Genomic DNA, 115,343 nt, shown 5'->3' on the forward strand with positions numbered 1-115,343 from the left:
ATAATCCAAAATCAAATTATTCATCAATCAATCAAAAACTAATCATCATGAGAACTTTAGACAGCAATCAAATCACTAAAAAATTAAACAATACTAACGGAAGCATTTGGAACGCCAAAAGACGTTATAGATAATCCAAAATCAAATTATTCATCAATTAATCAAAAACTAATCATCATGAGAACTTTACAAAACATACGAGATAAAACTAGAAACAGTGCAGTTCCCCAATATAATAGGTTTGTTAATTATATTGCACAGTTCTACGATTATGAAGGTAATATCATTACTGGAAACAAAAGATATACCTATCATACGAATCAATAAATATTGTGCAAATATGAATGTTACACATACCAAGTTGAACGATACTCTAAAAGGCTGAATTTTGGAATTAACCTCCAATTTTTCAGCTTTTTTTTAGCTATATCATCTCAGATTAAAATTGATTAGAAAACATATATTAAATTTTGAGTTGATGATAGATAGCTTTAAATATAATTTCAACAGCCTCATCTAAGGTTTCCTTTTCTGTAATTTCTATAGTTGGGTTTTTAGGAGTTTCATAAGGAGCATCAACTCCTGTCATATTAATAATTTCTCCTCTTTCGGCTTTTGCATACAGACCTTTTACATCTCTTTTTTTACAAGTCTCTAAACTTGTATTTACAAAAACTTCAACATAATTATCTGCTCCAACAATAGATTTTATTTGATTTCTACTTTCAATATATGGAGCTATGAATGCTCCTATAACCAATATTCCAGCATCCATAAAAAGTTTAGCGATCTCAGCCATTCTCCTTAAGTTCTCTTTTCTATCACGTTCAGAAAAGTAAAGATCTTTATTAATCCCATTTCTTAAATTATCTCCATCCAATACGTAGGATAAAATATCAAGATCAAATAGTTTTTGTTCTAGTTTGTTGGCAATAGTAGTTTTTCCTGCTCCAGATAATCCAGTAAATAAGATAAAAAATGGAGGAAACTTGTTTCTTTCTATACGTTCTCTTTGAGTAATATCGAACTCATGTTTAATAATCATAAAAAGTATTTTTGATATTATTACAGTTAACAATAATAATTCTTTATGGATGTTTAATCGCGATTATCTTTAATCTAATACGTTAAGAAAGGTAAAATAATAAAAAGGTAAATACTTGATTTGTCTCTTATTTTTATCACGAAGGAATGTTATTAATTACAGATAATTATTTCTTATTATTCTAAAAATTGTATTTTAATGTTTATTAGTTGAATTTCAATTTATATTTCTGACGAATATTCAAAACTCATAACCTGAAGACCATAGAGTCTATGCGAAACCTTATTCAGTATTTGAGTTCTACTTCTCTTACTATTTTTGTATAATTATTCTCAATGCAATTGTTTCTTGTTTTAGTAATTACCGTCTCTAATAAATCCATATTACAAAAATCCATCGATGCAAAGTATTATGAAACCCTAAAAGTGCTAGAGAATATTTTACTTTAACAAAGTAAAGTCTCCAATAAATAAAACTATTTTCGAAATAAGTGATTTTTTATATCAATAATACTTTCAATACCTCTAATTTTGAGAGACACGATAAATACTTCAAATATGAAAACTGTATTTATAGATAGAGATGGTGTTATCAATAAAGACAAAGGTTATGTATATAAAATAGAAGATTTTGAATTTATAGATGGCGTTTTTAATAGTTTTAAATATTTAGAAAGCAAAGGTTTTAATTTAATCATTGTTAGTAACCAATCTGGAATTAGCAGGGGATATTATAACCATCAAGATTTTAATATTATTAATAATTGGATGCTAGATGAATTTAAAACTAATAGCATACATATTTTAGATGTTTTATATTGTCCTCATAAGCCAGAAGATAATTGTATTTGTCGCAAACCAAAAACAGGCATGTTTGATACAGCACATGATAAATATCAAATAGACAAGAATAACTCATGGATGATTGGTGATAAAGAAAGTGATATCGAAGCTGCTCTTAATTTTGGTATCAAAAACACGATACTAGTTAAAAGTGGTCACAAAGTTGATGCAAAAAATAGTTCGGCTAAATTTATTTTATCATCAATTAAAGAATTATCTAATTTTATATCATAAAATGAAATATCAATTAATACAATGAATGCGGATTTTAATGACAAAACTATTCTGATAACAGGAGGCGCTGGATTTATTGGTTCTAATATTGCTTTTTTTTTACAAAATAATTATCCAAATAGTAAAATAATAATTTTCGATATATTTAGAAGTGAAAAAACTCTTGTCAACGATCATTTAAAGAGTTTTGGGCATTATAAAAATTTAGTCGGTTTTAAAGGAGATATTATTTGTGGAGATATCACTAATGAAAAAGACTTAAATATACTTAAAGATTATAAAATAGATTTTATTTTTCATCAAGCAGCTATTTCGGATACACGTGCCCAAAATCAAGAAATTATTATAAAAACAAATGTTAATAGTTTTTATTCGATATTGGAGATTGCTAGAAAAAATGATGCAAAAATCATATATGCAAGCTCTGCTGCTACCTATGGTTTAAATCCCTCACCTCAAAAGATTGGCGATGACGCACCAGAAAATCCTTATGGTTTTTCTAAATATGCTATGGATCAAATTGCTTACAGGTATATTAAAACACATAAAAACATGCATGTTGTAGGCCTTAAATTCTTTAATGTTTATGGAGAAAGAGAATACTTTAAGGATAAAACTTCATCTATGGTAATTCAACTTGGACATCAAATTTTAGCAGGTAAATCTCCACGTTTATTCACTGGGTCTGATAAAATAATGCGAGATTTTGTTTATATAAAAGATGTTGTTGAAGCTAATATCTTAGCGTGCTTTGCAAAAAAAACCGGTATTTATAATATTGGGAGTGGTATCCATCGTAGTTTTAAAGATATTGCTGATATTTTGCAACAAGAATTAAGAACGAATTTAAAGATAGAATATTTTGAAAACCCATATACAGCATATCAGATGAATACGAAAGCTGACATCAGCTTGAGTCAAAAGTTTTTAGATTATAATCCAAAATATAGCTTAGAACAGGGTATTAAAGAGTATATTCCATATATCAAGCAAACATTTAATTGGGAAGATTAATAATGGAAAGAATTTTAGTAATTGGTGACATTATAATTGACAACTATTTGATAGGTGATACTGAAAAAGTATCAACGGAAGCACCAGTTCCCATCGTAAACATAACGGAGGAGAGATCGGTTTTAGGTGGTGCAGGTAATGTAGTTAACAATCTATTAGCTTTTGAAGCCAATGTTGATCTTATAAGTGTAATTGGTAATTGCAATAATGTTTCCATACTACGGGAATTATTGAAAGAGAAAAATATCCGTTCAGAGTACCTAGTTGTTGAAAACAACAGAATGGTTACTAAAAAAACCAGGATCATATCTTCAAATCAACAGATTGTACGTTACGATAAAGAGATTACAAAAGACATTGATAAAAACAGTTCGGACAAAATTCTGGAAATCTATAAAAATATTATTAAAAACTATAAAATTGTTGTTCTTTCGGATTACGGCAAAGGGGTTTTAACGGAGGATTTGACGACAAAAATTATCGAAATAGCAAACAAAGAGGGAATCAAGGTATTAGTGGATCCTAAAGGTAGTGATTATTCAAAATACACAGGAGCTTATTTATTGACTCCAAATAAAAAAGAAGCCAGTATTGCAACTAATATTACTATAAATAACAATAATTTATTATCTGCTATCTACAAGCTTAAATCAACTTATAAATTATCCATTTCTATAATTACTCTCAGTCAAGAAGGTATAGCTGTTTTTGATGAAGAACTAAGAATATTTCCAACTCAAGTAAAAGAAGTATATGATGTAACTGGAGCGGGAGATACTGTTATTGCTGCCATAGCTCATAAATTGACACAAGGTTGTCATATTGATGATGCTATCCAATTTGCAAATTTAGCGGCTGGAATTGTTGTTGGAAAAATTGGTGTGGCTACAGCTTCAATTGATGAAATTAATAATAAACAGCATCACATAAAAACGGGAAAAGAAATCAAAACCATTGTTGATAAACTCAAACAAGAAAACAAGAAAATCGTTTTTACAAATGGTTGCTTTGATATACTACACTTAGGACATATTAAGTACTTAGAAAGAGCAAAACAATTAGGAGATGTTTTAATCGTAGGTGTAAATTCAGATCAATCAGTCAAAACAATAAAAGGAGAAAATCGTCCTATTAATCCCGAATATGACAGAACTTATTTATTGAATGCTCTAAAATCAGTTGACTATACTGTCCTTTTTAATCAAAGTACACCATATGAATTAATTAAAGCCATTGAACCAGATGTTTTAGTAAAGGGTGGTGATTATGAAAATAAAGAAATAGTAGGCAGTGACTTGGCTAGAACAGTAAAATTAATTGAATTTATAGAAGGGAAAAGTACCACAGAAATAATAAATAAGATAAAACAATGATATCTGAAAATTTGAATGAGCACATTCAAGTGTTAGAGCAAACCATTACGAGATATAAAGAAGATATTAAACTTATTGCTAACGAATGTATAAAACGGTTAGAGATAGGAGGAAAAATCATCATTTTCGGCAATGGCGGTAGTGCAGCAGATGCACAACATATGGCAGCAGAATTAGTAGGTAGTTTTAGTAATAAACAAAGAAAAGCCTTAGCATCCATAGCCCTAACTACAGATACCTCTACTCTTACATCCATTAGCAATGATTATTCATATGATGAAGTCTTTTCTCGCCAATTAGAAGCTTTCGCATCAGAAAAAGATGTAGTAATTGGTATAAGTACTAGCGGTCAAAGTAAAAATGTAATTAAAGCGTTAAAAGTTGCAAAAGATAGAAAATGTTTTGTTGTAGGCTTAAGCGGGAATGATGGTGGTCTTATGAATGATATCTGTGATAAAAACATTATTGTTTTTTCAAAACACACCTCTAGGATACAAGAAGTTCATTTATTCATTGAACATTGCATTTGTAACATTATCGACAAGCACTTTTTAAAATAAGCGAAATTTTTCTAAGCAAAAAAACATCTGATAACCACTATAGCTTATAATGTCTAATATCCTCTATGCATTAGAGTGAACATCCATGTTGCGATTGTAGTTGTTCATGGTATCTTAAAAAATGACAAGAAAAAACCTGTAAAGATAACTTCACAGGTTTGATATAATTATTTAAAAACTGTTAACCTATTTTAAGGGCACTCAGTATTTGAAGGAGTTATTCTTTTATAATTCTATAAATCCCCGTGTTTTGATTGTCTTCTATTTTTACAAAATAAATTCCAGATGTTAAATGAGATACACTCATATTAATTATTTGACTATTTACTTTTTCTGTTGTTATCACCTTTCCTAAAAGATCAATTATTTGTATTTGAGCCTGCGTATTCTTATCAAAACTTAAGGTAATATGATCTCTTACAGGATTAGGGTATATGTTTACAACTATCTGGTCTGTTAAATCATCTATTGATAATAGAGGGTCTTCAATAATGGTAGCCTCAGAAGTATCAGGACCACAACCATTGTTGTCGGTAACACTTACGGTATAGGTTCCTGCTGTTAATCCAGTAATAGAAGCTGTTGTTCCTCCATTACTCCATAAATACGTATAAGGCATTGTTCCTCCTGATGCCGATCCTGTTGCTGCTCCATCTGAAGCTCCAGGGGTTTGATTAGCATCAACAACAGTAGCAGCAACTAAGGCAGCTGGTTCCGTAACCGTGGTTGATTCTTCATCAGTACAACCGTTAGCATCCGTAATAGTTATTGTATATGTTCCTGCTGACAATCCAGCAGTAGAAGCTGTTGTTGCTCCGTTACTCCAAGAATATGTATAAGGCATGGTACCACCAGCACCAGATCCTGTTATTTGTCCGTCTGTATCTCCATTACAACTTGCATTAGAGTCCACTAAAGCAGCAGCTACTACAGCTGTTGGCTCAGTAACACTAGTTGATGCGTCATCAGTACATCCGTTAGCATCTGTAATAGTCACTGTATATGTTCCTGCTGCCAATCCAGTAGTAGAAGCTGTTGTTGCTCCGTTACTCCAAGAATATGTATAAGGCATGGTACCACCAGTACCAGATCCTGTTATTTGTCCGTCTGTATCTCCATTACAACTTGCATTAGAGTCCACTAAAGCAGCAGCTACTACAGCTGTTGGTTCAGTAACCGTGGTTGATGCGTCATCCGTACATCCGTTAGCATCCGTAATAGTTATTGTATATGTTCCTGCTGCCAATCCAGTAGTAGAAGCTGTTGTTGCCCCGTTACTCCAAGAATATGTATAAGGCATGGTACCACCAGCACCAGATCCTGTTATTTGTCCGTCTGTATCTCCATTACAACTTGCATTAGAGTCCACTAAAGCAGCAGCTACTACAGCTGTTGGCTCAGTAACACTAGTTGATGCGTCATCCGTACATCCGTTAGCATCCGTAATAGTTATTGTATATGTTCCTGCTGCCAATCCAGTAGTAGAAGCTGTTGTTGCTCCGTTACTCCATTGATAAGTATAAGGCATGGTACCACCAGTACCAGATCCTGTTATTTGTCCGTCTGTATCTCCATTACAACTTGCATTAGAGTCCACTAAAGCAGCAGCTACTATGACAGCTGGTTCAGTAACACTAGTTGATTCTTCATCCGTACATCCGTTAGCATCCGTAATAGTTTTGTATATGTTCCTGCTGCCAATCCAGTAGTAGAAGCTGTTGTTGCTCCGTTACTCCATTGATAAGTATAAGGCATCGTACCACCAGTACCAGATCCTGTTATTTGTCCGTCTGTATCTCCATTACAAGAAATATTATTATCAACCGAAGCAGCAGCTACTATGACAGCTGGTTCAGTAACACTAGTTGATGCATCATCAGTACATCCGTTAGCATCTGTAATAGTTACAGTATATGTTCCTGCTGCTAAACCTGTTTCTTGGGCTGATGTACCACCTGTATTCCATGAATATGTATAAGGCATTGTACCACCAGTAGCAGAAGCTGTTGTAGCACCATCACTAAGTCCATTACAACTTACATTAGCATCCACAGTAGTGCCAGCTACTAAGGTAACAGGTTCTGTGATAGTAGCCATTTCTGTATCCGTACAACCATTAGCATCCGTAATGGTTACTGTATATGTGCTGGCCACTAATCCAGTATTAGTAGCGTTGGTTGCTCCAGTATTCCAAACATACGTATAAGGCATGGTACCACCAGTAGCAGAAGCTGTTGTAGCACCATCACTAAGTCCATTACAACTTACATTAGCATCCACTGTAGTAGCAGCGACTAAGGTAACAGGTTCTGTGATAGTAGCCATTTCAGTATCCGTACAACCATTAGCATCCGTAATGGTTACTGTATATGTGCTGGCCATTAATCCAGTATTAGTAGCGTTGGTTGCTCCAGTATTCCAAACATACGTATAAGGCATGGTACCACCAGTAGCAGAAGCTGTTGTAGCACCATCACTAAATCCATTACAACTTACATTAGAATCCACTGTAGTAGCAGCGACTAAGGTAACAGGTTCTGTGATAGTAGCCATTTCAGTATCCGTACAACCGTTAGCATCTGTAATAGTTACCGTATATGTTGCCGCTCCTAATCCATTTTCTATGGCAGACGTCTCCCCTGTATTCCATGAATACGTATATGGCATGGTTCCTCCAGTAGCAGAGGCAGTAAGTTCTCCATCAGTATCTCCATTACAATTAAGAGATGAGGTAACAGTTGCAGCAGCTACTACCGCAGTTGGTTGGGTAATAGCAGATGAAGCAGTAGCTGTTCCACCAGTATTATCAGTAACTGTTACTGTATATGTTCCTGCAGAAAGTCCCGTTATCGTATTGGTTAAAGATGAAGTATTGGAAGTTGCAGCCCCGTTAGACCATGTATAAGTATAGTTAGCCTCCCCAGGAGTTGTTGTAGCGGTTAGCGATCCAGTTGACTCACCGTTACAAGCAACATTTGTTTGAGAAGTAATAGCAACTCCTACGGGAGTTGAGCTTATTCCAAAAACACGAATATTATCTACAGCTAATTCTTCAGTTCCGCCATTCTGTCCCATAATAAAACGGATCTGCATATTATTCCCTGTAGCTGGTATAGGAAACGTGAATTCTTGGAAAGGAATAGTTAATACGTTTGGTCCATCAGGAATTCCGTCTAAATTAATATCTTGAGTTGGACTTGAACTACCAAATCCTCCAAATCCTCCATAAAAAGCTCCAAATGTAACCCAACCTAATCCATCAATATTGTATTGAAATAAAAGTTCATCATCAATTTCAAAACGGTCACCGCCATCACGACCAATAGCCAAGAGCACTTTAATTTCTGAAGAAGTATAACCTAATATACTTATTGAATTTAATGTAAGAATTCCTGTTCCGCCTGAAGCATTATCACAATCCTCACCTACCCAGTAAAAAGTACCACTCTCTCCTGTAGGGTCATTAGTCATAAGCGGGGCGCCACCATCAGAATATCTTGTGAAATAATCGGAATTACCAGTATTAAAAGTGTTTGAATTATATCTAGGACCTTCTCCGTCTGTTTCAAAATCTTCCGTCCATAGCAGTGTTTGAGCTGATAAGATGTTTCCTAAAAAGAGAATAGCACAAATAAGTAGTAGTTTTTTCATAGTTGTTTGGTTTATGCCTAATAATAGTGAACAAAATATACTATTATGCATAAATGTAATTATTTTTAAGGATATTATTTAATAATTGGGCGCTCTATTTTAACTTTTTATTTGGTTTTCGTATAAAACACACTTTATCAGCAACTTACATATCAATAATATATATATAGGTACCTTCTAAATCATAACCAATCGCTACACAATTATAATACTTTTATCACTTTATGAAATACATCATCAACGGTAATCTCTTGCATACAAATGTTATTGGTACAAGGCGAAAAACGATGATTAAACACATTGACACAAGGACTACAGGCAAGATTTTTATAGACTACCTGAATGTTTTTACCCAATGGAGCAAAGAGTTGAGGAGTTTCTGGGCCAAAAAGAACAATGATTGATGTGTCGAACATCGAGGCAAAATGTGCAGGACCGCTATCATTGGTGATTACTAAACTAGAAAGTTGATATAACGCCATTAATTCTTGTAAACTGGTCTTTCCTGCCAGGTTCATGCAGGAAGTTTTTCCTAAAGAACTCATTAGACTTTCTATAGCAGATCGCTCTTTTTCAATTCCAGTAAATACAATTAAAGCATTGTTATATTTTTCATGAATTAATAGCGCCAAATCCTTGAATTTTTCCGTCTCCCATTTTCTTAAAGGAAGCATGTCGCTTGCATTTGGATTTAAAATAATCAATTTACGGGTTAAATTCTCAGCACCAAGTAGTTGTTTAATACGGGCAATATGTTGTTCTTCAATTTTAACTCTAGGGCTGATCGTTTCAAAATCAGCAATGGGTCGCTTTAATAGTGGTTCATTAACTGCTTTTTCTTCTAATGCTCTTACTAACATTAGATAATACTGAGAAACATGGACGTATGGATTGTAATGAATTTTATGGGTGATCAAACTACCTCGATAAGGATGTTCGCTGGTAAAACTAAACAAACCAACTCTTTTTTTGGCCCCACTTAAAAAAGCTAAAATGGCAGAGGCCCTAGAGAAAAACTCCATATCGATGCAACTATCAATTCTTCTCTTTTTGATATAAAGGAGGGCTTTAATTGTATCTACTAAAAAGATGCTGAAGTTATCTTTTCTGATCACGATAATATTCTCGTCTTTTAAAATATTTAGAAAACTTAAAATTGGCTTATTTTCTTCAAAAACTAAAAAGTAAACATGTTCTTTCCCTACTTTGTTAACAGCTTCTTTTAAAGCAGAATAAGCAAGCAAACTTGCTCCTTGCTCAATCAGTTTTATAAATAGTATCTTTTTGGTAGGAGAATTAGTTTTTGAATTCGAGGTCAATCGGTTGTAAAAACTTAAGATCCTACAAACTACTGTTCCTATTCTTCGATCAATCCATTTAATTGTAGTTGCTTCCAATCACTAAAAATTTAATCCACATTGTGGAGTTTAATGCTACGAGGATTACCTCTAAACGCTACTATTGTGTTTCCATTATCTATCTGATACCTTGCACAAAGGCAGTTAACTGATGAAACAGAAAAAATAAGTAAACTCATAATTTTCATATTTGACTAATCAGCAGGTCCAATTAGTAGTTTCAAATTGGTTTTAGTAGTTACATCGTTGGGATCTAGTGCTAACGCTGATTTATAATATTCTTCTGCTTTTTGTCGACTTCCTATATTATGATACACCACTCCTAAATTGGCATGAGCGTCTTGAAACGATTCATTTATTTCTAAACACCTTAAAAACATGCGTTCAGCTTCACTATAATTTGATTCTCTAATCGCTATAAAACCCAAATTATTCAACGCACTTATATAGTTTGAATCAATCGAAACTGCAGCTTTAAACGCTTCTTTAGCTTTATCGTTTTGATTGGTATTCATATAGATAACACCAAGGTTATAATGAGCTTCTGTATTTTTAGGGTACAGCACTATACTTTTATTGTATTGTTCTATGGCTTTTAAATAATTATTGATTTGTTCTTGTTGTGTATTACTTCGTTCTGCCCTCTCTCTGTAGATAGAACCTAAAGCTAACACTGCTCTGGAGTTATTTGGGGTAGCTACTGCTCCCGAAATAAAAAGTTGTTCATTATTGACCCAATCTTTATTCCTATCAATCGTTTTAAAAGCATATAAAACAGCCACTGATAAAACTAATGTGGTTAAAACAGCCGTGTCTTTTTTCAGTTTTAATAATCTTATTATTTTTTCTAATAAAAGAACCAGGAAAATACAAAATGCAATTGAAGGAAAGAAAAGAAAACGCTCTCCAAGGGTAGCGCCAATTAGAATGAAAAAATTAGATACGATTGAGAACGATATTATAAAAAACAGAAAACAATAGGCCAACTTGTTTTTTGATCGAAGTCCTCGTATCGAAAGAACAGTGAGAATAATAAGAACCACAACAATCAAAATAACAATTGGATTGGTAAAAGATTGGATTGGGAAATGAGGAAAAGAATAATCCCAGGTCAATGGATGCGGAAAAAAGAGAAGTTTGATGTAATTACCAAAGATGGAGAAATTAGTAGCCAGCTGATCTGGATAGTTTGTAGCTGCTGCTAATCCGTTATTCATAACGCTCATGCTCTCTTCAAAGGTTACAGTATCCAATATTGCATTTCTTAAAATAAAATAGAAGCATAAAACGCCTATAAAATAGATGGTAAAAATGCTTAGTTTCTTAATTTTCACACTCCTAAACATCCAAATTGTTAGAGGCAATAAAGCAATATATGTTACCGCCATTTCTTTGCATAACAGAGCGATAAAATAGGTGATCAGCGAAATAAATACATTTTTTATTTTCGGACTGTCTATATATTTTAAGGCAAATATAAAGCTGAGTATCAAAAAGATGGCATGGAAAATTTCATCTCTCCCTTTTATGTTAGCAACCACCTCTGTATGAATTGGATGAAGGACAAAAAGTAAGCTAATCCAAAAAACTAGCCATGGTTTTTTTCTTTTAAATAACACATGCAAAAACCAAAAAAGAAGGCAGGCCAATATCCCATAATAGAAAGCATTTAAACCGTGTAATACTTTTGGATTATTTCCAAAAACTGATTTCTCAATCGCAAAATTAATTAGCACAAAAGGTCTATACGACTGGTCATTCTTTTGGTTAAAACCATAAAGAAAACCATGTGTTACTATTTTTGGGATGGCAGAAACTCCTTCTTGGACATGGCTGTTTTTTAAAAATACAACATCATCGTCTAATACAAATCCATGAGTAAAGGTGTTTACATACACTCCGATTGCCACAAAAAAAAGGATTAGATAAAAGTATCGTATGTTTTTGTTTTCTGTAGTGATTTTGATTTGTGTTTAAACGTAAAAGTAATAGTTTTGAATCCATTAACTTCATTTATTTACAGAAAAATTCATTCTAAAATAAATAAGCACCAACTTATTTTTACGCTAGTTTTTTGGTTTTAATAGACGTGCCCTTTCTAACACTTCGTCTGATTTTTTAATTCTTCCTTGTAAACCATACAAGGTCCCAAGTTGAGTTAATATATCATAATTGTTAGGATCAAGTGTCAATCCTTGTTCCAGATATTTTTGCGCATGTATCAAGTCGTTTTTATCTTTTCCATAAGCTAGACCAATAAACAGGTATAAATTAACCTTTGATGGATTGTCTTTTAGAAGTGTTAAATAGGTTTGAATACGAGCATCGACATTCTTTTCTTGTTCAAGAACAAAAAAGATATTCCTCCAAGTTTTATCGTGATTGGGATTGATAGAAAGTATTTGCCGATAATATGGAATTGTTTTTCCAGAGTCTTTGGTTAGATTCCATTGAGCATTTCCCATTAAAATTAATGCGTCTATATATTCTGGATAAATCTGAATTGCTCTATCTAAATAAAAAACTGACTCTTTTAACATCGCTTGCTTTTCTAATGTATCCGTTAACTTTTCTGCTTTCTCAGAAAGAATTCCACCAGCCATTACATTGCTTTTTGCTCCATTAACTGAAATATTGGCATCATTTATTGAGAGTGTATAGTTATTTTTCCATACTGGATTTCGACTGATCGTTTTAATAGCATACAAGCAAAAAAGAACGATTAACAAACTATTAAAAAGCTTTGTTCTTTTTGTCGTGTGATAATATTTACAAAACCAAAAGGCAATCATAATTGAAATCCCTACGGATGAAACATAGACAAAACGTTCATTCATAAAAGCTCCAATTGGAAAAACAATGTTTGATGCAATGCTTAAGGTGATAAGAAAAATTAATATAGAAAAACTGTATAATTTCTTTTTTAAAAAACCTTTTATTGCAAAAAAGATAAGAGCGATATAAACTACCAAAGACAGCATAACGTATGGATGGCTCCAAGTAACTATAGGAATATGTTTTGGGTAATAATCATACGTTAATGGATGAGGAAAAATTAGTAATTGAATGTATTTTCCCAACGTATACATAATGGTAGCATATTTTTCTGAAACAGTAGATTCCAAAAAAGGATCGTTCATAATGTTATCAGCTACATCCGAAATTCCACCACCAACAACTTGCAATCGAATGTAAAACCACAGAACAGCTATACTGAATAATACACCGTATGGTATCCCAATTTTTTTAATGGGATGTTTTGTAAACAAAAAGACGATTATAGGAAATAACGCCAACCATGTAATCGCGTTTTCTTTGGAAAGTAATGCTAAAAAATAGAAAGCAGCTGAAACAAACAAAAGGCTTATTTTCTTGGTCTCTAAATAGCGCAAAAACAATAAAAGCGTGAGCAATTCGAATGAAAAAGCCATAATCTCATCTAAACCTTTAATGTTAGCTACTACTTCTGTGTGAATCGGATGGAAAAACCAGAGTAAACTTGCTAATAATGGAAAAGAAATCCATTGTTCTTTAAAGTCATATTTTGAGAATAATTTACTCAGTACTAAATACAACAAGAAACCATTGAGCACATAAAACAGGAGATTGGTAAGGTGACCAACAAAGGCACTTTCTCCAAAAAAACCATATTGAATATTGAATACTACCATGGATAATGGACGATATCTGCCTCCAGAAACCAGAGCTTTTTTCTGTCCGTAAAACCCAACAAATTGATCATTGCATAATTGATCCCAAATACCAGAAAAACCTTTCTTTGTAATTTCGTTATCTCCTATAACTATAGCGTCATCTAATACAAAATCATGTGATAGCGTGTTGCCGTAAAGAAGCAATCCAAGTACTAGAAATAAAAAGAAGACTTTTGTATTGGATACCTTATATAGCGTAAGTTGCATAGAAACAAAGTTGTTTAATTTACTTTGGTTGTCACTTATTTAATACTGGTTAAAATTCATTTTTTTGAAATAGCTCAAATTTAATTTTAAAACGTTTTGCTAAAAAATAAGTGCAAGATGTTTTAATTACTCCCAAACCGTAAATAATACTCCTTTTTAAATTAATTGAAGAAGCATCTTCAAAATATTTTGTAGGACACGTAATTTCTGCAATTCTAAAATTTAAAAAACAAATCTGAGCAAGTGCTTGATTATCAAAAACAAAATCATTCGAATTTTTAGAATAATTAATACTCTTCAACACCTTAGTGTCAAAAACTCGATATCCTGTATGATATTCTGATAGTTTTTGCCCCATCATTATATTTTGGAAAAACGTAAGAATTCTATTGGATACATATTTATAGAAAGGCATTCCTCCTTCTAAGGCTCCATTTCCTAGAATTCTAGAGCCCAACACAACATCATAGAGATCATTAACAATTAAATAGCACATCGAATGCATCAGTTTTGGGGTATATTGATAATCAGGATGTAACATAACAATAATATCAGCTTTTAATGCTATCGCTTTATCATAACAAGTTTTTTGATTTCCGCCATATCCTTTATTTTTTGAATGTTGAATAACATTTTTTATGTTGAGTTTTTTAGCGACATTAAGGGTTGCGTCAGTACTTTGATCATCTACCAATACAACCTCATCTACAATATCAAACGGAATTTCATTGTATACTTTTTCCAGTGTTTTCTCTGCGTTATACGCTGGAAGTATTACAATAATTTTTTTTCCTTTTATCATTCGTTCTTTTAAAATCGTTGTCAAGTTATATACAACTATAAAACTAATGATCTTTTGTTTGCTGAAAAGCCTTTTTGTTAAAAAGTTGTATTATTGGTATACTAAATTTTAGTCTAAACTATGTCAAAATGTATCTACTGTAAGTCTTCAAATCATCAAAAATGGAGTTCTTTCAAAGATATATTTGATGCTAGGCATCAATTATATTCTTGTAATGATTGTGGTATTTACTTTTTGAATCCTCAGCCTACAGTTGATCAATTAATACAGGCTTATGATGATCACTATTATGGTGTAGGAGAGGATAAATTTAATCCAACAGTAGAAAAGGTAGTAGAATGGTTTAGACAACAAAATTCAAAAGCATTTGCTAGCAAACTACCCAATAAGGCCTGTGTACTCGATATTGGATGCGGTAATGGGAGTTTTCTAGTAAACCTTGGGAAGCAAAAAGATGTTGAGCTGCACGGAATTGAACTTAAGGGAAGGTCAGCTGAAAGAGCGTCACAACATCCCAAAATTCAATTACACATAGGTGTTTTAGAAGAAAACACCTATTCTCTAGAAAAATTTGATGCGATTGTATTGACTCATGTTTTTGAGCATCTAGACAATCCAAAGGAAACACTTAGAATTATAGATAAGATCGCTAAGTCTTATGCAATCTTACAAATAGAAATTCCAAATATAAATAGCTGGCAAGCACAAATATTTAAAGGAAACTGGTTACATCTGGATCCTCCAAAGCACCTTAACTTATTTCCTCCAAAAATTTTAAAGAAAGAACTCTCTAAACTGGGATGGCAAATAACCTCAGAACATTATTTTTCACCTCAATTTAGCCCTTTTGGTGTACAACAAAGTATTTTGAATGTGATCTTACCTAAACGAGAAATTCTCTATGAACACCTAAAAGGAAATAAAGATTACACTAAAGAGTTCAGTACTACCCATCTTTTTTCACAAAAATTATTTCATTGGTTAAGTTTTCCTCTTTTCGTTATTACGGATGGAATTGCATCTCTTTTTAAAAAAGGAGGAACTGTTAAAATGGTATTCCGTAAAATGCCCAGACATTAGACTCTATAAACTAAACTTGCAAGAGGAAAAACTTCTATATAATGTATCAGGCGAATCCTTATTTCTTTAAACCAGGGTCTAATTCAAAAGCTTTTTCAAAATATGGAATTGCCTCTGTTGTTCTTCCTATCTCATTCAATGTCATACCCATATAGAAATAAAACTGTCCATTATTAGGAGAAAGTTCAATAGCTTTTAAAAAGGCACGTTCAGCATTTGGCAAATCATTTAGTTGGGCATAAGTAACCCCTAAGTTTCCCCATGCATCTTTGTAATAAGGATCAGAAGTAACAGCTTGTTCATAGTATAGCTTTGCTTCTTTGAAATTATTTTGACCAAAATAAATAGCAGCAATATTATTCAAGGTTTGTACACTTCCTCTACCTTGTGCAATAGCCTTTTTAAAATAAGGAAGCGCTTCGTTTGGTTTATTTAATTTGTAATAAACAAGTCCAATTTGTGCTTCTGCATCACCAAAATTCGGTTTTAAATCGATCGCTTTTGTTAAGTAAAACAAGGCTTCATTCAATGATTTATTTCTTTGGTTTACGTCTATAGAGGCTAAGTTATTTGAATTTGTCAATTCCAGAGAATGCCAATAATTTAGCATTGCGCTTTGAGGTTGTTTAGCTACATCTGCGGCATATAAAGAACTATTTGATTTCCAGTCTGCATTACGAACAATTACAGTGATTGCATACAATGAAAGAATAATACCTAAAACAACATGTTGGGTTTTATTTTTTAAAATCTTAACCAGACCTATGCCTAATAAAATACAAAAGAATACAGAAGGCGTGAACAACAATCGCTCACCAAAATGAGTCCCGATTACCAATAGTAAATTGGAATGTAATACTGTTGTTATTAAATATAAAAGAATAATAAAACCCATTATTCTTTTTTGTAAAAACCATTTTATACCATAATAAAGTAGAAATACATGAACGACTAGCCCTATTGTACCCACAATGAGGACATTAGCACTAAGGCCATTATAAAACTCAGGATACTGACTTGATAAGGAAAAAGGGACTATTAATTTATAAATATAGAGTAGCAAATGATAACCTGCTTTAAGAACTTCATTTATTGGATTTTCTGTTAGAAATGATAAGGTAACGGGAACTGCTTTAACTTGATCTGTTAAGGCATTTGCTCGTAATATCAAAAAGATAATTAACGGCACGCTTAATAAAGCAATAATTCTTATTGTTTCCTTCCTTTTTATTTGATGAAAAAAATATCCTACCAATGGAATGACACCTATAAATACCACACTACTTTCTTTTGATAAAAGAGCCAATAAAAAACTACAACTCATTAAAATTGCGAATCTAAAATGATTGGTTTTTATGTATTTAGAAAATGAAAGCAGTGATCCTAATATAAAAAGAAAGCTAAACAGTTCATCTCTACTTTTGATATTCGCTACAACCTCGGTATGAATAGGATGAAAAAGAAACAACAATGTAATAATCAATGGTAGATAACTATGCTCTTTACTAAACCAATTAGAAAGTAGACGAAATAAGAGCAATCCTATAAGGGAGTATATAATCAGGTTTATGATATGATGAATAAAAGGATTTCCATCGGACAACTCGTATTCTAAAGCAAAACTTGTCAATACTAATGGTCGATACAAATCACCAGCATTATTCCAGTATCCTTTTCTGTAATGTGAGGCAAATATATCAGCTATCCCGTCCGTTCCGCTTTTAACAAATCTATTTTCTACAATGACAGAAAAATCATCTAGTACAAAACCGTGATTGATGGTGTTTCCATACAATAGAAAAACGGAAATAACAATGATTACATCTTTCCAGTATTTTTTCATTGTACTCCTTGTTGAGATTTAATATTATTATTAGTTGCACTTAAGCTGTTGAGTGCCTCTTGATGATTGGGATTGATTGTTAAGAGGTGTTCTAAATAATATTTAGATTTTACATAATCACCCTGAATTCCATGAGCTTTTCCAAGCATTAATAATGCATCTTGGTGATTGGATTCAATTAAAACACTTTTATTTAATAAACGAATAGCCTCAGAAAAATCATTTTGATATCCTTTACACATCCCACTATAATACCAAACATTAGCGTTGTTACTGTTCAAATCATTAAACGAATTAAAGGTTTGGAATGCACGTCTATAATCTTTCATATTAAAATAACAAACACCTAAGTTATACCATCCCTTTTCATAACTAGGTTTTTCTAATATTAATTTTTCCAAGACAGGAATCGCTTCAGTAAATCGCTGATTATCTTGATATAGTGTTGCCAAATTATTATATGCATCCCAATACGATGGATATATCTCAATAGCTCTTTTTAATGCGGTTACCGACTGTTTAAAATAATAATTTTTGTCACTGGGCTTTACCGATACATAGCTTTTTTCCTTGCATTCGGTTCCATAATTATAATTACCTCTTGCACTATTTTCTAGTTTATGATAATCGGCAGCATACAGCGTAAAATTGTCTTTCCAATCAAAGTTTCTATGAATACTGATTAATGAAAAAACAGCTAATACCAATGCAAACAAATAGCTAGTTCTTTTACTTATGTTTTCACTTACTTTATAATAGTTAATAATGCCCAACACTACTAAAATCAGTCCAAAAGATGGGGTAAAAACAAAACGTTCAGCAAAAGTAGCTCCTATCGCAAAAAACAGATTAGAAACAATTAGTAAGGCACCAAAATACCAGATTATTCCAACACTAATCAATAGTGAAGTTTTTCGAAATTTCCAAGTAAAATATCCCATTAGAACGATTAAAATCACTCCTGATATTCCTTTTATACTCCATAGAGAAATGATTTCTATTGTAGCAAAAGAATAGTCATGTTGTAACGAGTAAGGAATAATCGTTTTGGTAATATATAGCACTTGCATCCAAAGCGCAGTACCTAGTTTTTCTGTATAAATATCGGTAGAAAGAATAGAATTGTTTAAAACTGATAATGTTCCCTCATTCACTTTATTTGGCATCGCATTCAACACAAAGTTTCTAATGAGTAAGAAACAACTTCCTAGAAATGCGGTTATCCCCAAAACAGTAATAGTTTGTCTCTTTTTACTTTGATTTAACCAGTATAAAACCATTGGCAATATTAGCACAAAAACAAATGCACTTTCTTTTGAAAACAAGGCGATAAAAAAAGAGGCCCCACCAATAATTAGATCCGACAATCTATTTTCTTTTACATACTTCCCAAAAAACAAGACACTCAATAAAACAAACAACAACGCTAATAACTCATCGCTACTTTTAATATTCGCTACAACTTCTGTATGAATAGGAATTACTAAAAACACCATACTTAAGCCCAATGCTATTTTTGAAGAAGCCTGAAAGACAAGCATCAACAGATGGTACATCACGATTGAAATTAGAATAGCAAATAACAGGTTACAAAAATGCCCAATAAATGGATCATTAGGATTTATTTCGTTTTGAACAGCAAATAAAAGAGGGGATAAAGGTCGATACAAACCATCATTAAAACCTTGCACTCCATTAAGGTAATTGGTTGTCAAAATTTCAGGTATCCCATCAAAGCCTTTCTGAACGTGCTGATGATTAACAATAATAGCGTGATCGTCTAATACATAATTGTTAAATAATGTATTCCCATAAGTCAATAGACACAGGATAATTAATAATAGATATGGCAGACTACTTTTCACAAATAAAATAAATGTAGAAATTGTGCATTAAAGATGTTGATTCTACGGTAGTTCATTTTATTATTAATTACAACTGGTTAGACAAAATTGTATTAATACAAGAGATGTTATCTCTATAAATTATATCCTCAAACTTAGGAAAATATTGTTTAGTATTGATTATTGATTTATAGAATTATACATTAAAAGACGAATTTATCAATTGGGTAGAGATCTGATATATTTAAATAAACAAAATACCTCCATACGAGTCATAAAGAATCTTTTTTCATAAATTCGTGCAACAACCAAATACTAATGATAAAAAACATAAACTTCTTATCTTATCTAGCTAGCGTTGCATTAATACCTAAGCAAAATAATTAATGATAAAAAAACTCTCCATAATAATTCCTGTATACAATGAATCAGCTACCATTCATTTAATACTGGAAAAGATTAAAGCTGTTCAATTAATAAATCAAATAGAAAAAGAGATTATAATTGTAAATGATTGTTCTAAAGATAATTCGAAAGAATCAATTCAGGGTTATATCGGGAATAACAAGGAGTTAAACATTCAATATTTTGAGCACGAAACCAATAAGGGTAAGGGAGCTGCCTTGCATACTGGAATTAAAAATGCTACAGGTGAATATATGATAATCCAAGATGCAGATTTAGAATATGATCCATCTGAATATAATGACTTATTAAAGCCTGTTATAAGCGGATTCGCGGATGTAGTCTATGGTTCAAGGTTTATGGGCAGCAATCCACATAGAATTTTGTTTTTTTGGCATTCTATTGGAAATAAATTTTTAACCACTTTGTCAAATATGTTTACAAATTTGAATTTAACTGACATGGAAACATGTTATAAACTATTCAGATCGGACATTATAAAAAACCTAGACTTAAAAGAAAAAAGATTTGGTTTCGAGCCAGAAGTAACTGTCAAAATTTCTAGGATTCCCAAAATTAGAATATATGAAGTAGGGATTTCGTATTACGGAAGAACCTATGATGAAGGAAAGAAAATTGGATGGAAAGACGGAGTTCACGCTATTTATTGTATTCTAAAATACGGTCTTTTAAAAATAAAGTAAATGACCTAATCACAAATTGAAGCAGTAACTCTTGCCTAACACAACCAACCACCACATTACAAAACATATGGAGCTACAACCAATGCTAATAAAAGCATTTAGAATTATAAAAATGCGCATCGATAGTTAAACTCTATAATATCGCAACTATTTCTTATTCAGTAGCGTTGGATTTCCAGAAATTATACATCTCTCTACCAAGCATCACATAACTATTTCCTCTCATATGATCATCGTAGTTCCAATATAAATGGTTTCTAGAGGACTCTTTTGCCCTTATCAATTCGGTAAAATCTAGATAACCTATTTCTAATTTTTTACAATCTTGTGCAATGATTTTTGCATGCTTCTGATATACTGGAGTTGTTAAATCAATATAATCAGGACATTTTGTTACGCAGGCTTGTTTTTCAAACTGATAGTAGTAGTTACTAACTTGTGAACGACTTGGAATATAAAAGATAGTAAGGTTGGTGTTATATTTCTTCAAGTAATCTCGAATAAATCGCAACTTACTTTCAATATTTATCGAGGCTTTTAAAAATTTCTCTTCTTCCAAGATCCAGTTGGTTCTAAAATAATTGAAATCACCTTTTTTCATGGCATCAGCAATAACAGGTGTTACTTCTGTTTTTAATAAGGTTTCATTTGTTGTCCAAGGATTTCCAACATCGGGTACAGCTTTGTAAAAAGGTCTTCGTTCTGGCTTGAATTTAAACGGTATTGGATCTTCTGTTTTAATTTGTTCAATAATTTTTAAAAAACGAAAGTCAAATAGATTATTTTCTACAGGTTCTAGCACTGCTTGTGGAACATAATCTCGCTGAAAAGGCAAATCATTTGAGTATAAAACCATGATAACTTCATCTGGTTTATAAAGAGGTATAGCATCTTTGATAAATTTCATATATTCATTTAACCCTATACCCATCATACCACAGTTAAACACCTCTAGTTTTTCTCCTCTTTCTTCTGCTAAGGATGAAAAAGCGTTAGGTATGGTTTTTTCGGTTGTACTCATCATACCTTCCACAAAACTATCACCTACAAAAAGGATCCTTTTTTCACCCTTGGTCTTTGCAGATTTCCACTCTAAATTATCTCTAAACCCATATTGGTTAAATTCATGAACAAAAGCATAATTAGTATCTAAAGTCGACTTCCAAAGCATTTCAATATTTCTTAGGTATCCTTGCTTATTATCTGTTCTATCCAATATTTGATAATTGATTCGGTTAAAATTAGAATACTCTGGAATAGGAAAACATACCCGTAAAACGATTTCTAATAAAACAAAGGTCACAACTATATAAATAAGAGAATCCAATAACCTTTTCATTTTTACAGCTTTTAATTTTTTGAAAGTTACAGAAAATGAGACAAAGTGAATTAATTAATAGTGGTATTTAATTCTCCGTTTTAAAAAGCACCTTGAAGTTTTGGTTTTCTTTAATGATTTTATATTTCTTGACAAAACTCCACCACGAGAATTAACAAAAGAAACAAACATTTCTATAAAATAAAGAAGCGAGTTTCATTTTTTTGAAACTCGCTTTATGACCCACATTTTTTGTGATCCATCCACAATTGTAAAGTGATTAACTGATATTGATACCTTCGCGTTCCTCTTTGCAAATAGAAAACAGGCAATGCTACTCATTACGATTTTTGTTATTTGGAAAAGAAAGAGACTGGACTCTAATCCTGTCTCTTAATAAGGAGGAATAACAGCTTTACAAAGTTGTTATTGCTTTATTGCCTCTTTAAATGTTTTTAACCCTCCAATAACGGGAATAGTAATAGACGTTTCATCTAGATCAATAGTAAGCTCAGTTCCTGGTTTTGGTAATAATGTGAATTTATTATCGCTGGAAAAAATCATCACTCCAATTTGTTGTCCTTTTTTAATGACTTGATCATCTGGTTGTAAATCAAAAGACATCTCATAGAATGAGCCTGGTTTTAAAAGTTCACTTTGGGTTAAAGACTTATAATTTTGTGGATCTGCCCAACCACGAGTAATTACATTATCAGTAATTTTTGATACATTTTTTTTCCAAGGTAAAGAAACCAACCAAATTGAAAGATTGGCAGCAGGCTTACTACTTGCTAGTTTTATTTTTACTTTGGCAATTCCAGATATATGGACATCTTGAGTTAATTTTGGAGTAGTATAGAGCAAGCGATGATTAGATGTCTGTAACATCGCTAATGAATCACCTGAGAATGTATAATCATCAATTAATCTCTCCACCCCTTGTTCAGTAGGCTTTATAGTACTTAGTATACCTGCTGTCAAGCCCCCAACATTAGGAAAAAGAATTATGTCTGACGCATCTGGATTAGGATACTCCTTATATGCTATAGGATTATCTTTAGCATCATTCTCACGAACAATCCAAGCACGAGCATCTTTTTCTACGCCATTTTCTATGCCATGTAAGTATCTTGTAAACCATCTGTTCATCATTGTAATAGGTGGAGGACCACCATGACCATCTTGATGATAATAAATCTGAGATGGAATACTCATTTCTTTTGCTTTCTTATAAATTCTATAACTATGCTCGGGCATTACATTCCAGTCATTAAATCCATGGGACATCAATAAAGCAGCTTTCATAGGTTTCATATCGTTCAGGTAATCTCGACCAGCCCAAAAGTCATTATAATCGCCAGTAATTCTGTCCATACCATTTTTCATCTCTGTATCTCTTACCGTTTTATTATTATAAGGTCGCTTTGACTCATCTCCACTATGAATAAAATCGTACAGCACATCTATATCCTCTCCTAGATACCCTCCAGGAGAACGAACTAAACCATTAGATCTATAATAATGATAATACGAAGTGTTTGGCGCAATAGGAATAATCGCTTCTAATCCTTTGACTCCAGTAGTCGCAGCAGCTAATGGAATAGTTCCATTATATGAAGTCCCTGTCATTCCTACTTTTCCTGAGGACCAATAAGCACTGACCTTATTTATTCCCACTGGATCTGTATACCCATCAATACGACCACATAGCCAATCAATTACTGCTTTTGGAGCTAACGATTCATTATCACCTCCTACTGTAGGAGCTCCTTGTGATAATCCCGTGCCTGGAGAAGAAGAATGTACCACAATATATCCTCTTGGAATCCATTTATTTATATGTGAATTAGAAATAATAGGTCTTTTACCTCTACGAATAACTTCTGTATGTGTTCTCGGTTTTGGTTGTGCTCCGATCTCATGATGCACATCCCAAAACAATCCTTCAATATTAGCCGCGACTCCTGCAAAATATGGGCTAGAAACATAAACAACAGGTAGTTTCAAATCTTCTGTTTCTGTTTGATATGGGCGAGTTACAGCAACATGCATTCTGTCTAGTTTTCCATCTCCATCAGTATCAAATTCCGTAGGTACCCATAGGTCATGACGAATCCATTTATCTGGTGTATTAAAAGCTTCTACTATTTGCGCTTCGCCATCCTTAAATACTGGAACTGCTTTTTCTTGGGCATGTATAGTGGTTAGTAAGAATAGAAATAATAGCAGAAAATGCGTATTGATTTTATGAGTCATGGTTATGGTAATTTATTAATAAAATCATCTTAAAGTCAGAAGGCTAAGATTACAGTATAAAACGATAATATATTAACTGTATTGAACAAATATAGAATAGAAATACCAATTATCTTATATTTATAAAAGAGAAAGGGACGATGTTTACATTATTTTATGACAAGAAGTGAATATACTATTACCTTCTGATAATAAGTATTTTAAACAAAGATTCTCTATAGCACTTAAAAATTTGCGTATTTCAAAAATAATAACTTCCTAAGTTTCAAAGAAGAAAGTCAACTTCCTTGAAAACCAGATTAACTTAGTTGATACCTTAACATTCCTTATTGTGAATAGAAAATTATAAAGTTTTGTTTTTTTCGAAAAACAAAGAACCACATTGTTAGTGTGGTTCTTTAATTATAGTGACCGCGAAGGGATTCAAACCCCCAACCCTCAGAGCCGAAATCTGATGCGCTATTCAGTTGCGCCACGCGGCCTATTCACATCTCCAATCCTTCTTAAGAAAGAGAAGAACGATGTTTTTTACTTATGATAATTTACTTTTTACAATGGTAGAAATTGTTTTTCCATCTGCTTTACCTGCTAATTGACCAGAAGCCATTCCCATTACTTTGCCCATATCTTTCATACCTGCAGCACCAGTTTTGGCAATAATATCGACTATTATTTTTTCTATTTCTTCCTCACTCATTTGCTCAGGTAAAAACTGTTCGATTACCTTAGCTTGATCCAATTCTGGTTGCGCTAGATCATCTCTACCTTGTTCCGTAAAAATAGCTGCACTATCCTTACGCTGTTTTACCTGCTTTTGTAATAGTTTCAATTCCTGATCTTCTGTCAATTCTTCTTTAGCTCCACTTTCTGTCTGAGCTAATAAAATAGCAGATTTAATCGCTCGCAATGATGTTAAAGCATTAGTGTCCTTAGCTTTCATTGCTTCTTTCATAGCGGTCATTACTTTTGCCTGTAAACTCATAGATAATTGGTTTTAATCTTTTGGATTGCGAAGATAAAAAATAAACCGATACTCTTTATTTAGATTATCGGTTTAGTTTGTCTATTGGTATTAAATTTTGGATTCCAGTCTTAACTAGAATTACAAACCTTTAGTCTACATTATCATGCAGAAAAGAATTATTTTTTCGTAATTGAATATCATCATTACTATCTGTTCCCAAAGAAGTTCTGGATAGCTCTGAAGATTCGGGTTTAGAATCCACATCTAACCCAGCACGTTTGTAAGCAGGTTCTTTTTCTATATCATCTATATTAGAAGCATTATTTCTAAACTTATAATTAAACTCCTTCATTTTAGCTCTTCTTTCCGCAGCTCTAGCCTTTAAAGTTTCAGAAATTGGTTGATCTATTGGATCTGCATTTTCTGAAGATTCAGGTTCTGGAGAAGGAGCAATTGTTTTTTTCTCAAAAATCACTTCTTTATCCTCTTCTAAAACCTCTGCTGCTGGTTTGGCTTCTGTTAGTCTTTTTTCTTCCTCCATATATTCTTCAAGACTATATTTACGAACACCATCAGATGTTGTTTCACCAGTAGGAACTACTTCAATAGGGTCATTTACTTCAACCTCTAAAATATCATCCGTAAGATCAAAAACAATTGGTTTCTCATCTTCCTCAACTTGCGGAGTAGTAGAAGAATGATCTACAACTGGAGCAGTATCAATTTCTTCAGTATTTCCTCCAACTGGCATATCAAATGCCAATGTAAACTGATCTTCCTCTTCTTTTTTGCTTGCTGCTTCTGCTATTTCATTTGCATCATTTACTTCAATTTGATTAATGATGTCTTGCGCATTAATAATCACAAAATCATTTTCTGCAGAGAATGCACTTACTTCCTCATGATCAACCACTTTTATATTTTTAAGAAACTCAGTAGTTGGCAACAACAAAGATTCATTGATATCTTCTTCCTCTTCTTCTATCAATTCATGCTTTATAATCACTGGCTCCTCTTTTATCTCTTCTTTTTGAGGTATTGATGACAAATCGGGAGTGGTTTTTGCCGTTGATTTTGGAGTTAAATCTTGAGTCGTTGCACGTTGTTCCTCCTCGAGTGTATGAATGATTTTTTTAGTTTCGGTATTTACAATTTCATCTTGTTGTTCTACATCAAATCCTGTAGCAATCACAGTAACAGAAATTGCATCTTCTAAAGACTCATCTTCTCCAACACCCATAATGATATTAGCGCCATGACCAGCCTCTTGCTGAATATGATCATTAATTTCTCCTATCTCATCGATTGTAATTTCTTCTTTTCCAGAAACGATCAATAGCAACACATTTTTAGCCCCTGTAATTTTATTATCATTAAGCAACGGTGAGTCTAATGCTTTTACAATGGCATCGTGAGCACGTTTGGCACCAGAGGCATTAGCAGACCCCATTATTGCCGTACCACTATTGCTAAGTACAGTTTTAGCATCACGTAAATCAATATTTTGAGTATAGTGATGTGTTATTACTTCTGCGATTCCACGGGATGCAGTGGCAAGTACTTCATCTGCTTTAGAGAAACCTGCTTTAAAACCTAAATTACCGTAGACCTCTCTAAGTTTGTTATTATTAATAACTACTAAAGAATCCACATGAGCACGAAGTTTTTCTACACCCAATTGCGCTTGTTCGTTACGCATTTTTCCTTCGAACTGAAATGGAATTGTTACAATACCGACAGTAAGGATATCTAACTCCCTTGCCATTTTAGCAATGATAGGCGCTGCTCCTGTACCTGTTCCTCCACCCATACCAGCAGTGATAAATATCATCTTGGTATTGGTATCCAACATTCGTTTAATCTCTTCGTAGCTTTCTACTGCAGACTGCTCTCCCACTTCTGGGTTAGCACCTGCTCCTAATCCTTCTGTAAGAGACACTCCCAACTGTATCTTATTAGGGATAGGACTATTTTCTAATGCTTGCGCATCTGTATTACAAATAACGAAATCAACTCCTTTGATTCCCTGCTGGAACATATGATTAATGGCATTGCTACCACCACCTCCAACTCCAATAACTTTAATTACATTTGATTGATTCTTGGGTAAATCAAAAGAAATGTTCTCGAACTCCTCGTTGTTACTCATAATTGCTAATTTTCTTGTTCTCTTACTTTTATTTTTTTAATATCTTCTTATGTTCAAAATTGAACTATATACGTTTTCCTACTACTCTGCATTATCTAAAAACTCCTTGAATTTCTCTGTCCATTTTTCAAGGATATTTTTTCTTGGTCTATTATCTACTACTGGTTTCTCTTCTTCAATTCCTTCTCCAGCAATAGCGGTAGTTTCTTCATTTAATTCTTCTTCTACCAAAGCTTCTTTAATTGCGGCTTTTTTCTGTTTTCCAATGTGAACCAGACTATCCATTACCAACCCAACCGCTGTGGCATACATGGGGCTTGTGGTTTCTGGATCACTATTGCCTGCTAAATGCTCGTTAGGATATCCTATACGAGTATCCATACCAGTAATATATTCTACAAGTTGTTTTAAGTGCTTTAACTGAGATCCTCCTCCTGTTAGCACAATCCCTGCAATTAACTTCTTTTTTGGAGATTCATGGCCGTAATTTTTAATCTCCAAAAAGACCTGTTCTATAATTTCTACTACACGAGCATGAATAATTTTAGACAAGTTTTTTAGTGTTATCTCTTTTGGTTCTCTTCCTCTTAATCCAGGAATAGAAACAATTTCGTTATCCTTATTTTCTCCTGGCCAAGCAGATCCAAATTTAATTTTAAGCAGTTCTGCCTGTTTTTCTATAATAGAACAACCCTCTTTGATATCTTCAGTAATTACATTTCCTCCAAACGGTATTACAGCAGTATGACGAATAATTCCATCTTTAAAGATTGCAAGATCTGTAGTTCCACCTCCTATATCAATCAATGCTACACCTGCTTCTTTTTCTTCCTGACTTAATACTGCGTTAGCAGAGGCCAAAGGTTCTAAGGTCACATCTGATAACTCTAATCCAGAACTCTTTACACATCTCCCGATATTACGAATAGAAGTTACCTGACCTACCACAACATGAAAGTTGGCTTCAAGTCGTCCTCCATACATCCCTACGGGCTCTTTAATTTCGGCTTGACCATCCACTTTATATTCTTGCGGCAATACATGTAAGATCTCTTCACCTGGTAACATTACCAATTTATGTACCTGATTACATAAAGTATCGATATCTTCTTCATCAATAACTGCATCTGCATTAGGACGTGTTATATAGTCACTGTGCTGTAAACTTCTTATATGTTGGCCAGCTATACCTACTGTTACTTCACTAATTTTCATTCCAGAAACACTCTCTGCTTCCTGAACTGCTTGTTGTATGGATTGTATAGTTTGCGTGATATTATTTACTACACCACGATGTACACCAAGGCTTTTGGATTTACCAACACCCAATACTTCCATCTTTCCATACTCATTATATCTCCCTACCATAGCAACAATCTTTGTTGTTCCTATGTCTAATCCTACCGCTATTTCATGTTCTTCTCTTCCCATATTGGTATTATTTTAATGTACACACAACTTGGTTACTAAATTGTAAACTGACTTTTTTATATTTATTCAAGCTTTGATCTTTTAAAGCTTTTTGATAAAAAGCTTTAAAATTTTTAACCTTATCATTCAAATGTTCTACTTTTCCAAAAATCACTTTAAAATCAAATACTCGTAGTCCCAACTCATAGTCTCCCTGTACATTTCGATAGATGCTAATCACGTGTTTTTTTAAAAACTCATCATCCTGAATTTTTTTCAACAACGGAAAAATTTCCGAAACTTCTCTTTCTGAAACATTACTAACAAGAGGAACATGAGCTGAATAATTATCCGATAATGGCATCGTATTACCTGTAACATCAACGTAAAAAGGAACAACCGCATTCACTCTAGCAATTGGAGTTCGCTGCTTGATTCGTGCCTTAAGTTGTCCGTTTACAGTAAGATACACATCTGAATCTTCAATCATTTTGTGTGCATCCAGCCCCTTCTCTACAATATTCAAAACTAAAATTTCTTTACCTACGTCCGTCACTCCTACCTGATTTTGTATTAACAATTTATTAACCGTTAATTCATTGATGTATGGATTCTGTTCTTTAACGAATTCTATCTCTACTGCTTTGATCTTTCTTTTTTCATTTCGATTGCCTGTAAATGCAAAGAGAAACACTACTAATGCAATAAGACTCAAAAATTTTATATATACTAACATCTTCCTCATACTCCCAATAATGCTTTTTTAATATGATTTACTTCTTCGCCTATATCTCCTGCTCCTACGGTTGCGATGACTTGAGCATTACTTTTTAAAACTTCTTCTATTAAATTATCTTTTGTAACTAATTTTTTGTTTTTTACATCTATCATTCCCATTAACCATTCTGAGGTTATCCCTTCAATAGGTAACTCTCTTGCTGGATAAATATCTAATAACAGTAGTTGATCAAACTGACTCAAACTTTCTGCGAAATCAGATGCAAAATCCTGTGTTCTACTATATAAATGCGGCTGAAAAATCGCCAACACTTCTTTTTCCGGATGCATTTCTCTGATTGCTTGATGTAGCGCATTAATCTCTGTAGGATGATGGGCATAATCATCTACATATATCAAGTTATCCGTTTTAATTTGGTAACTAAAACGTCTTTGAACTCCCTTAAAGGAAAATAAAGCCTTTGCTATAGCTGCGGTCGGGGAGCCGTAAAGCATAGCCATAGCAAAGGCTGTGATAGCATTTAACAAGTTGTGTTTACCTGGCAGGTTTAAATGCAAATCCTTAATGAGTTGAGTTGGTGTTTTTAAATCAAAAATGTATGTACCGTTATCAATTCTAATATTCTGAGCACAATACTGTGAATCATCCTCAATTCCATACGAAATTCCAGAAAGTGGTAATCCATTACACACTAAAAGGTGATCTTTTGCTCTGGATGAAAATTCTACAAAGGATTCTTCTAAAGCGTTTGCTTTTTTATAAATATCCAAATGATCTGCATCCATAGAGGTAATTGCTGCGATATCCGGATATAATTGCAAAAATGATCTATCAAATTCGTCAGCTTCTACTACTACTACTTCATTTCCTTCTAATATCAGGTTAGAATTATAGTTTTCACTAATTCCACCTAAAAAGGCAGTTACCTTAGCCCCACTTTCTTTTAATAAGTGTGCCAAAATTGCTGTTGTAGTGGTTTTTCCATGAGTTCCTGCTACGGCCAATGTATAGGTTCCTTGAGTGATAATACCTAATATCTCAGCCCTCTTTTTAACTGAAAACCCACGATCTTTTACATAATTTAATTCTGCATGAGTTTCTGGAATAGCTGGTGTATAAATAACCAATGTTTCTTCTGTATTTAAAAATGACTTTGGAATTGCTTCTACATCATCTTTAAAATGAATCTGAACTCCTAGTTCTTCTAAATCTTTTGTAATTTTTGTTGGAGTCTTATCGTATCCTGCAACATTTTTACCCAAAAACTTAAAATATCGTGCAATAGCACTCATACCGATACCACCGATACCTATAAAATATATATTCTTTATGTTTTCTAAATTGTTATTCATTCTTCAATTCAGAGAGTTTTCTGATCCTATTAATTGCTCTATTTCATTAACTATATCTTTGGTAGCATCGGGTAATGCCAATTTCTTTATCGCATGCTTCAATTTTATTTGCATTGCTTCTGATTCCAGCAATTGTGAGATGGTTTTCTGAAATTTATCATCAAGCTCGTTCTCTTTTAACATTTTTGCTCCATTTTGACTCACAATAGCATTCGCATTTTTTGTTTGGTGATCCTCTGCTACATTAGGAGACGGAATAAACAATGTTGGTTTTGCCACAATACATAATTCTGAAACGGAACTTGCTCCTGCTCTTGAAACAATAACATCAGCCGCTGCATATGCTAAATCCATTGTGTCTAAAAACTGATGTACTTGAATATCCCTATTAGCATCGTGTTTTTTATACTCATCATAATATAACTTGCCACACTGCCATATCACTTGAATTCCTTTTTGCTCAAAAAAATCAAGTTCTTTTTCTATCAATTGATTGATTCTTCTAGCACCCAGACTTCCTCCTATAACAAGAACAGTTTTCTTTTCGTCGTCCAAATTATACTTAGAAATTCCTTGTTTTCTTTTACTATCTATTTCCAACAAATCTTGGCGTACTGGATTTCCTGTTTTAATCACTTTATCTTTTGGAAAAAAACGTTCCATATCATCATACGCAACACATATTTTATTAGCTCCTTTTGCCAACCATTTATTTGTAATTCCTGGAAACGAATTTTGCTCCTGAAGTACAGTTGGAACCTTTGCAGAATTAGCCATTTTTAATAAGGGCCCACTTGCAAAACCTCCTGTACCAATTACAACATCAGGTTTGAATCTTTTGATAATCTTTCTCGATCTCCAAAGGCTACTTATCAATTTTATTGGAAACAAAAGATTACTTATTGTTAACTTGCGTTGAATCCCACTAATCCACAAGCCTTCTATTTTATAACCCGCTTGAGGCACTTTTTGCATTTCCATACGATCTTTAGCTCCAACGAACAAAATTGAAGCTTCTGGATACCTGTTTTTTAATTCATTGGCAATAGAAATTGCAGGATAAATATGTCCTCCTGTTCCTCCTCCTGATAATATGACTCTTGGTTGTTGCTTCATATTGCTTCACTCAAAACTTCTAATGGATTATCTTCTTTTTCATTTATGTCTGCTGTTTTCTTATTCATTGCATCAGACTCTTCTTCTAACATAGACTCTCTTTTACTACTAATACTTAATACCATCCCGATTGCCATACAAGTCATCCAAATAGAAGTACCACCACTACTAACTAAAGGAAGTGTCTGACCAGTTACAGGAAATAATTCTACAGCAACTGCCATATTAATCAATGCCTGAAAAACTATAGGCAGTCCTACACCAATGACCAATAACTTACCAAATACATCAGTGCTTTTATGAGCTACAATGACAAGTCTAAACAAAAGCATTAAATAAAGAAACATTAGAAAAACGCCTCCAACTAACCCCCATTCTTCTATAATAATCGCATAAATAAAATCTGATGATGATTGCGGTAAGAAATTTCTCTGTACACTTTTACCAGGACCTTTTCCTACAACTCCTCCTCTTGCTATTGCTATTTTTGCACGCTCTATCTGATAGTCTTCTGGAGTATCTTTATCATTGAAAAAGTTTTCAGCTCTGCTCACCCAAGTATCTACTCTATTAGGGAATGCATCTGGAAATGCTTTTGCTGTTAAAATAAAAAATGTGAGTGCCAATAAACCTGTTCCTAGCACTACCATAATATATCGTAACGGATAACCTCCTAAAAACACCAGCATAATTACCATAGAAAAAATAATAGCTGCTGTAGAGAAATTAGCGGGCAAAATTAACATTAAGATTATAAATACTGGTAACCAAAGTGGAATCAATGATTCCTTAAAAGTTACTTTTTTATCTCTAATTTTTGACAAATACCTTGCTACATAAGCCATTAAAACTACTGCCGCTAACGTAGATGTCTGAAAGGTCACCCCAACGAATGGTAACCGAATCCATCTACTTGCATTAGCGCCTCCTATGGTTGTATTCTGAGCCATCGTAAACAACAACAAGACCACAACTACTGGCAACATAATAATCGAAAGTCCTTTAAAATAATGATAGGGTATTTTATGAACCCAGTACATAATCCCAAAACCTAAAAGTAAATGTGCGAAATGTTTTACCAAGAACACAAAAGTATTTCCATCCCCATATAAATATGCCAAGTTACTACTAGCACTATACACAGGAAGAAATGAAAACAACGCTAGGAGAGCAACAATTGCCCAAATTACCTTATCTCCTTTTATATTCTTTAAAACCTTAGTCATTTATATTATTACTTGTTTTTATCGTATTACAATTCTCTTACAGCCTCTTTAAACTGTCTTCCTCTTTCCTCATAGTTTTTAAACAAATCAAAACTTGCACACGCTGGTGACAACAGTACATTTTCATTACGCTCTGCAATCTTATACGCCATATTCACAGCATCTTTCATAGATTGTGTTTCTATAATATTATCAACACAGTTACCAAAGGCATTAATTACTTTACTATTATCAACACCAAGGCAGATAATTGCTTTTACTTTTTCATTTACCAGAGGATATAATTCGGTATAATCATTCCCTTTATCAACACCTCCAACAATCCATACCGTTGATGATTTCATAGCATCCAACGCATAAAAAGTAGCATTTACATTAGTCGCTTTAGAGTCATTTATATATTGTACATTATTAATCTTCAATACACTCTCTAACCTATGTTCTACTCCATGAAAATTCTCAAGACATTCTCGAATAGTTGTCTTTCTAATTTTCAATAACTGTGATACCGTGGCAGCTGCCATTGCATTTTTCACGTTATGATTTCCTTTTAATGCTAAATCTTTTGTTGGCATGATAAATTCGTTGTTGTCAATTATTATTTTTATATTTTTTCCTTCCAAATACGCTCCATTCTGCACCTTTTTCTTTAATGAAAATGGTAGTAATTTTGAACGAATAGGATGCTCTTCTATATACTTTGCAATTACATCATCATCTTGGTCATAGATGAAATAATCACTTTCCGTTTGATTCATTGTAATCCTGAACTTCGAAGCGATATAATTTTCGAACTTATATTCATATCGATCTAAGTGATCTGGAGTAATATTAGTTATCACCGCAATATTTGGTGTAAATTCTTTGATGCCATCAAGCTGAAAACTACTTAACTCTAACACATAATATGGAGTATCATTTTCTGCCACTTGTTTAGCAAAACTATCTCCAATATTTCCCGCCATACTAATATCTAAACCTCCATTCTTAAGCACATGATGTGTAAGCATTGTAGTAGTTGTTTTTCCATTACTTCCAGTTACTCCAATGATCTTTGCTGATGTGAACTTTGAGGCAAATTCTATCTCAGACACTACAGGTATTCCTTTCTCAAGTAGTTTTTTAATCAAGGCTACTTTATCTGGAATTCCAGGACTTTTCATAACTATATCTGCATTTAGAATTTTATCTTCAGTATGCTTTTGCTCCTCCCATTCGATTTCAAAATTTCTAAGAACTTCTTTATAATGATCTGTAATTGTTCCTTTATCAGAAACAAACACATTAAATCCTTCTTTTTTACCCAAAATAGCCGTTCCTACTCCACTCTCTCCCGCTCCAAGTACTACTAGCTTTCTCACCTTATCTTACTTTTAAAGTAATTACAGCAATGATTGCCAGAAAAATTCCTATAATCCAAAACCTAGCAACAATCTTACTTTCATGTATTCCTTTCTTTTGGTAATGATGGTGTAATGGTGACATCAGAAATATTCTTCGTCCTTCGCCATATTTCTTACGAGTATATTTAAACCAACTTACTTGCATCATTACAGATAAAGTTTCTATAAAAAAGATTCCGCATACGATTGGAATCAAAAATTCTTTTCTAATAGCTATAGCAATAACCGCTATTATCCCTCCTATTGTTAAACTACCAGTATCGCCCATAAACACTTGAGCTGGATAGGTATTATACCATAAGAATCCAACCAATGCACCTGCAAACGCAGCAATATAAATTGTCATTTCACCTGAATTAGGGATGTACATCACATTCAGATAATCTGAAAAAACAATATTACCCGACACCCACGCAAATAATGCCAACGTAAGCACAATGATCGCGGATGAACCTGCCGCTAATCCATCAATTCCGTCGGTAAGATTGGCTCCATTAGAAACAGCGGTCACGATAAAAATTACAATTGGAATAAAAACCAACCAAGCATATTTACTTAAACCAGGACTGATCCAAGTGATTAAACTAGCATAGTCAAACTCGTTATTTTTAATAAACGGTAAGGTTGTTTTTGTAGATTTGATTGCAGGGTTAAAATCAGATTGATTCTCTGTAGTCACAACTTGCTCAATATCAGAAGCTGGTTTTTCTTCTTTGATAGTAATATCATCATGAAAATACATTGTACAACCTACTATAAGACCAAGGCCAACCTGCCCTATTACTTTAAACCTGCCTGCTAAGCCTTCCTTGTCTTTCTTTTTTATTTTTAAGTAATCATCGGTAAAACCTATAGCTCCCATCCATAGAGTAGTTATGATCAAAAGAATGATGTATATATTATCAAGCTTAGCAAAAAGTAGCGCAGGAACGAGTGTAGCTAAAATTATGATGATACCTCCCATTGTTGGGGTACCAGCTTTCTCTGCTTGCCCATCCAATCCAAGCTCCCTAATACTTTCTCCCATTTGCTTTCTTTGAAGGAAGTTTATGATTCGTTTTCCATAAATCGTAGAGATCAGCAGAGACAAAATAATTGCCATTGCCGCTCTAAACGTAATAAACTGAAACAATGACGCTCCAGGAAACTGATATTCACTCTCTAGATATTGAAACAAATAGTATAACATATATATCATCACCTTTTGCATTACCCCTAACAAGGCCTTACAGAAAGGATTTATTTATTTTCCTAGTTTTTTTAATTCTTCTCTTACAATTTCAAAATCATTGAAATCAATTCGTTCACCATTGGTCTCTTGATAGGTTTCATGCCCTTTTCCAGCGATCAAAATAATATCATTTTCGTCTGCTAATTGACAGGCTGTTCTTATCGCTTGCTTTCTATCAGTGATTGACAGTATTTTTTTATAATTCTGTGGTTCTACTCCTTTTTCTATATCTTCAATAATCTGAACAGGATTCTCCGTTCTAGGATTATCACTGGTAAACACTACCTTATTACTTAATATCGTAGCGATATTACCCATCACAGGTCTTTTTGTTTTATCTCTATCACCTCCACAACCGACTACAGTAATTAGAGTTTCATTATTGGTTCGAATATTATTAATTGTTTCTAACACATTTTTTAACGCATCTGGTGTATGCGCATAATCAACAATAGCGGTTATTTTTTTTTCTGAAATCAGGTATTGAAATCTCCCACTAACACTTTCTAGATCACTTAACAACTGTAATATTTCAAGAGTTTCAAGCCCTAATAACTCTGCTGTTCCAAAAATTGCTAATAGATTATATGCGTTAAAACTTCCTATCAACTTTGTCCAAACTTCATGGTCATTCAGTTTTAACAATAACCCTCCTAGATTATTTTCAAGAATCTGCCCTCTAAAATCTGCATATGATTTTAATGCATATGTATATTGTTTCGCCTTTGTATTCTGAAGCATAAAGCTTCCGTTTTTGTCATCATGATTAACCAAGGCAAAAGCTTTATTACTTAATTCATCAAAGAACACCTTCTTCACATCACGATACTCCTTAAATGTATTATGATAATCTAGGTGATCATGAGATAGATTAGTAAAAACACCTCCTTCAAACACCAAACCTGCCGTACGTTTTTGATCAATCCCGTGAGAACTTACTTCCATAAAACAATACTCAACACCTGCCATATTCATTTCCTTGAGATAATGATTTATGGTTAAAGAATCTGGAGTAGTATGTGTTGCTTTGTACGCTATATCATCTACTAAAATCTTCACAGTAGAAAGTAAGCCAACTTTATAACCAGCCATTTTAAAGAGTTGATACAATAATGTGGCTATGGTAGTTTTACCATTGGTACCAGTTACTCCAACAAGTTTTAAATTTTCTGAAGGTGTACCATAATAGTTAGCAGCTATTATTGCCAAGGCTTTCTGGGCATCTTCTACCTGCACATACACTATACCATCTACCATAATCTCAGGCATCTCCTCACATATAACACCTATAGCTCCTTTATCAATAGCTTTTTCTATATACTTGTGCCCATCAACAATACTACCGCGTATGGCTACAAAAATATCATCCTGATTGATTTTTCGAGAGTCGAATTCAACCTTATTAATGCGCGTAGTTGTATCACCAACAACAGCGTTGATAGGAACTTTATATAAAATATCTTTTAATTCAATCACGATAACTCTATCCTAACAGTTTGATTTGTTTGCACTTTGGTTCCTGGTTCTATTGATTGGCTCTTCACTTTTCCTGAGCCTTTTACTTCTACTCTTAATCCCATGTTCTCTAAAAGAGAAATAACATCCATAGCTGGCATTCCTTTTACGTTTGGCATGATGGTTTTATATTTTCTTGCTTTCTGAAAATACCCCTCATAACTCTCGTTAACCCCTTTACTTTCTACAATCGAAGAAGACACCTCATCCACCACAGGAATATCATTATATACTTTTAATGCTATAGTTTTAAAAACAGGTGCTGCAACAATATTACCGTAGTATCCTTTTTCTTTATTTGGTTTATGAATAACTACAATACAAGAATATCTAGGATCATCGGCTGGAAAATATCCAGCAAAAGATGAGATATACTCCCGTTCCTTATCTTTTCCATAATTACCCCAGCAGGTACCCGTTTTTCCAGCTATCTGAAAATTAGTTGTATTAATATTATCTGCAGTTCCTCTAACCACTACATTCTTCATCATCTCCTGAACAATTTTTGCTGTCTCTTTAGAACAAATTGCAGGGTTTAATATCTCTTTATCAAATTTCTCTTTTGTTTTATCCCAAGCTCTTACTTCTTTTATAAACCTAGGCTTAACCATTTCTCCATTGTTAGCAATTGCATTATAAAAAGCCAACGTTTGCAAAGGAGTAACCGCAACACCGTATCCGTGAGCCATCCAAGGCAATGTAGTACCATACCAATCTTTATCGCCTGGATATGGGATTTTGGGTTTACCTTCTCCTTTAATAGATAACCCTAGTGTTTTATGCAATCCCATATTCATTAATCGGTTCACAAATTTTTTAGGATCTTCTTTATAATTCTCATTAATTATTTTAGCAAACGCTGTATTGGATGACAACTCAAATGCCTTTGCGGCCGATATTTTTCCGTATCCTCCCCATTTAGAATCTCTAACAATTCGATCATAAAACTTTACACGTCCATTTTCTGTATCTACAACATAGCTTGAATCAATTACCTTATCTTCTAAAGCAGCTACCATTGCCATAAGTTTAAAAGTAGAACCAGGTTCATGAGATTCTCCTACAGCATAATTTAGCTTTTCATAATACTTACCTGACTTAGTACGACCTAGGTTAGAAATTGCTTTAATTTCTCCAGTCCGAGTTTCCATAACAACAACTGTCCCATGTTCAGCTTCAAATTTCTCTAATTGTGCTAACAATGCATGATGTGTTATATCTTGGACATTTACATCAATGGTAGAAATCACATCATACCCATCCTGTGGTTCTACTTCATTAGCATCACCTATAGGTTTCCATTGATTTTTTGCTATTTTTTGTTTTTTGCGTTTCCCTTCTTTTCCTCTCAAAAAAGGCCCATAAGCACCCTCTAATCCTACTCTAGTATAATACCCTTGTTCATCACGACGTTCGTATCCTACTGTTCTTTCGGCTATCTTACCAATAGGATGTTCACGTATGGTACGTTGCTCCACAATCAATCCACCTCGATTTGCACCATATTTAAATAAAGGAAATTTCTTTACTCTCATATATTGAGAGTATCCAAGGTTTCTACGGACTAGAAAATATCTGTTTTTATTATCACGTGCTCTCCTTAACACATCATCATAATGCTCTGAAGATTTTCCGAATTCTTTGGATAATGCCTTCGACAACTCGGTTATATTCTCTCTAAAATCTTTATCTGTAACTGTAACTGCATCAAATCGGATGTCATATTTAGGTACCGAGGTTGCCAGCAAATTACCTTTACTATCATAGAGGTTCCCTCTATTAGCAGGAATGTCAAAGGTTTTAAAAACACGTTGTTCGCCTTTAGCACGATACATATCACCTTCTACGAATTGCGTTTTTACCAGCTTTACCATAACCAGAATCGCAAAGATGAACATACATCCTGCGATGAAGTACAACCTATTTAATATGTTTTTATCTTTTATTGCCAAAACAATGTTACTCTTTTACTATTATTTTTTGTGCTGGTTTCGTTGGTCTTTTTATTCCTTTTTTGGTCATCTTTTCAATTACAGACGATTCCATTTTCAATTGCATCAATTCTGTTCTTCCATCGACAAACTGAGTTCTTAACTCTCTCACTTCATTATTTAATTTGGCAATTTCATGAACTTTGCTTTCTGCATTATGAGAACTGGCGATCATTATAATTGCCAAAAAAGACAAAAAGAGAAGCATACGCCAATTTTTCATTGCATCATCTGCAATAAGAAACTTTCCTTTTAGTATATCATATACTGTTTGTTTCAAATCTTTTCTGCTATTCTAAGTTTGGCACTTCGTGCCCTGTTATTTATTTTAATTTCTTCATTAGAAGGGATTATCAACTTCCCAACTTTTTTAAATGGTACAGAAACATTACCATATAAATCCTTTTCAGGTTCTCCTTCAAACATTCCATTTCTTACAAACCGCTTCACTAATCTATCTTCTAAAGAATGATATGATATCAAACTAATTCTTCCTCCAGCTTCTAATAAACCTTCTGTCTGCAGTAAAAACTCTTTAAGAACTTCGATTTCCTGATTCACCTCTATCCTAATTGCCTGATATATCTGTGCTAATATTTTATGTTCTTTATGTTTTACTAAAAATGGCCTCAACACCTCTTTTAGCACTACACTAGTTTTAATTGGCGTTTCTTTTCTTGCATTAACTATTGCTCTAGCTAACTTAGGAGCGTTTCGCAATTCTCCATACTGCAAAAACATAGTCCTAAGATCTGATTCCTCATATTCATTAATTACATTATATGCAGACAACTCATCACTTTGATTCATTCTCATATCTAGATCAGCTTCGAATCGAGTTGAAAAGCCTCTTTCGGCAACATCAAATTGATGAGATGAAACACCAAAGTCTCCAAGGATTCCATCAACCTTTCGTAATCCGTGAAAACGAAGAAATCTTTTTATAAACCTAAAATTCTCGTTTATCAACACGAATCTACTATCATCGATTGCGTTATTTAATGCATCTTTATCCTGATCAAAAGCATAAAGCTTTCCATTAGGCCCTAACCTTTTTATAATCTCTTTAGAGTGCCCTCCACCTCCGAAGGTTACATCTACATAGACACCATCAGGTTTAATTGCAAGTCCATCAACGGTTTCTTTTAGTAAAACCGGATTATGATATTCCATCTGTTTCATCATCGAATCCCATTACTTCTTCAGCAAGATCAGCAAAATCCACTGTCGCGTCATCAATTGCTTTTTCATACTGTTTCTTATCCCAAATCTCAATGATATTGACAGCCGAAGACAGTACCAACTCTTTAGTTATTCCTGCAAAACTCACCAAATCTTTAGGTATCAAGAGACGACCAGTTCCATCAATTTCAACCATTTTAACACCAGCTGTAAACCTTCGGATAAAATCATTGTTTTTCTTTTTGAAACGATTTAGCTTATTCATTTTCTGCATTAAAAGATTCCATTCTGCCATTGGATACAACTCCAAACAAGGCTGAAACACCGCTCTTTTTAACACAAATCCATCTTGCAATACAGGTGAAAGTTGTTTTTTAAAAGCTACAGGTATCATCAGACGTCCCTTAGCGTCTGCTTTACATTCGTATGTACCTATAAGATTTACCACTTTTATTTACTTATCACTATAATTAGTCAAATATATTGAAAAAATTACCACTTTTTACCACAATCTACCACATTGTTAATAAGTTGTCGTCAAAAACTAGGTACAACTACATTGGCAAACTTTAATATTTTGTTTCTCAGTGGGATATTACTTTTACTATAAAATCTTGGTTTTGACCTATTCATGATTGAAAAAATTGACTGTTAGAAAAAATCTAAAAAAATCATACTGCACTATTGATAAAAAATCTTCAAACTAATTATGAAAATGCTATATTTGCTTTTAATTCTTGTAAGAAGTATTAATGAAGCACGAATTAAAAAAAGACGGAAAATTCAGTTATCTGGAGCTTGGGGAAGGCACACCAATCGTGATTTTACACGGATTGATGGGCGGTTTAAGCAACTTCGATGGTGTAAGTACATATTTTCCAGAAAACGGATACAAAGTATTGATTCCAGAGCTCCCACTATATGAAATGCCATTGATAAAAACGAGCGTTGGAACTTTTGCTAAATACCTTAAGGACTTTATTGATCAATTAGGCTACGAAGAAGTTATTCTACTTGGTAATTCTCTTGGAGGTCATATTGGATTGCTATGCACCAAAATGTTTCCCGAAAAGGTAAAAGCACTAGTGATAACAGGTAGTTCTGGACTATATGAAAGTGCAATGGGAGAAAGCTATCCTAAACGAGGTGATTATGAGTACATTAAGGCAAAAGCAGAAAATGTATTTTATGACCCTGCCATTGCTACTAAAGAAATTGTAGATGAAGTATACGCTACAGTTAATGATCGCAATAAACTTATTAGAACACTTGCTATTGCCAAAAGTGCGATAAGACACAATATGGCAAAGGATTTACCTAATATGAAAAACCCTACTTGTATTATTTGGGGTAGAGATGATAATGTTACACCTCCTGAAGTGGCAGATGATTTTAACAGATTACTTCCAGACTCTGATTTATATTGGATCGATAAATGTGGCCATGCTGCAATGATGGAACATCCTGAAGAGTTTAATAAACTATTACACTCTTGGTTGCAAGAACGTAATTTCTAATCAAACAATCCTATGAAGATTAGTAACGCTGAGTTTGTAATGAGTAACAGCGATGTGGCTAAATGTCCTAAAAACAATTTGCCCGAATATGCTTTCATTGGCCGTTCTAATGTTGGCAAGTCTTCTTTAATCAACATGCTAACTGGACGCAAAAGCTTAGCAAAAACCTCTGGAAGACCTGGAAAAACGCAACTAATCAATCATTTTATAATTAATAAAAGTTGGTTTCTAGTCGATTTACCTGGCTATGGTTATGCACGAGTTTCTAAATCTTCTAAAAAAGTATTTCAGAAGTTTATCACTGCATATTTTTCTAAAAGAACTCAATTGGTATCAGCTTTTGTTCTTATCGATTGCAGACATGAACCTCAAAAAATTGATTTAGAATTCATGCAGTGGCTTGGAGAAAATCAAATTCCTTTTTCTATTGTCTTCACCAAAGCTGATAAGTTAACCAAAACTCAATTACCTCTTAATATAGAATCCTATACCAAGGAAATGTTGCAATATTGGGAAGAAATGCCTAACTATTTCATTACCTCTTCTTCTTCTGGATTGGGCAAAGATGAAGTACTGCAGTACATACAAGAAATAAATCAACAAGTAGCTAATTCTTAACTTAGTTTCTGCTTCAACTTTTCTATTAAGTTTTCTACTGTGTTTATTAATGTAAGCTCTTCTGAATCTATCAGAACAAAAAAGTCTTGTTTCTTTTGTTCAAGAATTACTGGAAACTGAAATTTAGTATAATCTACCTCTTTATGCTTTTCTAAAAATTCATTTTTATACTGAAAAAGAAATTCGTGTAGTGTTGTTTCTCTAAATTCTTTCCAAGTTTTCTTTTCAGAAAAACTTCCGTGAGTTAACGCACATAGATCACAGGAATAAGTAGAAGGGCTTATAATTTTATGAGCGAAATCAATAGACTTGTTCCAGATTTTGGCATCTGCATTATACACAAAAACAAGTTTTCTTTTCAATGTATTCTTACTTTCAGTTACAGCCTAATAAAAATATTACTTCTATCCCGTTTATCAGAACTATTTTTGTGTTAACTCGAGCTTTTCAGCAAAATAATCACAAAAATCTTTCATGGTTGCGGCCATTTTTTCATCTTGTGTAGCCCTATTAAACGTATCACTCATAGAAACTAAGGTTTGATGAAAAAACACTTTCATTTCATCGACTGGCATGTCTTTGGTCCATAGATCAATTCTAAGACTTTCTTTGCTTTTCTGATCCCAAACAGATAATAACATTGCTTTAGTTTCTTCATTTTCAATTCCACCATCTTTTGCAGTCCATTGTAGTTTTTCAGGAACTCGATTCTCATCTAATTCTATTTCAATCTTAATTTCGGATTTATGTGTATTTGCCATTATCTTGCGGGTTTGTATTTTGAGGTATTAAAAATTGTTTCAGCGTCAGTTAATAATAATTGTCGCAAAGATACATTGTTATTTTTCATATACGAACTTACAATCTTCCAACCTATATACTGACCTATTCTATCTGGTGCTTCCTGATCGATTTCTTCCAAATAAAACTTAGAGAAAGGTCCTGGATATAAAAATCGCGGCAATAATTCTGCATCTGTGCTATATAACAATTGCCTGTCTATAAAATACCTCCATATTTCTTCTTCATTAGCTCGCGCCCATGCAAGCTGCTCTTCTTTATATGCTATTTTTTGGTTATCAGAAAAATTAGGAAGAAACAGATCTTTTAAATATAATTCTTTACCATAATATATCATATTCGCCAAGAATGTTCTATTTCTAGGTAATTCCACCAATTGTCTTGTATACATTGAAGCAACATCAGGAATAATTTGGCTTCTTACAAAATGAGCTTTTAGATAAGATTGCATCCCGTTATAAAAATGATGGTCGGCTCCCAGATATGTATCCAAGGATATAATCAACAGATTATCCGACAAAATTACTTTACGTTGATAATCTACATTAGATGTAACTGTAATGACTCTAGGAACTGTTACTTCTGGGAAGTAATATTTTATATGCTGAAGAAGTGATGTAAGCTGTTCTTTCTCTTCAGAAAAATTACTAAATGCTTTTTCAACTTCTTGATTAATCTCTAACTGTATGGTGTCTTTGGTTTTCTGAATCCAAACACTATCTGCATCTCTTTCAGGAAATAAAAAAGGATATCTTTCTTTTACATCTGTTAGATTTTCTGGTGTAACATCCGCAAAAATCCGATCAAAACGTTCAATACCTATTTGAACTGGTATTTGGGCTATTTCTTTTTCAATCCTATTTTCTTTTGCACAAGACCATATCACACAAAAAATCACGATTATTTTTAAAAACTTTATATACTTCATTAGAATATTATGATATATACATAAATAATTACTCTTACTCTTTAACGAGATCTTTTTTTATTAATTTTATGACCGCAAAGTTAATATTCTCAGATTACGATTTATATAATAGTCTATATAATTCTAAAATGATTCATACTTACTAATAATCATTGATCTATTTTTTTGAGAACATTACTCATAATCGACATACAAAACAGCACTAAAAAAATAAAATATGCAGACTGAAAAAGTAATTGACCACATTGTGAATTGGCTAAAAGATTATGCAACAAATGCTAACATACAGGGTTTTGTTGTTGGTATTAGTGGAGGGATTGACAGTGCCGTCACATCTACTTTATGTGCTAAAACAGGTCTTAATGTTCTATGTGTGGAAATGCCGATTCATCAAGCTCCTAGTCAAGTAACCAGAGCTCAAGAGCATATTTCTCAATTAAAAGCGCGATTTGACAAGGTATCTGACACATGTGTAGATCTGACACCTATTTTTGAAGAATTCAAAACAACAGTACCAAAAAGTGATTCTGAAACGACTCTTAATCTAGCATTAGCCAATACAAGAGCGAGATTGAGAATGACTACTTTATACTATTTAGCTGGACTGAATAGTTACTTGGTTGCAGGAACGGGAAATAAAGTTGAAGATTTTGGTGTAGGTTTTTATACTAAATATGGTGATGGTGGCGTTGATATAAGTCCAATTGCTGATTTATTAAAAAGTGAAGTCTATCAATTGGCTAAGGTACTAATGGTTCCTGATTCAATTCAGGCTGCTGCTCCAACAGATGGATTGTTTGGTGATAGCAGAAGTGATGAGGATCAGATTGGAGCGAGTTATGACGAACTGGAATGGGCGATGAAAATGAAAGATGAAGGAAAGGATAGTGACGACTTTACAGGCAGAAGACAAGAAGTATTTAATATCTATTCTCGTCTAAATACGGTAAATCAACACAAAATGATACCGATTCCTGTCTGTAAAATACCCGTTAATCTGAAATAACAAGCATTTTATCGATAACTTAATAAAAAAAAGTTTACGACTACTAGTTCTTAGTAATTTTGCAATGAAAACAAATATCAGAAATTACCCCTAGAGATGTTAACCCCTTTAAATTAAAAAATTTAACATTTATCAATTGTAAACAAGAATGACAAACGTACTAATCGCAGATCATCATCCTATTACTAGAAAAGGGATCGTTTCTTTATTAAGAAATTCTGAAGATTTTGAAATCATCGGAAAAGTAAGTAATGGAAACGAAATGTATGATATTTTGAAATCTAATACTCCTGATATATTAATCATGGAATTAGACTTGCCTCAAATTAATGGCATTATGGCTTTGCGGACCATAAAAAAAGAATTTACAGGAATTAAAGTTATTATTTTCAGTTCTCACCCTGAAGAAATGTATGCATTAAGTGCCATTAAAGCTGGTGCTTCTGCTTATTTATCCAAAACGGTAGCAACTAAAACACTTAAAAAAGCTATTGAGCGTGTTGCAAGAGGTGGAATTTATCTGAATGATAATTTAACTCAGCAATTAGCTAATGGCAACACCAATGAGAATAACATGGTTGTAAAGTATAAGAAGCTTTCTTCTCGTGAAATAGAGGTATTAAATCTATTATCATCTGGTAAGCGTAACAAAGATATTGCTAGCACTTTATCTATAAACGAAAAAACTGTAAGCACATATAAGACCAGATTACTGAAAAAACTTAAAGTAGATAATCTTGCTGATCTAATACATCAGTCTAGATTACTACATATTAACTAAATTACTCGATTTAATTTTCGGTATAATAGTTTTTTTAAAGTCTGATAGTCTCTTATATCTTCTAAGATATTCATATTACTTTCAAAATTTTGGGCTTTCACTTCTTGTGAAAGCTCATTTATTTTTTCATTAATTAAAAATCTACGTAGATTAAGAATTGTGTCAGATACATATTGCGAGATAGAATGTTCCTTTTTCTTTACATGGATTTCCATATCTGACCATCTATGCAATGCATGACGTTCTTCATCCATCATAATTTCTGTTATTTCGTATGCAATCTCTGGCGGTATTTGATTGATAAAATGTTCTATTTTAAAATCTTCCTGTTGGTTTAACTGGTCAATCAAAATCTTATACACTTCTTTAAATGTATTTTGAGTAAATTCTATTTCATCCTCCTGAAGGTCCAGATATACTTTTTCAAAAACTTTTGTAGTATATAGTTCTGGCTCTAAAAACAATTCTCCTTCATCGTTTTCTTTCATTACAAGATCCTCAAACTCTTCTTCATGAGTACCATATAATAATAATATCTCAATAATCTTTTTTTCAAAACCATTTTGCTCATTAATCTTAGGTTGTTTCTGAACCTCTTGCTTCACGACCTCTAAAGGCTTTTGAGCTTGTTTTTCTTGTTTTTTTTGATCTTTTATATCAGCATTCCTAATCTGAGCTAATGTATCAAACAAGACATCTTCAGAAATATCCATAATACGAGAACATTCTTGCACATAGATTTCACGCTTGATTACATCTGGAATTTTAGCAATACTCACCACCATATCCCGAACCAATTCTGCTTTTTTAATAGGATCACTTTTAGATTCTTCTTGTAATAGCGATGCTTTAAATCGTATAAAATCCTGTGCATTTTCTTCTAAGTACGCAGTCAATTCTTCTAATGTGTTTTGTTTTGCAAAACTATCAGGATCTTCTCCATCAGGAAAGCTACAGACCTTTACATTCATCCCTTGCTCCAGAATCAAATCAATACCTCTAATTGATGCTCTCATTCCCGCAGCATCTCCATCAAACAAGACTGTTATATTTTTAGTAAGTCTATTAATCAACCTAATTTGATCAGAAGTTAACGCTGTTCCAGATGATGAAACTACATTCTTGACACCTGTTTGATGAAATTGAATTACATCGGTATATCCTTCTACAAGAAAACAATTATCTTCCTTTGCAATAGATTGCTTTGCATGATATATTCCATAAAGCACCTTACTCTTATGGTAAATATCACTTTCTGGAGAGTTTAAATATTTTGCAGCTTTTTTTTCATTTGTAAGAATCCTACCACCAAAACCTAATACGCGACCTGACATCGATTGAATAGGAAACATCACCCTTCCTTTAAACCGATCAAATTGTTTTTCTTCCTTTACAATAGTAAGTCCAGTCTTTTCAAGAAACTCTAATTGATACCCTTTCTTAATTGCATCTGAAGTAAATGCATCCCAAGTATCTGGTGAATACCCCAATCCAAATTTCTGAATGGTTTCGGTCGTAAATCCTCGTTCTTTAAAATAAGTCAATCCAATTGCCTTACCCTGTTCCGTTTTGTGAAGAATATTTTGAAAAAAAGTATTTGCATATTCACTTACCAAATACATACTTTCTCGTTCATCGGCCTGATGTTTTTGTTCATCAGTTTGTTCCGTCTCTTCTATTTCTATATTATATTTTTTAGCAAGATATTTTATTGCTTCAGGATATGTGAAATGCTCATGTTCCATAAGGAATGCAACTACATTTCCTCCTTTACCACTAGAGAAATCTTTCCAAATTTGTTTAACTGGAGAAACCATAAATGAAGGAGTACGCTCTTCACTAAAAGGACTTAATCCTTTAAAATTACTTCCTGATTTTTTAAGCTGCACAAAATCTCCTATCACCTCTTCTAATCGGGCAGTTTCGAATACAGCATCTATGGTTGATTTATGAATCATTAAATACTAAACGTAACATTATATCTAAACAAAAGTAATATAAATCCTGATACGTATTTTGTATTATTTATATAAACAACAAGGCTGCCTTAAAAAAGACAGCCTTGTATAGCTAAATTATGAATTTAATACATCATTATTTGGCAATCACAAATTTTCTAGTTACTTCAATTTCATCTCTATTAGAAGTAAAACGTATGAAATATGTTCCAGTAGCTAAATTGCTTATATCTATTTGCTCTTGCGTACCTTGGTTTGATATTTCTTTTACCAATTGTCCGTACATAGAGAAAATCTTTAAATTATCTATTGATCTACCGCCAGCAGTAACATTTAATATTCCTTTAGCTGGAATTGGATAAATTCTAAAAGCATCTGTATCCTGGGAACGAAGGCCACTAAGTGGATACGTTTCTAACCTTGATGCTCCTTCTACACAGAAATCAGTAGCTTCAGAGCTACCAAAATCTCCTCCAGAAACAATTTCACCAGCATCGCTTGATAAGGTATAAGAACCATTACCAAATCCACAACAGATACCATCTCCGAAAGAATCAGAAATTGTAAACGTATATGAACCATTTCCTAAATCTGAAATAGTTTCAACAATCGTTGATCCATCAGGATTTGCAGTAGAATAGCTCTCTGAAGCAACTACACTTCCTTCTGAATCTGTTAAGGTCCAAGAAGTTTCTTGAGGGTAGTTATCAAAAGTAATACTTAAAGTTACATCTCCAGAAGCACAGTCTCCACCGCCTGGTCCTCCATTAGCATTTAATTGCACATTATCAATAGCTGCATCAGCTCTCCAAGTACCACCAGTTACTCTATTGAATCTTAGTTGCACTCCTGTGCCTACATAAGCAGCTAAGTCGATATTAGCAGTTTGCCAAGAATTACCTTGATTACCACTTCTATTCCAAATACTAGCCCAAGTAACACCTTCGTCATTACTTGCTTCAACATCTAAGGAACCAAAATTATTTGCTCCAAACATATGATACTGAAATGAGAAAGAAGCAGAAGTAGCTCCTGTAAGATCAAAACAAGGAGATGTTAAGATTGCTTGCTTATTAGGAAATCCAACTCCATTACCTGAAGCTTCTACATAGATGTAATTTGACCCATCTACAGCACTAGAAGGTCCAGTTCTATTAGAAGGTGTTCCATTAGCATCTACTGTCCAATCCAGATCATCTCCACCGTTCTGAGTCCAGTCTCCAAGACCAGTTTCAAAACTCTCTGCATAAGGTGGTAACACACCTCCTAAACAACCAGAAGCTGCAGGAGTTGTAACACTAACAGCATCACTTGCTACAGATTCATTTCCTGCTGCATCTTTTGCTATAACAGTAAATTCATAGGTAGTTTCTCCCGACAGACCACTAATAACTACAGTAGTATCAGAAACGGTTGCAACCACAACTCCATCTTGTAACACATCATATTCTGCCACACCAACATTATCTGAAGAAGGATCCCAGGTAAGTGTAGTCTGACCTGCAGTCGTATTAGATGCAGTAAGATTTGCTGGAGCAGTTGGAGCTTCTGTATCAGGAGCTTCAGTAGTTACTGTTAATGCTGCACTAGCCGCAGACTCGTTTCCTGCAGCATCTTTTGCTACAACAGTAAAATCGTATGATGTAGAAGGAGATAATCCTGTAATATCCGCTGATGTTGTCGCAACTGTAGCCACTAACACTCCATCCTGAAACACATCATATGCAGTAACTCCGATATCATCAGTAGAAGCTTCCCAACTAATTGTTGTAGATACATCTGTGGTATTAGATACCACTAAATTTGCAGGAACTGTTGGTGCTTCAGTATCTGGTGTATCTGGTTGTAATTTAAATGCCACTACGTGACTTCTTCTTACGTTTGGAGCAGGTCCTTTCATATACTCACTAATATGCCAGAAAGTCATGTCATCTAAAGGATCAATTGTCATTTGACCATAATCTCCATAACGACCATCTCCTCTATTATTTTGGGCATCTCCATCGGCAGAAACTTGTTCTGCAAGAGTCATTGTACCTATCGGATCACTAGATAATCTACCTGTATACCTTAACGAGGTAAACACAGTACTACTTACTACTGTATATGCAAGTCCAATATTACCTTGCGCATCTTGCGCTATACTACCACAGAAAGCACTTAAACCATCTGGTTGCACATAAGTTCCTTCTTGAAAGATTGTCCAAGGTTGTCCATCTGCAGTTTGTCTTAATTCATACCAACGAATACCTGCCAGGCTATCCGTACCATCAAGGTCAACTACAAAATTTAACACAATAGAATTGTGAGTACCAAAACGTCTATAATTAGTCATATACATCATAGTCGCTTGTAATGCATCTATATCAGGACCATTTCCTGGCTCATCTAAATTCTGGAATGATCCACCATCAAACACACTATCAAAAGGTGCAGTGTCTATTTCTTGAGGTTGAGATATAGTTGAATTCCCTGGATTAGCCCAGTCTACATCTGTAGTCCAAACTTTTATATGATCCTGAGAAACTCCGGACCAACTATCATCTTGTAAATACAGTATAGAATGTCCTACTCCAACAGGTGGTAAATTAGGACCTGTAGAGTTAGAGCCTCCTGGACTATAAAAACCATTTGTTTCTGCTCCTGGTAATGGAAAACCTAGGAATCCAGCATTTGGATCACCTACTAACATCTTATCTCTTTCTACTGCAAATACAACATCATTAGCAGTTGGGTTATTTTGATCCTTGTTAGCAGTGATATAATATCCGTCACTCCAAATAGATAGTTTTTCATAATCTGGGAATGATCCTGTATTAAATCTGTAGGTAAACCATCCATCATTTACTGGATCTGGTCCTTGCCCTACTGCAATTAAAATACCATTAGGAGTATTACTGAACTCCATAATAATAAATCGATCAGCATAATTGTCGTACACTACGATTGGATCACCTAAAGTTTCACCAGGGAATATAGTTCCTAATGAAGCTTCTGGTAACAATACATTACCAGATCTATCCAGAATACCAAACCCTGAATTAAAAGCATATACGTAATGATTAGGTCCAATTGCTCCAGTTGCGTCATTTAATACAGTGCCTATGTGCGCATCAAAAGAAGCGACTTCTGTACTAATTGCAGCTTTTGTTCCATTATTTTTTTGGAATTGTAAAAAAGGATCTTCTTGACCATATGCTGGAATCCCTTTTCCTGGAACAAACGTGTTTTGCCCTCTTTTTTTGTCTGGGGCTACATGATGAAAGTTTTTTGCGGATATTATATTATCCATTTTAGCAAGAGCTGGTATGTTTCGTACATAAGCTGCTTTACTAATTGTTGTGGGGCCTGTACCTTTTTGAGCCATAAGTCCAAAACTGCAGAGCATAAATAATGCTACATAAAAGAATTTTGTTTTCATATATCTAAAATTTGGTTAACTGTTACATAATCAAAGTACCAATTTTAGCATAAGTAGTATATCCACTAACTTGTATTAAGGGGGGAAATACAAGCAGGAATTTTAATTAAATCTGACAAAAAATCAGAATTTTCGGAATTTTAAATATATACTATTTTAGGAAAGAATAAAAAAAATAAATGTCATAAAATACTTACAATCAATACATTACGTTTAAACCGTAATTAAATTAAGGAAAATATTTATTTGGAAATATTTAACAATTAGTAATTTTTTGTATATTATTTAACACCATAAAAATGACTCTATTTATATAGTAATTTAATGGGGTATACAATAAACACTTATGCCTTACACCAAAACTATAATTACCACATTGATGAAAACGAAAAAAGAGTTATGATTATACACAACTCTTTTTTACAAACAAATGGGCTAACACTTAATAATTAAATTAAAGCTTATTTACTTTTTCTTTATGTAATATTTTTAAAATTTATGGAGAACCTAACCGATCATGGGTATTATCAAAGGTCAAAACGCAACCCCAAAGACACATTATTCTGATCTACCGAGGCATTTTTGAAAATTGGCGAGATATCATATTTAGCATATAATGACATATCCCCAAAGCCAATGTACGTACTTAATCCATAAATCAAATCATTGGTATTATAATCTCTTTTAATCTTGTCCTTAATTCTATCGCCATTTTCTTTATATTTTAATTTTTGACGAGTACTAATATTTGCACCAGCATAGCCTCCTATACCAATTCTGAATTTTCTAGCTGTTGAAAATCTCAATTTCTCTTCTGTCTCTCTTCTTTCGGATGGACCAAATTCAAAATGAACAGGAACTACTATATTATCCATTCTAAACTTAGACTTATCCAGTTCAACTCTAAATTCTTGTAATTCCGTTTGATTTCCATTTTCTACAAAATATCTGTTATCAGTTGGTTTTAACCCATTAGATTGATATGAGATCCCATATTTGATCCTCATAAAATTCGAATTTTTAAAAATTCTGGTTTTCCAAGCCCAGCCAATTTCAAAAAATCTACTACCTGCAATCTTATAATCCGAATCATCCAAGGACTGCCCTTCTACAATTGCATTATTTAATCCGAAAGCCACTACCAACTCAGAATAAGTGCGTCTATCATATTTAATTTTACGTCCTTTATTGTTCTTTATATTAACTCCTAAAAGTACATCTCCATCATCATTCTTATTACCCAATCCTATGGAGAGCTCTGTACCTTTGGTAGATGCATACTCGTTTCCATTACGTTCTAATAAAGCTACTTTATTATTAATAATGGCAATTCTATTTTCTATATTAAGAGCGCGATTATTAGCTGCTGCTTCCTTTAATACTTTGGCTTCTTCTGAAGTTATTTCTCCATTAACCATTCTTTCATTTATCGCTTCTACTTCCTTCTTTAATGCATTTTTTTCTGCAGTAACAATTCTTTCTTTCTCCTTTTCTAATTTTTCTATTTTTTCTTTAATTTCTATTTCCTGCGCACTTAAAAATTGGGTGCTCAACGTCATTATCGCCAATGCGATATATACAATTCTTTTCATAAGTATTAGATTTTTCTTACTATTCCCTCTCATTTAAGAGAGGGAATCAATAAGACTTGATTGATGAATATTTAATTATCTCTTTCTGCCACGGTAGTTTTAAGCTTTTCAAAACCTGTCTTAAGCGCTTCAAAGACACGATTTTTAAAAGATTCATCAAGCTCACTTTCTACGTCTAGAAGTAATGCTGATGCATTAACCGTATTAGATTTTAAAATTTGTTGTGTTGTAATTTCGTTCTGAGCCTTACGCAATAAAGTTTCTACTTCTTCATCGGTAATTACTCTATTATTTTTCTCAAGCTCTTGTACTTTTGCTACTAAGCTTTCTACTTTACTATTAATAATCGATGTATCTAATTGTACAGTTTTATCTTTTACATTGATATTATTTTTTATAGTATCAACCGTGACAACAACTATATCTTTTGTTTCAAAAACATCTTTTTGAGTTACTACCTTATTAACAATAAGTTCTTTTTTTATAATTTCTTTTTTATTTTTTGAATCCTTCTTTTTAGCGTTACTCTCGGCAATATTGGTAGATTCAATATTATTCTTAGTCTGTTTTTGAATTTCTACGGTTTCTAATTTTGGTTTTGGTTTTGTTTCTTCTACAATATTTATTGGTTCTTTTTTCTGAAAAACCTCTTTATTGTTCTCTACGAATTTATAATCCTGTACTTGATCTTTTTCTTCAGAATTCATGAACACAGTAGTAACAATCAAAAAACCAACGATGCTTGCTGCTATACCCAACCACCAATATTTTTTAGTAGTTTTTAGACTTTCTTCTTCATCCAATTGCAGCTCTAATTTACTCCAGGATTCCTGAGAAGGTTCTATAGTGCGCTGCTCCAACTTATCTTTTATGCTCTCTTCAAATTTCAATGGCGCCATTACTAATTTTATTTTGTTGATTTAACTTTTGCTGCAACATTTTTCTTGCTTTAAATAATTGAGATTTTGACGTACTTTCGCTTACATCCAACATTTTAGCAATCTCAATGTGTTTATATCCTTCTACAGCATATAATACAAACACCATTTTATATCCTTCAGGTAAACTATCTATTAACTCCTGAATCTGCTCTACTTCTAATTCTACATTGATATTATTCCAGGATTCTTCATTATATCCAGAGATATCTTCGGTGAATAATACTTGTTTTTGTTTTCTTAAAAACGATATAGATTCATTGACCATTATTCTTCGAATCCATCCTTCAAAGCTTCCTTCAAAATTAAATTGTTTAAGGTTTGTAAACACCTTAAGAAATCCATTCAGCATTACTTCTTCAGCAAAATGAGTATCTCGAATATAACGCCGGCATACACCAAGCATCTTAGGTGCATATTTCTCATACAACTGTCGCTGAGCGTCACGATGTTTTTGTATCGCTTGCTTGATGAGTTGTGTTTCGCTTTTATAAAACTGAATAACTTTCAAAGTAAAAATCACTTATTTATGGCCCTCTATTTACATAGACGCAATCACTTTAAAAAAGGTTGCCTGATCGGTTAAAAAAAGTTGTTATAATGGTTATAAGGTACAAAAGAAACATCTTACTTCACAGATACAAATCAATACAAAATACTAAAAATCAATATATTAATATTTTAAAGACACGCTTCTTTATAAGTAAAACCTTTTTTATTTTTTTCGATCAATAACGTAATTAACCATTAATTCTAATGAGGATTTGTATTCTGATTCTGGGTATTCTGATAAAATAGTAAGTGCTTCTTCTTTAAATTGGTGCATTACTGTAGTAGCATAATCTAATCCACCACTTATTTTCACAAAATCAATTACCTCTTTTACTCGCTTCTTATTCTTATTATGGTTCTTAACAGAATTAATCAGCCATTTCTTTTTTTCCTTACTACAATGGTTTAAGGTATAAATTAATGGTAATGTCATTTTTTGCTCTTTGATGTCAATACCTGTAGGTTTACCTATTGCAGTATCTCCATAATCAAATAAATCATCTTTGATCTGAAACGCCATCCCGATGAGTTCACCAAATTTCCTCATTTTTTCCACTGCGTCAGAATCTGGTTCTACTGAACAAGCTCCTAAACTACAACAGGCTGCAATTAAAGTTGCTGTTTTCTGACGAATGATTTCATAGTATACATCCTCAGTTATATCTAGATTTCGCGCTTTTTCTATCTGTAGTAACTCTCCCTCGCTCATTTCGCGTACTGCAACAGATATTATTTTAAGTAAATCAAAATCACCATGATCAATAGATAATAATAGTCCTTTAGACAATAAATAATCTCCAACTAATACCGCAATCTTATTTTTCCAAAGTGCATTGATAGAAAAGAACCCTCTACGTCGATTAGAGTCATCTACTACATCATCATGTACTAATGTAGCCGTATGTATCAACTCTATTACCGAAGCTCCTCGATAGGTTCTGTCATTAATTTCTCCTCCAGAAACCATTTTGGATACAAGAAAAACAAACATTGGTCGCATCTGCTTTCCTTTTCTGTTTACAATATAGTGGGTAATTCTATTTAACAACGCTACCTTGGAAGACATGGATTGAGAGAACTTTTGTTCAAAAAGTTCCATCTCATCAATTATTGGCAGCTTTATTTGTTCAACGACTTTCAATTCGTAGTACGTGATTTTGTTTTCTTACTATATGCGAAGATAGCACAATCCACATTGAGCATCAAAACACTTACTGAATAATTTATTCTGCAGTTTTTTTAAGATTTATTAGCCAATTGCCCACAAGCAGCATCAATATCTTTACCTCTACTTCTTCGTACATTAACTACAAAGCCTCTCGACTCTAGCGCGTCTATATAGTTTTCTATTGCTTTATTTGAAGCTTGTTGAAACTCTCCATCATCAATAGGGTTATATTCTATTAAGTTCACTTTACAGGGAACATATGAGCAAAATCTTAACAATGCATCAATATCTTCTTTTCTATCGTTAATTCCTTCCCAAACGACGTATTCATATGTTATTCTGCTTTTAGTCTTCTCATACCAGTACTCTAAAGCTTCTCTCAAGTCTGATAGCGGGAATTTTTCGTTAAACGGCATAATATTAGTACGCACTTCATCAATTGCAGAGTGCAAGGAAACTGCAAGTTTAAAACGCACCTTATCATCTGCCATTTTCTTAATCATTTTGGGCACACCAGATGTTGATACGGTAATTCTTTTAGGGGACATTCCTAGGCCTTCTGGAGAAGTTATTTTATCAATTGCCTTTAGCACATTATTATAGTTCATTAATGGCTCTCCCATACCCATAAAAACAATATTAGATAGTGGACGATCATGATACAATCTACTTTCGTTATCAATTGCAACTACCTGATCATATATTTCATCAGGATTAAGATTACGCATTCTTTTTAAACGTGCAGTAGCGCAAAATCTACAATCCAAACTACATCCAACCTGAGATGACACACAGGCTGTAGTTCTTGTTGGAGTTGGAATTAAAACAGATTCAACTACTAAACCATCATGTAGTTGTACTGCATTTTTAATGGTTCCATCCTTGCTACGTTGCATTTGATCAACCCTAATATGGTTAATCACAAAATTATCCTCAAGCACTTGTCTGGTAGCTTTGGAAATATTAGTCATATTTTCAAAACTATGAGCTCCTTTGCTCCAAAGCCATTCATAGACCTGATTTCCGCGAAAAGCTTTATCACCACTTTCTTCAAAAAACTGGCGTAATTGCTCTTTCGTCAGCGCTCGTATATCTTTCTTTTTTGACTTCATTTCTTTGCAAAAGTATGCAAAAGATACAGGGATCTCTAATAGAAAGTGTAAACTATTAATAAAATGTAAGTAGTAAGAATTTATTTTAGAATTTTACTGTACGGAAGTCCTCTCGATTATCCTTACGCGAAGTTTTAACACGTTTCCATTGGTGTACTCCACCTCCTTTATATTTTACATTAAGTATATTTAAATCATCTTCATCGATCCAGATTTGACAGCCAGAAATCTTTCCGTTTTTGATATCTGTAAATTGCCCGTTCACATACTTAAAACCGCTTTTGTTAGTTAAGTTTTTAAGAATCACCAATCCTTCTACTGGTTGATTTTTGTCATCACCTAGACACTCATAACATACTGCATCTCTTTCTGATTGACGCAACATTCTTTGTATCGATCCAAAAACTTTGTTTTGTATCATATATAGTTGAACTATATTAATAGCCACTCCTGTTTTTTTATCATAGGTTTTCCATTGCCCTAAAATCGGATTGGCATCATACGACCCTAATAAATCTTCCTTCAATTGAGAATCTACAGGGTTTTCTCCCAACCATATTTTAAAAAGAGCTTGCTTAAACTCTAAACTGTTTGGTACAGCACCTAATCGCTCTTTATTTTTATATAAAGTAATCTTTTCATCTTCTGTATATACTATCTTGAAAATCTCATACTTATGGATAGTTCCAGGTAGAAGTTGTATAAAATCCCTGATTTGATCTTCTAGAAGATAACTATTACCATCGGTAGCTCGTTCTAATCCATTTCTAATAATTTCTCTTAAATCATTAGTAGAAATATCAGCTACAGTCTTAATGGTAAGTGCCATAGGAGCATTTTTTTCTGCCACCATAATACCATCTTCAACGCCATCAACCTCAAAATCCAGGTATAATCCAATAGTATATAACTTCTCTCTTTCACCAGCGCCATTAAGCATCAATTCAGAATTCTCAAAAACATCAATATCATTAAAATGAATATTCCCGACTTTAGTTTGAGAAAAAGAAAGAAAAGTAGTAAAAAATAAAACGATGTGTAATATTCTGTTCATAAGATAGTATTTAATTCAGGTAGTTTTGTTCTAGGGCATCTACAAGAAACGATTATTTTTTAAAATAATAAACTTCGGCGGTTCTATACACTCATATTTTCGATAAAGAACCAAATTAACCGATATTTTACCATTATTCAAACTACGGTAAAACCGTAATTTTTCACAAAAGCTCCGCAAAATACTTATTTTTTTTGAAACAAACAGCATAACATCCTAATTTTAAGATTTCTACCATCAAGGATTATTCAAAAAAAAGAAGATTTCCCGTTAAAACTGACCTATATTTTATAATCTTCATCAAAAATAAAAAACTCCGCTTTAGTATGAATAAAGTGGAGTTTTTATATGAATACATTAATAATGTCTTTCTTAAATTATTAACATTGCATCACCATATGAATAAAACTGATACTTTTCTTTTACAGCTTCTTCATAAGCTTCCTTAATGAAATCGTGACCAGCAAAAGCCGAAACCATCATTAGTAATGTTGATTTTGGTGTATGAAAATTCGTTATCATACTATTCGCTATACTGAAATCATATGGAGGAAATATAAACTTATTAGTCCATCCTCTGAATTCATTTAACGTGTTATCTGAAGAAACTGAACTTTCTAAGGCTCTCATTACTGTAGTTCCTACAGCGCAAATTCTTTGCTTATTTGCGATTCCTTTATTAATTGTTTCTGTTGCACGTGCAGTTACATATGCTTCTTCACTATCCATCTTATGCTTAGATAAATCTTCAACCTCTACTGGATTAAAAGTTCCTAAACCTACATGCAACGTAATTTCTGCAAAATCAACACCTTTAATTTCTAAACGCTTCATTAAATGTTTAGAGAAATGCAATCCAGCTGTTGGTGCAGCTACTGCTCCTTCATTTTTTGCATAAATAGTTTGATATCTTTCTTCATCTTCTGGTTCTGCGTCTCTTTTGATATATTTAGGCAATGGTGTTTCTCCAAGATCCGTTAGTTTTTGTCTAAATTCATCATAAGAACCATCATATAAAAAACGTAGTGTACGTCCTCTTGAAGTGGTATTGTCTATAACCTCAGCTACTAAACTTTCATCATCACCAAAATATAGCTTATTACCAATTCGAATTTTACGTGCTGGATCTACTAGCACATCCCAAAGTCGTGTTTCAGAATTTAATTCACGTAATAAAAATACTTCAATCCTCGCTCCAGTTTTTTCCTTATTTCCGTATAATCTAGCCGGGAAAACTTTTGTGTTATTAAGAACCATGACATCATTAGGTTCAAAATAATCAATAAGATCTTTAAATTGTTTATGTTCTATTGTTTGATCTTTTCTATTAAGAACCATTAGACGTGCTTCGTCCCTATTTTCTGAAGGATATTCTGCTAATAATTCTTGAGGAAGGTCAAAACTGAAATGTGATAACTTCATTAGTGTTTGTTTTTTTCAAGGTGCAAATATACAATCTCGAAATAGGGGTTGTCAAGTAAATGTCAATATATTTTATAATTACGAAACTTTAAAGCCTAGTTTCTTCAAATCAGACCAAAAATCAGGATATGATTTTGATACGACATCTGCTTCTTGAATATACATAGCTGTACGTAGGGCCAAAGGCGCAAAAGCCATAGCCATACGATGATCTTTATAGGTAGCTATAGAAACTTCTGATTTAATTGATGATGAAGGTGCTAATCTCAATGTATCCTCAGTAATTGTTACTTCTCCACCTAACTTTTCAATTTCGGCTTTTAGAGCTTCTAAACGATCTGTTTCCTTAATTTTAAGGGTATGCAATCCTGTAAGGTAACACCCTTTACCTAATCCAAAACACGTAACAGCAATGGTTTGAGCTATGTCTGGAGCATTTGATAAATCTAATTCTAAAACCTCATCATCATTAGGTATAGGAATTTGACTCAACGTAATTGTATTCTTATCATAGGTAGTTTCAACACCCATTTGTTTATAAATCTGATCTAGCGCAGAATCTCCTTGATAACTTTCATTTTTATAACTCCCAATAGTTACATTTTTGTTATCTGATAAAGCAACAATACTATAAAAATAAGATGCGGAACTCCAATCAGATTCTACAGTCACTTTTTTTGTTGTTATCGACTTTACTGGATCAATGGTTATTGTATTTCCATCAAAACTTCCATCGATCCCAACATCTTTTAACAGGCTTAATGTCATTTTTATATATGGAACAGAAGTAACCTTTCCTTGTAATGAAATTTCTAAGCCATTAGGTAATGATGATGCAATTAACATAAGGGCAGAGATATATTGACTACTGATGTTAGCAGCTAATGACACTTTATTAATTGTTGGTTTTTTTCCTATAATTTTAATTGGCGGATAGCCTTCTTCTTTTTCATAAGAAATATCACAACCTAATTGCCGCAGTGCATCAACCAATACTTTAATAGGTCGTTCTTGCATTCTTTTACTTCCAGTCAATATGGTCTTTCTGCCATTCTGCACTGCAAAATAAGCGGTAAGAAAACGCATTGCTGTTCCAGCATGATGAATATCTATTAGTTCTTCATCACTGGCTAAAGCTGTTTGCATCAACTGTGAATCATCACTGTTGGATATATTCTCAATTTGTATTTCGCGATATAATGCTTGTAAAATTAATAATCTATTAGTTTCACTCTTAGAGCCAGTAATTTGTAATGTGGTGGTGTTTATATTCGAAATGTGGTTTAATTTCAAATTCATCTTATTGGTTTGGTTTTTGTTTTTGTTTTTGTTTTCTTACTTCAAAATAATACCCTAGAATCATTCCATACACTAATCCTCCAATGATTCGTGATATTAGATATCTTACCCAACGGCCATTATTTATTTTGTCTTCTACAAATGCATCAAAAGCTATACCTCCATATTGCATTAAATGTTCAGTAATACTAAACAGCACAATAAAGACAAGCCCTAAAAGCAGTACAGAAATCCAATATTTTTTTGATAAAATGATTGCTCTAAACATTATTTCAATTTCTCGTTATTATGATGACGATCGTGGTCTCTTTTTGTTTTTATATCCAATTTTTTATCAAAAGCATCCTGAAGATCTACACCTGTTTGATTTGCCAAACACAAAACTACGAATAAGACATCAGCTAACTCTTCTCCAAGATCTTTATTTTTATCACTTTCTTTTTCGCTTTGTTCTCCATAACGTCTTGCAATAATCCTAGCAACTTCACCAACTTCTTCGGTTAGTTGCGCCATATTAGTCAATTCATTAAAATATCGTACTCCGTGATTCTTTATCCATTCATCAACGGCTTTTTGTGCATTTTGGATGTTCATAATTACATTTTTTTAAGAACTACTTGTTCATTTTCTTTCTGAATAACCTGATTATAGAACTCTTTAATAGCTGAATAGTATTGCGCTGGTATCATTGAAGTGTTTATTGTTTCATCTACAACAACCTGAACTATTCCGTTAGAAACATTAGACCTGAAAGAAAACTTACCCATATTATCTGGTAATTTAAATGCTCCTGATTTTGGGAACTCTACTACTTCATATCCTTCAGGTATTTTAATATTTACCATATACATATTAGAAAAACCATACCCGAAGTCTATTGGGTATTTTCTTTCGTCAGATTTAAAAACATTTTCTTTATCCCTCAAAAATAGTAAAGGTGAAAAGAAAATCTCGTCTTCTATCACTTCAATTTGATCTTCCATTGTAAAACTAAACCTTTCGCTTACTCCTTTACCATATTCTTTAACTCCTTTTACTTCATATGCTTCTAATTCGCTAATTCCGTATTTTCTTTCAAAACGTTTTGCTTTACTCTCATTATCTTTACCTCCATTGACTGTTCTAAAGTTATGTGCTAAATAATCCAGATGACTTAAATTCAATTTACCTTTAACCATCCCTTGATCATCAATTTCACATTGCATACTATATCGATTCAATGAAGGCTTTTTTGGCCTAAAATTAACCATTTGGGATGCTCCGTTTTTAGAGATCACTCTTCCTGTTCCTCGAATAACTCTATCTGGAAGAATATTAGGCATTCCGTATTTATCAGTGGCATCCAGATAAAATACTTTACCATCGGGAAGTCTTACTCTAGATATTACATAATCAAATCCATCCAATGTTGGAAATAAAGAAATAGCCTTATAACTAGAGCTTACAATTACTGGATTAGCTTCTACACCAGCATAAGAAAGCATGGATGTTAACATTAAATTTATTTCTGCAACATTACCTGTACCTTCTTTATATGCTTTCTTTAGACCCTTTCTTGAGTAAATCGTATACATATTATTCCAATTCATCTTTCGCTTCACAAAATCATACACTAACGCCGCTTTTTTTAACGGATCACTGATCCCGCTTACCAAGGTTGCTACATCATCCTTGTAATAATTACTTTTCTTTAATTCTCCTCCAAAATTAGGATTTGTATAAATAGTATTTGTAACTGCTTCCCAAGTAGATGAATAATTATTAATAGGGCTATTAGGAAATGAAGTAAATGCTAATTCAAATACTAGAGATGACACATAATTCTGTGTATTCCCAGAAAATGGCTCGTTTTTTAATGCAGGAACATTCTGAGAATTAACGACATATCTGGTTCCTCTATATTCAATTACCTGACTACTACCTCTTACTCTTCCACCTCCTACACCAGGATCTATTCTTGCAGAAGTTTTATGCGTTAATTTACCTTCATAATTGGATTCCTTTAAGTCGATCGGCAAATATCCTGTTGAAAATTTCTTGAAATTAAAATACTCTGGAGAGCTTATGTTAACCTCGATCTTTTTGATTGGTATAGCATATTGTAAAAACACTCGATCTATATTATAAAAGAATGGTGAAACTATTTTGTATTTATACTCTATAACAGAACCATCCTGCAATGCTGGCATGGTGAATTTTGTTTGATTATAATTTTCTGAGAGTTCATTTTCAAAAATTCCATCTTTTTTTAATTTAGTTTCGACTATTTTATCACCAACCAAAGAATATGTAATTCCTTTTAAACCACTTACTTTTTCTTTAGCACTACTTCTTTTATATAAGTTTATCTCGTCGGTTGCATATTTAAACCCTTCTTTATTATAGACTTTAATCCTCTTAAAAACCTCTGTTACTAATTCAAACCCATCACCTCCATACATAAACTTCACCTTTTTACTTTCGTATAATACTGCTGCATTTGCAGTACTATCTGATGGATATGATTTTTCTAATAACTCATCTTTAGAAACTTTCCCATATTTATATTCTTGTGCTTGTATACTTGTTAAAAACACAAGAAATGCACAGACTATTACTATTCTTAATTTTCCCATGGTTAAATAATTAGTTGTTATTGTTGTTTTAGTACTATTTTGGACTTATCCGTATTTCGAATTTTGGACATAAATTGTCTATATTTTTCGTATTGTTCCTTAGGATAAGTACCATCATTAATTTTTAATTTTCTTGTAAACTTTAATTCCGATTCACTTGCTTTTTCAAGTCGATATGAATAACTACCAAAAATCGTCTCAAAAGATTTTTCACCTGGTAGTTTATCAATAGCATACCCTGTTGGCACTTTAATTATATATTCGTCTGTATCTATATACCCTCTAGAAATTACCAACGGCATCTTTCTATCATCATATTTAGGCATTTTAGATTTCATCCTATTAAATACATTAGGAACTATTAATAGTCTGCTTCCAGCTTTTGTGGTATAATTGGTAGCATTTATCTTAATCTTTTCTCTATATATTATATCATCTCTGTTATCATCTAATTCCAGAGATAAAATATTCAGGTTATTTACATAATCCCAATATTCCTTATAATATAAATTTTGATCTTTTGGAGATTTTAATTTTGTTAGATATCTCCAATCATATTGCAATCCTTTAGATTCTAATTCTATTTCAGCCACTATGGACTTATCTGATTGAAGGTAAATTGTTGCTTTTGTATGTAGTGTATTTTCCTCTGGTTTATACTTTTTAGTTCTTTTAATCTCTCCTCCTTCTGGCTTAATTACAAGCACATTGCGATCATCTGTAAAATCTCCTATAAAATTAAATGGTGCAGTTTGGCTAGTACATTCCAGCCATAGATCCTCATCTTCATTTGGTATATTTAGTATTACATGATTCCCTTGCATAGAAGCAAAATCAGCATCAATATCCCTTTTATCTGAGTCTCCGTACACTACAGTATAATAGGATTGAATATCCTGACTATCCAATAATGCTTTGGTATAATTAGTTAAAGCTTTACAATCTCCATATCCTAATCTATCTACATCCTCTGCCAACATTGGCATCCAACCTCCTATCCCCAATTGAACACTGATATATCTGGTTTTGTTCTGCACATATTCATAAATCCGCTTTGCTTTCTCCTTGTTTGAATCAGCATCAGATACTAGTTCTGAAATTGTCTGAATAGTTTCTGGAGATAATTTATCACGACCAGAAACTAGATTATCATATTGCCATTTTCCCATTGATTTCCAATCTGTAGCAGAGCCTGCTACATTTACTAAAGAAAAATCCTTTAATGCTATCCTAGCATTTGGAACCAATTTATCAAAAGAAGGGCTTTTTTGTTCTGGTTCGATTGCAGAAATGTTTGTTATAGAATATGAGACTTCTTCATCTCCTTTATCAACCGTTACAGGATAATTATCGAATTTCTTTTCTTTATATCGGAGAGCCACCTTGGTTGGATTAATAACCTTATAGGAAGATTTTTCTATACTTAAATAATATCCTTTAATAGGAAACCAAGGTTCAATAAAAACTGAACTTTTATTTTCTACTTCACTTTCATACACTAACGTATATGGGTATCCTATTGGAGTATAGTCAAAATACAGCATACGATTATCACCAATGAGGGAAAAACCATCATACATGCTTCTATCTTTAAAATCTTTTTTCTTGTATTTTTTTATCTCTTTACCAAAACCATTATATACTATCGCTTCTAATTTTTTGATTTTACTAGACGTATCATAAGGCTCATATGAATCCGCATATCGGTTACCATATTTATTCAGCACTGTTACCACTCTCCTTGTTTTTACTGTAACTGAGTTTGTAGAATTAATGTATACCATAACATCTTCAGCTCTTACGATAGCATTGGCATCTTTAGTTAATATAGAATCAAGAAGTATAGATTGTAAATTAAAATCACTCTGTGCAGAAACACTCATTGAAGTACCTAAAAAAACCGCAATCAGCACAAATAGTATTGTTCTTTGCATATAATATTATTATTTGGGGGTAATTAATTACTCTTTATTTTTAGTATCTATGATTATAGTAACTGGTCCATCATTAAGAAGAGATACTTTCATATCTGCTCCGAATATGCCAGTTCCTACTTTCTTTTTCAAATCTGACTCTAACTTTGTTACAAACTTTTCGTACAAAGGAATAGCTGTCACTGGTTTTGCAGCTTTGATATAGCTTGGGCGGTTTCCTTTTTTTGTACTTGCTTGCAATGTAAATTGACTAACCACTATTGCATCACCATCTATATCTACAATGCTTTTGTTCATCACACCTGTATCATCTCCAAAAATTCTTAAGCGACTTATTTTTCCTGATAACCATGCAATATCATCTTCACAATCTGCTTCTTCAATACCAATCAAAATTAAAAGTCCAGTTTCTATTTCTGAAATTGTTTTTCCTTCTACCTTAACCGATGCTTCTGAAACTCTTTGGATTACTGCTTTCATTAATTTGATCTATCATTAAGTAGTAACATTAAAGATTCTTTTGTTACCCTAACATTTAATATTATTTTAAAAAAAGTTGTGAATTGAAGGAGAAATCGATCTAAGCCTTCTTATTTTAAAAGGTCATAACTAGTTGTTAGTCCTCATTATCATAGTTATTCTTACGGTAATGCTCCTCTTCACCTTCCAGAATTTGCAAATAACTTTTATATCTTGACCAAGCAATATCTTCATTCTCCAACGCGTCTTTTATAGCACATTTAGGTTCATTAATGTGTAAGCAATTGTTAAACTTGCATTGTTGTTTAAGTTCAAAGAACTCTGGAAAGTAGTCCCCTAATTCTTCTTTATCCATATCTACAATTCCAAAACCTTTGATTCCTGGAGTGTCTATGATTTTAGCATCAAAACTAAGGTCGAACATTTCTGCAAATGTTGTTGTATGCTGACCTTGTTGGTGTTGATCACTAATTTCTGCTGTTTTTAACGATAGATTAGGCTCAATTAAATTAACCAAGGTAGATTTACCTACACCACTATGTCCTGAAAACATACTGACTTTACCTTCCATCAAAGATTTAACCTTATCAATATTTTTACCTGTTTTTGCAGAAATACCTATGCATTCATACCCTACTTTTCTATATAAAGCGGCTAAATATTTTATTTCTAGCAATTCATCTTCATTATAAGTATCAATCTTATTAAAAAGTAATACTGCTTTTATATCATACGCTTCTGCAGTTACCAAAAACCGATCTATAAATGTGGTAAATGTCGGAGGATTATTAAGCGTAACTAATAAAAAAACCACATCAATGTTTGCAGCAATGATGTGGGTTTGTTTTGATAAATTCACTGATTTCCTAATGATATAATTCTGACGTTCTCTAATATTCTCGATTACTCCAGTTTCTCTATCATTTTTGGTTTCTAGTTTAAAATCTACTCTATCTCCAACAGAAACAGGATTCGTACTTTTTATACCTTTTATTCTAAATTTACCTTTTATACGACATTCATACACAGCTCCGTTATCCGTTTTTACGGTATACCAACTTCCAGTAGATTTATAAACAGTTCCTGTCATAAACGCAAAGATGCAAATAAATCTCTATACCCAATAGGTATTATCCAAATTTAAGATCTAGCTACTTTTTTCTGATGATTGATTGACTCTTGGTGAATCGCTTTATAAATTCTTAAAATAAACTCTTCACTCAATCCTTTTTCCTCTCCTTCGAGAATCATTTTTCCAAGAATTTCGTTCCAACGTTTAGACTGTAGTATAGCTACATTCTGTTTTGCTTTAGCCTTACCTATTTCATCAGAGATTTTCATTCTTTTTGATAAAACATCTAATAATTGATTATCAGCGACATCAATTTTTGCTCGTAATTCACTTAAAACTCTTTGGTACGCTTCATCTACGCCTATTTCCTTACGAATTTTTAAATCTTTCATATGCTGAATTAAAGTATCTGGTGTAATTTGTTGTGCTGCGTCGCTCCAAGCGTTATCTGGATCAAAGTGTGTTTCTACTATTAACCCATCAAAGTTGAGATCTAGTGCTGTTTGGGATAGATCAAAGATTAAATCTCTCCTTCCTGCAATATGAGAAGGGTCTAAAATTAACGGCAAATCAGGAAAACGATTTTGCAAGTCAATAGGAATTTGCCATTCTGGAATATTACGATATTTTGTTTTTTGATATGTTGAAAAACCTCTGTGAATCACTCCAAGGTTTTTTACATCACACGTATAAAAACGCTCTACCGCACCTAACCATAGTGATAAATCAGGATTAATTGGATTTTTAATTAGTACTGGGTTATCAATCCCTTTGCAAGCCTCTGCAATATCTTGGACAATAAAAGGCGAAACTGTACTCCTTGCACCAATCCATAATACATCTACTCCATGCTCTAATGCCAATTCTACATGATGAGGATTTGCTACTTCGGTAGCAATTTTCATCCCAGTTTCTTCTTTAGCGCGTTGTAACCACTTTAACCCTAAAGCACCAACTCCTTCAAAATTTCCAGGTCTGGTTCTTGGTTTCCATATTCCTGCACGAAGTACAGTAGCATCAGAATCCTTTAGTTGATGTGCTATTTTGACTACTTGCTCTTCTGTTTCTGCACTACAAGGACCTCCTATCACCAATGGGTGATCTAAATTATATTCATCTAACCAGTTTCTAAGTTCTTTCTTATTCTCCATTTCTATTTTTTTAGCTCTATTAGTATTCGTTTTAAGTGGTTATTTTATGATATTCCTTTCAAAATTGTTTTTATGTGATTTGTATCTTCCATTTCTTTATAAATTTCGACAAAATTATCTTCTTCAATTAGCTCCTTAAATTGAGTAAGATTTGCAATATATTCTTCTAGGGTTTCGATCACATTTTCTTTATTGTGTTTAAAAATCGGTGCCCACATTTCGGGTGAACTTTTTGCCAATCGCACGGTAGATGCAAATCCACTGCCTGCCATATCAAATATATCTCTTTCGTTTTTTTCTTTTTCGATCACAGTCTTTCCTAACATAAAAGAACTAATATGTGATAAATGGGACACATATGCTATATGCTTATCATGAGAAGCAGGATCCATATACCGAATTCGCATTCCTAATCTTGTAAAAATCTCCATGCCTTTTTCCTGTAATTTAAAAGCAGTTTTCTCTACTTCACAAATAATATTAGTTTTGCCTCGATACAAATTTGCAATAGCCGCCTGAGGTCCAGAAAATTCAGTACCAGCAATAGGGTGTGTTGCCAAATAATTTCGACGCTTAGGGTGATCATTGACAGAATTACAAAGTTTCTTCTTTGTAGAACCCACATCAAACACTAGACATTCATCGTTAATTCTTTCCAGAATTTCTGGCAAAACTTTTACCGTTATATCTACAGGAATAGCTGTAATTACTACATCTGCTTTATCTAGATCTTCAATATTAGATTTTTTATCTATCAAGCCTAGTGACAAAGCACTATCTAAATGTTCTTCATTTTTATCAATCCCATATATTTCAGCTTCATTAAAAGCCGCTTTAATATCAATTGCGAATGACCCTCCAATTAAACCTATCCCTATTACGAATACTTTCATGCTTCTACCTGTAATCTTTTTATAGCTTCTTTTATATTTTCTTTGGTTACACAAAGTGAAAAACGAATGTAACCTTTACCATTACTTCCAAAAATATCACCTGGAGTTATAAACACGCTATTCTGATATAAAATATCATCTATAAACTGCATTGCATCTGTTCCTTCAGGGAGTTTTGCCCAAACAAACATTCCAGTTGCTGTCTTATCGTATGTACAACCTAGAATTGATGCTAAGTCCCAAATTAATTCTCTTCGTTTTGCATAAATATTGTTTATTTCCGAATACCAATTATCGGAGATATTTAATGCGGCAATGGCTCCTTTTTGAATTCCTTGAAACATACCACTATCCATATTACTTTTTACTTTAAGAATTGCTTCTATTTTATCCTGACTTCCGCTTACCATTCCTACTCGCCATCCAGCCATATTAAAAGTCTTACTTAAAGAGTTTAATTCTAACGCAACTTCTTTTGCATCATTAATAGATAAAATACTAATAGGATTATCATTCAATATAAAACTATATGGATTGTCATTTATTAGTAAAATATTATGTTCTTTCGCAAAAGCAACCAATTTTTCTAATGTTTCAATACTTCCTGCTGCTCCAGTAGGCATATGTGGATAATTAATCCACATTATTTTCACTTTGCTAAGGTTAAGATTAGACAGTGCATCAAAATCTGGTTCCCAATTATTTTCATGTTTTAAATCGTATACTATTGGGGTTGCTCCCAATAGTTTTGTTACCGATGTATATGTCGGATATCCTGGATTTGGGACTAACACCTGATCTCCTTCATTAAGATAAGCCATTGAAATATGCATAATACCTTCTTTAGATCCCATTAATGGTAAAATTTCATTTTCAGGATCTAATAAAACTTGATATTTATCATCATAAAAATCAGCAATAGCTTTTCTTAATGTTGGTAATCCTTGATAGCTTTGATATTTATGAGCACCATCAAGAACTACTGCATTCTGAATAGCATCAACTACTTCTTTTGGCGGATCCAAATCGGGGCTTCCAATAGCCATATTCAAAATAGGTTTACCTGAAGCTGCCAATGCTCTAACTTCTCGTAATTTTTTAGAAAAATAATATTCCTCTACTGTCTCTAACCGTTTTGCCGTTTGAATACTCATCCGTTTTGATTTTTATATTCTCCTAAAATTTTAAGTTCTAGAGCCATTATTTTTAATATTGAAATCGCTTTCTGATAATCCTCATATTGATCAAAAGTTACATCTACAAAAAAAGAATATTTCCATGGCATAGCTATAACTGGCAATGATTGAATCTTAGTAAGATTCAATCCGCAATCGCTCATTACATTAAGCACTGTTGCCAAACTACCTCTTTTATGATCTGTAAGAAATTTTAAAGATGCTTTGTTAATTTCTTTCTTATCAACTCCAGAGTCTTCTCTTGTATTAAGGATAAAGAATCTTGTACTATTTGATTTAATTGTCTGGATTCTTTTAGCCAAAATATCCAACTTATAAATGGCTGCTGCTGTTTCTCCTGCTACAGCTGCAATACCCATTAATTGTTTCTCCTGTATTCTTTTGGCTACATCAGCAGTATCTGCATCCTCTACCAACTTAATATGTGGTTGTTCTCTAAAAAAATCCTTGCATTGCAGTAATGCCATTGGATGAGAATACACCTCTTTTATATCAGAAATCTCTTGCCCTTCTAAAGCCATCAAACAATGGTGAATTGGCTGAAAATACTCTCCGCTAATCGTTAAATCATGCTCATCTATATATGCATAATTAGGAATAATAGATCCAGCTATAGAATTCTCTATCGCCATTACTGCATCTGTACTTTTCTCTTTCTCCAGACTATGAACCAACTCCTGAAAAGACATGCACTCATCTACATCTACTTCATTACCAAAATATGCTTGTGCAACTCCATGATGATATGAACCTCTTATTCCTTGTATGGCAACTTTTTTTCTCAAACGTTTTAAATTTTGATTTCAAAAAAAAATCCCGATGTTACATCGGGATTCTAGTTTTATAAATTTGACTTATTCATTTACATAGCGATCCCGTTCTTACTTTTAAAATAAAAGAAGAAAAAATAAAATCGGTTCCAAGTAAATAAATTGCTCATTGTTGTTTCTTTATTACGATGCTAAAGTAGCTAAAAGTATTGCTATACAAAATAATTTTTCATTTTTTTCACTAGTTCCGCATTATTATCATCAAATTTCAAATATTTGATTACAATCTATGAAGTATTATAAATAAATAATCCTGTATAATACGAATCTTCTACATTTTTGATCGCTAACAAACGTTAGTAATTATATCACTTCCAGCTCCTTACCTACTTTAGTAAATGCTTTCACTGCTTTTTCAAGGTGTTTACGATCATGTCCAGCTGATAATTGTACTCTAATTCTCGCTTTTCCTTGCGGAACTACTGGATAGAAAAATCCAATTACATAAATACCTTCGTCTAACAACTTTGCAGCAAACTCTTGAGCCAATGTTGCTTCATACAACATTACTGGAACTATTGGGTGGTCACCAGGAACGATATCAAATCCTGCAGCTGTCATCTCTGATCTAAAATATTTGGTATTTTCTTCTAATTTATCTCTTAGTGATGTGGACGAACTCAATAGGTCTAATACCTTGATTGATGCTCCTACAATTGAAGGAGCTACTGTATTAGAAAACAAATAAGGTCTAGAACGTTGTCTTAACATTTCTACAATTTCTTTTCTTGCAGCAGTAAATCCTCCTGATGCACCACCAAGTGCCTTACCATAGGTACCTGTAATAATATCTATTCGTCCCATTACATTTCGATATTCATGGGTTCCGCGTCCAGTTTTACCAAGAAAACCTGTAGAGTGGCATTCGTCAATCATGACCATAGCTTTGTACTTATCAGCCAGATCACATATTTTATCTAATTGTGCGATCGTACCATCCATAGAAAAAGAACCATCAGTCACTATTAATATTCTTCTAGAACCTTCTGCCGATTGCAATTGTTTTTCTAGGTCAACCATATTATTATGCTCATACCTAAAACGTTTTGCTTTACATAAGCGAATTCCATCGATAATAGATGCATGATTTAAGGAGTCTGAAATAATTGCATCTTCTGCGGTAAGAATAGGTTCAAAAACACCTCCGTTTGCATCAAAAGCTGCTGCATACAAAATACAGTCTTCCATTCCCAAAAATTCTGCAGTTTTATGCTCCAATTCCTTATGAATATCCTGAGTACCACAAATAAAACGTACTGAAGACAATCCATATCCATGAGAATCGATTGCTTCTTTACCTGCTTTTATAACATCAGGATGTGACGAAAGTCCTAAGTAATTATTTGCACAAAAATTCAATACATGTTTTGTATTCGTTGTATCTATTTCTGCTCCTTGTGGAGTAGTGATTATCCTTTCGGATTTATATAACCCTGCAGATTTAATTTCTTCTAATTCTTTTTGTATGTCATTTTTTATATTCGAAAACATGGGTAGTTATTTTTATTATTGTTTGTTTAGAAATAAACTTTCTAAAACATTAGAATTTCTTTATTTCTTGATCCTTTTTTATATTTTTCTTGTAATTTCTGAATCATTACCTCAGTTATGTCTTTCAGATCGAACTTAGGTTTCCATCCCCAGTCACTGGCTGCAGAAGCGTCATCAATTGATCTAGGCCATCTCGAAGCAATTTCTTGCCTAAAATCTGGCTCATATTTCACTTTAAAATCAGGATATAATTTACGAATTTCAGCAACAATTTCGGCAGGTGCAAAGCTAATTCCTGCAATATTATAAGAAGTTCTTACATTAATATCTTTTTTTGGTGCATCCATTAGTTCTATGGTTGCGCGAATTGCATCATCCATAAAAATCATTGGAAGCGTTGCATCTTCTTTTAAAAAACAACTAAATTCTTCTTTTAATACTGCTTTATGATATATATCTACCGCATAATCGGTTGTTCCTCCACCTGGCAATGATTGATAACCAATAACTCCTGGATATCGAATTGATCTAACATCCAAACCATATCTTAAAAAATAATATTGTGCCCAATTCTCTCCTGCCGCCTTGCTAATGCCATACACCGTTGCTGGATTAAGATAAGCATCATCTGGAGTATTGTCCAAAGGAGCTCCTTCTCCAAACACTGCTATCGAACTGGGAAAAAACACACGATCAATTTTATTTCTCCTTGAAACTTCGAGCACATTAAATAATGTCTTCATATTAATATCCCAAGTAATTAATGGAGTTTCTTCTCCTTTAGCAGATAAAATTGCCGCTAAATGATAAATCTGATTAATCTCATATTTTGTTACAACTTCTTCAATTCTATTACTATCTGTAGCATCAATTATTTCGAAGATTCCATTATAATTATCTCTTTCTTTAAGATCAGAAGCAATTACATTTTCATCTCCAAACTTGTTTTTCAACTCTTCTGTAAGTACAGAACCTAATTGCCCATTTGCACCAATTATTAAAATCTTTGTTCCCATATCCTTTCTTAAAATTTTAACACAAATAAGTGTTATTTACTTACTAAAGTAATAATAGCAACGTTTACTTCCGAATAAAATACATAACTAAGTAATTTTTCCTTTATATTTATATTTTCAAAACTATTTTTACTTTTAATTATATTTAATTTTATATTTTAAAGTAATTTTTAACCAATAACATGGAGCAATTAGATCAAACAGATATCACTATTCTTAGAATTTTACAAAAGGATTCTAAAAAAACCGCAAAAGAGATTGCCACCATACTTAACCTTACACCTTCTCCTGTATATGAACGCGTAAGACGATTAGAGAAACAGGGGTTTATTAAAAAGTATGTTGCGATTCTTGATAAGAAACTAATAGATAGATCTATAACCACTATTTGCCAGGTATCTATGCGATATCATAATGAAGCTTTTATTGAAAAGTTCGAAGAACAAATCCAAAATCTTGATGAAGTCCAGGAATGTTATCATATGGCAGGACAGGTTGATTTTATTTTAAAAATTCATACAAAAAGTCTTGAAGAGTACCATGATTTTGTAAAAACTAAACTTTCAAAAATTGAGAATATTGGGGTTTTGAATAGTACTTTTGTATTAAAAGAAATCAAACATTCTTCAGAGTTTTATATTTAGACTAAAACATAAATGTTACAAAAACTCGTTAGCATAGAAATTTAATTGTCTATTTTTGATAAAAAACACCTCATGTCGATTTCAGTCTCTAATATTTCAAAGATTTATGATACCCAAAAAGCGCTAAACGAAATTTCTTTTGATATTAAAAAAGGAGAGATTGTTGGCTTTTTAGGCCCTAATGGTGCTGGAAAATCTACGATGATGAAAATTTTGACAACGTATTTAGATCCATCGGATGGTAATGGATCTGTTAACGGTTTTGATATCAACTCTCAACCAATAGAAGTTCAAAGAAGTGTTGGATATCTTCCAGAACACAACCCTTTGTATTTAGATATGTATGTTAGAGAATATCTATCCTTTAATGCTAAAATCTACAAGATTTCGAAATCAAGAATAGAAGAAGTAATTAAGTTGACTGGTCTTACTCCAGAAGCAAATAAAAAAGTAAGTCAATTATCTAAAGGATATCGTCAACGGGTTGGGTTAGCGAGTGCGTTATTACATGATCCGACTGTTCTAATTCTTGACGAACCCACTACAGGATTAGATCCCAATCAATTAGTAGAAATTAGAGAACTGATAAAGTCAGTTGGAGAAGAAAAGACTGTTTTTCTTTCTACCCATATTATGCAAGAAGTAGAAGCGATGTGTGATCGCGTAATTATTATCAATAAAGGCGAAATTGTTGCGGATAAAAATTTACATGAAATAACAGATCAAACAGATCAAATTGTAGAAGTTGAATTTGATTATCGAGTTGAAGATGCTTTTTTAATGAAACTTCCTCATATAAAGGGTGTTAAAAATGTTCACGGATTTGCATATCAACTCACATTTGATACTACTACAGACATGCGTTCTTCAGTTTTTGATTTTGCCCATGATAACGAATTGAAAATCCTTCAACTCTCTAGAAAGAATAAAGATCTAGAAAGTTTATTCAGAGAACTTACTAGTTAATTTTAACGAAAAAAATTAAAAAGCGTTTTCAAAATCGAGTAACACTTCTTTTAGTTTTTTAACAGTAACGGGTTTCACGATATAGTCACTAACACCTTGATATGTTTTTGCCTTTAAAACGTCTTCTGGATCAACCGATGAAGAAACTATATAAATAACTATTTTTTTCTCGCAAGGAATTTTAACAAACTCATCTAAAAACTGCCATCCATCCAATATTGGCATGTTTAAATCTAGCAAAATAACATCTGGCAAACCTATGTTTGAAGAGATAATTGACGTTAAATTATTCAATGCCTCTTTACCATCTCTGAAAACCATCAGACTTTTACAAAACCCTATGAGTTCTATGATTTTTTTGATCCCAAATATAAAAATAGGATCATCATCGATAACACAAGCAATATCTATTTTACTCATATTTCATGAAAATTTTAAAGGTTGTTCCACTATTTACTTTACTTTCTACTTCTATTCTTCCTCCTATTGCTTCTACTTGATTTTTAGTAATAAATAATCCAATCCCTCTAGATTTTTTGATATTAGGGTGAAATGTTTTATACATACCAAATAGCTTTGATCTATGTTTTTTTAAATCTATTCCCAAACCATTATCTTTAATACTCAATACAACTTCTTGCTTTTCTTTAATTGCACTTAAAGATATATAACTATCTCTTTCATCGGCACTGTACTTAATACCATTGGTAATAAAATTAAGCAATATACTATCCAAATATGCTGGTATAGCTAATACTTTTATATCTGCATCTACTTCGTTTTTAATAATCACTTTTGATTCAATAGCAATCGCATGTACACTTTTTGCAATTAGATCAATAACATCCTTTAATCCTATTGACACTAAACTTTCATCTATTAGCGTATTAATTAGAACAACCTCATTTAAGTGAGAGATTGTTTCTGAGAGATTTGTAGATGCTGTCTTAAAAAGTTGAACAATCTCATTATTCTTCATAGCTGGGTTTTCCTGAATGAATAAATCCAAAAGCATCTCAAAATTACCTGAATGAGATTTAAGATTATGTGAAACTATATGCGCAAAGTTTTTAAGTCTTTTATTCTGATCTTCGGCTACTTTTAATAAAGATTTCAGTTCTTCTTTTCTTTTTAACTTAGTGATATCTGATGTATGAATCACGATTCCTCCTACTTGATTTTCATTAGAATACCAAGGGCATAACTCCCATGAAATCCATTGTATTGTACCATCTTTCTTTTCAATAGATTCTTCCTCGTTTCTAATCACTTCTCCTTCGAGCGATTTTTGATAATTAGATTTCCATTTATTAGCTATTTCTGGAAGGACTTGAAAATGTGATTTCCCTAAAATATTGTTATCCTTAATACCATATACTTCAAACCATTTTTTAGAGGCTGCCAAATAGTTCATTTCACAATCAAACATTGCCATTGCACTTGGCGTCTGTTCTATAAAAAGTCTATTTCTTTCAAAATCTTTTTTCTTTTTGGTTATTTCTTGATGTGATCCTATCATCCATTCAGGATTTCCCTGATCATCCCAACTAATTACTTTTCCTTTATCCAGTACCCATATATATTCACCATTTTTATGTTTCATTCGAGCTTCGCAATCATAAATAGCAGTATTTCCAGAAAAATGCTCCTGTAATAGTTTATTAGATTTCTCCAGATCATCTGGGTGCGAATATTTCATCCAAGTATCAATAGAAACAGGAGATAATTCAGAGAGTGAATATCCAATAATCTGTGCCCATCTCTCATTAAAGATAGTTTCTCCAGTTTGCACGTTCCATCGCCAAGTTCCTAAATCTGTACCTTCAATAATGTGTTCAAAATCCGATATTTGATTACGAAGATCTTTTTCTGCTTTTTTTAGCTTTGTTATATCTGTATGCGCTCCAAGCATTTTTCTTGGTGTACCTTGATCGTCTCTTAATATAATCCCTCTACATTGTATCCAAACGGTATGACCTAATTTATGACGATATCTAACAATTTGATCAAATGGATAAGTTGGATCCTGAGAATGCTTAGAAAAATTAGCATATACTTTTTTTAAATCTTCTTTAAATATTATGTCCTGCCAAGCTGAAGATTTATGAGGCATCTTTGTAGGGTCATAACCTAATGTTCTCCAAAACCTAGAATTCATCCATTCATTCTCTGGGTTATCAAGATCCCAAAACCATAACCCATCTATTGCTGCTTCTTGTAAAAATTCAAAAATTGAACTATCTTCTTTAATCAGAGAATACAATTCTTTTTTCAAATAATTTTCTTTATTATCTAAAATAGGATCTGTTTCAATATATTTTTTTTCTTTCATGATGCAATTCTTTAAATTTTAAAACAGGAGATGTCCTAATTAGAAGGGTTACTTCAATTTATGAATTATTACTCATATCTTACTATAAAAAAACCTCAATACTTTTACGGTATTAGCATCAAGTTTTTATTATAGAAAAACGAAATAAAGAAACAAGAATTCAAGATAATACTCGTAAAATCAACAGTATACATGTAGCACTATTAGATATAAAACTTTTTAAAAACTATCTTAGAAGTCCTTTTAATTAAATATTTTTTGGAGGTTTAATAAAATTATTGAGAGAAATTTCCCCTTTTCAGTGTGGTATTAACTATTGAAATATCAATCTTCCTGTAAAAAATTCTTCTACTTCAATAATTGGAGGTCTATTTACAGAAATCACATCTCCCGTGCTTAATAGCTCACCTTTTATTGATTGTTGCGGATTCACTATTATCTTATTGGTTCCTCGATGTCGAATATTCACATCCTGAGTTATCAAACCTTCTCCTTCAAATCGCCCTGTACCAGATGCGAAAGTAATATTTAAGGTTGTTGTCTCTCCAGATATAAAAAAAGAAGCAATATTATTACCTACTACTGTAACCATTTCATTATCAAAATTCATAGTAAAAGTACCCGTAGTATTACCTCCATTATCTTCATTAAAATCCTCAGAGATTAGTGAAAGTGAATCATAAGTCAAAATCCCATCCGAAGAAATATCAAACTGTGTGGCGCTTCTTATTTCAGAAATATTAGGGGCTGTCACAAAAATTTTGGTTTGATTAAAATCTCTTACAAAATTGCAATCATTAGTATTACTCAAAACTAAACGATCTCCTTCTACAATAGCTGATACCTCTTCTAACAAATTGTCTCCAGTTTCTATAATAACCATGGTGTCCTGACCTTGCTTAATGATTAACTCAACATTCGGGTTGACTAAAATTCTTGTAAAGTCGGTAACAACTACTTCTTCTCTTATTATATCACCAGTTCTTTGGAAACAATCTATAGCATTCTCTGTATCACAAGCGATTAGACATAAACTCAATATTATCAGGATTACTTTCTTCATAATCTGTATCCAATTGAAAATTCAACTGCCTCAGCCTTGGCGGCATGTGATCTTACGGTAATCGATCCAAACATATTTTTATTAAAATAATATCGTGCTCCAAAACGATTGTATACTTGTCCTTCAAAATCATAAGGATAATACACATAATACCCCAATTGAGTTAAAATTGATATCTTATTAATTCTTAATTCATGTCCTAAAAACATACCCACTCTTTTTGAATCTTCATCTCCAGTTGTTCCGTCTTCAAAGCCTCCTGTGGATCTAAAATCAATAAACCTCTCTAATGCTTTGGAAAAGAACAACTCTGCACCTAATTGAACACTACTTTTTTTATTTAGTCTTTTATCTACAAAAGCACCAAAAGTATAAAACGGGTATTGACCAGAACCAACTACATCGCTTTCATTAACACCTCCACGTAGAATAAACCCATAACCTATAGGTTCTGATCCACGAACTTCTCCTTTTTCCTTTTTTACATATTCAGGAAGTTCTGTATCCAATATATAATTAAGGCCAATATTAAAGATAAAAGTATTCGTACTTTTATTAGGAGCTTTAAAATTTGCATTAGAATAATGAATTACTCCAATTCCTGTTTGTAAACCTAATCCTCCTATTATGTTTTCTCTCTTAAGGTTTAACATAGCAAATGTAGAGCTCATAAAATGAGAGCCATAGGCAACGTTTCTAAAATTATCATCTTCATCATAAGGATTTGTTGTATACGCTAATCCCTGTCCAATCCGCAACATTAAAATACGCTTAAAAAAGTAAAAATTATAGTGTGCATAAAGCCCATAATTTTCTCCTAAAAACTCATTATCCATATTTTGATAGATGAAAGACACTCCATAATCAGGAGAGTTATACAGTCGCTGCCATTCTTTACTACCAAAAGTTTTTCGGTTTACTGATAATAAAACTCCCGAAGGATGCCCCGTAATCAGATGAGAGATATCAGGGTTGTGCTTCAATATAGTTCCATAGAAATTATTAACATCAAAACTATAGTATGGTTTAACTTCCTGAGCAATTGTTGCATAGCCAAGAAGTATTAGTAATAAACAAATCTGTTTTATCATCCCAGCAAATGTAAGCTAGCACCGTAAAGTTTCCAAAACCTTAAGAGCATTTAAAACACATTTGCAGCTATTTTTTTGATATTATCAGATTTCCCCATAGAATAGTAATGTAAAACAGGTACTCCATATTCCATTAACTCCTTAGATTGTTGTATTGCAAATTCAACACCTACTTCGCGAACTTCTTTATTTGTTTTACAACTTTCTACTGCTCTTACTAATTCATCTGGCATATCTAACTTAAATACTTGTGGCAGTAACTGCAAGTGTCTTTTTACTGCTACTGGTTTGATTCCAGGAATGATGGGCACATCTATTCCAGCTTCTCTAGCTTTCTCTACAAAAGAAAAATATCGTTTATTATCAAAGAACATTTGTGTTACTACATAATCTGCACCAGCATCAACCTTATTCTTTAATCTTCTTATATCTGAATCCATGGAAGGTGCTTCTAAATGTTTTTCTGGATATCCAGCTACTCCAATACAAAAATCAGATTGATTATCACTTTCTATTACTTCATGTAGAAATCGCCCGTTATTCATATTTACGATTTGTTCTACAAGTTCATTAGCATAACAATGTCCTCCATTTGTTGGATTAAAATACTTTTCTTCTTTCATAGCATCACCTCGAAGTGCCATTACATTATCTATTCCTAAATAATGACAATCCACAAGCAAATATTCTGTTTCTTCTTTTGTAAAACCACCACAAAGTACATGCGGAATAGTATCTACATTATATTTATGAGTTATCGAAGCACAGATTCCAACCGTTCCAGGGCGCATACGTGTAAGCTTTTTATCTAACAACCCTTCTTTATCTATATAAATAAATTCTTCTCTAGAAGTGGTAACATCAATAAATGGAGGATTAAACTCCATTAAAGGGTCAATATTATTATATAACTCTTGTATGCTTTTTCCTTTCTGTGGTGGAATTAATTCGAAAGAAAATAAGGTTTTACCCTTCGCTTTTTTTATATGATCAGTAACCTTCATTTTTAGTATTTAGTTCTCAGTTGGTAATTTCCTTCTTATCTAGTCTATAAGATTGGGGTTTAGCCATTTTTTAGCATACTCAAAATCTATATTTTTCCTTGTTGCAAAATCTTTGACCTGATCTTCTTTGATTTTTCCTAGTCCAAAATACCTTGCTTCTGGATTAGCAAAATAGTAACCAGATACAGATGCAGCTGGCCACATCGCCAAGCCTTCTGTAAGCTCTACACCTATTTTATTTTTAACTTGCAGTACCTCCCAAATCGTTAACTTCTCTAAATGATCTGGACATGCTGGGTATCCTGGTGCAGGTCTAATTCCTTTATATGATTCCTTAATTAACTCTTCATTAGTAAATTGTTCATCACTTGCATATCCCCAATCTTCTTTACGAATTTTATGGTGTAAATATTCTGCAAATGCTTCCGCTAAACGATCAGCTAATGCTTTTATCATAATCGAATTATAATCATCGTGATCCGCCTCGAAAGCCTCTGCCAATTCTTTGGTACCGAATCCAGTTGTTACGCAAAAACACCCTACATAATCCTGTTTCCCTGACTCTTTTGGTGCAATAAAATCTGCTAACGCAAAATTGGGTTTCCCAGCGTGTTTTTTAAGCTGCTGTCGAAGTGTTCTAAATTTAAAATCTCCTGAACCTGAAGTAAGCTGAATATCATCGTCATTTACCGTATTTGCTTCAAACAAACCATAGATTGCTTTTGCTCCTAATAGTTTTTCCTTAAATACTTTTTGTAATAACTCTTGTGCATCTTTAAACAAAGAAGTTGCTTGCTCTCCCACTACATTATCTTTCAAAATAGCTGGATATTTACCATGTAAATCCCATGATCTAAAGAACGGAGTCCAATCAATATAAGGTTCTAATTTCTTTAAATCAAAATCTTCTATAACCTGAGGACCTAACTTATTAGGTTTACTTATTTCAGAAGAATTCCAATCAATTATATATTTATTTTTTCGAGCCTCTTCAATAGTTAAATATTCTTTTTGTTTGGTTCTTTTAAGAAAACCTTCTCTAAACTTTTCATAATCTTCTTTCAGATCTCCTACATATTTCTGGTTACTTCTTTTGTTTAATAGATCTCCAACTACTGTAACAGCTCTAGAAGCATCATTCACATGTACCACCGCATTTTTATACTGTGGATCAATCTTAACCGCAGTATGTGCTTTGGATGTAGTTGCTCCTCCAATAAGTAAAGGAACTTTAAAGTTTCTACGTTCCATTTCTTTAGCTAAAAACACCATTTCATCTAAAGAAGGGGTGATTAGTCCACTTAACCCTATAACATCTACTTGTTCATCAATAGCAGTTTGGATTATCTTTTCTGGGGGCACCATAACACCTAAATCTACAATCTCATAATTATTACAACCAAGTACTACAGATACAATATTTTTACCTATATCATGAACATCTCCTTTTACGGTTGCCATTAAGACTTTCCCTGCAGAACCATTTCCTTCTGCTAATTCAGGGTTTTTCCTTTTTTCTTCTTCTATATAAGGTAAAAGATATGCTACTGCTTTTTTCATTACTCTAGCAGATTTTACCACCTGAGGCAAAAACATTTTACCAGAACCAAAAAGATCTCCTACCACATTCATACCAGCCATTAAATTCCCCTCAATTACTTCTATTGGCTTTTCAGCTGCTTGCCTTGCTTCCTCAACATCATCCACAATATATTGGTCAATTCCTTTGACCAACGCCCTTGTGATTCTATTTTGTAATGATTCTTCTCTCCAGGATAGGTCAATAGTTTTTTCTTTACTAGTACCTACTACAGTTTCGGCAAAATCCAAAAGCCTTTCTGTAGCATCATCTCTACGATCCAGAATTACATCTTCTACGTGTTCTAATAAATCTTTAGGAATGTCATCATAAACCTCAAGCATTGCTGGATTTACGATTCCCATATTCATTCCAGCCTGAATAGCATGATACAAAAACACAGAATGCATTGCTTCACGAACAGGATTGTTCCCTCTAAAAGAGAAAGAAACATTGCTTACTCCACCACTAACACTACAATGTGGTAGATTCTCTCTTACCCATTTTGTTGCTTCGATAAAATCGATTGCATTTTTGCGATGTTCTTCCATTCCCGTAGCGACAGGAAATATATTAAGGTCAAAAATGATGTCTTCTGGAGGGAAGTTCACCTGATTTACCAAAATATCATATGACCGCTTAGAAATTTCAATACGACGCTGGTAATTATCTGCCTGCCCAACCTCATCAAATGCCATAATAATAACAGCTGCGCCATATCGCTTGATCTTTTTGGCATGGGAAATAAACTCTTCTTCACCTTCTTTAAGACTAATAGAATTTACCACACATTTTCCTTGAACCACTTGTAGGCCAGCTTCTATAATATCCCATTTAGAACTATCTATCATTATTGGAACTCTAGCGATATCAGGTTCTGCCATAATTAGATTTAGAAATCTAACCATTGCTTCTTTACCATCAATCAAACCATCATCCATATTGATATCAATCACCTGCGCACCGCCTTCTACCTGATGCCTTGCGATATCTAAAGCTTCATCAAACTTTTCTTCTTTTACCAAACGCAGGAACTTACGCGAACCTGCCACATTAGTTCGCTCACCAACATTAATGAAATTGGTTTCTGCTGAAACTATCATCGGTTCCAGTCCAGATAATTTTAGATATTTTCTTCTTTGCTCCGTCTTCATAATCTATGCTAAAACTTCTACAGTTCTTGGTTTATAGTTTTTAGCCAGTTCGGCAATTGCTTTAATATGCTCTGGTGTTGTTCCACAACATCCTCCTATAATATTTACTAAACTTTTATCCATGTATTCCTTAATCTGGGATGCCATTTGTTCGGGAGTTTCATCGTATTCCCCAAAAGCATTAGGTAAACCTGCATTAGGATGTGCAGAAATTCCAAAGCTTGCTTTTTTAGCCAATACTTCTAAATGTGGTGTTAATTGACTTGCTCCCAAAGCGCAATTAAAACCAACTGATAACATCGGAATATGCGATACTGAAATCAAAAAAGCTTCTGCAGTTTGCCCAGATAATGTACGACCACTTGCATCTGTAATCGTACCACTGATCATAATCGGAACTTCAATATTTCTTTCGTCTTTTACCTCTTCGATTGCAAAAAGTGCTGCTTTAGCATTCAAGGTATCAAAAATAGTTTCTACAAGTAGAATATCGGATCCTCCATCTAATAGTGCTTCTACTTGTTGCTTATATGCTACCCTTAGTTCATCAAAAGTAACTGCCCTAAAACCAGGATCATTTACATCGGGTGACATACTTGCTGTTCTATTAGTAGGACCAATAGAACCCGCTACAAAACGAGGTTTATGAGGTTCTTTTTTAGTAAATTCTTCAGCAACTTCCTTAGCAATCTTTGCAGATTCATAATTCAATTCATATACTAAATCTTCCATTTCATAATCAGCCATAGCTATGGTAGTTCCTGAGAATGTATTGGTTTCTACAATATCCGCTCCAGCTTCAAAATACAATCGATGTACTTCTTTTATTGCTTCGGGTTGTGTAATGCTTAACAAATCATTATTACCTTGAACTGGAACTGGCCAATCCTTAAATCGCTCTCCTCTAAAATCTTCCTCTGTATACTTATGACGTTGTAGCATGGTTCCCATAGCTCCATCAAGCACAAGAATTCTTTCTTCCAGTATTTTTTTTATATCTCTCATTTACTTTATCAGGCTAAGCTTATCAAAGCTTTTTAAATACTAACCTAAACACTGCGACATACTCAGTGTGACGTTAGTATATAACATTAAGTTTCTTTTATTAAAGAACTAAATATATCAAGAAAAATAAATGGAAAATAGCCAAAGGCTATGAATCATAGTTATCTATTTTGCTTTATGCAAATAGAATGTAGCACCTTCTTTAACAGATAAAGGGTTGCTAAGGTATCATAGGGTCTATTCCCTCCACCTTTCTTGATAACATTTAAATAAATTTATGAACTAAACAGCTAATACTGTTTTCTTCTTACAAAGAAAAGGTATACCCTTTAGTTTTGCAAGTTTATTATATGTTTTTACGATTTAGGAGCTACACTTATACATAAATCAATTAATTCCATATCATCTAGAATTTAATAAATTAATCTATACAGGTGCTACATAAATTATAAACTACAATATTATTTGCTCCTCCATAAGTTCGTGTCTTGTAAACCATATTTGTTCCTTTCATGGTATTACCAATAACCGTATTATTATTTGAAGTTGCATTATTACTAGAATTTATCTCAAAAGACACTCCTACATTGTTGTTTCGATCTTTGGCACATAAAATCGTATTATTAGAAATATGCGAGTTTACAGACCCTATTAGCTTAATAATCGGATGATTTTCCGTACTCTCAGATGCTATCCAATTATTGGATAGTAACATCCCATCGGTATCCTTAACCTCGATTGCTGTTCTTTTTGTCAAATCTATAGTGCAATTAGATACATTCATACTAAGAATTCCTTCTGAATAAATTCCATAAGTTCCTGTTCCTAAAAACGAATTTGAAATCATTAGACCTTCTGCTTTATGTGAATTCAAATCTCTAATTATTCCAATTGCAAATGACTCTCCACGGATATAGCTATTAGATATTTGATTATTAACACAAAAACCATAAAACCTAATACCTTGAGAAATCCAAGGATTCTCAGCAAGAGTATCATCCTCATTAATTAAAATTTTAACTTTATCTATTATAGAGTTATCCGTATACTTTAATTCAACACCAATTTTAACATTTTGAATCTTTAACGACTCTAATTTAATATTCGCTAATCGATTATTAGCTTTACCAGAAACGTATATTCCAGTATAAGAATTTAAATCTTTAGCCTGACCTAAAACTAACATATCCTTAATCGTAACATTTCGAGAATTAATAAAAAAACCATTACTATTTCTAGGTTGAAAGGTAGTATTACCAGCTCCTTCACCTACAATTTCTATTGAATGATTAATTTCAATAACTTTCTTTACAATATATTTACCCGCAGGGAAAAAAATTGTTCTATTAGGATTATCATCTATTATTCTTTGAATATCATCAGATTGATCTACACTTTGAGGTTGATTAGGATTTGCAAAAGGGTAAACACCGTGATCTGTAACATCTACATATTGCCCATATGTTATTATACCAAAGCAAAAGAAAATAAAAAAGCTAATTGTATTTTTCATAGTTTCATTAATTTTAAAAAGATTATTCATTTATCTATATATGTCTCTTGTTACATACATGTTACTATGAAATTCTAACTATTTTTAAAAATGGGTGATTAATTTTTACGATTCAGGAGCTAATTCAATCTCTAAACCATCTAACTCAGGTGTAATTGGGATCTGACATCCCAATCTACTATTATCTTCTACATAAAAAGCTTCTGCTAACATTAAATCTTCATCCTGACTCATTTCCGGAAGCTCATGATCAGATAAAACATAACACTGACAAGAAGCACACATGGCCATACCTCCACAAGTTCCCTCTACAGGAAGTTCATAAGCTTTACAAACCTCCATAAGGTTCATAGCCATATCTGTAGGAGCTTGTACCTCATGTAATTCTCCTTCTCTATCCTTTATCTTTATGGTAACATCTGACATAATATCCTCTTAATCGTATAAAAATCCTCGCAAATATACCTAAAATGATCAGTATGATTTGCGAGGAGTATGATATTATAAATTTTAAACTATTGCCTTAACAACTTCTTTTTTAGCTTCTTTTTTAGAACCATCAAATCCTTCGACTCCACCAACAGTAGTATATTTCATTACATATTTTTTGTCTGGGAAAATTCTTTGATATGCACTTTGACACATAATGGCTGCTTCGTGAAATCCTGAAAGAATAAGTTTTAACTTCCCTTTATATGTATTCACATCTCCAATAGCATATATACCAGGTATATTTGTTTGATAATCATATGAATTATCTACTTTGATCGCATTTTTTTCTATTTCTAATCCCCAATCTCCAATAGGTCCTAATTTTGGCGACAATCCGAATAAAGGAATAAAATAATCAGTATCTACATGGATATCTCCTTCAGTTTTATGTTTGATTCCTACACATGTTACATGATCATCTCCTTTTAGCTCTTTCACTTCGGCTTCAGTAATTAGGTTTACTTTTCCTAACTTGGTCAATTCTGCAACTCTTTCTACTGAATCTAAGGCTCCTCGGAATTCATTTCTTCTATGTACCAATGTCACTTCACTCGCTACATCTGCCAAGAAAATTGTCCAATCCAAAGCAGAATCACCTCCTCCAGCAATCACCACTCTTTTATCTCTATAAACTTCTGGGTCACGGATAATATATGCTACTCCTTTATCTTCAAAATCTGTAATATTAGGAATTGGAGGTTTACGCGGTTCAAAAGAACCTAATCCTCCAGCGATAGCAACTACAGGGGCATTATGTTTTGTTCCTTTGTTGGTAGTTACCAAAAAGGTATCATCCTCTAATTTCTCAATAGTTTCTGCTCTTTCTCCTAAAGTAAAACCAGGTTCAAAAGGCTTTATTTGTTCCATTAAATTATTCACCAAATCTCCTGCTAAAATCTCAGGAAATCCTGGAATATCATATATTGGTTTTTTTGGATATATCTCAGAGCACTGACCACCTGGTTGGGGTAATGCATCGATAAGATGTGTTTTTAATTTTAGTAATCCTGCTTCAAAAACAGTGAATAACCCAGTGGGTCCCGCTCCAATGATTAGAATATCAGTCTTGATCATGTTCAACTTCTTTTTTTCCTATTAATCCTTTAGTAAATTCGTTAAGTGTTTCCACTTTTTCTTCGAAATCACCTTTTATTGTTTTTCTATATTCGTTTAAATTCTTGACTAAATCATCTATATTTTCTGGAATTACTTCTTCAAAAAACTGACGTAGTCTTTTGGCTGTTGTTGGTGACTTTCCATTCGTAGAAATTGCCACTTTCACATTACCTTTGGTCACAATACCTCCCATATAAAAATCACAATATGGCGGATTGTCCGCTACATTAACCAATTTACTTCTTTTCCTACAATCCTTATACACTTGTATATTAACTTCAGGAACATCTGTAGTAGCGATCACAACATGTTTTCCTTTTAGAAAACGTTTGTGATATTTTTTTTTAATCATTTCTATCCCATACTTATTTGCCAATACTACTGTATCTTCTCTATAGATTGGTGATACCATAGTAACAACAGCATCAGGGCTAGATTTTAATAAGAACGTAAGTTTTTCTTCAGCTACATTTCCACCTCCAACAATCAAAATTTCGAGGTTTTTAACTTTCAGAAAAACTGGATATAAATTATTTCTTTCTTCCATCTTTATAGCTATCCTGAACTATCAAGATACGATTTCTTCTTTTACTTCCCTATAAATTGTAGCTAATTTCGCTCTTTGCTCCACTACTTCACCAATCACAATAATAGCTGGAGAAGACAATTTTTTTTCTAAAACAACTTGTTCTATAGTGCTTATCGAACCAAACCCAAATTGCTCATTTTCAGTAGTTCCATTCTGAATAACAGCTACTGGAACATCCTGTTTATTTTCGGCTGCAAAGATACTAACTATTTCGTTTAACTTACTCATTCCCATTAAAATTACCACAGTTGCATTTGATTTTGCTGCCAGGCACACATCCTGTGATAATTTATGGGATTTTGTTGTTCCAGTAATCACCCAGAAACTCTCAGAGGAACCTCGTTTAGTTAATGGAATTCCTTGATATGCAGGAACTGCTAGCGATGATGATATTCCTGGAACCATGTATGTTTCTACTCCAAATTGTTGTACATAATCAATTTCTTCTGCTCCTCGACCAAAAATAAATGGATCCCCTCCTTTTAATCTCACGACGTGTCCATGACTTTTAGCCCTACTAATAATTAATTCATTAATTTGTTCTTGTTGATAAGCATAACATCCTTTTCTTTTTCCTACAAAAATCTTCTCCGCATTAATTGCATATTCTAGTAATGATTCATTGATAAGTGCATCGTACAACACCACATCTGCAGACTCTAATGCTTTGATTGCTTTTAGAGTAATCAAATCAGGATCTCCTGGACCTGCTCCTACTACCGTTAATTTTGGTGTTTTAATACTCATTTTTAATAACTTATTATCTTTACAATAAAGGTTTTATGGCTTTTGTAAAGGTATTACACATTTTCTACTTCTAATGCTCTAAATGCTTGCACTTTTTGTAAAAATTGCCCTGCTTTTTTAATATAATCCACTGCAAAATCTCTGTTTGGTGCATTTTTCTGAAGTTGATATATTAAATCTGCAAACGTTCCTTCGAGGTTAATCTTTCCGCTAGCTACAAATTCTTCGTCAAATTGACTTATGATTCCAGCGTGCGTATTGGTCTTTTTATTCTCTGCTAGTAATAATGCCTTCGCAGAATTTACTAACGAACTATATGCATGATATACTGCATCAGAATATATTTCATCCTCAAATGATCTTTTTGCATTTTCAATTTTTTCTTCACTCTCTAAAAACAATGTAGCAATTAAATCAATAACTACACCTGCACATTCTCCAACTCCTATGGCCTTTACATATTCCTCTTCGGTTCCCCAATCAATAAAATCTTCTTGGGTAAGATTATCTACATTAGACAAGTCTGTCAAGAAATCATAAAAATACTTCTCTCCTTTATTTTCATAATAATCTACAAAAGTCTTACCGTTTGCATTTTCTTCAAAATCATTAAGAATTCTGCGTAATGCTTCTGGTCCTCTTCTACTTGGAATTTTCACTACTTTATCTGCAAAACGACCTTTTCCGTTACCTAGATTTCCTCCTCCTAGCAATACCTGTAATGCTGGAGCAACCAGTTTATCTTTAGTTCTTACAGACATTCCCTGAAAACCGATATTTGCCATGTTGTGCTGTCCACAAGCATTCATACAACCACTGATCTTAATGACCAGATCCTCTTTTTCTAAATATTGAGGATACTCGGTTTTAATAACTCTTTCTAATTCTTCTGCAATACCTGTACTACTGGATATACCTAAGTTACAAGTATCTGTACCTGGACAAGCTGTAATATCAATTGCTTTGTTGTATCCAGCTTCTACAAACCCAAGTTTCTCTAATTCCTGATAGAAAAACGGAAGTAACTCTTCTTTTACAAAAGGAATTAATATGTTTTGACGCAGCGATAATCTAATTTCTCCAGCAGCATATTTCTCCACTAGATTTGCAAGTAATCTTGCTTTATCTGTATAGAAATCACCTAATAACACTTTAATTCCTATAGCAACATATCCTTCTTGTTTTTGCTGAATTACGTTTGTAGATTTCCATAAATCAAAGGCTTTTTGATCTGTAATTTCTGATTTTGGAGTTTCCACAGAAACAGGAACTGATGCAACATAGGCTTCAGCATCTATTGCAACAGTTTTTTGAGCAATCGCATTTTGTTCTGCTTCTACTAATTCCTTAAAAGCTTCAACACCTATATCTTTTACCAAAAATTTCATTCTCGCTTTGGCTCTACTTTTACGTTCTCCATGACGATCAAAAATTCTTAATACACCTTCCATTAATGGAATAATTTTATTAGATGGTAAAAAGCTATATAATTCATCTGCATGTCTTGGTTGAGAACCTAATCCTCCAGCCAACATTACTTTAAATCCTCTTACTCCGTTTTCAATTTTGGCGATAAAACCAAGATCGTGCATGTATGATAATCCTGTATCTTCTTCAGTTCCTGAGAAAGATACTTTGAACTTACGCCCCATTTCTTGACATATTGGATTCCTTAAAAAGAAACGAAACAATGCATCTGCATAAGGAGATACATCAAAAGGTTCTTTTGGATCGATCCCAGCTGTTTCTGAAGCTGTTACATTACGAACTGTATTACCACAAGCTTCTCTTAAAGTCACATCATCTTTCTCTAATTCTGCCCAAAGCTCTGGTGTTCTATTTAGATCGACATAATGAATCTGAATATCCTGACGTGTAGTGATATGCAATCTTCCTCTGGAATACTCATCCGACACCTCACAAATTCTTCTTAATTGATTGCTTAATACTTTACCATATGGTAATTTAATACGAATCATTTGCACACCTTCTTGTCGCTGCCCATAAACTCCACGAGCCAAACGAAGGCTACGAAATTTCTCTTCATCAATCTTCCCTTTATGAAATTGCTCAATCTTATTAGCTAATTCTATAACGTCTTTTTGGACAATCGGGTTTTCTATTTCTGTTCTAAAACTTTGCATTTTTTTTCGTATTTCAACCTTTAAAAAAAGGATATAGTTATGACTTTTGTGTAAAGGTTTTTAATTCTAAAAATTCTTGTTTTTTTCTTCTCAGCAACAAGGCTTTTATCTATTCAATAAAGCCTACTCCTGAAGTATTATTGGTTTGAGAATCTATTAATATAAATGAGCCTGAAGCTTTATTCTTACTATAAGAATCAATTGCTAATGGTTTACTTAATTGTATCTGTACTTTTCCTATTTCATTAAGACTTAATGAATTTTTAGCAGTATCTTCTCCTGAAAAATCTGTTGCCACTGTTCCGCTAATATTTTTTACTTTCGCTAAAATTCTACTACTCCCACTCTGAATAAAATAATTCGTTCCAGGATTTAAATCTCTATTATCCATCCAACAAACGGTAGCATTTAATTGCTTTTCTACTCTTGGTTTTTCTGATGACTTCACAATCATATCTCCACGACTTACATTTACATCATCTTCTAATGTGATCGTACAAGAGCTTCCTCTACCAGCAGTATCAAACTTTTCATCAAAAAAGAAAATCTCTTTTACCTTTGAGCTTGTTAAGGATGGTAAAATGGTTACTTCATCACCAATAGAAAGATCTCCTCCATACAATTTACCAGCATATCCTCTAAAATCATGAAATTCATCTTTTTTAGGACGAATCACAGTTTGTATAGGAAAACGAACTTCTGCCTTTTCATATACATCCTGAGCATCTAATTCTTCTAAATGTTCTAGTAACGTTTGTCCATTATACCAAGGAGTATTCTTAGATTTATCAACTACGTTATCTCCTTGTAATGCACTAACTGGAATAAAGGTTATATGCTGTTCTTTATAATCGCTTTTTGCTATTAGTGTTTCAAAATCAGATTTAATTTTTTCATATTTCTCTTGAGAAAAATCTACTAAATCCATTTTATTAACAGCTACGATCACATCCTTAACACGTAATAAATTATTGATAAAAAAGTGACGATATGTTTGTTCAATTACCCCTTTTCTAGCATCCACCAAAATAATTGATGCTTGAGATGTAGAAGCTCCTGTAACCATGTTTCTGGTATATTCTATATGTCCAGGAGTATCTGCAATGATATAACTTTTGGTTCTTGTCGAAAAGTAAATATGTGCTACATCAATCGTGATTCCTTGCTCACGTTCTGCTACCAAACCATCCGTTGCTAAAGAAAAATCCAAGTAATCAAAACCATTGGCTTTACTTCTAGTTTCAATTGCTTCTAATTTATCCGTAGTTAATGACTTTGTATCATACAAAATACGCCCAATCAAGGTACTTTTACCATCATCTACACTTCCTGCTGTTGCTATTTTTAGTACGTCCATTCCCTTTTTATATTAATCCTTAGGTGGATCTAGTTTTTTAATTCAAGTTTCTGTTAAGCTATGGATTCCTGTTTACATTGCTACAAGCTCCATATGATTTTCTGGAATTACACAAAGACATTAAAAGTATCCTTGTTGTTTACGTTTTTCCATGGCAGCTTCAGATCTTTTATCATCTATTCGTGCTCCTCTTTCTGAAATTGTAGATTCTCTAATTTCTGACACTACTTTATCTATTGTAATCGCATCAGAAAGCACTGCCGCAGTACAAGACATATCTCCTACTGTACGGAATCTCACTAACCTTTCTTCTACCAACTCATCATCTTCTCTATGCACCACTTCATCTTCTGCAGACCAAATCATACCGTCTCGAATAAAAGTCTTTCTTTTATGAGCAAAATATATAGAAGGGATTTCAATTTTTTCTTTTTGGATATAGCTCCACACATCTAATTCTGTCCAATTACTGATCGGAAATACTCGTACATTCTGACCTAGATCAATTTTCCCATTAAGATGATCAAATAATTCTGGTCGTTGATTTTTTTCATCCCATTGTCCAAAATCATCTCTAACCGAAAAAATACGTTCTTTAGCTCTGGCTTTTTCTTCATCTCTTCGAGCTCCACCAATTGCAGCATCGAATTTAAATTCTTCTAATGCATCTAACAGTGTGGTTGTTTGCAGACTATTACGACTTGCATATTTTCCTTTCTCTTCGATAACTTTACCTTGATCAATAGAGTCCTGCACATTACGAACTATTAATTCTACTCCCAATTCTTTGACTAAACGATCTCTAAACTCAATAGTTTCTGGAAAATTATGTCCCGTATCTATATGCAATAGCGGAAAAGGTATTTTACCTGGATAAAAGGCTTTCTGAGCCAATCTTACCAAAGTTATAGAATCTTTTCCCCCAGAAAAAAGTAATACTGGTTTCTCAAATTGAGCAGCAACTTCTCTAAAAATGTAAATCGCTTCACTTTCTAAAGGGTTTACTTTCAGCACTTTTGCACTCACAACTTGTTCTTTTATTTGTTCAATTACTTCCATGTAATTTAGTCTTTTTTTTAATAGTCTTTTAATTTGAATAATAAACTATTTTAATTCGTATGTAAACCACATTCTCTATTACCTAATACTTTTGTAGGATCAAAATACTTAAATTCATTTGGCAAATCGTGCTGCTTTAAATACACATCTAATTCTGCATCACTATAATAATAAAAAGGACTTACCTTTAAAACTCCATCACTTCCTACACTAAGAATATCTAATGAATCTCTTAAAGCAGTTTGACCCTTTCTAAGATTTGTAAACCATACATCTGGTTTAAAATCAGACATCGCTCTTCTAAATGGTTCTAACTTTACTTGTTCCGTAAATTCTTTATGTTTTGGATCTTCTATATCGGGAATCCCCATAACTACATCTCTGTGAGCAGATGTCTGCTGAGGCACATATAGCTTAACATTAAGAGATAATACATCAATAACTTCTTGTGCATGCTTATATGTGTTTGGCGTATTATATCCAGAGTCACACCATATCACAGGTATATCGGCTAATGACTTAGCACAAACACTAAGAATTGCAGCTTCATAAGGTCTAAAATTAGTTGTAACAATTGGAGTTTCCGCATTTAAAACTGCCCATTGTGCGATTTCTAAAGGAGTTTTCTCCTTTAGCACTTTATTTAAATCTTCTATTTCTTTTTCTGTAAATTTCATTCTAGGTTTTTCTTTTTCTAAAACAGCAATTATCTTCCCCATTTTACGCGATTCCAAATTCTTTCATGAAAGAAATACAAAATCATTTTTGTTATAAAATCAATCGATGCTATAGAAGTTGCTAGTGCTATTTCACCAGTTAACACATAAGAAACTATTAATGTATCCAACGTACCAACTACCCTCCAACTTACGGCCTTAGCTATACTTCGCAAAGGTTTTTCTGAAGTCTTATCAGTTTCGTACGATGTTTTCTTCGTAGCAACTTTATCTAATATCATTTGATCTACAATCATTTTTAAATTTTAAAACCTATTATCCTATCGGAATAGTAGATTATTAAACAAATGTATACATAAAAATCTATTAATAGACGTTAACACCTTGAAAAAATAGCTAGAAATGAAAGAATTATGATATTATTAATAAAAACCCTAGTAAGTTAGTAGATTATTACATAAATCTAAAAACTCTTAACTATATTTCTATTTCAAGAGGAATATTAAGAGTTCAAAACACTTAGAACCATACGATTAATAGGAGTTTCTCAACTTTTTTGTTTTATTAAATTGCTTCTAAGGCTTTTTCCAGATCTGCAATAATATCATCTATATGCTCCAATCCTACAGAACATCTTACCATTCCGTCTGTAATTCCAACCGCTAATTTATCTTCTACAGCAAGTTTGCTATGTGTAGTAGAAGCTGGATGTGTTACAATGGTCCTGGTATCTCCTAAATTTGCAGAAAGCGAACACATCTGTATATTATCAAAAAACGTTCTACCACCTTGTACTCCATTTTTCACTTCGAAAGCCACAATATTCCCTCCTAATTTCATTTGTTTTTTAGCCACTTCATATTGAGGATGAGATTTTAAGAACGGATACTTAACCCAATTCACCTTAGGATGTGACTGCAAATATTCTGCTAATTTATGAGCACTTTGACAATGACGATCTACTCTCACAGCTAATGTTTCTAAACTTTTGGATAACACCCAAGCATTAAAAGGAGATAATGCGGGACCTGTATTACGCGAGAATAAATATATTTCTCTAATCAATTCTTTTTTTCCAACAGTCACTCCTCCAAGTACACGTCCTTGTCCATCAATTAATTTTGTTGCCGAATGAATCACCAGGTCGGCTCCAAATTTAATAGGATTTTGCAAGTACGGTGTTGCAAAGCAATTATCAATAATCAGTAAAAGATTATGTTTTTTTGCAATCTTACCTAACAATTCTAAATCTAAAACATCTACTCCAGGATTGGTTGGAGATTCTGCATAAATGATTTTAGTATTAGGCTTAATCAAAGATTCTATTGTAGCAACTTCACTTACTGGAAAATAACTAGTTTCTATATTCCATTTAGGAAAATATTTGGTAAACAATGAATGTGTAGAACCAAATACTGATCGTGCAGACACAATATGATCTCCTGCATCTAGTAAGGCTGCAAATGTAGAAAAGACTGCTGCCATTCCTGTTGCAAATGCATAACCATCTTCTGCTCCTTCAAGTTTGCAAATTTTATTTACAAATTCTGTAGTATTAGGGTTACTAAATCGACTATATAGATTGCGATCTTTCTCTTCTGCAAATGCTGCTCTCATCTCTTCTGAATCTTCAAAAACAAATCCCGAAGTGAGATACATTGGAGTAGAGTGTTCTAAAAACTGTGTTTTTTCAGTTTGCGTTCGAACGGCTTGGGTCTCAAAATTTTGACTATCTAAACTCATACTTCTTCATTATTAACCACTACTTTATATTTTATAGTAGCCGTTGGCTCTAATGTTTTAGACACAGAACAATACTTCTCGAAAGATAATTGAGCTGCTCTTTTTGCTTTTTCTGGAGCTATCTCTCCTTCTAAAAAGACCGTAACCTCAATTTCCTTAAAAGGTTTAGCTCCGTCTACCTCTACTCTAGAACCATCTACTTCTGCTCTATACGAAGTAATTTCTTGTCTTTGTTTTTTTAGAATAGAAATCACATCAATAGCACTGCAACCAGCTACTCCCATAAGCACATATTCCATAGGGCTTGGTGCTAGATCATGTCCTCCTACCTCAGCTTTACTATCTATATGAGTTACATGTCCTCTTTCGTTCTTTAGTTCGAAATGATAATCGTTATCTATTCTTTTTAGCTGTATTTTCATTATATTTTTATTTTGGCGTTCTCTGATTTTGATCAGAGTCGGGCTTTATGCTATATCTTTTCTGTCTTACTTCTCGACTACGCTCGAAGTGACAAAAAAGGATGCCGCGTCAATCCCTAACGCAATTAATTTTTATCCTTTTTCGGTTAATCTTAATATATCACCAAAAACACCTCTTGCTGTAACCGCTGCTCCTGCTCCTGCTCCTTGAATTACAATTGGTTGATCTCCGTATGATTCTGTATATATTTCGAATATAGAGTCGGATCCTTTTACCTGTCCTAACGCACTACTCTCTGGAACAGATACCAATTTCACATCCAAAACACCTTTTTCTTTAAACAAATCACCATGTAAATCTCCAATATACCTCAACACATGACTAGGGTTTTGTGATGACTTTATGTCTTCGTACACAACATCCAATTCTTGTAATCTATCCAAAAATTCTTTGGCTTCTCCAGCTCTAAGTGCTTCAGGAATCAAATTATGAATATTGACATCAGCAAATTCATTACTAAGATCTAGTTCACGGGCTAAAATTAGTAATTTTCGTCCTACATCGTTACCACATAAATCCTCTCGTGGATCAGGTTCAGTAAATCCTTTATCAATGGCCTCTTTCAATACCTCACTAAATGGTCTATCTTCTTTAGAAAATGTATTGAACAAATAACTTAAGGACCCTGAAAAAACACCTTTGATTCTAGTGATATTCTCTCCAGATAAATGCAACAACCTAATCGTATCTATTAATGGTAAACCAGCCCCAACATTAGTCTCATACAAATATTGCTTTTGATGTTCTTCTAGTTTCACTCTTAATTCTTTATAGAAATCAAAACTTAATGTGTTTGCTACCTTGTTTGAGGAAACCAAATCAAATCCATTAGCCACCAAAGTAATATAATTATCCGTAAACTTTGCACTTGCTGTATTGTCAATAGCGATTAAATTTTCTAAATGATGCTGCTCAGCGAATCGAATTACATCTTGTATTTCGTAGGCATTCCCTTCTTTTATATTTGATCTCCAAGAAGTATCGATTCCTTTATTGTTTAAAAGTATTTTTTTAGAATTTGCAACTGCAAAAATATTCAGATCAATCCTCTTTCTTTTTTCAATTACTTTGGCTGATTCTAAAATCTGATCAATCAATGTCCCTCCAACTAAGCCATGGCCAAATACAGCTATATTAATTTTCTTTGCTACACCAAAAATTTCTCCATGAATAACATTTAGGGCTTTATGTAGTTGATGCTTATACACAACTAAACTTACATTTTTGCCCGTAACTGTGTTATTAAAAAGCAGTGGGACCACCTGATTCTTAATCAATGAATTATAGGGTTTATGAAATGTACTTAAATCTTGTCCAATAATAGAAATTACGGAAACATCATTCTCTACAGTAATTGTATTTACATCTCTTTTATAGAAATCCGCTTCGAACTCTTGTTCTAAAACTTTTTTAGCCTCTACCGCCCTATCTGCTGCTACAACCAATCCAATCCCTCTTTCTGAAGAACCTTGCGAAATAATACTGACACTTATGTTTTTATATGCCAAAGCTTTAAAAATTCTTGCATCTACACCTACTTTTCCTAAAAGACCTCTTCCTTCTAAATTTACCAAAGAAACATTCTCTAAAACAGAAAGCGATTTAATTCCTTTCTTATTTGTCTCGGCTGTAATTAGTGTTCCATTATTCTGATGATCAAAAGTATTTAAGATACGTAACGGAATATTTTTTTCGATAAGAGGAATAATAGTTTTTGCATGTAAAATATTGGCTCCAAAATATGCCAATTCATTAGCTTCCTTAAAAGACAGCTTTTCTATCTTCTTTGCATCTGCCACTAAATCAGGATTTGCGGTATAAATTCCGTTTACATGTGTAAAATTCTGGAGCTCTTCTGCATCTAGGTAATTTGCTAATAAAGCAGCGGTATAATTACTACCATTTCTACCTAATGTTGTAGTTTCATTATTGGTATTAGAAGCTATAAATCCAGTTACTATATTGACTGTGGTTCCATTATATTTTTTAAAATGGTTTACAACATTCTCTTTAGATAATGTATCCAGTGGTTGAGCCTCGCCAAATTTACCATCTGTTTTTATTAACTCCCTACTATCAGTATAATTAGCATTGATTCCTTTCCCTTTAAGAATATGCGTTAATAATTTAGCCGAAATAACTTCTCCTTGCGACAGTACTTGATCTTTTATTCTTTTACTATAATCTCCCAGCAACGAAACTCCTTCAAACAACTTATCTAACGTCTCAAACTCTTTATCCACATTAAAATTTTCATAATCAGCAATTTGATATTTCTTAAAAGTTTCTAATTCTTCTACGTAACACTGACTATTTGCTGCTTTATTCAATATCGTTTCTAATTCATCCGTTGTTTTGCCTCTAGCAGAAAGTACCACAGTAATTAATTCACCATTATTGACTTTACTTTCTATAATATCGATCACTTTATGAATACCTTTACCATTCGCTAGTGATTTTCCTCCAAATTTTAAAACCTTCATCTTAATACAATTTTTAAAACACATCTTTTAATAACTCAGCTAATTGATCAAACTCTATCAGAAAGGCATCATGCCCATGAACAGAATCAATAATCTTGTGAGTTACATTTTGTTTTACTTTCAATAATTCTTTATACGTAATTTCATCCTCTGCGGCTGTAAAAAATCCATCAGAATTCACACTAATTATATGAATATTTGATTCTATAGTTGATGCTACATCTTTAAAGCTTCTCTCCCCTTTAGTGATATCAATATTTGCCAAAATATGATTCAATCCTTTATATGCAGAAAGGGTAAATCGGTCGTTCAGTTTTTTTCCATGATGAAATAACCAACTTTCCATGTTGTACATGCCTTTCTCTGCATTATAACTTCTATCAAATTTTTGTTTGAACGATTCCGGAGATCTATAAATTAACATTGCGTGCAATCTTGCATCATGAACAGGGTTATTAGAATTTAACAAAATCTGTTCCTGTATCAAACAATTTGCCTTCAACCAGTCAGTAGATTTCCAATCGGTCGCTACAGGAATCAAATGCTCTATTAATCCAGGTTCTAATGCTGCAAGCTCCCATGCTATTCCTCCTCCTACAGATCCTCCAATAGCAGCATACAGACTCTTAATATTTAATTGTTCTACAGCTTTTCCAAAAATTCCCGCTATATCTCTAGCATTAAAAATCTTGTAATCAGAAAATAAATTACTGTTATTTATATCATATCCATTTCCTGGAATATTGAATGACAATACTGTATACTTATCTGTATTAATACATTTGCCTTTACCAATCAGACCATTCCACCAACCATCTTCACCACAGACATTAGAATTCCCTGTAAGTGCATGATTAACTAAAACAACTGGTGCCGTATGTAATTCTTTACCAAAAGTTTCATAGGTCAACATTAAGGAACTTAGATGTTTTCCTTTTGATGTTTTATAATTTGATATTTCGACTTCCTGAAGCATATATTCCTATCTAAGAGAGAAAATTCTTTATTACACGGTCGCTTTTGTTTTTTCGAAAGCAGCTTTTAAATCTATTTTTAGATCTTCTATATTTTCTAGTCCGACAGAAAGTCTAATTAAATCTTGTGTTACACCTGTAGATTCTTGTTGTTTAGGAGTTAGTTGTTGATGTGTAGTACTAGCTGGGTGTATAATTAAAGATTTAGAATCTCCTATATTAGCTAATAAAGAAAAAAGTTTAGTTTCATTAGCAATGGTCTTAGCAGCATCAAATCCTCCTTTTATTCCAAAAGTTATGATCCCACTTTGCCCTTTAGGTAAATACTCTTTTGCTAATTGGTTATATACATCACCTGTCAATCCAGGATATTTAACCCAACTTACCTGATCTTGATTTTGTAACCATGTTGCTAGGGCTAATGCATTTTCACTGTGTTTTTTAATTCTGATCTCTAATGTTTCTAATCCTTGTAAGATTTGAAAAGCATTAAATGGGCTCAATGCAGCTCCGTGATCACGTAATCCTTCAATTCTAGCCTTTGCAATAAAAGCAGCAGCTCCCAAGGCCTCATGATATACCAATCCATGATATCCTGGTGAAGGCTCTGTAAATTCAGGAAATTTACCACTAGACCAATCAAATGTTCCAGCATCTATAATTACACCTCCCAGAGAGGTCCCATTTCCGCTAATATATTTTGTCAATGAATGAATTACAATATTAGCTCCATATTCTATAGGATTTAATAAAGCAGGTGTAGCCACCGTATTATCAACAATTAAAGGTACTTTATAAGCTTTTGCTTCGGCAGAAATCGTTTTGAGATCTAGTACATCCAACTTCGGGTTACCTAGTGATTCTACAAAAAATGCTCTTGTATTTTCTTGAACTGCGTCTTTAAAATTCTTTGCATTTGATGGGTCAACAAAAGTTGTAGTTATACCAAACCTTGGTAATGTAACATTTAAAAGATTATAGGTTCCACCATATAAACTACTTGATGCAACGATATGATCGCCTGCCTTTAACAATGTTAATAATGTTGTATTAATTGCTGCGGTTCCCGATGCTGTAACTACACCAGCAATACCACCTTCAAGCGCTGCCAAACGTTGTTCTAAAATATCATTGGTAGGATTATTGAGTCTAGTATAAATAAATCCAGCCTCGGATAAATTAAACAAGTTAGCTGCATGATCTGCATTATTAAATACATACGAAGTGGTTTGATAGATAGGTATCGCTCTTGTTCCTCCGTTTACGGTAACATCATGACCAGCATGTAAAGCTTCTGTTGCAAATTTTTGTGCACTCATAATTTTCTATTTTAAATTTTAATAATTAAATAAAATTCAAATACATCAAACACTGTATTAGTGTATGGTATAGAAAATTAAAAAGAAAGGAAACGACAAATACAAGAAATGTAATTGTATCGAGTTATCTTCTTCGTCAATGACGAATAGAATTTAGCACCTTCTTTACGAATAAAGGGTTGCTAAGGTTTCATAGGGTCTATTCCCTCCACCTTTCTTAATAACTTACTAATATGTATAAGAAACTTCGGGGACAAAGCTAATAATTATTTTTAAACAAAAAACTATTTAAATTAAAAATTGTTCTAAACTGAAAAAACCTGCTTAAAAAACTTCTTTTATTCAAAGAAAATTAATGATACGTTAAATCCTTTTGAATATTATCATTTTTTTTACCTTTGCCGAAATAGTTGAAGGGATAGATTTGACTGATTGCAACCCTAAAAGCTGAATTAACAATGTTTTAAATATAGCTATTGAATTAATTCAGTAAATAAATGCTAAAGCAGTTCGATAAAATATCATTCTCGTCGAAAGCTTCTTATTGCAATCCCGTCTTATTTATTCGAGTTTATTCTATAATAAAACAAAAAGAATGGCATATTTATTTACTTCAGAAAGTGTATCTGAAGGACATCCGGATAAGGTAGCAGATCAAATTAGTGATGCATTATTAGATAACTTTTTAGCTTTTGACAAAGATTCAAAAGTGGCTTGTGAAACTTTAGTAACTACAGGTCAGGTTGTATTAGCAGGAGAGGTTAAATCCAAAACATATCTTGATGTACAGCACATCGCAAGAGAAGTAATTAACAACATTGGATATACTAAAGGTGCTTATCAATTTAGTGGAGATTCCTGTGGAGTAATTTCTCTTATCCACGAGCAATCTCAGGATATCAACCAAGGTGTTGACAGAGAAACTAAAGAAGAGCAAGGAGCTGGAGATCAAGGAATGATGTTTGGTTATGCTACTAAAGAAACCGAAAATTACATGCCTTTGGCATTAGATATTTCTCATAAAATCCTTATCGAATTAGCTAAACTAAGAAGAGAAGGTACTGAAATTCCATATTTACGACCTGATTCTAAAAGTCAGGTTACTATCGAATATAGTGATGATAATGTCCCACAACGTATTGTGGCCATCGTAGTATCTACACAACATGATGATTTTGATATTGATGATGAAGTAATGCTTGCTAAGATTAAGAATGATATCGTTTCTATCTTAATTCCAAAAGTAGTTGCACAATTCCCCAAATATGTTCAAAAACTTTTTAATGATCAGATAACGTATCATATTAATCCTACTGGTAAATTTGTAATTGGAGGTCCACATGGAGATACTGGTCTTACAGGACGAAAAATTATAGTAGACACTTATGGAGGTAAAGGAGCACATGGTGGTGGAGCTTTCTCCGGAAAAGACCCTAGTAAGGTAGATCGTTCTGCTGCATATGCATCTAGACACATTGCCAAAAACCTAGTTGCAGCTGGTGTAGCTACAGAAGCACTTGTACAAGTTTCTTATGCAATTGGAGTTGTAGAACCAACTTCTATTTTTGTAGATACATACGGTACCAGTACTTTAGGAATAACAGATGGAGAAATTGCAGATAAAGTAGCTAAAATATTTGATATGAGACCTGCTGCTATTGAAGAACGCCTCAAATTACGTAATCCTATATATCAGGAAACCGCAGCTTATGGGCATATGGGTAAAGAAGCTAAATTAGTTACTAAAGTATTTGAAAGTCCATACTCTGGAAAGGTAGAAAAAGAAGTTGAACTTTTTACCTGGGAAAAGTTAGATTATGTAGATCAGGTAAAAAAGGCTTTCAATATCTAATTTTATCATTAATTTACCGTAAATTTATGGCCTCCAATACTTTATGATATTTGATTTAGTTTTAATACACTAATCGGATACTATAATAGAACCTACGAATACTAAATAACCCGAATACTTGTTATTATTAACAAATACCTTTGGGTTACTGATTAAGTTATCAAAAAAAATTGAAATGAGACTAAAATTTGGGATTGCAATTGTAATGTTTTGTATCTGTAGTATATCATTTGGACAAGACTATAAAAGTAATATTGAGTCTATTAAAGATGTTGATCACAAAATAGAAGAGGGATCATATAAAGCGGATGATTCTGTTTCGGCTGACAGGCTTATTATTAAAACTTCTGAACAATCAGAAGCGAATCAAGATTATATTTCTTCGGTTTCTTTTAATGATCAAGAATGGGATGCGATAAAAAAACAAATCCAAAGTAATAAAAAAAGAATCATCAGCATCAAGGATGGAATTCATACTTTTAAAGTAATTGATACCGTTTTTCTAGATATTCCTCGTTCTAATCGAGAATCACAGTTATCTGGCTGGTAGCATATATAAATGCTGTAAAATACTCAGAGACTATCTTTTCAGATAGTCTCTTTTTTTATCTTATTTTTCTTGTCTCCAATACTTTTTCACGTTGTTCTTTCTTTTAACCAAGGCTATACTAAAACAGTATATTATCCATTATTAAAATGTTGATTATTAAGTGAACAGGGTATAAATCCTTAATTAAAAAGGGTTGTTTTCCCTCTATCATTAATCCAACACTAGTAGTACATTAGCTATTGAAAATTAAGTAGTTAAAAAAATATTAAGGATATGAAAAAGATAGTACTAATATTAATTTTAATATGGGTTGGGCAGCACTCATATGGACAAGAAATCCAGCATAAAAACATCACTAACGAAGCGAACAATGCTGAAAAACCAACATCAAAAAACACTCTGGAAGATTCTATTTCAAATAGAGGGAATGATATTTTCTACAGTGATGCTGAATGGAGAAAAATAAAAAGAGAAATTCAGAGAAACAAAAAGAGAATCACCAATAATAAAGAAGGGGTTCATAGTACTAGAGTTTTAGATACTATTTATTTAGAAATAAAAATTTCTAAAACCGCTTCGCAAATAACCGATTGGTAGGCTTAATAACAATTAACACACAATACGATCTTAGGGTAGAAAATGGCTTACATTATTTAAGTAACACCTGCATTGATATACAGAAACCTATCGAATCCCAAGTAACATTATTCTTTTTTTAAATAAAAAATACAACTAAATCATCTAAAAACAGACAATAGATTACCCCAAAAGATTTTAAAAAACTCAAATACAGCAAAATAAAAAATCATGGGAAAAACACTTCGTGTCTGCCTGGCAATGGGTGGCGGAGTCTCTTTAGGCTCTTTTTCAGGCTCTGCATTAACTGAAGCTTTAAAATTGTTAATTCTTTACGGTAGAGATAACGATAAAAAAGAGTATCAAGAAATTATTGTAGACGGAATGAGTGGTGCAAGTGCTGGAGCAATTGCACTAACTATAATGCTTAAGTGTCTTATTGACTATCGTTCTATGATTCCTTTATTTAGCGAGAAACTTAAAGAAGGTGATTTGCTTGACGAAATTATTAATGATTATTTTGGAGGAGATGCTGTAAAAGCAGAAAAACATCGAAAAAAATTCGAAACGTTAAAAGCATTACAACTTGCTCAGAAAATCCAGTATAAATTATGGGTCGACGAAGTAAATTCTGTAAAGCTATATGGCGACAAAATTGATGAGAAATATAAAGCAAAGCCAAATGAATCATTCTCATTATTAGACAGGAAACTGTTAGAAGAACTCACCAAAAAGTATTTAATGACTTCAGAGGGTGTTGATATTTCTCGAAGACAACTTTTAGATCCAAAACGAGTAATCTTTGCGTGTTCACTTACAAATCTTCTACCCATTGAAATTGATTTTTTCAAAAAGAGTAACCTTGCAAAAGGCAGTGATGATAATCAAATTCATGAAAAGGATAAATTACAACAGAATTTTTTGAAATCAGTTGGATCGGAAAATCATTCAGAATTAAGAGTCATAGATTTTATTTTTGATGAACATGCGGTTGCTAAAGAAGGAAAAGAAACTGATTCCAGATGGTTAAAGTTTTGCAATACACCTAATCCAAACATTCCTACACATTTTGACATAACAGATAAAGCTGCGTGGGCTACAATCTCTGCATCTGCTCTTGGCTGTGGAGCATTTCCTATTGCGTTTGAGCCTGTTCTCCTTAAAAGATTTAAACAAGAGTTTGGAGATAATAACAACAATACAAATTGGCCTTCTTCATTTATTAAAATCCAAAGTGAAATTAAAGAACATACAGCCAAAAGCAATAAATCCTTTAATAACAACTGTTATTTTGCAGAAGAAGGAAACAATTCGTTGAACTACGAAAGTTTTAATTTTCCATATATCGATGGAGGAACATTTAACAACGAGCCCATACGAGAAGCATTTAAAATAGGCACTTTTCAAGATTTTGGAAGAATTACCCACAATGAAGAAAGGCTTATTCTATTTGTCGATCCTATTGTTAGAAAAGAACAATATCATTCGTTTAAAGTTTCAGCTTTCTCTCCTGTAAAGATATCAGATAACGAAGTTTCATTTAAAAAAGAACTAGGCAAACTTTTGGGAAACACTTCAAGCATATTGGGCGTGCTCACCAATCAAGGGAGTATTAAGGAAGAACACAAAATCATTGATATCAAAGAAAACTTTGAGCTTAGAAACACTATTTTCAATTATTTGGATGCAAATACCAATATGAGTGGTAATTTAAATATTAAAATCATTGCTACTGCATTTAATAAAATTGCTAAAAATCTTAAAAATGGTATCATTTCTTTAGGAACGCGAGATCCTATGGAATACTTTTTGGCAGAAATTCATAAAAGTTGCCTTCAGCAAGAAAAAGATCAAACAGAATGCTTGAACATTAGTAAAGCAATGTTAAACGATCTAAAAGATAAAATCAACGATCATAAAATTGCTGATATTACACAAGTATATGATTTATTAAAGCTAAACACTCAAGAAGATCGCAATGGTTTTGCACAAACTGTCTTTAAAGTTATTGCTGATTTTGCACTAAACACCGATGGTAAAAATGAAAATGCATACAGAGCTGCTATCTTACCAATTAATAAGAATCTAGATACGATTGAATTACCAGGAAGTGAAATTGAAGCATTTGGAGGATTTGCGTCATTAAAAGCACGACAATATGCTTTTGAATTTGCACGCTTAAGCACTTTATTATCTTTAAAAGAAAGTGCAGGAGGCTATAGACCTAATAGTCCTTTTATCGCTAATGAAGGATTTAAAAACTTTGAAGAGCTGTTAACTAATAAGATCGAGAAAATAAATTTCTTTAGTAACAAAAATGAGTATGCCAAAGAGCTCGAGAATCATCTTTTCACTCCTTCTCTAATGCGTATAAAAGGGGTGTTGCTTAGTAATAAATATTTAAAATTTATATTGTTGAAAATTCCTTTTGTAGCAACATCGTTATTAGGTACGGTTATCATGCCTATCGCTTCTATTGGATTATTTGCTGCTTCTATTTTCAGAAAATCTCCTTGGCGCGGTTCTAACATTATAAAAAAATTTATTAGTAACAGTGTAAATCAAATTAATTATTTACCCTTAGAACCTGTAACGATATCTATATTAAGTGACACAGAACTTAATACGAAACTTTTATTTCGTTGTGCCGATAACTCAATAAAAAAACGAAAAGCGATTGAAGATGTTTTGGAAATCTCAGAAAACAAAAAAAGATATCAGTATTATTTTCAGGTATCCCTTCTAGAATACATTAAACAAGAAAACGCTATTCGTCCAGATACTATATCACAGAATGCAATATCTTTAAAAATTAGTTCGCAACTAATTCAGAGATTAGGATTATCACTTTCTGGAAAAGTAAAAGTCCCTAATAATATTGATGGTAATCTAGACCCAATAAATAAACGTGTTGCTATCGAAAATAATTATACCGATATTATTACAGAAATGCGCATTGATGACTTTAATCTACCTTTATTAAATAATGCTGTTAATGATCCTTCGACTGGTTTACATTACTCTCTAAAGAACATTAACTATCATGTAAATCCTTTGCTAGAAATTGATTTACAAAAAATAACTGAAGGATGGTATTTTAAAGAACAAACAGAATCATTGGATAAAAAGTTATTACGATAATTTCTAGTATAAAATAAAGTATGTAATAAAAGCATCCTGTATGCAATATCAATTATAAGGGAATTTCACCGATTTAAAATCAGAATCAAATACAACAAATGACACATCAATAATATCTGATAATACATCGGTTCGGTTTTTGATGAACAATAAAAAAACTCTATTATGAAAACTGATACGTATACTAAAACTATTCTGACTATTATTGCTGTTTGTCTAAGTGTTATTGTGTTAAAAGACATAAACATCATACCAAAAGCACATGCAGAAGAAATACCGACATCTCTCAATTACGGAATTGTTCCAGTTAATAACGATGGAACTATTACGGTTAGACTTGATACTACAGATGAAATTGATGTAAATATCAAAAGTATTGACAGCTATGATAAACTTAAAGTAGATATTAATAAAGTGAGTACAACTGATGAGCTGAATATAAACGTGGACGAAATAGGAGGAAGCTATGTTTCTAGCGGTGGTCCTATTAAGGTAAAAATTCAGAATTAATTTTCAGATTCTTCTCTTTAAAAATTTCACTTAAAAACTTTGCTATCTATTGCTGCATTTTTAGGTAATAATCTACAGAATGTTTTCCCGACCCATAGAACAGAAAGAATACACATAGCAAAAATACTACACTGGCAATAACTAAATTAGCGACATTCATTTCGCCAACAAAATTAATAATTATTGCACCTATGAGTAGTGGTAACTGTGCAGCAACAGACCAACGTGTTAACAATCCAAAAGCAATTAGTATCCCTCCTATTAAATGAGCAGGAGCTACATAATGAATTACAATCATCCCTCCAGCTAGATTCTGAACGGGTTTCAGTAAATCAACCAGTATTTGACTATTGCTTAGGAAATTTATTCCTTTTAAGAATAAAAATACACCTAATGCTATTCTAAGAAGATCTAATGGGTAATACGTATGAGCATTTGCCCATTTATTTAATGATTTTATCGTTGGCATAATGAAAACAAGTATTGATTAAACCACTATAAGATACTGATTTTTAGCGAAATAAAAAACACTGCAATACATATGCAAATATTAAATCAGAATTACAGACCTGCAGCTAATGCAGTAATATTATGTAGTGCCCCATTTATTGTATTCAGTACCTCATCTTTATTATCAATCCCGTGACGTTGTTTTAGGAATGTTGGGTCATTATAAGAAACTTTCACAGATTTCTGTTCATCCTGCCATACCATAATTTTCTGAGGAAGATCCAATCCTACGGTCTGTGCATTTTGCATTAAAGGAGTTCCTAAATTAGGGTTTCCAAACAGCACTATTCTTGTAGGGTTTAATTCTAAACCTACAGATTTGGCATTCGCCTGATGATCTAATTCTGCTATAATCTTTAAATTTGGATTATTATTAATGACTTCTATTAATGAATTGTAGGTATCATTGAAACTTTTAGTACTTACTTTAGTAATTATTCCTTGTTGTGATGTGATTTCCATATATAGTTATAATTCGTTTTTATTATCCGTTAGACGAATTATATATATCTTGATTACATAGAAAAAAGTGATTTATACAAAAGTTGAGAATCTACTTTCCTATAAAAAGATTTGGTTTTAATACAACTCTTTTGCCTCACTTAAAGCATAATCACAATCATTTACATTAACATACCAGATCATTTTTACATCATCAATATATGTATCACTTTTTTCTACATTAGAATGATCTAAATACACTTGATTCATTTCTCCTGTTGTTCCCAATACAGAATGCCAATAGTGTGATTTTATTAATTGTATTTGAGGCGCTCCTCTAGACGGTGCTTGCCCCATAATTCTATCTATTTGAGCAAATACATGTCCTTTACTGATAGTCAAAAACTGAGCTTCTGCAGTATGTTCTACATTAACAACTAGTTTTAATCCGTCTTTTCTAAATTCATTATATATTCCCCAGCCTACTCTGATTTCACAACCTTGACGAACGGCTTTTTTTAAATCATCTAAACTACCAGACAAAGCTTTTCCTTCATCATCATTCATATAGATGATTTGCCATCCAATAGGCTTTTTTGTAGTGGCTTCTTCCTTTTTTCCCATATTGCAAGAAGTCCATAAAACTACAAGAAGTAGTAATACTATATTCCGAATCATTAAGTTACTTTTTACTCTAAAGATAATTGAAAACCAAAACAAATTCTAATTTTGGATAAGATAAACTATGAAAAAAAAAATATTTACTACTAAAACTAAATCCTTTAAAATATTGATTTTAAATGATTTACATTACTATAATTCGTCGATTAAATTACGTTAAATTTTATTTTACTCTTCGCAAATGTCGTCATCATCCAACTCTATAGTGGTAAAACCATCTCGAAGAGCACAAATTTCATTTGGAATATCCGTAATAGGATTCTCTTTGATATTTAGAGTTAACAAATCCCTTAAACCACCTATCTCTATTGGTATTTTCTCTAATAAATTATCTTGTAAATCAAGCCATCTAAGCTGATACATACCTCCAATTTCTAATGGTATTTCTTGTAATAAGTTATTAGATAAAAACAGAACTCTCAATTCTTTTAAGTTTCCTATTTCGGGTGGAATTTCTTCCAAATTCAAGCCATCAATACTTAAAGTTTTAAGTTTAGTTAATTTTCCTATACTAGCTGGCAATACTTTCATTCTTAACCGAAAATCAGCAGGTCCTAGACCAGTTACTCTACCTTCTTCAACAGTAACACCTTGCCAATTACTTACATCTTGTGATTCTATTTCCCACTGTGACAACGCATTATTATGTGGAGATTTGGCATGATAAAAATCAATTAAGGCTTCTCTATCACTTCGTAAAGAATTGTCTGTATATACATTTATATTATATTTTGCTGTCGTTCCATCTTCTGCCGTTACGGTATAATCCAAAATTGTGTTGAAATTTTGAGAAGTTTCAACTTCAGGGTTTACAGTAGCTCCATCAGAAATTGTAATTCTTGGCACAAGATTATTAAGGTTTGTTCCTTCAGGAAGATTTAATTTTATTTCATTTTTTTCTTCATCTATAATTGCCTCATAGTTTTCTAATAGATTGCCTGGGTTATCTTCTAATAAAAACTCAAACTTTAGTATTTCTTTCTCGTCTCTTTGTAATACATTAGAATGTACTGTATACATCGATTTATTTCCATTTTCTGCAATAACTTCATAGGCAATTTCATTACTGAAATCTTGTACATCGTTTGGATTTGGGTAAATACTGGCCGTCGAAGCTATTTCTATTTTTGGTATGAGTGCAGTAATTTCGGTCCCAGCATCAAATACTAATGAGATTGTTTTAGTGGTTTCATTAATTTCTCCAGTAATATCAGTATCTAATGCAATATTATCAGATGCTAAAAAACCAAAAGCCTTGATATTTTTATCTGAACTTTTTTCTAATGAAATGATCACTGAATATTTAGCAACTACATCCATATTAGCACTCAATTCATAACTTACCTCATTAACAAAATTTCTAGAAAATCCAGAATCAGGAAATATATCGGCTCCTGATGTAATTGTAATCTTTGGTTTTAATCCCAAAAGCGAAGTGCCTTCAGGCAATGTTGCTGTTATGGTCTTGGTTTCTTCATTAATCTCTGCAGTTATATCAATTTGTAAACTACTATTATCTTCTGCCAAAAATTCAAAAGATAAAATTTTACCGAAATTTTGCGTTGAATTTTGTGTTTCATCATCATTACTACAACCCAAAAAACATACGATTGTAGCAATAAAAAAAATCCAATACTGTAAACTTTGTTTCTCCATAAATACCTGTGTGTTAAGTGATGAACTCATAATCATCAATTTTTTCGCGAATGTAGATGCTTCTCCTCTTTCGCTGACACATGATTTTATAATCGGAGTAAAACAAAGCATAAATACCAGATTTCCATTTATACCTGGTATTTAGCCTTTTTTTCTGTTGGTGGTTTTTAAACGGGATTCTTAAGAAATACCTAACGTATCCTACATAAATATTGTTAATTTAAAATGCTACTATAAGTTGTATTTTACACTGAATATCCAATATCTTGGTTGTATCACATAACTAGAAGTACTATTAAACAATTCACTAAAACTATCTCTGTTAATGCTTTCGGTATCTAGAAGATTAGTCACCGAAAACTTATATTCCCACTTACTATCTGGTTTCTGATAAAACACTTCTGCATCCCAAAAACTATATTCATTTAATGTAGTTTCTGTATCTCTATAATTATAATAGCTATACGATGATTTTAATAAAAACCCTTTAGCAAATGCCCAGTCTAATCTTGCAAAAGGACGACTTGTATAAAAAGTGCTTTCTGCGCCATTATTGTCATAATCGTTGACAGTAATACTATATCCAACATCGAAATTTGGTCCTTTCTTAAAATTTGTAGATAATTCTGCTCTATAAGTTTGTGTAAAACTAATACTCTCACTTGGTAAGGTGTTCACAATATTATTAAAACTAGACCAGCTTAAATTTGCATTGAGTGTTCCTTTAATCTTACCAAAAGTTCTTGTAAAATTTCCATTAGCAGAAAGTACTTGATCAGCAAGGTTAGAATTAATAGGAGTGTTTACCCTATTAATACCATTTATGATACTTGTATTTTTAATCGGGTTTCTTCTATTTGTATAGCTCAGTCGCGCAAAAATATTAGTGTAATTAAACATATTAAAGCTAAAATAATTTAATGAGTAATTATCATACAGAGCTCCTTCCAGATTACGATTTCCTTGCGATAAAGAATTATAGTTATTAAACACATACCCTTCTGCAAGCCTATTTATATCTGTATAATTAGCTGTTATCGAATAATTAAAACGTAAGCTTTCGCTTTTCTTAAATTGCACCAATGCGAAAAAATCTGGTAACACCTGCCATTCATTTTGACCTACTGTTGTTCCTAACTGCCTATCTTTAAGATCATAGTTATGAATACTAACTCCTGGATTGAATGTGAAAATCCCTGTGATGAATTTATAATGTAGTCCTGCGTAGACGTCGTTAAAATTAAATGTTACATCATTATTAAATTCTGAGGATTCGAAGCTATTCTCGGTACCGTTATCCAAAATTTGAAAAATATCTGAATTGAAATTTTGAGTACTTAAGGTAGTTCCGAATGTGAAATTAAGATTACTCTTTTTATTCAAAACATAATAGTAATCCAACTTTGCATCTAGTTTATTTGTTTTTACATTTTTTCGCTGGTTGATATTATATCTTTCAGAGTCTTGTAAAGGATCAAAAGTATCAGAGTCTGGATCTATTGGATCATTAATTTGGGTAAATACACCTCTAAATGGTATTTCTGCTCTTATTGCATTATAAAAAGGATCTTCTTCCTGAAACAAATGCTGCGCTTCAAAAGAGAATATATTTTTAGCATTAAGTGTGTAATACGCATTCATATTCTGCTGCACAGAAAAAGGAGTATTTTCTAATCTTTCATTAATATCTTCAGAAATAGCACCTCTTACAGAAAGAAAGGTATCATCTTCTTCTTGTTTAGAAAGTTTCCCAAAAGCATCATAATCTAATCTGAAATCATTATTAGGTCTGTAACTGGCACTTAGCTTTAACAATCCCAATGTACTTCGTTGTTCTGTATTGTCAAACGTCTCTTCTATAGTATTATCGGTGGGATCTGGTGTATCATCGATATAGGTTCTTCTGGTAGTCGTAATAAGATCTGTTTTGGTGTTACTGATGATTCCATACCCACTAATATCCAGTGTTTTACTAGCAGCCATACTAAAATTAGCAGCTCCAAATTTTGTATTGATCTCATTGGCCCGATTGTTTTGTAACACTGCAAATGCCAAATCATCAGTAGTGATATTAAATGATGTACCTCCTCTTCCTAAGTTTCTAAAACCTCCAGTGAAATTAAAATAATCTCTTCGGGTAAAAGGTACTTCTCCAATATCATTAAAATCCGTTAAAATATTGATACTATATTTTGGATTATAGTAAAACAATTTAGGTTTCACCAAGTAACGTTCTGTCTCACCTACTCCCGCACCTACTGTTACATCACCAAACCAAAAATTCTTTTTACCTTCTTTTAATTTGATATTAATAGCAACTTGATCTTGATTATTCCTCAAACCTCGCATCTGACCAACATCCTCATAATTTCTTAATACCTCTACCTTATCTAAGGCATCTGCCGGAATATTTTTGGTCGCTAATTTAGAATCTCCATCAAAAAAGTCCTTCCCTTCTACCATGACTTTAGAGACTGTTTTACCTTCTACTTCAATCTCACCATCGTCATTCACTTCAATTCCTGGTAATTTTTCTAATACATCTCCAAGTTTTTTCTCACTACCATTAGTAAATGAATCTGTATTATACACCAAGGTATCTCCTTTCACAACTACAGGCATTTCATATACGATCTCTACTTCATCAAGGCTATTTTCTGATGTCATCGTAAAATCTGCTGTAATGTCTGCATCCTTAGTAGTAATGGTTTTATCTTCTGCTGAAAGCCCTATAAAACTAACCTTAAGTAAATAAGTTTCATTTACGGGAACCGATATCTTATATCTTCCTTTATCGTTAGTAATACCATATGCTGTCATAGCATTATCGGCTTTTTTATAAGCAATTACATTTGCCATTTCTAATGGATTTCCTAAAGAATCTTTTACAAATCCAGTAATCTGAACTTTCTGCGCAGATATAGTTATCCCTATCAGGAAAACAAGATATACTATTTTTTTTGTCATTTTTGATTGATTTTCTTCTAAAGAATTTAATTTCTCCTTCCTCCTCCAAAACCACCTCTTCCTCGTCGTTGTGTACTGAATTGTTCGATCATTTCTTCTACTTTCTTTTTTGTGATTTCATCGAACTCAGCTTGAGATAATTCTTTTCCTTTTGTTGGTGCTTTAATCTCTTCTTTTTCTTTAGTATTAAGTATTATTTTATTGCATAATAATGTAGTTCTTCCTTCTTGAACTTCTAAAATTAAACCAGGTAATCCCCAATAGGATCCAGGTCCTTGATTTACAGGTATCTCAGGCGTATACCAAGCAATTACCTCTATTTCTTTTGGTGTTTCTGATTCTTCAGGCGTGTTTTTTTGATTTGCTTGATCACCTTCACCTTTTTCTCTTTGATCTCTTTGTTGTCTTGCTTTTCTTCTCATCGCTCTCCAATCCATGATCTCATTTACTTTTTTCGTAGTGGTTGCTTTAAAACATGTATAGTTTCCTATTTTCTTAGTTTCATTTACCAAAGTCCAATTGTAAGTAGGTAAAGAATCTTTGATCAAAAAGTTTTTTCCATAAAATTCTCGTTGATCATAATACGTCTCTTCTTTAATATTTTTGTAATAATTATTAGATGTAAATCCAGAAAGCATCGCTCCCCATCTACCACTTCCTCCAGTTGTTTCTAATTGTGCTTCTTCTTTATAGGTAGCAGCATTTTTATCAAAAGTGAGAATAAATGTTTTTTCAAAGGCAGATTTCATTCGATCTGCGATTGCTTTTTTTTGGTCTTCAGACAGCTGTCTTCCTCCAAAATTCATATCCATTCCTGTTTTACTGAAATAATAGGCTTTTCCCTGAAAATCCTGAGCGGTGATCAAAAAAGTGGTAAGCATACTTACCAGTGTAATTAAAGTCTTCATTTTAGGCAGTTTTAAAATACTTAGACTTTAATATTACAACACGGTTTAATAGACAAAAGTTAATTATATCCCAAAAAAACAGCTCTCAAATTTTAAATCAATCGCTTTAATAAGATGACCACCTGATTGACTTTTCCCGAAGTATCTTTTACTTTTATCTTAACTTCTTTTTGTTCTTCCTTAAGATACTTTCTCCATATATTAAGTTCATTACCATCATAATTATCTACGTTTATCAATTCATCTCCTTCTCTAATACCTTTTTGATACGCCTGACTATCTTTTAAAACATAGCTAACTAGAATTTTATCGTCTACTTTCTCAATACCTAATCCACTCATCGGAAAATCAAATGCAGTATCAAATTTTGAATTAGGTTTTACAAAAAGTAATTTGTTTTTATAATCTAATACCATATCAAACCGATTGATAATTTGTGCTCCAAGAATTCCTGCGTATTTATTAGAACCTGAAACTCCTTCTTTTCCTTCAGAAATATCAACTGGTAAATCATCAAATTCAAAACCATTAAATCTGAGTTTTTCAATCGTACCTTTGGTATATGTTGTTGATTTATTAAGTCCTCTTGCCTTGCCTATAACTGTTTTGCCTGACTTATTTTTGAGATCATTTTTTAATGCATAA

At 32.8% G+C, this 115,343-nt stretch carries 98 protein-coding genes, 1 tRNA gene and 2 riboswitches (1 of these 101 cut by a window edge); of the genes, 18 read left to right on the top strand and 81 right to left on the bottom strand.

Annotated elements, in window-relative coordinates:
• Positions 1–177 precede the first annotated feature (177 nt).
• Positions 178–327: a hypothetical protein gene (locus tag QBK95_RS05895; RefSeq protein WP_280931551.1), complete on the top strand. Its 150-nt coding sequence runs from the start codon at positions 178–180 to the stop codon at positions 325–327.
• Between the two features lie 136 nt (positions 328–463).
• On the opposite strand, the gene cysC is transcribed toward QBK95_RS05895, so the two are convergent.
• Positions 464–1,045, bottom strand: coding sequence for an adenylyl-sulfate kinase (gene cysC / locus QBK95_RS05900; RefSeq protein WP_348637323.1), 582 nt, complete (start codon positions 1,043–1,045; stop codon positions 464–466).
• Positions 1,046–1,602: 557 nt separating this feature from the next.
• Here cysC and gmhB point away from each other — a divergent pair.
• From gmhB to QBK95_RS05920, 4 genes are read left to right on the top strand one after another with little or no spacing between them, the layout of a single operon-like run.
• Entirely contained in the window at positions 1,603–2,121 is a 519-nt protein-coding gene (gene gmhB, locus QBK95_RS05905; protein ID WP_280931552.1) for a D-glycero-beta-D-manno-heptose 1,7-bisphosphate 7-phosphatase, read from the top strand.
• 21 nt (positions 2,122–2,142) lie between these two features.
• Positions 2,143–3,135, top strand: a complete 993-nt coding sequence (gene rfaD, locus QBK95_RS05910) for an ADP-glyceromanno-heptose 6-epimerase (protein ID WP_280931553.1) — start codon at positions 2,143–2,145, stop codon at positions 3,133–3,135.
• A gap of 2 nt (positions 3,136–3,137) precedes the next feature.
• A complete protein-coding gene (rfaE1, locus tag QBK95_RS05915; protein ID WP_280931555.1) occupies positions 3,138–4,508 on the top strand; it encodes a D-glycero-beta-D-manno-heptose-7-phosphate kinase in 1,371 nt (456 codons plus the stop codon).
• A complete protein-coding gene (locus QBK95_RS05920; RefSeq protein ID WP_280931557.1) occupies positions 4,505–5,068 on the top strand; it encodes an SIS domain-containing protein in 564 nt (187 codons plus the stop codon). The genes rfaE1 and QBK95_RS05920 overlap by 4 nt, the downstream gene beginning before the upstream one ends.
• 217 nt (positions 5,069–5,285) lie before the next feature.
• On the opposite strand, the gene QBK95_RS05925 is transcribed toward QBK95_RS05920, so the two are convergent.
• The 7 genes from QBK95_RS05925 to QBK95_RS05955 all read right to left on the bottom strand — a co-directional run bounded on the left by QBK95_RS05925 (position 5,286) and on the right by QBK95_RS05955 (position 14,799).
• Positions 5,286–6,665, bottom strand: coding sequence for a T9SS type A sorting domain-containing protein (locus tag QBK95_RS05925; RefSeq protein WP_280931559.1), 1,380 nt, complete (start codon positions 6,663–6,665; stop codon positions 5,286–5,288).
• A gap of 14 nt (positions 6,666–6,679) precedes the next feature.
• Entirely contained in the window at positions 6,680–8,719 is a 2,040-nt protein-coding gene (locus QBK95_RS05930; RefSeq protein ID WP_280931561.1) for a SprB repeat-containing protein, read from the bottom strand.
• Positions 8,720–8,922: 203 nt separating this feature from the next.
• Positions 8,923–10,116 carry a glycosyltransferase family 9 protein gene (locus tag QBK95_RS05935; RefSeq protein WP_280931563.1) on the bottom strand — a complete coding sequence of 398 codons (1,194 nt, stop codon included), beginning with the start codon at positions 10,114–10,116 and terminating at the stop codon, positions 8,923–8,925.
• Positions 10,117–10,127: 11 nt separating this feature from the next.
• Positions 10,128–10,256: a hypothetical protein gene (locus QBK95_RS05940; protein WP_280931565.1), complete on the bottom strand. Its 129-nt coding sequence runs from the start codon at positions 10,254–10,256 to the stop codon at positions 10,128–10,130.
• 15 nt (positions 10,257–10,271) lie between these two features.
• Complete coding sequence (locus QBK95_RS05945) at positions 10,272–11,987, bottom strand: tetratricopeptide repeat protein (RefSeq protein ID WP_280931568.1); 1,716 nt, start codon at positions 11,985–11,987, stop codon at positions 10,272–10,274.
• Positions 11,988–12,143: 156 nt separating this feature from the next.
• Positions 12,144–13,997: a tetratricopeptide repeat protein gene (locus QBK95_RS05950; protein WP_280931570.1), complete on the bottom strand. Its 1,854-nt coding sequence runs from the start codon at positions 13,995–13,997 to the stop codon at positions 12,144–12,146.
• A 49-nt stretch (positions 13,998–14,046) separates the two neighbouring features.
• Positions 14,047–14,799: a glycosyltransferase family 2 protein gene (locus QBK95_RS05955; RefSeq protein WP_280931572.1), complete on the bottom strand. Its 753-nt coding sequence runs from the start codon at positions 14,797–14,799 to the stop codon at positions 14,047–14,049.
• Between the two features lie 120 nt (positions 14,800–14,919).
• Here QBK95_RS05955 and QBK95_RS05960 point away from each other — a divergent pair, with 120 nt between their 5' ends.
• Positions 14,920–15,879, top strand: a complete 960-nt coding sequence (locus QBK95_RS05960; RefSeq protein WP_280931574.1) for a class I SAM-dependent methyltransferase — start codon at positions 14,920–14,922, stop codon at positions 15,877–15,879.
• 58 nt (positions 15,880–15,937) lie between these two features.
• Here the strand turns inward: QBK95_RS05960 and QBK95_RS05965 are convergent, their stop codons facing one another.
• Complete coding sequence (locus QBK95_RS05965; protein ID WP_280931575.1) at positions 15,938–17,722, bottom strand: tetratricopeptide repeat protein; 1,785 nt, start codon at positions 17,720–17,722, stop codon at positions 15,938–15,940.
• A complete protein-coding gene (locus QBK95_RS05970; RefSeq protein ID WP_280931577.1) occupies positions 17,719–19,587 on the bottom strand; it encodes a tetratricopeptide repeat protein in 1,869 nt (622 codons plus the stop codon). The genes QBK95_RS05965 and QBK95_RS05970 overlap by 4 nt, the downstream gene beginning before the upstream one ends.
• A 365-nt stretch (positions 19,588–19,952) precedes the next feature.
• On the opposite strand from QBK95_RS05970, the gene QBK95_RS05975 reads away from it, so the two are divergent.
• On the top strand, positions 19,953–20,675 hold the full coding sequence (locus tag QBK95_RS05975) for a glycosyltransferase family 2 protein (protein WP_280931579.1): 723 nt from the start codon (positions 19,953–19,955) through the stop codon (positions 20,673–20,675).
• A 154-nt stretch (positions 20,676–20,829) separates the two neighbouring features.
• Here the strand turns inward: QBK95_RS05975 and QBK95_RS05980 are convergent, their stop codons facing one another.
• From QBK95_RS05980 to mraZ, 17 genes are all read right to left on the bottom strand, one after another.
• Entirely contained in the window at positions 20,830–22,014 is a 1,185-nt protein-coding gene (locus QBK95_RS05980) for an SGNH/GDSL hydrolase family protein (protein ID WP_280931581.1), read from the bottom strand.
• 405 nt (positions 22,015–22,419) lie between these two features.
• Positions 22,420–24,249, bottom strand: coding sequence for a Xaa-Pro dipeptidyl-peptidase (locus QBK95_RS05985; protein ID WP_280931583.1), 1,830 nt, complete (start codon positions 24,247–24,249; stop codon positions 22,420–22,422).
• A 408-nt stretch (positions 24,250–24,657) separates the two neighbouring features.
• Positions 24,658–24,731, bottom strand: a tRNA-Arg gene (locus QBK95_RS05990).
• A 50-nt stretch (positions 24,732–24,781) separates the two neighbouring features.
• Entirely contained in the window at positions 24,782–25,231 is a 450-nt protein-coding gene (locus QBK95_RS05995) for a GatB/YqeY domain-containing protein (RefSeq protein ID WP_280931585.1), read from the bottom strand.
• A gap of 130 nt (positions 25,232–25,361) precedes the next feature.
• Entirely contained in the window at positions 25,362–27,362 is a 2,001-nt protein-coding gene (gene ftsZ, locus QBK95_RS06000; protein ID WP_280931587.1) for a cell division protein FtsZ, read from the bottom strand.
• An 81-nt stretch (positions 27,363–27,443) separates the two neighbouring features.
• Complete coding sequence (gene ftsA, locus QBK95_RS06005) at positions 27,444–28,793, bottom strand: cell division protein FtsA (protein ID WP_280931588.1); 1,350 nt, start codon at positions 28,791–28,793, stop codon at positions 27,444–27,446.
• Between the two features lie 7 nt (positions 28,794–28,800).
• Positions 28,801–29,517, bottom strand: a complete 717-nt coding sequence (locus tag QBK95_RS06010; protein WP_280931590.1) for a cell division protein FtsQ/DivIB — start codon at positions 29,515–29,517, stop codon at positions 28,801–28,803.
• Positions 29,514–30,863, bottom strand: a complete 1,350-nt coding sequence (murC, locus tag QBK95_RS06015) for a UDP-N-acetylmuramate--L-alanine ligase (protein WP_280931591.1) — start codon at positions 30,861–30,863, stop codon at positions 29,514–29,516. The genes QBK95_RS06010 and murC overlap by 4 nt, the downstream gene beginning before the upstream one ends.
• Before the next feature lie 3 nt (positions 30,864–30,866).
• Positions 30,867–31,979 carry an undecaprenyldiphospho-muramoylpentapeptide beta-N-acetylglucosaminyltransferase gene (gene murG / locus QBK95_RS06020; RefSeq protein ID WP_280931593.1) on the bottom strand — a complete coding sequence of 371 codons (1,113 nt, stop codon included), beginning with the start codon at positions 31,977–31,979 and terminating at the stop codon, positions 30,867–30,869.
• Complete coding sequence (locus QBK95_RS06025) at positions 31,976–33,205, bottom strand: FtsW/RodA/SpoVE family cell cycle protein (RefSeq protein WP_280931595.1); 1,230 nt, start codon at positions 33,203–33,205, stop codon at positions 31,976–31,978. Before QBK95_RS06025 ends, murG begins: the two co-directional genes overlap by 4 nt.
• A 26-nt stretch (positions 33,206–33,231) precedes the next feature.
• Complete coding sequence (gene murD, locus QBK95_RS06030) at positions 33,232–34,566, bottom strand: UDP-N-acetylmuramoyl-L-alanine--D-glutamate ligase (RefSeq protein WP_280931597.1); 1,335 nt, start codon at positions 34,564–34,566, stop codon at positions 33,232–33,234.
• 1 nt (position 34,567) lies between these two features.
• Positions 34,568–35,797 (bottom strand): phospho-N-acetylmuramoyl-pentapeptide-transferase, encoded by a 1,230-nt coding sequence (gene mraY, locus QBK95_RS06035; protein WP_280931599.1) that lies wholly within the window; start codon positions 35,795–35,797, stop codon positions 34,568–34,570.
• A gap of 54 nt (positions 35,798–35,851) precedes the next feature.
• Entirely contained in the window at positions 35,852–37,315 is a 1,464-nt protein-coding gene (locus QBK95_RS06040; protein ID WP_280931600.1) for a UDP-N-acetylmuramoyl-L-alanyl-D-glutamate--2,6-diaminopimelate ligase, read from the bottom strand.
• Positions 37,312–39,306 (bottom strand): PASTA domain-containing penicillin-binding protein, encoded by a 1,995-nt coding sequence (locus tag QBK95_RS06045; protein WP_280931602.1) that lies wholly within the window; start codon positions 39,304–39,306, stop codon positions 37,312–37,314. The genes QBK95_RS06040 and QBK95_RS06045 overlap by 4 nt, the downstream gene beginning before the upstream one ends.
• Positions 39,307–39,313: 7 nt before the next feature.
• Positions 39,314–39,625, bottom strand: a complete 312-nt coding sequence (locus tag QBK95_RS06050; protein ID WP_280931605.1) for an FtsL-like putative cell division protein — start codon at positions 39,623–39,625, stop codon at positions 39,314–39,316.
• The gene (gene rsmH, locus QBK95_RS06055) at positions 39,622–40,530 is read right to left on the bottom strand and encodes a 16S rRNA (cytosine(1402)-N(4))-methyltransferase RsmH (protein WP_280931607.1); all 909 of its coding nucleotides are present in this window, start codon (positions 40,528–40,530) and stop codon (positions 39,622–39,624) included. The genes QBK95_RS06050 and rsmH overlap by 4 nt, the downstream gene beginning before the upstream one ends.
• Positions 40,505–40,975 carry a division/cell wall cluster transcriptional repressor MraZ gene (mraZ, locus tag QBK95_RS06060; protein WP_280931609.1) on the bottom strand — a complete coding sequence of 157 codons (471 nt, stop codon included), beginning with the start codon at positions 40,973–40,975 and terminating at the stop codon, positions 40,505–40,507. The genes rsmH and mraZ overlap by 26 nt, the downstream gene beginning before the upstream one ends.
• 304 nt (positions 40,976–41,279) lie before the next feature.
• Between mraZ and QBK95_RS06065 the strand changes: the two genes are divergently transcribed.
• Both QBK95_RS06065 and yihA read left to right on the top strand, forming a co-directional pair.
• The gene (locus tag QBK95_RS06065; RefSeq protein WP_280931611.1) at positions 41,280–42,044 is read left to right on the top strand and encodes an alpha/beta fold hydrolase; all 765 of its coding nucleotides are present in this window, start codon (positions 41,280–41,282) and stop codon (positions 42,042–42,044) included.
• Positions 42,045–42,056: 12 nt separating this feature from the next.
• The gene (yihA, locus tag QBK95_RS06070; protein ID WP_280931613.1) at positions 42,057–42,662 is read left to right on the top strand and encodes a ribosome biogenesis GTP-binding protein YihA/YsxC; all 606 of its coding nucleotides are present in this window, start codon (positions 42,057–42,059) and stop codon (positions 42,660–42,662) included.
• On the opposite strand, the gene QBK95_RS06075 is transcribed toward yihA, so the two are convergent.
• Genes QBK95_RS06075 through gldB form a run of 3 tightly spaced genes read right to left on the bottom strand, consistent with a single transcriptional unit; the run spans position 42,659 to position 44,391 of the window.
• Positions 42,659–43,024, bottom strand: coding sequence for a GTPase (locus QBK95_RS06075; RefSeq protein ID WP_280931616.1), 366 nt, complete (start codon positions 43,022–43,024; stop codon positions 42,659–42,661). The genes yihA and QBK95_RS06075 overlap by 4 nt on opposite strands.
• 60 nt (positions 43,025–43,084) lie before the next feature.
• Positions 43,085–43,423, bottom strand: coding sequence for a gliding motility protein GldC (gene gldC / locus QBK95_RS06080; RefSeq protein ID WP_280931618.1), 339 nt, complete (start codon positions 43,421–43,423; stop codon positions 43,085–43,087).
• Positions 43,423–44,391 (bottom strand): gliding motility lipoprotein GldB, encoded by a 969-nt coding sequence (gene gldB, locus QBK95_RS06085; RefSeq protein WP_280931620.1) that lies wholly within the window; start codon positions 44,389–44,391, stop codon positions 43,423–43,425. Before gldB ends, gldC begins: the two co-directional genes overlap by 1 nt.
• 217 nt (positions 44,392–44,608) lie before the next feature.
• Here gldB and nadE point away from each other — a divergent pair, with 217 nt between their 5' ends.
• Positions 44,609–45,397, top strand: a complete 789-nt coding sequence (gene nadE / locus QBK95_RS06090) for an NAD(+) synthase (RefSeq protein ID WP_280931621.1) — start codon at positions 44,609–44,611, stop codon at positions 45,395–45,397.
• A gap of 148 nt (positions 45,398–45,545) precedes the next feature.
• Positions 45,546–46,178: a response regulator gene (locus QBK95_RS06095; protein ID WP_091407582.1), complete on the top strand. Its 633-nt coding sequence runs from the start codon at positions 45,546–45,548 to the stop codon at positions 46,176–46,178.
• Here QBK95_RS06095 and dnaG read toward each other — a convergent pair.
• The 22 genes from dnaG to QBK95_RS06205 all read right to left on the bottom strand — a co-directional run bounded on the left by dnaG (position 46,175) and on the right by QBK95_RS06205 (position 73,372).
• A complete protein-coding gene (gene dnaG, locus QBK95_RS06100; protein WP_280931625.1) occupies positions 46,175–48,136 on the bottom strand; it encodes a DNA primase in 1,962 nt (653 codons plus the stop codon). The two genes, QBK95_RS06095 and dnaG, sit on opposite strands and share 4 nt — an antisense overlap.
• Before the next feature lie 136 nt (positions 48,137–48,272).
• Entirely contained in the window at positions 48,273–51,557 is a 3,285-nt protein-coding gene (locus QBK95_RS06105; protein WP_280931627.1) for a T9SS-dependent choice-of-anchor J family protein, read from the bottom strand.
• A 527-nt stretch (positions 51,558–52,084) separates the two neighbouring features.
• Positions 52,085–53,149 (bottom strand): hypothetical protein, encoded by a 1,065-nt coding sequence (locus QBK95_RS06110; RefSeq protein WP_280931629.1) that lies wholly within the window; start codon positions 53,147–53,149, stop codon positions 52,085–52,087.
• A gap of 71 nt (positions 53,150–53,220) precedes the next feature.
• The gene (locus QBK95_RS06115; RefSeq protein ID WP_280931631.1) at positions 53,221–54,048 is read right to left on the bottom strand and encodes a hypothetical protein; all 828 of its coding nucleotides are present in this window, start codon (positions 54,046–54,048) and stop codon (positions 53,221–53,223) included.
• Positions 54,029–54,598: an RNA polymerase sigma factor gene (locus tag QBK95_RS06120; RefSeq protein WP_280931634.1), complete on the bottom strand. Its 570-nt coding sequence runs from the start codon at positions 54,596–54,598 to the stop codon at positions 54,029–54,031. The genes QBK95_RS06115 and QBK95_RS06120 overlap by 20 nt, the downstream gene beginning before the upstream one ends.
• A 204-nt stretch (positions 54,599–54,802) precedes the next feature.
• Complete coding sequence (locus QBK95_RS06125; RefSeq protein ID WP_280931636.1) at positions 54,803–55,780, bottom strand: polyprenyl synthetase family protein; 978 nt, start codon at positions 55,778–55,780, stop codon at positions 54,803–54,805.
• Between the two features lie 98 nt (positions 55,781–55,878).
• Positions 55,879–56,919 carry a dual-specificity RNA methyltransferase RlmN gene (gene rlmN / locus QBK95_RS06130; RefSeq protein WP_280931640.1) on the bottom strand — a complete coding sequence of 347 codons (1,041 nt, stop codon included), beginning with the start codon at positions 56,917–56,919 and terminating at the stop codon, positions 55,879–55,881.
• Positions 56,920–57,004: 85 nt separating this feature from the next.
• The gene (locus QBK95_RS06135) at positions 57,005–57,973 is read right to left on the bottom strand and encodes a chalcone isomerase family protein (RefSeq protein ID WP_280931642.1); all 969 of its coding nucleotides are present in this window, start codon (positions 57,971–57,973) and stop codon (positions 57,005–57,007) included.
• Positions 57,974–58,345: 372 nt separating this feature from the next.
• On the bottom strand, positions 58,346–59,395 hold the full coding sequence (gene queA / locus QBK95_RS06140) for a tRNA preQ1(34) S-adenosylmethionine ribosyltransferase-isomerase QueA (protein ID WP_280931644.1): 1,050 nt from the start codon (positions 59,393–59,395) through the stop codon (positions 58,346–58,348).
• 78 nt (positions 59,396–59,473) lie between these two features.
• A complete protein-coding gene (locus QBK95_RS06145) occupies positions 59,474–60,694 on the bottom strand; it encodes a 3-phosphoshikimate 1-carboxyvinyltransferase (protein ID WP_280931646.1) in 1,221 nt (406 codons plus the stop codon).
• A 1-nt stretch (position 60,695) separates the two neighbouring features.
• A complete protein-coding gene (locus QBK95_RS06150) occupies positions 60,696–60,962 on the bottom strand; it encodes a hypothetical protein (RefSeq protein ID WP_280931648.1) in 267 nt (88 codons plus the stop codon).
• A complete protein-coding gene (locus QBK95_RS06155) occupies positions 60,962–61,288 on the bottom strand; it encodes a nucleotide pyrophosphohydrolase (protein WP_280931651.1) in 327 nt (108 codons plus the stop codon). The genes QBK95_RS06150 and QBK95_RS06155 overlap by 1 nt, the downstream gene beginning before the upstream one ends.
• Positions 61,289–61,290: 2 nt before the next feature.
• Positions 61,291–63,309 (bottom strand): DUF3858 domain-containing protein, encoded by a 2,019-nt coding sequence (locus QBK95_RS06160; protein WP_280931653.1) that lies wholly within the window; start codon positions 63,307–63,309, stop codon positions 61,291–61,293.
• Between the two features lie 17 nt (positions 63,310–63,326).
• Entirely contained in the window at positions 63,327–65,243 is a 1,917-nt protein-coding gene (locus QBK95_RS06165; protein WP_280931655.1) for a DUF3858 domain-containing protein, read from the bottom strand.
• Positions 65,244–65,270: 27 nt separating this feature from the next.
• Complete coding sequence (dtd, locus tag QBK95_RS06170) at positions 65,271–65,723, bottom strand: D-aminoacyl-tRNA deacylase (RefSeq protein WP_280931657.1); 453 nt, start codon at positions 65,721–65,723, stop codon at positions 65,271–65,273.
• Positions 65,724–65,859: 136 nt separating this feature from the next.
• The gene (rsgA, locus tag QBK95_RS06175) at positions 65,860–66,813 is read right to left on the bottom strand and encodes a ribosome small subunit-dependent GTPase A (protein ID WP_280931658.1); all 954 of its coding nucleotides are present in this window, start codon (positions 66,811–66,813) and stop codon (positions 65,860–65,862) included.
• A 50-nt stretch (positions 66,814–66,863) separates the two neighbouring features.
• Complete coding sequence (locus tag QBK95_RS06180) at positions 66,864–67,946, bottom strand: bifunctional 3-deoxy-7-phosphoheptulonate synthase/chorismate mutase type II (protein WP_280931660.1); 1,083 nt, start codon at positions 67,944–67,946, stop codon at positions 66,864–66,866.
• A 44-nt stretch (positions 67,947–67,990) separates the two neighbouring features.
• Complete coding sequence (locus QBK95_RS06185) at positions 67,991–68,839, bottom strand: prephenate dehydrogenase (RefSeq protein WP_280931661.1); 849 nt, start codon at positions 68,837–68,839, stop codon at positions 67,991–67,993.
• A complete protein-coding gene (locus QBK95_RS06190; protein ID WP_280931663.1) occupies positions 68,836–69,993 on the bottom strand; it encodes a pyridoxal phosphate-dependent aminotransferase in 1,158 nt (385 codons plus the stop codon). Before QBK95_RS06190 ends, QBK95_RS06185 begins: the two co-directional genes overlap by 4 nt.
• The gene (locus QBK95_RS06195) at positions 69,990–70,820 is read right to left on the bottom strand and encodes a prephenate dehydratase (RefSeq protein WP_280931665.1); all 831 of its coding nucleotides are present in this window, start codon (positions 70,818–70,820) and stop codon (positions 69,990–69,992) included. Before QBK95_RS06195 ends, QBK95_RS06190 begins: the two co-directional genes overlap by 4 nt.
• 348 nt (positions 70,821–71,168) lie before the next feature.
• Positions 71,169–72,356: a glycine C-acetyltransferase gene (kbl, locus tag QBK95_RS06200; protein WP_280931667.1), complete on the bottom strand. Its 1,188-nt coding sequence runs from the start codon at positions 72,354–72,356 to the stop codon at positions 71,169–71,171.
• A gap of 41 nt (positions 72,357–72,397) precedes the next feature.
• Positions 72,398–73,372, bottom strand: a complete 975-nt coding sequence (locus QBK95_RS06205; RefSeq protein ID WP_280931669.1) for an NAD-dependent epimerase/dehydratase family protein — start codon at positions 73,370–73,372, stop codon at positions 72,398–72,400.
• A gap of 182 nt (positions 73,373–73,554) precedes the next feature.
• Here QBK95_RS06205 and QBK95_RS06210 point away from each other — a divergent pair, with 182 nt between their 5' ends.
• Complete coding sequence (locus QBK95_RS06210) at positions 73,555–74,016, top strand: Lrp/AsnC family transcriptional regulator (protein WP_280931671.1); 462 nt, start codon at positions 73,555–73,557, stop codon at positions 74,014–74,016.
• Positions 74,017–74,088: 72 nt separating this feature from the next.
• Positions 74,089–74,982, top strand: coding sequence for a gliding motility-associated ABC transporter ATP-binding subunit GldA (gene gldA / locus QBK95_RS06215; RefSeq protein WP_280931672.1), 894 nt, complete (start codon positions 74,089–74,091; stop codon positions 74,980–74,982).
• 15 nt (positions 74,983–74,997) lie between these two features.
• On the opposite strand, the gene QBK95_RS06220 is transcribed toward gldA, so the two are convergent.
• The 22 genes from QBK95_RS06220 to QBK95_RS06320 form a co-directional block, all read right to left on the bottom strand.
• Complete coding sequence (locus QBK95_RS06220; RefSeq protein ID WP_280931673.1) at positions 74,998–75,402, bottom strand: response regulator; 405 nt, start codon at positions 75,400–75,402, stop codon at positions 74,998–75,000.
• Positions 75,395–77,314: a PAS domain-containing protein gene (locus QBK95_RS06225; RefSeq protein WP_280931676.1), complete on the bottom strand. Its 1,920-nt coding sequence runs from the start codon at positions 77,312–77,314 to the stop codon at positions 75,395–75,397. Before QBK95_RS06225 ends, QBK95_RS06220 begins: the two co-directional genes overlap by 8 nt.
• A gap of 313 nt (positions 77,315–77,627) precedes the next feature.
• A complete protein-coding gene (locus QBK95_RS06230) occupies positions 77,628–78,377 on the bottom strand; it encodes a head GIN domain-containing protein (RefSeq protein WP_280931678.1) in 750 nt (249 codons plus the stop codon).
• Entirely contained in the window at positions 78,374–79,468 is a 1,095-nt protein-coding gene (locus tag QBK95_RS06235; protein WP_280931681.1) for an acyloxyacyl hydrolase, read from the bottom strand. Before QBK95_RS06235 ends, QBK95_RS06230 begins: the two co-directional genes overlap by 4 nt.
• A 50-nt stretch (positions 79,469–79,518) precedes the next feature.
• Positions 79,519–80,472 carry a methylenetetrahydrofolate reductase [NAD(P)H] gene (metF, locus tag QBK95_RS06240; protein WP_280931683.1) on the bottom strand — a complete coding sequence of 318 codons (954 nt, stop codon included), beginning with the start codon at positions 80,470–80,472 and terminating at the stop codon, positions 79,519–79,521.
• A 39-nt stretch (positions 80,473–80,511) separates the two neighbouring features.
• Positions 80,512–83,205, bottom strand: coding sequence for a methionine synthase (gene metH / locus QBK95_RS06245; protein WP_280931684.1), 2,694 nt, complete (start codon positions 83,203–83,205; stop codon positions 80,512–80,514).
• A gap of 3 nt (positions 83,206–83,208) precedes the next feature.
• Positions 83,209–84,210 (bottom strand): homocysteine S-methyltransferase family protein, encoded by a 1,002-nt coding sequence (locus tag QBK95_RS06250; RefSeq protein ID WP_280931686.1) that lies wholly within the window; start codon positions 84,208–84,210, stop codon positions 83,209–83,211.
• 158 nt (positions 84,211–84,368) lie between these two features.
• A riboswitch (SAM riboswitch) is annotated at positions 84,369–84,475 on the bottom strand.
• 156 nt (positions 84,476–84,631) lie between these two features.
• Positions 84,632–85,723: a glycosyl hydrolase family 28-related protein gene (locus tag QBK95_RS06255; protein WP_280931688.1), complete on the bottom strand. Its 1,092-nt coding sequence runs from the start codon at positions 85,721–85,723 to the stop codon at positions 84,632–84,634.
• 105 nt (positions 85,724–85,828) lie between these two features.
• On the bottom strand, positions 85,829–86,149 hold the full coding sequence (locus tag QBK95_RS06260; protein ID WP_280931689.1) for a 2Fe-2S iron-sulfur cluster-binding protein: 321 nt from the start codon (positions 86,147–86,149) through the stop codon (positions 85,829–85,831).
• Between the two features lie 84 nt (positions 86,150–86,233).
• Positions 86,234–87,289, bottom strand: coding sequence for an NAD(P)/FAD-dependent oxidoreductase (locus QBK95_RS06265; RefSeq protein WP_280931691.1), 1,056 nt, complete (start codon positions 87,287–87,289; stop codon positions 86,234–86,236).
• Positions 87,276–87,878, bottom strand: a complete 603-nt coding sequence (locus QBK95_RS06270) for a precorrin-2 dehydrogenase/sirohydrochlorin ferrochelatase family protein (RefSeq protein ID WP_280931693.1) — start codon at positions 87,876–87,878, stop codon at positions 87,276–87,278. Before QBK95_RS06270 ends, QBK95_RS06265 begins: the two co-directional genes overlap by 14 nt.
• A gap of 21 nt (positions 87,879–87,899) precedes the next feature.
• Positions 87,900–88,667 (bottom strand): uroporphyrinogen-III C-methyltransferase, encoded by a 768-nt coding sequence (cobA, locus tag QBK95_RS06275; RefSeq protein ID WP_280931696.1) that lies wholly within the window; start codon positions 88,665–88,667, stop codon positions 87,900–87,902.
• Positions 88,668–88,720: 53 nt separating this feature from the next.
• Positions 88,721–90,811, bottom strand: a complete 2,091-nt coding sequence (locus tag QBK95_RS06280) for a ferredoxin-like domain-containing protein (protein ID WP_280931698.1) — start codon at positions 90,809–90,811, stop codon at positions 88,721–88,723.
• Positions 90,812–90,920: 109 nt separating this feature from the next.
• Positions 90,921–92,168 (bottom strand): sulfate adenylyltransferase subunit 1, encoded by a 1,248-nt coding sequence (locus QBK95_RS06285; RefSeq protein ID WP_280931700.1) that lies wholly within the window; start codon positions 92,166–92,168, stop codon positions 90,921–90,923.
• Between the two features lie 120 nt (positions 92,169–92,288).
• Positions 92,289–93,227, bottom strand: coding sequence for a sulfate adenylyltransferase subunit CysD (gene cysD, locus QBK95_RS06290; protein WP_280931702.1), 939 nt, complete (start codon positions 93,225–93,227; stop codon positions 92,289–92,291).
• A gap of 50 nt (positions 93,228–93,277) precedes the next feature.
• Positions 93,278–93,904 (bottom strand): phosphoadenosine phosphosulfate reductase domain-containing protein, encoded by a 627-nt coding sequence (locus tag QBK95_RS06295; protein WP_280932289.1) that lies wholly within the window; start codon positions 93,902–93,904, stop codon positions 93,278–93,280.
• Positions 93,905–93,933: 29 nt separating this feature from the next.
• Positions 93,934–94,200, bottom strand: a complete 267-nt coding sequence (locus tag QBK95_RS06300) for a DUF2061 domain-containing protein (protein WP_280931703.1) — start codon at positions 94,198–94,200, stop codon at positions 93,934–93,936.
• Between the two features lie 268 nt (positions 94,201–94,468).
• Complete coding sequence (locus tag QBK95_RS06305; RefSeq protein ID WP_280931705.1) at positions 94,469–95,647, bottom strand: trans-sulfuration enzyme family protein; 1,179 nt, start codon at positions 95,645–95,647, stop codon at positions 94,469–94,471.
• The gene (locus QBK95_RS06310) at positions 95,644–96,069 is read right to left on the bottom strand and encodes an OsmC family protein (RefSeq protein WP_280931708.1); all 426 of its coding nucleotides are present in this window, start codon (positions 96,067–96,069) and stop codon (positions 95,644–95,646) included. The genes QBK95_RS06305 and QBK95_RS06310 overlap by 4 nt, the downstream gene beginning before the upstream one ends.
• A 132-nt stretch (positions 96,070–96,201) precedes the next feature.
• Positions 96,202–98,613 carry a bifunctional aspartate kinase/homoserine dehydrogenase I gene (thrA, locus tag QBK95_RS06315; protein WP_348637325.1) on the bottom strand — a complete coding sequence of 804 codons (2,412 nt, stop codon included), beginning with the start codon at positions 98,611–98,613 and terminating at the stop codon, positions 96,202–96,204.
• Between the two features lie 13 nt (positions 98,614–98,626).
• Entirely contained in the window at positions 98,627–99,589 is a 963-nt protein-coding gene (locus tag QBK95_RS22895) for an alpha/beta fold hydrolase (protein WP_348637326.1), read from the bottom strand.
• Positions 99,590–99,619: 30 nt separating this feature from the next.
• Positions 99,620–100,906: an O-acetylhomoserine aminocarboxypropyltransferase/cysteine synthase family protein gene (locus QBK95_RS06320; RefSeq protein ID WP_280931710.1), complete on the bottom strand. Its 1,287-nt coding sequence runs from the start codon at positions 100,904–100,906 to the stop codon at positions 99,620–99,622.
• A 121-nt stretch (positions 100,907–101,027) separates the two neighbouring features.
• Positions 101,028–101,133: riboswitch (SAM riboswitch) on the bottom strand.
• Positions 101,134–101,501: 368 nt separating this feature from the next.
• On the opposite strand from QBK95_RS06320, the gene metK reads away from it, so the two are divergent.
• From metK to QBK95_RS06345, 5 genes are all read left to right on the top strand, one after another.
• Positions 101,502–102,758: a methionine adenosyltransferase gene (gene metK, locus QBK95_RS06325; RefSeq protein WP_280931711.1), complete on the top strand. Its 1,257-nt coding sequence runs from the start codon at positions 101,502–101,504 to the stop codon at positions 102,756–102,758.
• 175 nt (positions 102,759–102,933) lie between these two features.
• Positions 102,934–103,308, top strand: a complete 375-nt coding sequence (locus tag QBK95_RS06330) for a hypothetical protein (protein ID WP_280931713.1) — start codon at positions 102,934–102,936, stop codon at positions 103,306–103,308.
• Positions 103,309–103,581: 273 nt separating this feature from the next.
• Positions 103,582–103,905, top strand: coding sequence for a hypothetical protein (locus QBK95_RS06335; RefSeq protein ID WP_280931715.1), 324 nt, complete (start codon positions 103,582–103,584; stop codon positions 103,903–103,905).
• Between the two features lie 210 nt (positions 103,906–104,115).
• Positions 104,116–107,025 carry a patatin-like phospholipase family protein gene (locus QBK95_RS06340; protein WP_280931716.1) on the top strand — a complete coding sequence of 970 codons (2,910 nt, stop codon included), beginning with the start codon at positions 104,116–104,118 and terminating at the stop codon, positions 107,023–107,025.
• A 165-nt stretch (positions 107,026–107,190) separates the two neighbouring features.
• Positions 107,191–107,535: a hypothetical protein gene (locus QBK95_RS06345; RefSeq protein ID WP_280931718.1), complete on the top strand. Its 345-nt coding sequence runs from the start codon at positions 107,191–107,193 to the stop codon at positions 107,533–107,535.
• Positions 107,536–107,581: 46 nt separating this feature from the next.
• Here QBK95_RS06345 and QBK95_RS06350 read toward each other — a convergent pair whose 3' ends face one another.
• The 7 genes from QBK95_RS06350 to QBK95_RS06380 form a co-directional block, all read right to left on the bottom strand.
• Positions 107,582–108,004, bottom strand: a complete 423-nt coding sequence (locus tag QBK95_RS06350; RefSeq protein ID WP_280931720.1) for a DoxX family protein — start codon at positions 108,002–108,004, stop codon at positions 107,582–107,584.
• Positions 108,005–108,096: 92 nt separating this feature from the next.
• Positions 108,097–108,507, bottom strand: a complete 411-nt coding sequence (locus tag QBK95_RS06355; RefSeq protein ID WP_280931722.1) for a DUF302 domain-containing protein — start codon at positions 108,505–108,507, stop codon at positions 108,097–108,099.
• Between the two features lie 117 nt (positions 108,508–108,624).
• The gene (locus QBK95_RS06360) at positions 108,625–109,164 is read right to left on the bottom strand and encodes a hypothetical protein (protein ID WP_280931724.1); all 540 of its coding nucleotides are present in this window, start codon (positions 109,162–109,164) and stop codon (positions 108,625–108,627) included.
• A 171-nt stretch (positions 109,165–109,335) separates the two neighbouring features.
• Complete coding sequence (locus tag QBK95_RS06365; protein WP_280931725.1) at positions 109,336–110,853, bottom strand: SGBP N-terminal domain-containing protein; 1,518 nt, start codon at positions 110,851–110,853, stop codon at positions 109,336–109,338.
• A gap of 201 nt (positions 110,854–111,054) precedes the next feature.
• Entirely contained in the window at positions 111,055–113,790 is a 2,736-nt protein-coding gene (locus tag QBK95_RS06370; protein ID WP_280931728.1) for a TonB-dependent receptor, read from the bottom strand.
• Positions 113,791–113,816: 26 nt separating this feature from the next.
• Complete coding sequence (locus QBK95_RS06375; RefSeq protein ID WP_280931729.1) at positions 113,817–114,698, bottom strand: GLPGLI family protein; 882 nt, start codon at positions 114,696–114,698, stop codon at positions 113,817–113,819.
• Positions 114,699–114,790: 92 nt separating this feature from the next.
• A protein-coding gene (locus QBK95_RS06380) for an aspartyl protease family protein (protein WP_280931732.1) crosses the window boundary here: on the bottom strand, positions 114,791–115,343 show its 3' end. The gene runs 611 nt beyond the window's last position; the window shows 553 of its 1,164 coding nt (coding positions 612–1,164); the start codon falls outside the window, past its right edge; its stop codon occupies positions 114,791–114,793.

Source organism: Aquimarina mycalae (genome assembly GCF_029906345.1).
Taxonomy (GTDB): domain Bacteria; phylum Bacteroidota; class Bacteroidia; order Flavobacteriales; family Flavobacteriaceae; genus Aquimarina.

Excerpts from the sequence above, each read along its gene's own strand:
- QBK95_RS05895 (WP_280931551.1), top strand. The coding sequence starts at position 178 with ATGAGAACTTTACAAAACATACGAGATAAAACTAGAAACAGTGCAGTT.
- cysC (WP_348637323.1), bottom strand. The coding sequence starts at position 1,045 with ATGATTATTAAACATGAGTTCGATATTACTCAAAGAGAACGTATAGAA.
- gmhB (WP_280931552.1), top strand. The coding sequence starts at position 1,603 with ATGAAAACTGTATTTATAGATAGAGATGGTGTTATCAATAAAGACAAA.
- rfaD (WP_280931553.1), top strand. The coding sequence starts at position 2,143 with ATGAATGCGGATTTTAATGACAAAACTATTCTGATAACAGGAGGCGCT.
- rfaE1 (WP_280931555.1), top strand. The coding sequence starts at position 3,138 with ATGGAAAGAATTTTAGTAATTGGTGACATTATAATTGACAACTATTTG.
- QBK95_RS05920 (WP_280931557.1), top strand. The coding sequence starts at position 4,505 with ATGATATCTGAAAATTTGAATGAGCACATTCAAGTGTTAGAGCAAACC.
- QBK95_RS05930 (WP_280931561.1), bottom strand. The coding sequence starts at position 8,719 with ATGAAAAAACTACTACTTATTTGTGCTATTCTCTTTTTAGGAAACATC.
- QBK95_RS05940 (WP_280931565.1), bottom strand. The coding sequence starts at position 10,256 with ATGAGTTTACTTATTTTTTCTGTTTCATCAGTTAACTGCCTTTGTGCA.
- QBK95_RS05950 (WP_280931570.1), bottom strand. The coding sequence starts at position 13,997 with ATGCAACTTACGCTATATAAGGTATCCAATACAAAAGTCTTCTTTTTA.
- QBK95_RS05955 (WP_280931572.1), bottom strand. The coding sequence starts at position 14,799 with ATGATAAAAGGAAAAAAAATTATTGTAATACTTCCAGCGTATAACGCA.
- QBK95_RS05960 (WP_280931574.1), top strand. The coding sequence starts at position 14,920 with ATGTCAAAATGTATCTACTGTAAGTCTTCAAATCATCAAAAATGGAGT.
- QBK95_RS05965 (WP_280931575.1), bottom strand. The coding sequence starts at position 17,722 with ATGAAAAAATACTGGAAAGATGTAATCATTGTTATTTCCGTTTTTCTA.
- QBK95_RS05975 (WP_280931579.1), top strand. The coding sequence starts at position 19,953 with ATGATAAAAAAACTCTCCATAATAATTCCTGTATACAATGAATCAGCT.
- QBK95_RS05980 (WP_280931581.1), bottom strand. The coding sequence starts at position 22,014 with ATGAAAAGGTTATTGGATTCTCTTATTTATATAGTTGTGACCTTTGTT.
- QBK95_RS05985 (WP_280931583.1), bottom strand. The coding sequence starts at position 24,249 with ATGACTCATAAAATCAATACGCATTTTCTGCTATTATTTCTATTCTTA.
- QBK95_RS05995 (WP_280931585.1), bottom strand. The coding sequence starts at position 25,231 with ATGAGTTTACAGGCAAAAGTAATGACCGCTATGAAAGAAGCAATGAAA.
- ftsZ (WP_280931587.1), bottom strand. The coding sequence starts at position 27,362 with ATGAGTAACAACGAGGAGTTCGAGAACATTTCTTTTGATTTACCCAAG.
- ftsA (WP_280931588.1), bottom strand. The coding sequence starts at position 28,793 with ATGGGAAGAGAAGAACATGAAATAGCGGTAGGATTAGACATAGGAACA.
- QBK95_RS06010 (WP_280931590.1), bottom strand. The coding sequence starts at position 29,517 with ATGAGGAAGATGTTAGTATATATAAAATTTTTGAGTCTTATTGCATTA.
- murC (WP_280931591.1), bottom strand. The coding sequence starts at position 30,863 with ATGAATAACAATTTAGAAAACATAAAGAATATATATTTTATAGGTATC.
- murG (WP_280931593.1), bottom strand. The coding sequence starts at position 31,979 with ATGAAGCAACAACCAAGAGTCATATTATCAGGAGGAGGAACAGGAGGA.
- QBK95_RS06025 (WP_280931595.1), bottom strand. The coding sequence starts at position 33,205 with ATGACTAAGGTTTTAAAGAATATAAAAGGAGATAAGGTAATTTGGGCA.
- mraY (WP_280931599.1), bottom strand. The coding sequence starts at position 35,797 with ATGTTATACTATTTGTTTCAATATCTAGAGAGTGAATATCAGTTTCCT.
- rsmH (WP_280931607.1), bottom strand. The coding sequence starts at position 40,530 with ATGATGAAACAGATGGAATATCATAATCCGGTTTTACTAAAAGAAACC.
- QBK95_RS06065 (WP_280931611.1), top strand. The coding sequence starts at position 41,280 with ATGAAGCACGAATTAAAAAAAGACGGAAAATTCAGTTATCTGGAGCTT.
- yihA (WP_280931613.1), top strand. The coding sequence starts at position 42,057 with ATGAAGATTAGTAACGCTGAGTTTGTAATGAGTAACAGCGATGTGGCT.
- gldC (WP_280931618.1), bottom strand. The coding sequence starts at position 43,423 with ATGGCAAATACACATAAATCCGAAATTAAGATTGAAATAGAATTAGAT.
- gldB (WP_280931620.1), bottom strand. The coding sequence starts at position 44,391 with ATGAAGTATATAAAGTTTTTAAAAATAATCGTGATTTTTTGTGTGATA.
- nadE (WP_280931621.1), top strand. The coding sequence starts at position 44,609 with ATGCAGACTGAAAAAGTAATTGACCACATTGTGAATTGGCTAAAAGAT.
- QBK95_RS06095 (WP_091407582.1), top strand. The coding sequence starts at position 45,546 with ATGACAAACGTACTAATCGCAGATCATCATCCTATTACTAGAAAAGGG.
- dnaG (WP_280931625.1), bottom strand. The coding sequence starts at position 48,136 with ATGATTCATAAATCAACCATAGATGCTGTATTCGAAACTGCCCGATTA.
- QBK95_RS06105 (WP_280931627.1), bottom strand. The coding sequence starts at position 51,557 with ATGAAAACAAAATTCTTTTATGTAGCATTATTTATGCTCTGCAGTTTT.
- QBK95_RS06110 (WP_280931629.1), bottom strand. The coding sequence starts at position 53,149 with ATGAAAAGAATTGTATATATCGCATTGGCGATAATGACGTTGAGCACC.
- QBK95_RS06115 (WP_280931631.1), bottom strand. The coding sequence starts at position 54,048 with ATGGCGCCATTGAAATTTGAAGAGAGCATAAAAGATAAGTTGGAGCAG.
- rlmN (WP_280931640.1), bottom strand. The coding sequence starts at position 56,919 with ATGAAGTCAAAAAAGAAAGATATACGAGCGCTGACGAAAGAGCAATTA.
- QBK95_RS06135 (WP_280931642.1), bottom strand. The coding sequence starts at position 57,973 with ATGAACAGAATATTACACATCGTTTTATTTTTTACTACTTTTCTTTCT.
- queA (WP_280931644.1), bottom strand. The coding sequence starts at position 59,395 with ATGAAGTTATCACATTTCAGTTTTGACCTTCCTCAAGAATTATTAGCA.
- QBK95_RS06145 (WP_280931646.1), bottom strand. The coding sequence starts at position 60,694 with ATGAATTTGAAATTAAACCACATTTCGAATATAAACACCACCACATTA.
- QBK95_RS06150 (WP_280931648.1), bottom strand. The coding sequence starts at position 60,962 with ATGTTTAGAGCAATCATTTTATCAAAAAAATATTGGATTTCTGTACTG.
- QBK95_RS06155 (WP_280931651.1), bottom strand. The coding sequence starts at position 61,288 with ATGAACATCCAAAATGCACAAAAAGCCGTTGATGAATGGATAAAGAAT.
- QBK95_RS06160 (WP_280931653.1), bottom strand. The coding sequence starts at position 63,309 with ATGGGAAAATTAAGAATAGTAATAGTCTGTGCATTTCTTGTGTTTTTA.
- QBK95_RS06165 (WP_280931655.1), bottom strand. The coding sequence starts at position 65,243 with ATGCAAAGAACAATACTATTTGTGCTGATTGCGGTTTTTTTAGGTACT.
- dtd (WP_280931657.1), bottom strand. The coding sequence starts at position 65,723 with ATGAAAGCAGTAATCCAAAGAGTTTCAGAAGCATCGGTTAAGGTAGAA.
- rsgA (WP_280931658.1), bottom strand. The coding sequence starts at position 66,813 with ATGACAGGAACTGTTTATAAATCTACTGGAAGTTGGTATACCGTAAAA.
- QBK95_RS06180 (WP_280931660.1), bottom strand. The coding sequence starts at position 67,946 with ATGGAGAATAAGAAAGAACTTAGAAACTGGTTAGATGAATATAATTTA.
- QBK95_RS06185 (WP_280931661.1), bottom strand. The coding sequence starts at position 68,839 with ATGAAAGTATTCGTAATAGGGATAGGTTTAATTGGAGGGTCATTCGCA.
- QBK95_RS06190 (WP_280931663.1), bottom strand. The coding sequence starts at position 69,993 with ATGAGTATTCAAACGGCAAAACGGTTAGAGACAGTAGAGGAATATTAT.
- kbl (WP_280931667.1), bottom strand. The coding sequence starts at position 72,356 with ATGTTTTCGAATATAAAAAATGACATACAAAAAGAATTAGAAGAAATT.
- QBK95_RS06205 (WP_280931669.1), bottom strand. The coding sequence starts at position 73,372 with ATGGGAACAAAGATTTTAATAATTGGTGCAAATGGGCAATTAGGTTCT.
- QBK95_RS06210 (WP_280931671.1), top strand. The coding sequence starts at position 73,555 with ATGGAGCAATTAGATCAAACAGATATCACTATTCTTAGAATTTTACAA.
- gldA (WP_280931672.1), top strand. The coding sequence starts at position 74,089 with ATGTCGATTTCAGTCTCTAATATTTCAAAGATTTATGATACCCAAAAA.
- QBK95_RS06220 (WP_280931673.1), bottom strand. The coding sequence starts at position 75,402 with ATGAGTAAAATAGATATTGCTTGTGTTATCGATGATGATCCTATTTTT.
- QBK95_RS06225 (WP_280931676.1), bottom strand. The coding sequence starts at position 77,314 with ATGAAAGAAAAAAAATATATTGAAACAGATCCTATTTTAGATAATAAA.
- QBK95_RS06230 (WP_280931678.1), bottom strand. The coding sequence starts at position 78,377 with ATGAAGAAAGTAATCCTGATAATATTGAGTTTATGTCTAATCGCTTGT.
- QBK95_RS06235 (WP_280931681.1), bottom strand. The coding sequence starts at position 79,468 with ATGATAAAACAGATTTGTTTATTACTAATACTTCTTGGCTATGCAACA.
- metF (WP_280931683.1), bottom strand. The coding sequence starts at position 80,472 with ATGAAGGTTACTGATCATATAAAAAAAGCGAAGGGTAAAACCTTATTT.
- metH (WP_280931684.1), bottom strand. The coding sequence starts at position 83,205 with ATGAAGACGGAGCAAAGAAGAAAATATCTAAAATTATCTGGACTGGAA.
- QBK95_RS06250 (WP_280931686.1), bottom strand. The coding sequence starts at position 84,210 with ATGAGAGATATAAAAAAAATACTGGAAGAAAGAATTCTTGTGCTTGAT.
- QBK95_RS06255 (WP_280931688.1), bottom strand. The coding sequence starts at position 85,723 with ATGAAAAATACAATTAGCTTTTTTATTTTCTTTTGCTTTGGTATAATA.
- QBK95_RS06260 (WP_280931689.1), bottom strand. The coding sequence starts at position 86,149 with ATGTCAGATGTTACCATAAAGATAAAGGATAGAGAAGGAGAATTACAT.
- QBK95_RS06265 (WP_280931691.1), bottom strand. The coding sequence starts at position 87,289 with ATGATCAAGACTGATATTCTAATCATTGGAGCGGGACCCACTGGGTTA.
- QBK95_RS06270 (WP_280931693.1), bottom strand. The coding sequence starts at position 87,878 with ATGGAAGAAAGAAATAATTTATATCCAGTTTTTCTGAAAGTTAAAAAC.
- cobA (WP_280931696.1), bottom strand. The coding sequence starts at position 88,667 with ATGAGTATTAAAACACCAAAATTAACGGTAGTAGGAGCAGGTCCAGGA.
- QBK95_RS06280 (WP_280931698.1), bottom strand. The coding sequence starts at position 90,811 with ATGCAAAGTTTTAGAACAGAAATAGAAAACCCGATTGTCCAAAAAGAC.
- QBK95_RS06285 (WP_280931700.1), bottom strand. The coding sequence starts at position 92,168 with ATGGACGTACTAAAAATAGCAACAGCAGGAAGTGTAGATGATGGTAAA.
- cysD (WP_280931702.1), bottom strand. The coding sequence starts at position 93,227 with ATGGAAGTAATTGAACAAATAAAAGAACAAGTTGTGAGTGCAAAAGTG.
- QBK95_RS06295 (WP_280932289.1), bottom strand. The coding sequence starts at position 93,904 with ATGAAATTTACAGAAAAAGAAATAGAAGATTTAAATAAAGTGCTAAAG.
- QBK95_RS06300 (WP_280931703.1), bottom strand. The coding sequence starts at position 94,200 with ATGATTGTAGATCAAATGATATTAGATAAAGTTGCTACGAAGAAAACA.
- QBK95_RS06305 (WP_280931705.1), bottom strand. The coding sequence starts at position 95,647 with ATGAGTTTAGATAGTCAAAATTTTGAGACCCAAGCCGTTCGAACGCAA.
- QBK95_RS06310 (WP_280931708.1), bottom strand. The coding sequence starts at position 96,069 with ATGAAAATACAGCTAAAAAGAATAGATAACGATTATCATTTCGAACTA.
- thrA (WP_348637325.1), bottom strand. The coding sequence starts at position 98,613 with ATGAAGGTTTTAAAATTTGGAGGAAAATCACTAGCGAATGGTAAAGGT.
- QBK95_RS22895 (WP_348637326.1), bottom strand. The coding sequence starts at position 99,589 with ATGCTTCAGGAAGTCGAAATATCAAATTATAAAACATCAAAAGGAAAA.
- QBK95_RS06320 (WP_280931710.1), bottom strand. The coding sequence starts at position 100,906 with ATGAGTGCACAAAAATTTGCAACAGAAGCTTTACATGCTGGTCATGAT.
- metK (WP_280931711.1), top strand. The coding sequence starts at position 101,502 with ATGGCATATTTATTTACTTCAGAAAGTGTATCTGAAGGACATCCGGAT.
- QBK95_RS06330 (WP_280931713.1), top strand. The coding sequence starts at position 102,934 with ATGAGACTAAAATTTGGGATTGCAATTGTAATGTTTTGTATCTGTAGT.
- QBK95_RS06335 (WP_280931715.1), top strand. The coding sequence starts at position 103,582 with ATGAAAAAGATAGTACTAATATTAATTTTAATATGGGTTGGGCAGCAC.
- QBK95_RS06340 (WP_280931716.1), top strand. The coding sequence starts at position 104,116 with ATGGGAAAAACACTTCGTGTCTGCCTGGCAATGGGTGGCGGAGTCTCT.
- QBK95_RS06345 (WP_280931718.1), top strand. The coding sequence starts at position 107,191 with ATGAAAACTGATACGTATACTAAAACTATTCTGACTATTATTGCTGTT.
- QBK95_RS06350 (WP_280931720.1), bottom strand. The coding sequence starts at position 108,004 with ATGCCAACGATAAAATCATTAAATAAATGGGCAAATGCTCATACGTAT.
- QBK95_RS06355 (WP_280931722.1), bottom strand. The coding sequence starts at position 108,507 with ATGGAAATCACATCACAACAAGGAATAATTACTAAAGTAAGTACTAAA.
- QBK95_RS06360 (WP_280931724.1), bottom strand. The coding sequence starts at position 109,164 with ATGATTCGGAATATAGTATTACTACTTCTTGTAGTTTTATGGACTTCT.
- QBK95_RS06365 (WP_280931725.1), bottom strand. The coding sequence starts at position 110,853 with ATGAGTTCATCACTTAACACACAGGTATTTATGGAGAAACAAAGTTTA.
- QBK95_RS06370 (WP_280931728.1), bottom strand. The coding sequence starts at position 113,790 with ATGACAAAAAAAATAGTATATCTTGTTTTCCTGATAGGGATAACTATA.
- QBK95_RS06375 (WP_280931729.1), bottom strand. The coding sequence starts at position 114,698 with ATGAAGACTTTAATTACACTGGTAAGTATGCTTACCACTTTTTTGATC.